General features: G+C 54.3%; 101 protein-coding genes (2 of these 101 running past the window's edge). 58 read left to right on the top strand and 43 right to left on the bottom strand.

Features of this window, described 5'->3' with window-relative positions; genetic code table 11:
* The 5 genes from SOJ49_RS16385 to SOJ49_RS16365 all read right to left on the bottom strand — a co-directional run.
* Positions 1-1,649 carry the 5' portion of an efflux RND transporter permease subunit gene (locus SOJ49_RS16385; protein WP_369855568.1) on the bottom strand. The gene continues 1,405 nt to the left of window position 1, outside the view, so the window shows 1,649 of its 3,054 coding nt (coding positions 1-1,649); it begins with the start codon at positions 1,647-1,649; the stop codon falls past the left edge of the window.
* Complete coding sequence (locus SOJ49_RS16380; protein ID WP_369855567.1) at positions 1,649-2,815, bottom strand: efflux RND transporter periplasmic adaptor subunit; 1,167 nt, start codon at positions 2,813-2,815, stop codon at positions 1,649-1,651. Before SOJ49_RS16380 ends, SOJ49_RS16385 begins: the two co-directional genes overlap by 1 nt.
* On the bottom strand, positions 2,812-4,041 hold the full coding sequence (locus tag SOJ49_RS16375; RefSeq protein WP_369855566.1) for a TolC family protein: 1,230 nt from the start codon (positions 4,039-4,041) through the stop codon (positions 2,812-2,814). Before SOJ49_RS16375 ends, SOJ49_RS16380 begins: the two co-directional genes overlap by 4 nt.
* Positions 4,042-4,255: 214 nt before the next feature.
* The gene (locus SOJ49_RS16370; protein WP_369855565.1) at positions 4,256-5,245 is read right to left on the bottom strand and encodes a glutathione S-transferase family protein; all 990 of its coding nucleotides are present in this window, start codon (positions 5,243-5,245) and stop codon (positions 4,256-4,258) included.
* 341 nt (positions 5,246-5,586) lie between these two features.
* The gene (locus SOJ49_RS16365) at positions 5,587-7,107 is read right to left on the bottom strand and encodes an aldehyde dehydrogenase family protein (RefSeq protein WP_369855564.1); all 1,521 of its coding nucleotides are present in this window, start codon (positions 7,105-7,107) and stop codon (positions 5,587-5,589) included.
* Between the two features lie 471 nt (positions 7,108-7,578).
* Here SOJ49_RS16365 and SOJ49_RS16360 point away from each other — a divergent pair, with 471 nt between their 5' ends.
* From SOJ49_RS16360 to SOJ49_RS16345, 4 genes are all read left to right on the top strand, one after another.
* The gene (locus SOJ49_RS16360) at positions 7,579-8,637 is read left to right on the top strand and encodes a type I glyceraldehyde-3-phosphate dehydrogenase (RefSeq protein WP_369855563.1); all 1,059 of its coding nucleotides are present in this window, start codon (positions 7,579-7,581) and stop codon (positions 8,635-8,637) included.
* Positions 8,638-8,713: 76 nt separating this feature from the next.
* A complete protein-coding gene (locus SOJ49_RS16355) occupies positions 8,714-9,874 on the top strand; it encodes a phosphoglycerate kinase (protein WP_369855562.1) in 1,161 nt (386 codons plus the stop codon).
* A gap of 71 nt (positions 9,875-9,945) precedes the next feature.
* The gene (fba, locus tag SOJ49_RS16350; RefSeq protein WP_369855561.1) at positions 9,946-11,010 is read left to right on the top strand and encodes a class II fructose-bisphosphate aldolase; all 1,065 of its coding nucleotides are present in this window, start codon (positions 9,946-9,948) and stop codon (positions 11,008-11,010) included.
* 541 nt (positions 11,011-11,551) lie between these two features.
* Positions 11,552-12,586 (top strand): hypothetical protein, encoded by a 1,035-nt coding sequence (locus SOJ49_RS16345; RefSeq protein ID WP_369855560.1) that lies wholly within the window; start codon positions 11,552-11,554, stop codon positions 12,584-12,586.
* A gap of 100 nt (positions 12,587-12,686) precedes the next feature.
* On the opposite strand, the gene SOJ49_RS16340 is transcribed toward SOJ49_RS16345, so the two are convergent.
* The 4 genes from SOJ49_RS16340 to SOJ49_RS16325 all read right to left on the bottom strand — a co-directional run bounded on the left by SOJ49_RS16340 (position 12,687) and on the right by SOJ49_RS16325 (position 17,033).
* On the bottom strand, positions 12,687-14,060 hold the full coding sequence (locus SOJ49_RS16340) for a Fic family protein (RefSeq protein WP_369855559.1): 1,374 nt from the start codon (positions 14,058-14,060) through the stop codon (positions 12,687-12,689).
* A gap of 208 nt (positions 14,061-14,268) precedes the next feature.
* Complete coding sequence (locus SOJ49_RS16335; RefSeq protein WP_369855558.1) at positions 14,269-14,700, bottom strand: SufE family protein; 432 nt, start codon at positions 14,698-14,700, stop codon at positions 14,269-14,271.
* Between the two features lie 10 nt (positions 14,701-14,710).
* Entirely contained in the window at positions 14,711-15,928 is a 1,218-nt protein-coding gene (gene dapC, locus SOJ49_RS16330; protein WP_369855557.1) for a succinyldiaminopimelate transaminase, read from the bottom strand.
* A 217-nt stretch (positions 15,929-16,145) separates the two neighbouring features.
* On the bottom strand, positions 16,146-17,033 hold the full coding sequence (locus SOJ49_RS16325; RefSeq protein ID WP_369855556.1) for a Tim44 domain-containing protein: 888 nt from the start codon (positions 17,031-17,033) through the stop codon (positions 16,146-16,148).
* A 337-nt stretch (positions 17,034-17,370) separates the two neighbouring features.
* Here SOJ49_RS16325 and SOJ49_RS16320 point away from each other — a divergent pair, with 337 nt between their 5' ends.
* The 5 genes from SOJ49_RS16320 to SOJ49_RS16300 all read left to right on the top strand — a co-directional run bounded on the left by SOJ49_RS16320 (position 17,371) and on the right by SOJ49_RS16300 (position 21,952).
* Positions 17,371-19,338: a TonB-dependent receptor plug domain-containing protein gene (locus tag SOJ49_RS16320; protein ID WP_369855555.1), complete on the top strand. Its 1,968-nt coding sequence runs from the start codon at positions 17,371-17,373 to the stop codon at positions 19,336-19,338.
* 11 nt (positions 19,339-19,349) lie between these two features.
* A complete protein-coding gene (locus SOJ49_RS16315) occupies positions 19,350-19,610 on the top strand; it encodes a hypothetical protein (RefSeq protein ID WP_369855554.1) in 261 nt (86 codons plus the stop codon).
* On the top strand, positions 19,610-19,903 hold the full coding sequence (locus tag SOJ49_RS16310) for a hypothetical protein (RefSeq protein WP_369855553.1): 294 nt from the start codon (positions 19,610-19,612) through the stop codon (positions 19,901-19,903). The genes SOJ49_RS16315 and SOJ49_RS16310 overlap by 1 nt, the downstream gene beginning before the upstream one ends.
* Positions 19,900-21,549, top strand: a complete 1,650-nt coding sequence (locus tag SOJ49_RS16305; protein WP_369855552.1) for a PepSY-associated TM helix domain-containing protein — start codon at positions 19,900-19,902, stop codon at positions 21,547-21,549. The genes SOJ49_RS16310 and SOJ49_RS16305 overlap by 4 nt, the downstream gene beginning before the upstream one ends.
* Positions 21,550-21,772: 223 nt before the next feature.
* A complete protein-coding gene (locus tag SOJ49_RS16300) occupies positions 21,773-21,952 on the top strand; it encodes a hypothetical protein (protein ID WP_369855551.1) in 180 nt (59 codons plus the stop codon).
* 98 nt (positions 21,953-22,050) lie between these two features.
* Here the strand turns inward: SOJ49_RS16300 and SOJ49_RS16295 are convergent, their stop codons facing one another.
* From SOJ49_RS16295 to SOJ49_RS16285, 3 genes are all read right to left on the bottom strand, one after another.
* Positions 22,051-22,527 (bottom strand): CreA family protein, encoded by a 477-nt coding sequence (locus SOJ49_RS16295; protein WP_369855550.1) that lies wholly within the window; start codon positions 22,525-22,527, stop codon positions 22,051-22,053.
* A gap of 66 nt (positions 22,528-22,593) precedes the next feature.
* Positions 22,594-23,721 (bottom strand): MalM family protein, encoded by a 1,128-nt coding sequence (locus SOJ49_RS16290; RefSeq protein WP_369855549.1) that lies wholly within the window; start codon positions 23,719-23,721, stop codon positions 22,594-22,596.
* A 100-nt stretch (positions 23,722-23,821) separates the two neighbouring features.
* Positions 23,822-24,703, bottom strand: coding sequence for a dienelactone hydrolase family protein (locus tag SOJ49_RS16285; protein ID WP_369855548.1), 882 nt, complete (start codon positions 24,701-24,703; stop codon positions 23,822-23,824).
* 309 nt (positions 24,704-25,012) lie between these two features.
* Here SOJ49_RS16285 and SOJ49_RS16280 point away from each other — a divergent pair, with 309 nt between their 5' ends.
* Complete coding sequence (locus SOJ49_RS16280) at positions 25,013-25,705, top strand: thiopurine S-methyltransferase (RefSeq protein WP_369855547.1); 693 nt, start codon at positions 25,013-25,015, stop codon at positions 25,703-25,705.
* Between the two features lie 20 nt (positions 25,706-25,725).
* Here the strand turns inward: SOJ49_RS16280 and SOJ49_RS16275 are convergent, their stop codons facing one another.
* Positions 25,726-26,259 (bottom strand): VF530 family DNA-binding protein, encoded by a 534-nt coding sequence (locus tag SOJ49_RS16275; RefSeq protein WP_369855546.1) that lies wholly within the window; start codon positions 26,257-26,259, stop codon positions 25,726-25,728.
* Positions 26,260-26,595: 336 nt separating this feature from the next.
* Between SOJ49_RS16275 and tkt the strand changes: the two genes are divergently transcribed.
* Entirely contained in the window at positions 26,596-28,584 is a 1,989-nt protein-coding gene (gene tkt / locus SOJ49_RS16270) for a transketolase (protein WP_369855545.1), read from the top strand.
* Between the two features lie 260 nt (positions 28,585-28,844).
* Entirely contained in the window at positions 28,845-29,273 is a 429-nt protein-coding gene (locus SOJ49_RS16265) for a hypothetical protein (protein WP_369855544.1), read from the top strand.
* Positions 29,274-29,300: 27 nt separating this feature from the next.
* Here SOJ49_RS16265 and SOJ49_RS16260 read toward each other — a convergent pair whose 3' ends face one another.
* The 3 genes from SOJ49_RS16260 to bioB all read right to left on the bottom strand — a co-directional run bounded on the left by SOJ49_RS16260 (position 29,301) and on the right by bioB (position 32,299).
* The gene (locus SOJ49_RS16260) at positions 29,301-30,323 is read right to left on the bottom strand and encodes an NAD(P)-dependent alcohol dehydrogenase (RefSeq protein ID WP_369855543.1); all 1,023 of its coding nucleotides are present in this window, start codon (positions 30,321-30,323) and stop codon (positions 29,301-29,303) included.
* 229 nt (positions 30,324-30,552) lie between these two features.
* Positions 30,553-31,110 carry a Crp/Fnr family transcriptional regulator gene (locus tag SOJ49_RS16255; RefSeq protein WP_369855542.1) on the bottom strand — a complete coding sequence of 186 codons (558 nt, stop codon included), beginning with the start codon at positions 31,108-31,110 and terminating at the stop codon, positions 30,553-30,555.
* 109 nt (positions 31,111-31,219) lie between these two features.
* Positions 31,220-32,299: a biotin synthase BioB gene (bioB, locus tag SOJ49_RS16250; RefSeq protein WP_369855541.1), complete on the bottom strand. Its 1,080-nt coding sequence runs from the start codon at positions 32,297-32,299 to the stop codon at positions 31,220-31,222.
* On the opposite strand from bioB, the gene SOJ49_RS16245 reads away from it, so the two are divergent.
* The 4 genes from SOJ49_RS16245 to glp all read left to right on the top strand — a co-directional run bounded on the left by SOJ49_RS16245 (position 32,298) and on the right by glp (position 35,002).
* The gene (locus SOJ49_RS16245) at positions 32,298-32,636 is read left to right on the top strand and encodes a hypothetical protein (RefSeq protein ID WP_369855540.1); all 339 of its coding nucleotides are present in this window, start codon (positions 32,298-32,300) and stop codon (positions 32,634-32,636) included. The two genes, bioB and SOJ49_RS16245, sit on opposite strands and share 2 nt — an antisense overlap.
* On the top strand, positions 32,633-33,004 hold the full coding sequence (locus SOJ49_RS16240; protein ID WP_369855539.1) for a PilZ domain-containing protein: 372 nt from the start codon (positions 32,633-32,635) through the stop codon (positions 33,002-33,004). The genes SOJ49_RS16245 and SOJ49_RS16240 overlap by 4 nt, the downstream gene beginning before the upstream one ends.
* A 73-nt stretch (positions 33,005-33,077) precedes the next feature.
* A complete protein-coding gene (locus SOJ49_RS16235; RefSeq protein ID WP_369855538.1) occupies positions 33,078-33,767 on the top strand; it encodes a fumarylacetoacetate hydrolase family protein in 690 nt (229 codons plus the stop codon).
* A complete protein-coding gene (gene glp, locus SOJ49_RS16230; RefSeq protein ID WP_369855537.1) occupies positions 33,767-35,002 on the top strand; it encodes a gephyrin-like molybdotransferase Glp in 1,236 nt (411 codons plus the stop codon). The genes SOJ49_RS16235 and glp overlap by 1 nt, the downstream gene beginning before the upstream one ends.
* 227 nt (positions 35,003-35,229) lie before the next feature.
* On the opposite strand, the gene ssb is transcribed toward glp, so the two are convergent.
* A complete protein-coding gene (gene ssb / locus SOJ49_RS16225) occupies positions 35,230-35,982 on the bottom strand; it encodes a single-stranded DNA-binding protein (RefSeq protein ID WP_369855536.1) in 753 nt (250 codons plus the stop codon).
* On the bottom strand, positions 35,966-37,339 hold the full coding sequence (locus tag SOJ49_RS16220) for an MFS transporter (protein ID WP_369855535.1): 1,374 nt from the start codon (positions 37,337-37,339) through the stop codon (positions 35,966-35,968). Before SOJ49_RS16220 ends, ssb begins: the two co-directional genes overlap by 17 nt.
* A 265-nt stretch (positions 37,340-37,604) precedes the next feature.
* Here SOJ49_RS16220 and SOJ49_RS16215 point away from each other — a divergent pair, with 265 nt between their 5' ends.
* Together SOJ49_RS16215 and SOJ49_RS16210 are read left to right on the top strand one after the other, a co-directional pair.
* Entirely contained in the window at positions 37,605-38,270 is a 666-nt protein-coding gene (locus SOJ49_RS16215) for a LuxR C-terminal-related transcriptional regulator (protein ID WP_369855534.1), read from the top strand.
* Positions 38,271-38,389: 119 nt separating this feature from the next.
* Positions 38,390-39,118 carry an SDR family oxidoreductase gene (locus tag SOJ49_RS16210; RefSeq protein ID WP_369855533.1) on the top strand — a complete coding sequence of 243 codons (729 nt, stop codon included), beginning with the start codon at positions 38,390-38,392 and terminating at the stop codon, positions 39,116-39,118.
* On the opposite strand, the gene folK is transcribed toward SOJ49_RS16210, so the two are convergent.
* Positions 39,097-39,522: a 2-amino-4-hydroxy-6-hydroxymethyldihydropteridine diphosphokinase gene (gene folK / locus SOJ49_RS16205; protein ID WP_369855532.1), complete on the bottom strand. Its 426-nt coding sequence runs from the start codon at positions 39,520-39,522 to the stop codon at positions 39,097-39,099. The two genes, SOJ49_RS16210 and folK, sit on opposite strands and share 22 nt — an antisense overlap.
* 199 nt (positions 39,523-39,721) lie before the next feature.
* Here folK and SOJ49_RS16200 point away from each other — a divergent pair, with 199 nt between their 5' ends.
* From SOJ49_RS16200 to SOJ49_RS16135, 14 genes are all read left to right on the top strand, one after another.
* Positions 39,722-40,570 (top strand): DNA ligase, encoded by an 849-nt coding sequence (locus SOJ49_RS16200; protein ID WP_369855531.1) that lies wholly within the window; start codon positions 39,722-39,724, stop codon positions 40,568-40,570.
* 48 nt (positions 40,571-40,618) lie between these two features.
* Positions 40,619-42,346: a single-stranded-DNA-specific exonuclease RecJ gene (gene recJ / locus SOJ49_RS16195; protein ID WP_369855530.1), complete on the top strand. Its 1,728-nt coding sequence runs from the start codon at positions 40,619-40,621 to the stop codon at positions 42,344-42,346.
* A gap of 53 nt (positions 42,347-42,399) precedes the next feature.
* A complete protein-coding gene (locus SOJ49_RS16190; RefSeq protein WP_369855529.1) occupies positions 42,400-42,918 on the top strand; it encodes a DUF4124 domain-containing protein in 519 nt (172 codons plus the stop codon).
* Between the two features lie 245 nt (positions 42,919-43,163).
* Positions 43,164-44,306 carry an efflux RND transporter periplasmic adaptor subunit gene (locus SOJ49_RS16185; protein ID WP_369855528.1) on the top strand — a complete coding sequence of 381 codons (1,143 nt, stop codon included), beginning with the start codon at positions 43,164-43,166 and terminating at the stop codon, positions 44,304-44,306.
* 13 nt (positions 44,307-44,319) lie between these two features.
* Positions 44,320-47,430, top strand: coding sequence for an efflux RND transporter permease subunit (locus tag SOJ49_RS16180; RefSeq protein WP_369855527.1), 3,111 nt, complete (start codon positions 44,320-44,322; stop codon positions 47,428-47,430).
* A 160-nt stretch (positions 47,431-47,590) separates the two neighbouring features.
* Entirely contained in the window at positions 47,591-48,097 is a 507-nt protein-coding gene (locus tag SOJ49_RS16175) for a TIGR03546 family protein (RefSeq protein ID WP_369855526.1), read from the top strand.
* 5 nt (positions 48,098-48,102) lie between these two features.
* Entirely contained in the window at positions 48,103-49,938 is a 1,836-nt protein-coding gene (locus tag SOJ49_RS16170; protein ID WP_369855525.1) for a TIGR03545 family protein, read from the top strand.
* The gene (locus tag SOJ49_RS16165; RefSeq protein WP_369855524.1) at positions 49,938-50,501 is read left to right on the top strand and encodes a GyrI-like domain-containing protein; all 564 of its coding nucleotides are present in this window, start codon (positions 49,938-49,940) and stop codon (positions 50,499-50,501) included. The genes SOJ49_RS16170 and SOJ49_RS16165 overlap by 1 nt, the downstream gene beginning before the upstream one ends.
* Positions 50,502-50,843: 342 nt before the next feature.
* On the top strand, positions 50,844-51,773 hold the full coding sequence (locus tag SOJ49_RS16160) for a LysR substrate-binding domain-containing protein (protein ID WP_369855523.1): 930 nt from the start codon (positions 50,844-50,846) through the stop codon (positions 51,771-51,773).
* 205 nt (positions 51,774-51,978) lie between these two features.
* The gene (locus SOJ49_RS16155) at positions 51,979-52,833 is read left to right on the top strand and encodes a VOC family protein (protein ID WP_369855522.1); all 855 of its coding nucleotides are present in this window, start codon (positions 51,979-51,981) and stop codon (positions 52,831-52,833) included.
* A gap of 38 nt (positions 52,834-52,871) precedes the next feature.
* The gene (locus SOJ49_RS16150) at positions 52,872-53,573 is read left to right on the top strand and encodes a class II aldolase/adducin family protein (RefSeq protein WP_369855521.1); all 702 of its coding nucleotides are present in this window, start codon (positions 52,872-52,874) and stop codon (positions 53,571-53,573) included.
* Positions 53,574-53,665: 92 nt separating this feature from the next.
* On the top strand, positions 53,666-54,286 hold the full coding sequence (locus SOJ49_RS16145) for a TRAP transporter small permease (protein ID WP_369855520.1): 621 nt from the start codon (positions 53,666-53,668) through the stop codon (positions 54,284-54,286).
* Entirely contained in the window at positions 54,280-55,539 is a 1,260-nt protein-coding gene (locus SOJ49_RS16140; protein WP_369855519.1) for a TRAP transporter large permease, read from the top strand. Before SOJ49_RS16145 ends, SOJ49_RS16140 begins: the two co-directional genes overlap by 7 nt.
* Before the next feature lie 109 nt (positions 55,540-55,648).
* Positions 55,649-56,617: a TRAP transporter substrate-binding protein gene (locus SOJ49_RS16135; RefSeq protein WP_369855518.1), complete on the top strand. Its 969-nt coding sequence runs from the start codon at positions 55,649-55,651 to the stop codon at positions 56,615-56,617.
* Positions 56,618-56,669: 52 nt separating this feature from the next.
* Here the strand turns inward: SOJ49_RS16135 and SOJ49_RS16130 are convergent, their stop codons facing one another.
* The 7 genes from SOJ49_RS16130 to rsxA all read right to left on the bottom strand — a co-directional run bounded on the left by SOJ49_RS16130 (position 56,670) and on the right by rsxA (position 62,166).
* On the bottom strand, positions 56,670-56,930 hold the full coding sequence (locus SOJ49_RS16130; protein WP_369855517.1) for an RnfH family protein: 261 nt from the start codon (positions 56,928-56,930) through the stop codon (positions 56,670-56,672).
* A 55-nt stretch (positions 56,931-56,985) separates the two neighbouring features.
* A complete protein-coding gene (locus SOJ49_RS16125; RefSeq protein ID WP_369855516.1) occupies positions 56,986-57,663 on the bottom strand; it encodes an electron transport complex subunit E in 678 nt (225 codons plus the stop codon).
* A 24-nt stretch (positions 57,664-57,687) separates the two neighbouring features.
* On the bottom strand, positions 57,688-58,332 hold the full coding sequence (gene rsxG / locus SOJ49_RS16120; protein ID WP_369855515.1) for an electron transport complex subunit RsxG: 645 nt from the start codon (positions 58,330-58,332) through the stop codon (positions 57,688-57,690).
* Position 58,333: 1 nt separating this feature from the next.
* Positions 58,334-59,440: an RnfABCDGE type electron transport complex subunit D gene (locus tag SOJ49_RS16115; RefSeq protein ID WP_369855514.1), complete on the bottom strand. Its 1,107-nt coding sequence runs from the start codon at positions 59,438-59,440 to the stop codon at positions 58,334-58,336.
* Between the two features lie 2 nt (positions 59,441-59,442).
* Complete coding sequence (rsxC, locus tag SOJ49_RS16110; protein ID WP_369855513.1) at positions 59,443-60,981, bottom strand: electron transport complex subunit RsxC; 1,539 nt, start codon at positions 60,979-60,981, stop codon at positions 59,443-59,445.
* A gap of 1 nt (position 60,982) precedes the next feature.
* The gene (locus SOJ49_RS16105) at positions 60,983-61,510 is read right to left on the bottom strand and encodes an RnfABCDGE type electron transport complex subunit B (RefSeq protein ID WP_369855512.1); all 528 of its coding nucleotides are present in this window, start codon (positions 61,508-61,510) and stop codon (positions 60,983-60,985) included.
* A gap of 83 nt (positions 61,511-61,593) precedes the next feature.
* Positions 61,594-62,166 (bottom strand): electron transport complex subunit RsxA, encoded by a 573-nt coding sequence (gene rsxA / locus SOJ49_RS16100; RefSeq protein ID WP_369855511.1) that lies wholly within the window; start codon positions 62,164-62,166, stop codon positions 61,594-61,596.
* Between the two features lie 350 nt (positions 62,167-62,516).
* Between rsxA and nifL the strand changes: the two genes are divergently transcribed.
* The 11 genes from nifL to SOJ49_RS16045 all read left to right on the top strand — a co-directional run bounded on the left by nifL (position 62,517) and on the right by SOJ49_RS16045 (position 72,575).
* Positions 62,517-64,115: a nitrogen fixation negative regulator NifL gene (nifL, locus tag SOJ49_RS16095; RefSeq protein ID WP_369855510.1), complete on the top strand. Its 1,599-nt coding sequence runs from the start codon at positions 62,517-62,519 to the stop codon at positions 64,113-64,115.
* A 12-nt stretch (positions 64,116-64,127) separates the two neighbouring features.
* The gene (gene nifA / locus SOJ49_RS16090) at positions 64,128-65,735 is read left to right on the top strand and encodes a nif-specific transcriptional activator NifA (RefSeq protein WP_369855509.1); all 1,608 of its coding nucleotides are present in this window, start codon (positions 64,128-64,130) and stop codon (positions 65,733-65,735) included.
* A 319-nt stretch (positions 65,736-66,054) separates the two neighbouring features.
* Entirely contained in the window at positions 66,055-67,587 is a 1,533-nt protein-coding gene (gene nifB / locus SOJ49_RS16085) for a nitrogenase cofactor biosynthesis protein NifB (protein ID WP_369855508.1), read from the top strand.
* Positions 67,588-67,642: 55 nt separating this feature from the next.
* Positions 67,643-67,921 carry a 4Fe-4S binding protein gene (locus SOJ49_RS16080; RefSeq protein WP_369855507.1) on the top strand — a complete coding sequence of 93 codons (279 nt, stop codon included), beginning with the start codon at positions 67,643-67,645 and terminating at the stop codon, positions 67,919-67,921.
* A gap of 36 nt (positions 67,922-67,957) precedes the next feature.
* Complete coding sequence (locus tag SOJ49_RS16075; RefSeq protein ID WP_369855506.1) at positions 67,958-68,434, top strand: ArsC/Spx/MgsR family protein; 477 nt, start codon at positions 67,958-67,960, stop codon at positions 68,432-68,434.
* On the top strand, positions 68,431-69,072 hold the full coding sequence (locus tag SOJ49_RS16070) for a nitrogen fixation protein NifQ (RefSeq protein ID WP_369855505.1): 642 nt from the start codon (positions 68,431-68,433) through the stop codon (positions 69,070-69,072). The genes SOJ49_RS16075 and SOJ49_RS16070 overlap by 4 nt, the downstream gene beginning before the upstream one ends.
* 55 nt (positions 69,073-69,127) lie before the next feature.
* Positions 69,128-69,919, top strand: coding sequence for an ankyrin repeat domain-containing protein (locus SOJ49_RS16065; protein ID WP_369855504.1), 792 nt, complete (start codon positions 69,128-69,130; stop codon positions 69,917-69,919).
* A gap of 11 nt (positions 69,920-69,930) precedes the next feature.
* Positions 69,931-70,269 (top strand): Grx4 family monothiol glutaredoxin, encoded by a 339-nt coding sequence (grxD, locus tag SOJ49_RS16060; protein WP_369855503.1) that lies wholly within the window; start codon positions 69,931-69,933, stop codon positions 70,267-70,269.
* Between the two features lie 12 nt (positions 70,270-70,281).
* A complete protein-coding gene (locus SOJ49_RS16055; RefSeq protein ID WP_369855502.1) occupies positions 70,282-70,551 on the top strand; it encodes a BolA family protein in 270 nt (89 codons plus the stop codon).
* Positions 70,552-70,725: 174 nt separating this feature from the next.
* Positions 70,726-71,439 (top strand): dinitrogenase iron-molybdenum cofactor biosynthesis protein, encoded by a 714-nt coding sequence (locus SOJ49_RS16050; protein WP_369855501.1) that lies wholly within the window; start codon positions 70,726-70,728, stop codon positions 71,437-71,439.
* 572 nt (positions 71,440-72,011) lie between these two features.
* Positions 72,012-72,575 (top strand): hypothetical protein, encoded by a 564-nt coding sequence (locus tag SOJ49_RS16045; protein ID WP_369855500.1) that lies wholly within the window; start codon positions 72,012-72,014, stop codon positions 72,573-72,575.
* A gap of 157 nt (positions 72,576-72,732) precedes the next feature.
* Here the strand turns inward: SOJ49_RS16045 and SOJ49_RS16040 are convergent, their stop codons facing one another.
* From SOJ49_RS16040 to SOJ49_RS16010, 7 genes are all read right to left on the bottom strand, one after another.
* The gene (locus SOJ49_RS16040; RefSeq protein ID WP_369855499.1) at positions 72,733-75,255 is read right to left on the bottom strand and encodes a glycogen/starch/alpha-glucan phosphorylase; all 2,523 of its coding nucleotides are present in this window, start codon (positions 75,253-75,255) and stop codon (positions 72,733-72,735) included.
* Positions 75,256-75,275: 20 nt separating this feature from the next.
* Entirely contained in the window at positions 75,276-76,742 is a 1,467-nt protein-coding gene (gene glgA / locus SOJ49_RS16035; protein WP_369855498.1) for a glycogen synthase GlgA, read from the bottom strand.
* Positions 76,743-76,759: 17 nt separating this feature from the next.
* Entirely contained in the window at positions 76,760-78,937 is a 2,178-nt protein-coding gene (gene glgB / locus SOJ49_RS16030; RefSeq protein ID WP_369855497.1) for a 1,4-alpha-glucan branching protein GlgB, read from the bottom strand.
* A gap of 14 nt (positions 78,938-78,951) precedes the next feature.
* Positions 78,952-80,322, bottom strand: coding sequence for a 4-alpha-glucanotransferase (gene malQ / locus SOJ49_RS16025; RefSeq protein WP_369855496.1), 1,371 nt, complete (start codon positions 80,320-80,322; stop codon positions 78,952-78,954).
* Positions 80,323-80,328: 6 nt separating this feature from the next.
* Positions 80,329-82,056, bottom strand: a complete 1,728-nt coding sequence (locus SOJ49_RS16020) for a hypothetical protein (protein WP_369855495.1) — start codon at positions 82,054-82,056, stop codon at positions 80,329-80,331.
* Between the two features lie 199 nt (positions 82,057-82,255).
* Positions 82,256-83,530, bottom strand: coding sequence for a glucose-1-phosphate adenylyltransferase (gene glgC, locus SOJ49_RS16015; protein ID WP_369855494.1), 1,275 nt, complete (start codon positions 83,528-83,530; stop codon positions 82,256-82,258).
* Between the two features lie 583 nt (positions 83,531-84,113).
* Positions 84,114-84,965, bottom strand: a complete 852-nt coding sequence (locus tag SOJ49_RS16010) for an SIR2 family protein (RefSeq protein WP_369855493.1) — start codon at positions 84,963-84,965, stop codon at positions 84,114-84,116.
* 588 nt (positions 84,966-85,553) lie between these two features.
* Between SOJ49_RS16010 and nifH the strand changes: the two genes are divergently transcribed.
* The 12 genes from nifH (at position 85,554) to SOJ49_RS15950 (ending at position 93,992) form a co-directional block, all read left to right on the top strand.
* Complete coding sequence (gene nifH, locus SOJ49_RS16005) at positions 85,554-86,438, top strand: nitrogenase iron protein (protein ID WP_369855492.1); 885 nt, start codon at positions 85,554-85,556, stop codon at positions 86,436-86,438.
* A 146-nt stretch (positions 86,439-86,584) separates the two neighbouring features.
* Positions 86,585-88,063, top strand: coding sequence for a nitrogenase molybdenum-iron protein alpha chain (nifD, locus tag SOJ49_RS16000; protein ID WP_369855491.1), 1,479 nt, complete (start codon positions 86,585-86,587; stop codon positions 88,061-88,063).
* Between the two features lie 100 nt (positions 88,064-88,163).
* On the top strand, positions 88,164-89,735 hold the full coding sequence (nifK, locus tag SOJ49_RS15995; protein WP_369855490.1) for a nitrogenase molybdenum-iron protein subunit beta: 1,572 nt from the start codon (positions 88,164-88,166) through the stop codon (positions 89,733-89,735).
* Between the two features lie 212 nt (positions 89,736-89,947).
* Positions 89,948-90,169, top strand: a complete 222-nt coding sequence (gene nifT / locus SOJ49_RS15990; RefSeq protein ID WP_369855489.1) for a putative nitrogen fixation protein NifT — start codon at positions 89,948-89,950, stop codon at positions 90,167-90,169.
* Positions 90,170-90,188: 19 nt separating this feature from the next.
* Positions 90,189-90,893, top strand: coding sequence for a dinitrogenase iron-molybdenum cofactor N-terminal domain-containing protein (locus tag SOJ49_RS15985; protein ID WP_369855488.1), 705 nt, complete (start codon positions 90,189-90,191; stop codon positions 90,891-90,893).
* Positions 90,890-91,156: a hypothetical protein gene (locus tag SOJ49_RS15980; RefSeq protein WP_369855487.1), complete on the top strand. Its 267-nt coding sequence runs from the start codon at positions 90,890-90,892 to the stop codon at positions 91,154-91,156. The genes SOJ49_RS15985 and SOJ49_RS15980 overlap by 4 nt, the downstream gene beginning before the upstream one ends.
* Before the next feature lie 10 nt (positions 91,157-91,166).
* Positions 91,167-91,907: a 4Fe4S-binding leucine-rich repeat protein gene (locus SOJ49_RS15975; RefSeq protein ID WP_369855486.1), complete on the top strand. Its 741-nt coding sequence runs from the start codon at positions 91,167-91,169 to the stop codon at positions 91,905-91,907.
* A complete protein-coding gene (locus SOJ49_RS15970) occupies positions 91,900-92,310 on the top strand; it encodes a NifB/NifX family molybdenum-iron cluster-binding protein (RefSeq protein WP_369855485.1) in 411 nt (136 codons plus the stop codon). Before SOJ49_RS15975 ends, SOJ49_RS15970 begins: the two co-directional genes overlap by 8 nt.
* Positions 92,294-92,776, top strand: a complete 483-nt coding sequence (locus SOJ49_RS15965) for a hypothetical protein (RefSeq protein WP_369855484.1) — start codon at positions 92,294-92,296, stop codon at positions 92,774-92,776. The genes SOJ49_RS15970 and SOJ49_RS15965 overlap by 17 nt, the downstream gene beginning before the upstream one ends.
* A gap of 18 nt (positions 92,777-92,794) precedes the next feature.
* On the top strand, positions 92,795-93,313 hold the full coding sequence (locus tag SOJ49_RS15960; protein WP_369855483.1) for a hypothetical protein: 519 nt from the start codon (positions 92,795-92,797) through the stop codon (positions 93,311-93,313).
* Entirely contained in the window at positions 93,313-93,705 is a 393-nt protein-coding gene (locus SOJ49_RS15955; RefSeq protein ID WP_369855482.1) for a hemerythrin domain-containing protein, read from the top strand. Before SOJ49_RS15960 ends, SOJ49_RS15955 begins: the two co-directional genes overlap by 1 nt.
* Positions 93,702-93,992 carry a hypothetical protein gene (locus SOJ49_RS15950; protein ID WP_369855481.1) on the top strand — a complete coding sequence of 97 codons (291 nt, stop codon included), beginning with the start codon at positions 93,702-93,704 and terminating at the stop codon, positions 93,990-93,992. Before SOJ49_RS15955 ends, SOJ49_RS15950 begins: the two co-directional genes overlap by 4 nt.
* An 80-nt stretch (positions 93,993-94,072) precedes the next feature.
* Here SOJ49_RS15950 and modC read toward each other — a convergent pair whose 3' ends face one another.
* From modC to SOJ49_RS15935, 3 genes are all read right to left on the bottom strand, one after another.
* The gene (gene modC, locus SOJ49_RS15945; RefSeq protein ID WP_369855480.1) at positions 94,073-95,260 is read right to left on the bottom strand and encodes a molybdenum ABC transporter ATP-binding protein; all 1,188 of its coding nucleotides are present in this window, start codon (positions 95,258-95,260) and stop codon (positions 94,073-94,075) included.
* A 2-nt stretch (positions 95,261-95,262) separates the two neighbouring features.
* The gene (gene modB, locus SOJ49_RS15940; protein ID WP_369855479.1) at positions 95,263-95,949 is read right to left on the bottom strand and encodes a molybdate ABC transporter permease subunit; all 687 of its coding nucleotides are present in this window, start codon (positions 95,947-95,949) and stop codon (positions 95,263-95,265) included.
* 64 nt (positions 95,950-96,013) lie between these two features.
* On the bottom strand, positions 96,014-96,511 hold the full coding sequence (locus tag SOJ49_RS15935; RefSeq protein ID WP_369855478.1) for an ankyrin repeat domain-containing protein: 498 nt from the start codon (positions 96,509-96,511) through the stop codon (positions 96,014-96,016).
* A gap of 252 nt (positions 96,512-96,763) precedes the next feature.
* On the opposite strand from SOJ49_RS15935, the gene SOJ49_RS15930 reads away from it, so the two are divergent.
* Positions 96,764-97,021: a nitrogen fixation protein NifZ gene (locus tag SOJ49_RS15930; protein ID WP_369855477.1), complete on the top strand. Its 258-nt coding sequence runs from the start codon at positions 96,764-96,766 to the stop codon at positions 97,019-97,021.
* 10 nt (positions 97,022-97,031) lie between these two features.
* A complete protein-coding gene (locus SOJ49_RS15925; protein ID WP_369855476.1) occupies positions 97,032-98,711 on the top strand; it encodes a SagB/ThcOx family dehydrogenase in 1,680 nt (559 codons plus the stop codon).
* A 31-nt stretch (positions 98,712-98,742) separates the two neighbouring features.
* Here SOJ49_RS15925 and SOJ49_RS15920 read toward each other — a convergent pair whose 3' ends face one another.
* From SOJ49_RS15920 to SOJ49_RS15890, 7 genes are all read right to left on the bottom strand, one after another.
* Entirely contained in the window at positions 98,743-99,741 is a 999-nt protein-coding gene (locus tag SOJ49_RS15920; protein WP_369855475.1) for a hypothetical protein, read from the bottom strand.
* A 129-nt stretch (positions 99,742-99,870) separates the two neighbouring features.
* Positions 99,871-105,744 carry an OmpA family protein gene (locus SOJ49_RS15915; RefSeq protein WP_369855474.1) on the bottom strand — a complete coding sequence of 1,958 codons (5,874 nt, stop codon included), beginning with the start codon at positions 105,742-105,744 and terminating at the stop codon, positions 99,871-99,873.
* Between the two features lie 3 nt (positions 105,745-105,747).
* Positions 105,748-106,965 carry a hypothetical protein gene (locus SOJ49_RS15910; RefSeq protein WP_369855473.1) on the bottom strand — a complete coding sequence of 406 codons (1,218 nt, stop codon included), beginning with the start codon at positions 106,963-106,965 and terminating at the stop codon, positions 105,748-105,750.
* 18 nt (positions 106,966-106,983) lie between these two features.
* Positions 106,984-107,451: a hypothetical protein gene (locus SOJ49_RS15905; RefSeq protein ID WP_369855472.1), complete on the bottom strand. Its 468-nt coding sequence runs from the start codon at positions 107,449-107,451 to the stop codon at positions 106,984-106,986.
* 15 nt (positions 107,452-107,466) lie between these two features.
* Positions 107,467-108,516, bottom strand: coding sequence for a hypothetical protein (locus tag SOJ49_RS15900; protein ID WP_369855471.1), 1,050 nt, complete (start codon positions 108,514-108,516; stop codon positions 107,467-107,469).
* 16 nt (positions 108,517-108,532) lie between these two features.
* Entirely contained in the window at positions 108,533-111,523 is a 2,991-nt protein-coding gene (locus SOJ49_RS15895) for a hypothetical protein (protein ID WP_369855470.1), read from the bottom strand.
* Between the two features lie 759 nt (positions 111,524-112,282).
* Positions 112,283-113,401 (bottom strand): DcaP family trimeric outer membrane transporter, encoded by a 1,119-nt coding sequence (locus SOJ49_RS15890; RefSeq protein ID WP_369855469.1) that lies wholly within the window; start codon positions 113,399-113,401, stop codon positions 112,283-112,285.
* A 555-nt stretch (positions 113,402-113,956) separates the two neighbouring features.
* Here SOJ49_RS15890 and acs point away from each other — a divergent pair.
* A protein-coding gene (gene acs, locus SOJ49_RS15885) for an acetate--CoA ligase (protein WP_369855468.1) crosses the window boundary here: on the top strand, positions 113,957-115,343 show its 5' portion. Its footprint extends 563 nt past the window's final position; 1,387 of the gene's 1,950 nt are visible here — the first part of the coding sequence; it begins with the start codon at positions 113,957-113,959; the stop codon falls past the right edge of the window.

The following is a 115,343-nucleotide window of genomic DNA, read 5'->3' as shown; positions in this document are numbered from 1 at the left end:
TCCATTTCCGGCATAAAGGCCTTGCCGGTCTGGGTAAAGGCCAGCACGCTGGCGACCACCGCCAGCGCCAGGCCGATCAGCATCGGTAATGGCTTGGCTAACGTCCGTTCGAGCGAACGACGGTAGGCCGCTTGCAAGCAGTTGACCCAGCTTGGCGTGGTGACCTTGTCGGCCTGAATCAGCCAGGTTGTCAGTACCGGAATCAAGGTCATCGACACCACCAGACTGCTGGCCAGGGCAAACATAATGGTCAGCGCCACGGGCGCAAACAATTTGCCTTCCAGTCCTTGCAGGGTCACCAGCGGCGAGAACACCAGCAGAATAATCAGCGTGCCCGAGACGATGGGGACAGACACTTCGTGAATCGCCCGAAAGATTACATGCAGGCGTGGCAAGGCATGATTGTTTGCCTGCAAGCGGGTGACGGTGTTTTCGACCACGACGACGGAGCCGTCGACCAGCATGCCGATGGCGATCGCCAGCCCGCCAAGACTCATCAGGTTGGCGCTCATACCGAGTTTGTCCATGATGATAAAGGTCATCAGCGCAGACATGGGCAGGTTGACGGCGACCACCAATGCCGTACGTACATTACCGATAAACAGTCCGAGTAATAGGATCACCAGCGCCACCGCAATCCACAAGGCTTCGGTCACGGTACCAACGGCGCGTTCAATCAGGTTGCTGCGGTCGTAAAACACCCGGATCTCCATTCCGGCAGGCAGATTGAGGCTGTCGAGTGCCTCGCGTACACCGCTAATGACTTGCTGGGCATTGGCATTTTTTAACGCCACGACCAGCGCCTCAACCGTTTCTCCCTTGCCGCTGTCGGTGACTCCGCCGTAGCGGGTCAGACTGTCGAGCCGGACGTCGGCTACGTCATTGAGGCGAATCGGGCTGGCATCACGATACACCACCACGCGGTTGGCCAGATCCTCAAGCGTGGTAATACGCCCGGTGCTGCTGACAATGATGGCTTCTTCGCCGTCTTCCAGGCGTCCGGCACCATCATTCCGGTTGTTCTGTTGCAGAAATTGCTGCAGCTCGGCCAGGGTCAGGCCAGCCCGCGCCAGTGCCATCATATCCGGGATAACCGCCCAGGCTTCTACCTTGCCACCGAGGGCGTTGATGTCTGCCACACCGGGTACGGTGCGTAACAGCGGCCGGATTTGCCAGTCGAGAATACGGCGTTTTTCGGCCAGCGATTGTGGCCCGTCGAGGGTAAACATATACAGCTCGCCGAGGGGCGTACTCATGGGGGCGATGCCGCCACTGATGTCAGCAGGCAGTTCCGGCCAGACGGCCGCCAGCCGTTCGGATACCTGTTGGCGCGCCCAGTAAATATCCGTGCCTTCGGCAAAATCGACGGTAATGTCGGTCAGACCGTACTTCACCACGGAGCGCAGGATCGATTGGTTCGGGATACCGAGCAGCTCCACTTCGATCTTGCGGGTAACCCGTGTCTCAAGTTCTTCCGGTGGCAAACCGGGTGCCTTGATAATGATCTTTACCTGGGTAGGCGATATTTCCGGGAAGGCATCAATCCGCAGGTTTTGATAGCTGATCACGCCCGCCGCCAGTACGCCGAGACTGATCACCAGAATCAGTACCCGCTGTACCAGAACCGTTTGAATCCAGTGCGACAGCATTATTCATCTCCCTCGCTGCTGGCTTGCCAATAGGACATCAACGCGGCAGTGCCTCTGATCGCCAGCGTTGGCTCTGCGGGCAAATCGGCCGGGGTGAGCAGTAACTGCCCAGCGCCTTCAGCGATCGGCACGATGGCTACTGGCTCGACCTGGTCACCTTGTTTTAGAAATACCCAGGACTGGCCATTGGCGCGTACGCGGGCGGCGGCGGGTACTGTCCAGCCGGTCTGTGACGATGGAATGGTGACTTGCCAGCGCTGTCCGGGAATCGGCTTGCCCTCGGTCAGTTGCAACCAGACCCGGTACTGGCCGGTGACGCTGATCCGCTGTTCGATTCGCAACACCCTGGCCGCCTGCGACACCGTTGTATGGCTGTCCTGGACGTTCAGTGACTGGCCCGGCTGTAGCTGGCTGGCCAGATGGGCAGGCATTTCAACCAGAATCGCCAGGGCGCTATCGGGCCAGAACTCTGCCAGACCATCGGCCGGGTTGGCGATCTGGCCTGGCTGTTGATAGAGGGTCATCAGCCAGCCGGCGCTGCTGGACTTGAGGGTAAATTCAGCCTCATGGGTGTTATGCCAGTCCGCTGGCAAGTGGGCCAGTACCTGCTGGTTGCTGCTGACGTTATCGTCCAGTTGCTGGCACTCGAGGGATTTTTCTTCGACATCCAGGCGCGAGCTGAGACCACTGTTCTGACGGTCTTTCAGGTACGTCAGTCGTTGGTGACACAGGCGAGTATTTTGCAGCAAACGCTGGTGGCTCTGCAGAAAGGCCAGTGTTTCATGGCTGTGCAGTTGCAACAGTGGCTGACCGGCATCGATATGCTGACCTGGGGCCTGTAACCACTGTTCGACACGGGCCTCGAACGGCATCATCAGTTGCTGACGCTGGTGTTCACTGACGGCAGTACTGCCCGGCAAGACCGCCAGTGGCAGCTGGGCAAGAGTCGTCAGGGTGCTGAATTCGACGCCAAGACGCTGCTGTTCCGAGCGATCCAGTGGCAGCACATCGGCCTGACTGGTGGCGATGAAGAGTGTCCCCAGCAAGGCGCCCAGTGGCAGCATGCCGAGCCGGTGCTGGCGTTTAGCTACTGTGGGGGTTACAGGGGTGCGGGTTACAGAGGTGCGGGTTACTGGGGTGTGGCTTGAGGCATTCAAAAACGTCATTGCGGTATCTCACCCTGAAGTTGGTTCCAGTCGCTGATGGCTTGTTGGTAGGCAAGACGGGCATCGTCGGCCTGTTGCTGCAGTTGCCAGATGCTGTTTTGCACCTGTAACCATTCCAGTCCCGATAGCTGCCCCTGACGCCAAGCCTGATATTGGGCGTCGTACTGCTGGCTGGCATCGTCACTGAGTTGTGCCAGTTCTTCTACCCGAACAGCCAGTTGTGGCAATTGGCTGGCCAATACCTGTTGCTGGCGTTGCAGTTGTTGGCGCACATCCCGTTCGGCCCGTTGTTGCTGAACAAGGGTGCTTAACTGCGTGCGTTGGTTCTGGTAACCAGCATTGCCTAACGGCAGGCTGATACCGAGCATCAGTAGTTCACTGCCGGGCGTATCGTTGATGGCCGCCAGGTGTTTGATTCCCAGGGATACCGTCGGCGTCAGCGCTTGCTGACGACTGAGTGTCTGATTCAACAGGGCTTGCTGACGTTGTTCGACCTGAAAGCGTAACAAGGGGTGTTGTTCCAGTGGCTGTGCCGTTACGGGAACAAAGTGCCAGTCGTCGGGTAACTGATCTTGTCCCGTCCATTGGCGAAATTGCAGGGTAAGATCCTGTTGCTGGCCTTGCAGCGTCAGTTGGCTTGCCTTTAGCTGTTGCAAGGCTTGTTGTAGCGGCAGCCGGTCTGCGGCCGGGCGTTCGCCCTGGCTGACCAGTAATTGCAGCCAGTCGAGTTGTTGGGTCATCGCCGTCAGACGATTGTGGTTACGCTGCTGTTGCAGTGACAGCTGTTGTCTCTGCCACCACCAGCTTTGTAAGCGGCCTGACCAGAGCCAACGCTGATAATTCCGTTCGCTGGTGATCAGCTGGGCGGCGGTCTGACTGAGTTGGCTGCGGGTCTGATACTGCCCTGGTTTGCTCAGCGTTGCGTTCAGGCTGACTTGCCATTCTTCGCTGATCGCTGCGGCGTGATCGCCCTGGGTATAATCGATGGCCAGTGCCGGGGTTTCCACTAGCCAGTCTGGCCGACGTTGTTGCTGCAGGGATTGGGCGGTTTCCAGCGCCTGCTGCTCCGGTGTGGATTGCCAACTGGCTTCCAGAGCGGCGGAAAATGAAGGGCCAGCCTGAGTTTGGCTGGCAGCCGTGAATATCAGCAGGCATAAATAATGCTGCCTGGCCCAGGATCTGACTGGACGTACAGGCACAGCAACGGGTTGGGTTTGCCCGGTCATGGCGCTATCTCCTTTATTGATCGCAGGAGCTTAGAGCCAAAGGCTGAACCGAAACTGAATGTGTTGAATGTTAGCGGTTATCGAATGGCGGCGTCCGGGGTATCGATGCCCCGCACGTCGATAATGAAGGACTCGATCACCACTGTTGCGAGTACGGCGGCACGGCCTCCCGGAAGGTATTAGCCGTCATTGCGCGGTATTGAGCGGTGTGCTGTCAGTCTTGCAAAAATGCCAGTCGCGGGCCGACCGGTACAATCCGGGTTGGATTGATGGTGTCGTGGCTGTAGTAGTAGTGGCGCTTGATATGATCGATGTTGACGGTCGCGGCAATACCGGGGTGCTGATACAGCCGCTGCAAATAGTCCGACAGTGCCGGGTAATCGGCAATACGGCGGATATTGCATTTGAAGTGGCCCACGTACACCGCATCAAAACGCACCAGCGTGGTAAACAGACGCCAGTCGGCTTCGGTTAATACCCCGCGTCCAGAGGCATCGGCGACCAGAAAATCTTGTCGGGCAATGATGGCTTCTACGCTATCGAGGGCATCAAAGAGGTCGCTAACCGCCGCTTCGTACTTGTCGGCGGCGGTGGCGAAGCCGGATTTGTACACGCCATTGTTGATCTTGTGATAAACCAGCTCGTTAATGCCATCGATCTGGCGACGCAGGTCAGCGGGATAATAGTCATCGGTATTGCCGGTCAGGTCGTTAAAAGCCGAATTCATCATACGAATAATTTCTGATGACTCATTGCTGACGATGCAATTCTGTTGCTTGTCCCACAGTACCGGCACCGTTACCCGACCGGAGTAGTTCGCTTTGTGGCGGGTATAAATCTGGTGCATGCAGGTTGAGCCAAACAGGATGTCGCCGTTGCTGCGAAATTTCTTGTCCGGGTGGTTGGTATCAAACTCCCAGCCGTTAGACAGCATGTCGGGTGACACGATGGACACGTCAATATGAGCTTGCAGTTGCTTCAGTTGACGGAAGATCAGGGTGCGGTGAGCCCAGGGGCAGGCCAGCGAAACGTACAAATGATAGCGGCCGGATTCTGCCTTGAAACCGCCAACGCCATTGGGGCCTGCTGCACCGGTAGCGGTTACCCAGTTGCGTAACTGGGCGTCTTCGCGTTGGAAGGCACCACCGGTTTTCTCGGTGTCGTACCACTGGTCTTGCCACTGGCCGTTGATCAGTAGACCCATGTTGTTCTCCGATTCAGTCCTGATTGGGTAAGCAGTCAGTCTAGCGCAGGGAGAATTCGAAAAAAGCGCAAATATTAAGCTGGCAGATTCGGTTTGCTCGAAAGGTATTGGCTGTCGGTGCGGCGTTTGCCGTTGTCGTCGATGTCATAGCGGGGAGCTGGCAGGCAGCAGCAGGAAAAAACCGCTGCCATCAAGGGCAGCGGAAAGGCGTACAACACGCCAACAGGCCTCTCCGAGGGAGAGGTTGAGGTCTAAACAATTCGGTATAACCCTGAGTATGAAACAACACCGGCGGGTCAGGCAGCCCGCCAGTGTTTATCTGGCAATGGTGTTTACCGGACTCAGAAGAAACCCAGTGGATCAGTGCTGTAGCTGACCAGCAGGTTTTTGGTCTGCTGATAGTGATCCAGCATCATCTTATGGGTTTCGCGGCCAACACCGGATTTTTTGTAACCACCGAAGGCTGCGTGTGCAGGGTAAGCGTGGTAGCAGTTGGTCCAGACTCGACCAGCCTGAATGCCACGACCCATGCGGTACGCTACGTTCATGTCACGAGACCAAACGCCGGCACCCAGACCAAACTCGGTGTCGTTGGCAATTTCCAGTGCTTCGGCTTCATCTTTAAATGTGGTTACTGCAACCACTGGTCCGAAGATTTCTTCCTGGAAGATACGCATCTTGTTGTGGCCTTTCATCAGCGTCGGCTGAATGTAGTAACCAGTGCCCAAGTCATCGTTCAGAGATTCAGCGGAACCACCGACCAGCACTTCGGCACCTTCGTCACGACCGATTTGCAGGTAACCCAGGATCTTTTCGTACTGCTGCTGGGAAGCCTGTGCGCCCACCATGGTGTCAGTATCCAGCGGGTTGCCACGCTTGATCTGGCCAATACGCTCGATCACTTTGCCGATAAACTTCTCGTAGATGCTTTCCTGAATCAGCAAACGGCTAGGGCAAGTACAGACTTCACCCTGGTTGAAGAACGCCAGTACTGCACCTTCCACACACTTGCTGACGAAGCTGTCTTCGTGATCCATGACGTCGGCAAAATAAACGTTAGGTGACTTGCCACCCAGCTCAACAGTAGAAGGAATGATGTTTTCAGCGGCACACTTCATGATGTGTGCGCCAACCGGAGTAGAACCGGTGAAAGCGATCTTGGCGATACGGGTAGATGTGGCCAGCGCCTGACCGGCTTCTGCGCCAACGCCGTTAACGATATTCAGTGTGCCTGGTGGCAGCAGGTCGGCAATACATTCCATCAGTACCAGAATAGAAACCGGAGTCTGTTCCGCTGGCTTCATAACAATACAGTTACCAGCCACCAGCGCAGGAGCGATCTTCCAGGCGGCCATCAGCAGAGGGAAGTTCCATGGAATGATCTGGCCAACCACACCCAGAGGCTCGTGGAAGTGGTAAGCCACGGTGTTTTCGTCGATATCACCAATGGTGCCTTCTTGAGCACGGGCACAACCGGCGAAGTAACGGAAATGATCCGCCGCCAGTGGTACGTCGGCAGCCAGGGTTTCACGAACGGCTTTACCGTTGTCCCAGGTTTCAGCAACTGCCAAAGTTTCCAGATTGGCTTCAATACGATCAGCAATTTTCAGCAGGATATTGGAACGCTCGGTCATAGACGCCTTGCCCCAAGATGTTTGGGCGGCATGAGCGGCATCCAGCGCCAGATTGATATCGGCTTCATCGGAACGGGGAACCTGACAGAACACCTGGCCATTAACCGGGCTGATGTTGTCCATGTAACGACCGTTAACTGGCTCGACCCACTGGCCGCCAATGAAGTTGCCGTAACGTTCCTTAAAGGTGACTACTGAGCCAGGTTGGCCGGGATTTGCGTAGATCATGTTGGTTCTCCGGGTATTTATTGTTATCGCAAACAGAGTTTATTGTTCAGAGAGACAGAACACCCTGAAGCAATATGGACACTGCCAGTGTGCTGGATGCTCTGCCATCGGGTCATTTGCCATCCGTGTTTAAAAAGACACTACCTTGGTACTAGTTCTTTGGGATGCCACTGTGGCGCGGCAGGGCAGGCTTCCGAGAGGGGGTGAATGGTGGTGCGACTGGTGATGCGACAGAGACCGTTGTTTGCTGGCTGGCAAGAGAGAGTTTGTCCGCTGGACGGCGATCAATAGGGAGAGTATCCGCCGATCTCTTGCTGACAGTTTGGCCTGTATGGCGCTGTTCACACCCTGTTGACTGAGTGATTTATCTGGCCTGCGCTTTGGACTCATGCGATCTATTTGCTACTGCATGGCAATTGCCGGAGAATAGCGCCCCCAGACGTTGGATGACTTGCCGGATTGCCAGACTTTATGACTACCCGCATCGCCATTAACGGTTTCGGCCGCATCGGCCGCTCGGTTCTCCGGGCACTCTACGAAAACCGTTATTACCCGCAACTGCAAATCGTGGCGATTAATGAATTGGCCGATATCGATTCCGTCAGTTACATGTTGCGTTACGACAGCACCCATGGTCGCTTCCCTGGAGATGTGGTGGTGGAAAGTGACCATTATCTGCGCATCAACGGAGATCGGGTGCGGTTATACCGCCAGCCCAGTCCCGACAAGTTGGACTGGTCCGAATGCCAGGTCGATATTGTGCTGGAGTGCAGTGGCCAGATTCGTAGCCGTGCCGACGCCGAAGCGCATTTACTCAGCGGTGCTGGCAAGGTACTGATTTCCAACCCTGCTGACAGTGCGGTCGACAACACCATTGTTTACGGCATCAATCACACGAGCATCCGGCCGCATCAGCGCATTATTTCCAACAGCTCCTGTTCTACCAATTGTCTGGTGCCGGTACTGACCTTACTGGAACGTGAATTTGGTATAGAGCGGGGCGTTACTACCACTATCCACTCAGCCATGAATGATCAACCGGTGATCGACGCCTATTCATCGGATCTGCGACGAACCCGCTCTGCGGTACAAAGTATTATTCCGGTTGATACCGGGCTGCCGAAAGGGATTGCCCGCTTGATGCCGACACTGGAAGGCAAACTCGAAAGCCTGCATTTACGCGTTCCGACCATCAATGTGTCCGCTCTGGACGTGAGCTTGCAGCTCAAATGTGATACCAGCGCACAGGCCGTTAACGAACTGATACAATCCGCCGCCAATGGCGTGTTTCGTGGCCTGTTGGGCATCAGTTACGAGCCTCACGCCTCCATCGACTTTAACCACGATCCGCGTTCCGGCATTGTGGATGCGACCCAGACACGGGTCAGCGCCGGTTCGATGCTGAAACTGTTGCTGTGGTTTGATAACGAATGGGGGTTTGCCAACCGGATGCTGGATACTGCGTTGTGTATGAGACAAGCGCCGGGTGAGTCAGCGATGACGGCATCATCCACAGGCAATAATTCGTAGTCATGATTAATTGTAGTTACTAACAAAAACAGTCAGGGCGCTTGCGACGCCTGCAACACAAATGAGGAAAGCCACAATGTCTGTGATCAAAATGACCGATCTGGATTTGAAGGGAAAGCGCGTTCTGATTCGTGAAGATCTGAATGTACCGGTGAAAGCGGGCAAGGTGACGTCCGATGCACGCATCCGTGCTGCTCTGCCAACCATTCAGCACGCACTGGAAGCGGGCGCTCGTGTCATTGTGATGTCCCATCTCGGTCGTCCGACCGAAGGTGAATACGACGACGAATTTTCGCTGCAGCCAGTGGCAGCTCATCTGTCGGCTTTGCTGGGTCGTGACGTTGTGGTGGTCAAGGACTTCGAAAACGGCGTCGACGTTGCTGAAGGTGAGCTGGTATTGCTGGAAAACGTCCGTTTTAACACCGGCGAAAAGAAAGACGCAGAAGCGCTCTCCAAAGCCTACGCGGCGCTGTGTGATGTCTTTGTAATGGATGCCTTTGGTACCGCTCACCGCGCCCAGGCATCGACGCACGGGGTGGCGAAATTTGCTCCGGTTGCCTGTGCTGGCCCGCTGTTGGCGGCAGAACTGGACGCCTTGGGCAAGGCGCTGGCAACACCGGCCCGTCCGCTGGTGGCCATTGTGGGTGGCTCCAAGGTATCGACCAAGCTGCAAGTCCTGGAAAGCCTGTCCGACATTTGTGACCAGATCATTGTTGGTGGCGGCATCGCCAATACCTTTCTGGCCGCTGCCGGTAAGCCAGTGGGGAAATCCTTGTGCGAAGACGATCTGATTCCAGCGGCGAAAAAGCTGATGGAAAAAGTCTCAATTCCAGTGCCCACCGATGTGGTGTGTGGCAAGGAATTTTCTGAAACCGCCGAAGCCACTCTGAAGTCGGCGGATGATGTGACCGAAGACGATATGATCTTCGATATTGGCCCGGATTCTGCGGCAGCTCTTGCGGCACAACTGCAACAGGCCGGCACTATCATATGGAATGGCCCGGTAGGCGTATTCGAGTTTGACCAGTTCGGTGAAGGCACCAAAACCCTGGCGCTTGCCATCGCTGCATCGGATGCTTTTTCGATTGCCGGTGGCGGTGACACTCTGGCAGCGGTTGATAAATACGGCATTGCAGATAAGGTATCTTATATCTCCACCGGTGGTGGTGCGTTCCTTGAATTTGTTGAAGGAAAAGTCCTGCCTGCCGTCGCCGTACTGGAAGAGCGCGCCAAATAAGCGCCAAAACTATAACCGGCTGGCTCGGTCTGCGAGTCGGTCAGAATAATCAGTCAGAAGGATACTAATTTATGGCACTTATCAGCATGCGTCAGATGCTGGATCACGCCGCCGAATTTGGCTACGGCGTACCGGCATTCAACGTCAATAACCTGGAACAGATGCGCGCCATCATGATGGCCGCCGACAAAACCGACTCTCCTGTGATCGTGCAGGCCTCTGCCGGTGCACGTAAATACGCCGGTGCCCCTTTTCTGCGCCACCTGATTCTGGCAGCGGTAGAAGAATTTCCGCACATTCCTGTGTGTATGCACCAGGATCACGGCACCTCGCCAGATGTTTGTCAGCGCTCCATTCAGCTGGGCTTCAGCTCAGTGATGATGGACGGTTCACTGGGAACCGATGGCAAAACGCCAACCAGCTACGAATACAACGTCGAGGTCACCCGTCGTACCGTCGCAATGGCGCACGCTTGTGGTGTGTCAGTAGAAGGTGAACTGGGTTGTCTGGGATCGTTGGAAACCGGTCAGGCTGGTGAAGAAGACGGTATTGGCGCAGAAGGTATTCTGAGCCACGACCAGATGTTGACCGACCCGGAAGAAGCGGCCGATTTCGTCAAACAAACCGGTGTCGATGCTCTGGCGATTGCCTGTGGTACGTCCCACGGCGCGTACAAGTTTACCCGTCCGCCAACCGATGACATTCTGGCGATTGACCGCATCAAGGCTATTCACCAGCGTATTCCAGGTACTCACCTGGTCATGCATGGTTCGTCGTCTGTGCCTCAAGAGTGGCTGGCGATCATCAACGAATTTGGTGGCGAAATTCCGGAAACCTACGGCGTGCCGGTTGAGCAGATCGTTGAAGGCATCAAGTACGGCGTCCGCAAGGTGAATATCGATACCGACTTGCGTCTGGCGTCTACCGGTGCCATCCGTCGTTTTCTGGCAGCGAACCCAGGCGAATTTGACCCGCGTAAATACCTGAAAGAAACCGTGACGGCAATGTCCGACATCTGTATTGCCCGTTACGAAGCCTTCGGTACCGCAGGTAATGCCAGCAAGATCAAGGTCGACTCTCTGGACGTGATGTACGAGCGTTACCTGACCGGTGAGCTGGATCCAAAGATTGCCTGATCTGGCTGCCTGAATCAGTCTTGAGCTGATGTTTGGCCGCACCCGTGCGGTGGCCTTCTGTTGGCGGTAATGAGGTTTATTCTGGAACCGTTACCGCCATCGGTTTGTCTCGGCGGCGAATTCCTTCGCCTCCTGTCTGTTGCTGTTTCTTGCCTCTCGTGGTGATACCTCGGTTCTGGTATTTTTGTCCCTCCTTCCTATCGCCTTCCTATCGCCTTCCTATCGCTTGTCGACACTGTTTTGCCATCGATCGTTTACCCGCTATCAGCCACTGCAGCATTTATCAATGCCTTGCAAGCCAGCGGCTGAGACCCGGAAATACTCTGTGACGCGGTAGCCAGCCTATCTATTGCCAGCTTGTCCTACGTTCGATCAGGGGAAGTTGTGACGCTCTGCACAGAGGCTCGCACTGGTTTTGTAAGGAATTGTATTGCCAAACCAAAGCTGGTTACTCTTTGACCGTTCTGGAAACCGGAACACCAATCTACCGGTGATCAGACCCAAATAGTTAACCATGTGATAAGCACAAAGGAATCAACTCATGAACTGGACTCATTCATTAACGGGCTGGGTGTCTGCCGCTCTGATCAGTAGCACGCTGGCCATTACGGGTTGTGGTAGTAGCGATAGCAATGACAGCAGCAGTGATAATAACGATAGCAGCAACTCAGCAGATGCGACGCTGGAAGGTACAGCGGCCACCGGTGCCGCGATTGACGGTTTCGTCTATGTAACAGACGCCAGTGGTACAGAAGTCAATGTCGCGATCGAGGCTGACGGCAGCTACACCATTACAGTAACCGGCATGTCAGCGCCTTTCTTGCTGCGTGCTGCTCCTGACGATGGTTCGGACGTACAGTATTCTTTTGCGGCAACCGCCAACAGCATCGCCAATATTACACCGATGACCACGCTGGCGATGTTCCTGGCCAATGGCGAAACCAGCCTGGCGACGCTGCAACAAAACTGGGCCTCCGCCGCTACCAGCTTCTCCAGCGATGATCTTGCTGACGTTCAGGCGCAGATTAATGCCAATTTCAGTGAACAGTTTTCCGGCAATGGCCTGGATGCTGACAGTTACGACTTTTTTACGACCGAGTTCAGCGTCAACGGCAGTGGTTTGGATGCGGTACTGGATCTTATCAGTATCGATATCGACTTCAGCGCAGGTTCTTTCATCGTTGAAGTGAACGGTCTGGTGTATGACTACGACGTCGATATCGATACCGATGGCATCACCATTGGCGGCGGTGACAACAGCAACCTGGATGGCGAGTGGACGCTGACCTTCAGCGGCACGTTTAAATCCGGAGTCACGACGACGGCTATTCCTGCGGTCACCATTGAAGGGCTGGAGGCACCGGATTCCTTGTCTGAACTTGAAGATCGGGCCGCCGCTGGCTTCGAGACTGCTGGTTCTGATATCACCGACCTGGTTGTCACTGTGGTAACCGATACCGATACGCGCAAGACCTTTACGCTGAAATTTACTCAGACCATGACAGTTGATGCTGGAGGTTCACCCGTAGAAGTTATCTCCGACTACGATATGACTTACGACTATCAGCTTAACTGATACTCACAGCAGTACACGGCGGTTGTTACACAACGGTTGTTAGAGGGCGCTTCGGCGCCCTTTTCTGTTTTCTGTGGCGCATGGTTATGCCGTTGTTTCGCTATTGACGGGCTTTTTCTCTGATGATGTCCTTCAGGTTGTGAGGAACAATAAAGGTATCTTTTTTGCCGATCTTGTAGCGCTTCAGTAACTGGAATGTTTCTGCCAAATTCAATAAATCGGTACGTGCCGTCTGGTACACCACTCCGTGGGAATGCTGATGGCCCTTGATGCTGTATTCATAACCGGGGTTCTTCAAAGCATGTTTCAGGATAGATAATTGACGATGATTCAACTGTCCCTGCAGAGCAGAGCCACTGAGCACATCTTCGGTTTCTCTCAGCTCCTGCATCTTGTCTTTGAGCCACTTATGCAGGTCATGAATTGACTCTTTGATGACATCCAACTGGTAGTCAATAAAGTACGTCAGATCGTTGGCATCGGTTTCGGTATAGAGATAGGCCTTTTGATATTGCGCCGGTGCTTTCTTGATCACCCTTGAAATCGAGGTGTATTGCAGTAGCCAGTAATTCTCTTTCGCCATCATCCAGTAGAACAGTGCTCGTGCGGTACGGCCATTACCGTCAACAAAAGGATGATCGTAGCTGATCATAAAATGCACAATGATGGCCTTGATCACCGGAGGAATAAATATCTCTCCAGAATCATCGCCAGTCTGATTGGCAAAATCACACAGTGCCTGCAGCCGCTGGGGTAACTCAGCGGCTTTGGGCGGTACGTGCAGCAGTTGGTCATCCTGATAAAAGACACAAATATCATCTTCCACACGTCTGAACTGCCGGGCCAGATGTTCATCGCCAGACTCCAGTGTTCCTGCTGTCAGCAGTCGGTGTAATTCGAAAATGATCGAAGGGGTTAATGGCTCATGCCGATATTCCCGAATAAACTGCATTGCCTTATAGTTGTTTACAATCATGCGCTCGGATTGGTTCAGTGGTGTTCTGGCGCTGGTGAGCATCTCCTTGGCTACTCTACGGGTTGTCGAGGCTCCTTCCAGTTGGCTGGAGCTGATGGCTTCTTCAATCAGGCTGTTGATCAGATAATGTTCCCGGGTGCTTTTGTCTTGCATGATGGCATCGGCAGCCATGGCGCCGCTGGCATTTTCGCTGATCCACAATAAATCCCGCATCAGGGTATCGGGAATACAAAACCGGAATGGCTGATTGTCTTTATTGAGCAGAGGAATACTCCGGGCTATTTTTTCTCGGACCAGCTTGGTAGCAATCCAGTGTAATTCCGCATTGAAACCGCTTGGGGATGGCAGGTGGCGCAGTTTATCCCAGTGCAGGTAGCGCCCTTTCGCATCGCAGGGGCCGATGTCTGCCTGAAACAAATGCAGCAGTTGGGCGTGGTTCATCGCCGTCAGAGCGGTCAGTGGCTGATCGTGATAGGGAGGAGTTTGTGGGCGCTTCATGATATCAACTACTAATATAATTAAAATTAGTATATCAATGAGAAGAAGGCTTACTGCTCATTTTTTATAAATTAGTCGTTGGTGTTGCTGCGGATGATCAGGCTTGCCATGCAACCGCAACCGTCGCCACCCGTTCTGCTACAGAGAGGAGACGCACACCCCTTTGGCAGGGGGCGTCGATAGAGTGTCTACAGATAGAGTGTCTGCTTCAAGCGCCAGCAGCGATTTCTTTAATCCGCTGCACCATGGCGCGGATACCGTTACCACGGGTAGGACTGAGGTGTTTGATCAGGTCAATATCAGCAAAATAGCCATCAATATCAAATGCGAGAGCGTCAGCGGGCGTTTTGTCATTGTAGGCACTGAGCACCACGCCAAGCAGGCCTTTGACGATATGAGCGTCGGAATCGGCTTCTAATACCAGCTTGCCGTCGATGATGTCGGAGTCGATCCACACCTGACTTTGGCAACCACGAATCAGGTGTTGTTCGGTTTTTTTGTCGTCTGGCATCGATGGCAGCTGCTTGCCGAGCTCGATGATGTATTTGTAGCGTTCCTCCCAGTCGTCAAAAAAGCCGAGGGTATCGAGGATGTCGTCAGTGGTAATGTCGGTGCCAAAGGGATTCGGGGTCAGGCTCACGGTTATCTCCTCAGGCTGGTTCAGCCAGTTCGGTGTTTAGTGTTTCAATAAAGCTGCGGATGCGTTGAGCGGCTTCGCGGCATTCTTCCACGCTGGCGACCAGTGCCATGCGGACGCGGCCAGCGCCGGGATTGATGCCATTCACGGTGCGGGAAACGTAGGAGCCGGGCAGTACGGTGATGTGCTGCTCGGCGAACAGGCGCTGGGCAAACAGGTCATCGGCAATCGGGGTTTTTAACCACAGGTAGAAGCTGGCGTCGGTTTGCTGGATGTCGATGACTGGCTTGAGTATCTCGATAAAGGTGTTGAATTTCTGCGTGTACTGGCGGCGGTTGTCTTCCACGTGGGCTTCGTCGTTCCAGGCGGCGATGGCGGCCATTTGGGTCTGAATTGGCTGGGCACAACCGTGGTAGGTGCGGTACAGCAGGAAAGGTTTCAGCAGTTTGGCGTCGCCCGCAATAAAACCGGAGCGCAGGCCAGGCAGGTTGGAGCGTTTCGACAACGAGTGGAATACCACGCACTTGTCGTAGTCGTCGCGGCCCAGTTCGGCGCAGGCTTGCAGTAGGCCAACCGGAGCTTCTTTGCCATCGACCCAGAGCTCGGAGTAACACTCGTCCGAGGCCACAATAAAGTCGTATTGGTCGGCCAGTGCAATCAGTTCCTTGTACTGCTCAATACTCAGGGTCGAGCCGGTCGGGTTGCCCGGTGAGCAGACAAACAGCAGTTGGCAGCGTTCCCAAACGTCAGTTGGTACGGAGGCATAATCGGCGTTAAAGCCGGTTGCTTCCATACAGGGCAGGAAGTAGGGTTCGGCACCCGCGAGGTAGGCTGCACCTTCGTAAATCTGGTAAAAGGGGTTCGGGCTGAGCACCAGCGGGTGTGGCTGAGTACGATCGACGGCGGCCTGGGCGAAGGCAAAGATGGCTTCGCGGGTGCCGTTGACGGGAATAACCTGGGCCACAGGATCGATGCGATTGAGGGTGAAGCGGCGCTTGAGCCAATGGGCGCAGGCTTCACTGAGTTCTGGCAGGCCTTTGGTGGTGGGGTAGTTTTCCAGTGCCTGGATGTTGTCGATCATGGCCTGTTGCACAAAGGCCGGAGACGGGTGTTTGGGTTCGCCGATCGATAGGGATATATGCTCCAGTGCCGCATTAGGGCTGACAGCTGCTTTCAGTTTTGCAAGCTTTTCAAACGGATAGGGCTGGAGTTTGCTCAGGTCTGGATTCATGTGGCACCAACAAGGACAACGACAAGGACAACGACTGGCAGTAATCGCTACCGTGAAAAAGTGTGGGTGATTATACCCACTGCTCCGGGAAAGAGCAGGTCATTATGACAAAAGTATGGCGCTTGCTGCAGGGCGCTGGATGTGAACCGGACGGTTGTCTGGATACAAAAACGGAGCCGTGAGGCTCCGTTCAGTGATAAGCAGGGTGTAGCGGTTATCAGTCGGCTTCAATTCCAACTACTAGCCAGGGGGCGTTGTCGATCGACATATCGCGCTCCAGATGCCAGGTGTCGAATATGCCATCTTCGGAGTGGTCACCGTTATCACGGCTGCGGCCACGGAACAGGACGCTGATTTGACGCACGGAGCCGTCTTGTTCTGCCCGTACGATGTCGGCCGCAAGATCGAGTACTTCGGTCTGTGGTGGCGCATCGGCCATGGCGGCACGTTGTTGGGCCAGTTCGGCGTACAGCTCGGGGGCAACGTATTCCTTGATGGTGTTCATATCACCGTCGTTCCAGGCTTGTTGTACCTGGCGATAATGATCCAGTGCGCCGCCAATAAAGGCGATCTGGTCAAAGTCGTCTGGCAGGTTGACCGGTGCCTCGTTGCCTGTCGGGGTCATCATGGCACTCAGATCGTTGCGCTGGGCCACGGTGTCGGGTTCACTGGCTGCAGCCTGGAAGGGTTCATGTCGTTGATGGCCCGCCGCTTGTGGCTGCGATTGGGGCTGTGGACGTCGTCCGGCAAACAGTTTGAACAGTACAAACCCCACCAATGCCAGCAACAGGATGTCCATAAACTGGATGCCATCAAATGCACCGCTGCCCAGCAGGTAGGCAAACATGCCACCGGCGAGCAGGCCACCGAGCATACCGCCCATCAGACCAGTTTTACTGCCCGCTGTTTTGCCTGCAGGTTGAGCATTGCTGACACCGGGTTGATCTTTTTGAGTGGAAGAAGGGGCTGCCGATTTTTTCTGGGCAGGGGCTGTGGAAAAGCTTTTACCAAAGCCGCCGCCGCCAAATTTTTTACCTGCCTCAGCCGGTTGTACCAAGGCCAACAGCAGAAAAACCGTCGTAAACAGGGACCAGAAGGACTTCATAATAACCTCTGTGAATGTCGTCTTTGCCAAATCGGACGTTACTTTACCAGAATAACCCGGTGTACGAAGTCTGAAAGACGATCGTGGTGAAATTTGGTGAAATTTGGTGAGATTTAAAGGGCCACAACCAGAATGTGTCCTGGCAGAGTGTGTCCTGGGTTGCCAGAAGCTGTGGCTGCCAATCACCGGGTCATTATTGATCCGGTTCGCTGCTGACGAGTTCCGCCAGCAGCGGCAAGTGTGTGTGGTATTTACATGCAAATACAAATGATAAATAATATCATTTGTATTTGATATGGATGTCAAAGTCTCAACCACCCACTAAGAGCACTGATTCATGACCAAGTTCAACCGCAGTTCTACCCTCCTGAATGGGATTTACCCCTGTCTGACTCCTGCCTGCCTGACGCTCGCTACCTGCTTTTCATCTGTCGTTGTGGCGGATGATTCGTCTGTTATTGAACTTGAAGCCGTGGTCGTTACCGCAACGATGAGTGCGCGCCCGATTGAAACTGCGCCTGCCTTTACGACGGTTCTGGATGCTGAAGCGATTGAAGCGGCACCTGTGGACAGTCTTGGTGATCTGCTGCGAGCGAATGCAGGGTTGAACAACCTGACGGATGGCAATGGCCGGGATGATATCCAGATTCGTGGTCTGGACGGTGATTACACCATGGTGTTGGTGAATGGTAAACGGGTGTCGTCTGGCGGTGCTTTTGCCAAGGGAACCGACGTTGATTTCAATTCCATTCCGGTAACTTCGATTGAGCGGATTGAAGTGATTCGTGGGCCGATGGCGGCACTGTATGGCTCGGATGCGATTGGTGGGGTGATCAATATCATCACCAAAAAATCGGCGGGCGACTGGCGCGGCAGTGTCAGTGGCGAATACACCGTGGTCGATTCGGGTGAAGACGGTGGCCGCTATCGTCTGGGAGGCACCGCAATGGGTTCCCTGAGTGACCAGGTGAGCTTGTCTGTTTCCGCAGATCAATACAGTCGCGAAGCCTGGTACGCCAATGACGATGACGATGTGCCGGATCAGGAAGAAAAAACCGCCAGCAACCTGACATCAACGTTGACGCTGGATCTGAACGAGCAGCAAAGTATTGATATTGATTTTGGCTACAACCAGGATAAGCGGCCCTACCAGGCCTATAGCAGCAGCTCGTATCGTGAGCAGGAAATCAGTCGTTACGACCTGGCGCTGACACATACCGGATTATGGGACAGCGCATCAACCACCGCCTACATCAAGTACGAGCACAGCGATGTCGACGATTTTAATACCAGCTACGTGACCCCCCAGCATCACACCAAGGAATCCAACCTGTATGCCAAGGCTTACGTCAATACGGCATTTGGAGCCAATGACCTGGTGGCCGGGGTGGATTACCGCCATCAGGAGCTGGAAGACCCGATCAATTATGTTGCCACCGGCAAGTACAGCATCGATCAGGTGGGTGTTTTTGTGCAGGATGAAATTGCCCTGATGGAGGCGCTGACACTGACGCTCGGTGGTCGTTGGGATAATCATGAAATTTTTGGTGGCCACTTTTCTCCCAAAGGCTATCTGGTGTACCAGTTAAACGATGCGGTGACTCTGAAAGGGGGAATCGGCAAAGCCTTCAAGGCTCCAGACGGACGTAAGTTAAGCCCGGAATACAACGAGATCAGTTGTGGTGGGGGTTGTTATATTCCCGGTAATCCGGATTTGACGCCAGAAACCAGTATCACCAAAGAGCTGGGTGTTGAAGTGCGTCAGCCTGACTGGGCCTTGAGCGCGGATGTGTTTGATACGGAAGTGAAAGACAAGATCGAGCGTGAGCTGGGTGCAGCAGATGACGATGGGGTGTATCACCCGATCTGGGTCAATCTGAGCAAGGTAACGTCCAGGGGGTATGAATTGAGCGGTGATCTGGATGTTGCCGATCATCTGGCCGTCAGTGGTAACTACACCCGCCTGAGCGTCAAGGACGGTGATGATGCGGTGATTGAGTATCGCCCCGAGCATCAAGCGAATCTCGCTCTGAAAATGCAGGCAACAGATGCCCTTAGCGCCAGCCTGAGCGTTAATTATGTGGGAGGTATGACCTACTCCTTCTGGGCCAATTCCCAGACCAATGTGCACAAACTGTCGTATTACCGTACCGATCTCGGCTTCCTGATGGATCTGAACGAGGCAGTTCGACTGAAGTTTGGCGTGAATAATATTGGCGATACCAATCTGGATAATATGGATTCCCATATCACCACCGTGGAACTGGGGCGCAATTATTATCTGGGCGGCACCTACAGCTTCTGATGGACATCCTGATGATCACGACTATTTTGCTTATCGGCCTGACCATACTGGCGGTTGCCTTGCTGTATCTGTGCCTGCCCAATCAGCGCTGGCTGTCACAGCCGTTATCCAAGGCGTTCTGGCCGATTGTACTTGCCGCGCTGGGTGTGTCGTTGCTGGGCTGGCTACTACTGCTGTCGCCGCTGGCCGCAATATTGAGCTGGCTGGTGGTGATCATGCTGGCGCTGGGGTTACTTCCGGCGCTGTTTTTGCTGCGTCGGAGGGCTGACTGATGTCGTCACGTTCTTTGCGTTATGACTGGTGGTCAAAGAGCCTGAGTGGTGTGGTCGCCGGATTTTTGTTGGCACTGGGTATTAGTGGTCTGTTTGCCTGGCTGGGGCCAGGGGGTATCGCTGCGGCGAACAAGGTGCAGTTCAATATGTGGCTGATCGTACTGGTCTGGTTACCAATATTGACGACGGTATATCTGTTTCGAAGCGGCGCACGGGCCTGGCTGATTCTGGGGGGGCTGGCATTAGTCAGTCATGTCGCGTTGTACGGTGTCCGCTATGGAGCCATGTTATGAAAAACGGCTTCAAGGTGCGTGGTGATGTATTAAAAATGTACAAAACCTTGCATACCTGGGTGGGCATTAGCTCCGGGATGTTGTTGTTTATCGGTTTTTTTGCCGGTGCATTAACCATGTTTGAAGAACCTGTTCAACAATGGTCAGAAGCGCTGGATCAACAAGTCGTACCGACATCAAGACTGACCACTGCCGAACTGGATTTGCTGGTGGGTCAGGTGCTGGAACGGTATCCGGCAGCCCGGCATGAACTGACATTACAGCTGGGCGACCATCCGCCGGGCAACGCCCCGGTATTCTGGAACGAGGGAGAGGGGGATCATCATCAACTGAACTTGTCGGCTTCACGTTGGCAAGCCAGTCTGGATGAAAGCGGACAATTGCAGGTGCAGCAGCAGACTCCTGGCCAATTGGGTGAGCTGATTGATCTGCTTCATCGCAGCGCCGGTATACCTGGGCAGCTGGGACACGAGCTTGTTGGTGTGTACCTGATGGGAGTGGCCGCCCTGCTTTACAGCTTGGCGCTGGTGTCAGGTGTCGTGCTGGTGTTACCCACGCTGTTGCGTGATTTTCTGATTCTGCGCCCGGAAAAAAGCCGCAAGCGTTTCTGGCTAGACGCTCATAATCTGATCGGCATCACCAGTTTGCCGTTCCATCTGGTGATTGCCGTTACCGTGGTGGTATTTGCCTTTCATGACCTATTATATGGTGCCTTGAAAGGCGTCGTGTACGGTGAGCAAGCGATGTTTGGGCCGCGAGCCGTGGCCACGGCGCAGCCGCTCAGCGAGTTGCCGCCAATCAGCCAGTTGCTTGCGCGGGTACATGAACAAGCACCGGGTTTTGACGTCAAGGCGGTCGAGTTGATGAATCTGGAGTCGGCGCGGGCGATGGCCAGAGTGGCGGTTACTCATGACGCTTACCTCACCCGTGGCGCACGCGAGGGTTATGTCATTCTCAATCCGTACACGCTGGAAGTCACCAATACCAGTGTATTACCGGGGCAACAGGATGGCTGGAGTGTGCTGGTCAGCAGTTTCTTTGGCATGCACTTTGGCAGCTTTGGTGGCACACCAGTGAAGTGGCTGTACTTTGTGTTGGGGATCAGCGGTGCGTTTGTGTTCTACAGCGGTAATCTGTTGTGGATTCAGAGTCGGCGCAAAAAAGACGGCAAAGCCGATTTGCCGATGTCCGCGCAGTCCCGCTCGGTACGCTGGATGGCTAATGCCACAACAGGGGTTTGTCTGGGAACCATCGCCGGGGTTGCGATTGCCATGGTCGTCAGCAAAACATCAGCAGGGTTGCTGGGTAGCCATAATGATCAGGCCAATGTGCTGGTGGTCTGGGGTTATTACCTGACCTGGTTAGCCTGGCTGTTGTGGGCATGTATACGTGGCAGTGAGCGTGCTGGACGTGAGTTGCTACAAGCAACGGCGATTTGCGTCTTGTTGATTCCGGCCTGCAGTCTGCTGCTGGCGTTGCTCGGGAACACCGCAGAGATCTCTGTCCATGGCGCGAGTTTGGCCGTGGATCTGGCGGCGTTGCTGGTCGCCGCGATGATGCTCTGGTTTGATCTGCGGGTGCGTCAGCGCGCGTTGATGTCTGGTACTGCGGCACCTCCCAGGGCAACGAGGATAACGGCAGAGTAGATTTTCCATGCTTTATTGGTCAGAAACAGCACTGCGGTGGGTGAATTGAAGTAAGTTCTACGGGTAAAGTTATTAGTAAGGTTATGGGTGAAGATGTTGGTAAAATTATTGAAACCTATTTTCTTATTGCCTTAATCTATTAACGAGAGAGCAAAATGTCATTATCCCTGGTAGGCCAGACGGATTAATCTGACTGTGTTGATAGACAAACAGAGGATTAGCCATGAATAGTATCTTTCGTTATATCGCCGTGGTTTCCCAGCTTGAAGCAGGTGCGACCCGGCAACCTCAAGCGCGTTCTGCTACACCGGCCCCACAATCGGGCCGCTGCCCGACTCAGGGGTGTAACTATGCGGATAACTACTACGGTGATCAGCAGTGTGGTGTGGTGAACAAGCATTAGCCAGCTCCAGCGTACCGCCCGCTCGTCGCCGTCCAGCAAGCGGTTACGAGCGGATAAACAGGGCTTGCCGGATCCATGGTCGCTGAGAGTTCGTATGATTAGTTGTTTGCTGGCGCACGCCAGTCCTGGATAGGGACGGTAGAAATACTGTTCTTCGGCGAGCCATCGACCATTTTGTCGGAGTACACCAGGTAGATCAGCGTATTACGCTTACGGTCAAAAAATCGCACCACTTGCATGGTCTTGAACAGCAAGGAAGTGCGCTTGGTGAATACCTGTTCACCATCGTCAAGAGTATCCAGAAAACGGATCGGACCAATCTGGCGGCAAGCGATGGAGGCGTCCGACGTGTCTTCCGCCAGCCCGAGTGAGCCACTGATACCTCCAGTCTGGGCGCGGCTCAGATGGCAGGTCACTCCCGCTACCTTGGGATCATCAAACGCTTCTATGACTATCTTGTGGTTTTTGCCAATCAGCTTGAAGGCGGTGTCGACTTCGCCGACCACCTCTGCGTGTGCTGTGGCGGAGATGACCGCGATCAGGCCCAGCAGTATTGGACGTAATAAGTTGGCCATAGTTGTTGGTACTCCGATGTAGTGGGTCGTTTGGTGTGCTTGGTCGTATACAGCATGACAACGGACTCAGTAGTGGTAGGTCATAAAAACACCAAGCGAGTCGCCGTTAAAGGTCTGTCGGTCTGAATGATAGGTGGCGGATTTATAGGCCAGTTCAAAGCGCATCTCTCGGGTCACCTTGTATTCAATAAAAAGCCGTGGGCTGAGGGTATTGTCCAACGCCGTCCGGGTACCATCCCTGTCCTTGATGCTATGGGCTATATCGATGTGCAAACCGGCACCGGCTGCCCACCGGGGATAGTGATAACCGGCATCAAGCTGCATCACTAAGCCCTGACTATTACCTTCGCCGCCCTGGTACAGAATACCCAGTCGTGCCCGTGTTTCGATGCGACGGCTGGCGGGTATGGCGTAACCGCCATACAAAATTGCACCAGCTCCGGCATTGTACGGCTCGCCCTGTTTATTTTCGGCGACTTTGTCACCGCCAAAATCCATTCCCAGGCCGATTTCCCAGCCCCGGTGCAAGTAGTTGGGGGCGGACTCGGTTCGGGCTGGAATGGCCAGCTTCAGGGTCGGGGTATCGGTGGTCAGGTAGCTGCCTTGCTGGAGCACCGTCTGATCGGTCACATAGCTGTCGCCTATGATCAAACGCTTGGTTTGCGGTTGCTGCGTCAGCGTACGTCCCAACCATTCGGCATCCGTAAACACCACCAGATAGCGGGTTTCAGGATCTACTTCCAGCTGGAGGTAAACTCCTTCGTTGCGGCTGCTGGTGTCGCTGATCAGTACGGGATTGTTGTAGATTTCCAAGGCATCAAATTGCGCATCGAGCAAAATCACGGCTGGATAAAAAACGGTTTGTTCTTCGACCAGTGATTGCAAATCCATACGGATGTTGCGGTCGTAGTGCGGCAGCTCCAGGCCGGTTGCCAATACATGATGCTGACCCAGCAGCATGGGTTCCGTGGTTGGGATCAGTTCACCCTGAAAGCCATATACCAGACTGTGGTAGTGAAGCGTTGGCAAACTGGCTAACCAGTCAATCGGCGAGGGTATTCCATCGCTTTTTGGCGAGTTGTCCATGACCGGGTCACGGCTGGTTCTGTTGTCCGACTCTTCGTTGGCCGCCAGCGCCACACCGTTAAGCAGCACGCCCACTAACCCTGAGAACAGGGGAAACACATACTTCATTCAGGCTCCTTGTCGGTAGACAAACCATAACGCCCGCGACTGTAGCGCAGAGCGTTATCCCGGAGCCAGTTGAATCAGTCTGATCGGTAGAGTGAGAGGGTCAGGATAGCTGTTTTTTAAAGAAATTTTCTGTCCGTTCCCAGGCGATATCGGCTTGCAGCTCATTAAAGCGTGGGGTGGAATTGTTGTGGAAGCCATGACGGGTACCTTCATAGCTGTACATCACGAAGTCTTTTTTGTGGGTTGTCAACGCCGCCTTGTAGCCTGAACGCATGGCATTGATACGCGGATCGTCCTCAGCGTAATGAATCATCAGTGGTGCCTGGATGTTGGGTACTTCATGACTCTCTGCGGCGCGACCGTAAAACGGTACTGCGGCATTCAGGTCAGAACCCATAACAACCGCCAGCTGGTTCACGACGCCACCGCCATAACAGAAACCGGTTGCCCCCAGCTTGCCGCTGGACAGTGGATGAGTTTTGACAAAACGGGCACTGTTCAACATATCGGTGAACAATTTTTCCTGATTCAGGCTGGCCTGTAACTGTTTACCGTCGTCGTCATTCCCTGGATAACCCCCGACGGGTGATAACCCGTCCGGTGCCAGTGCCAGAAACCCGGCGACTGCCAGGCGCCGGGCGACATCTTCTATATAGGGGTTGAGGCCACGGTTTTCATGAATCACTACCACGGTCGGGAAAGAACCCTCTCCCACAGGTTTGACCAGATAACCTCGCATGCGACCCGACGTCCCGCCAGAAGAGTCGTAGTCTATATAGGTTGCCTTGATGCGATCATCGGTAAAGGAAATCGTTGCCGCCTCGGCATAACGGGGCAGGAGTGCCTGTGCCATGGCCAGACCGGAGCCGGTGACCAGAGTGAGAGCTGCAGCACGAGAGAGAAAATCTCGCCTGCTCATGCCTGAATGACAATATTCGTCGTATAAATCGTAAACCTGTGGATCGATAGGGTCATTATTCATGGCAGTATCCTGCGCAGGCCGATGTTGTTGTAACGCCGAATCGCAGTGGATAAATCGGTGGCTGAATGGTTCCTTGTCATCGATAAAAAAAATGCATGAGCATAAAAGGTATTCACTATATAAGAGCGATTCGGTCAGTGTGGGATCACAATGTTCAGATTGCGGGTATTAGTCCATAACTTTTGTGTGGTTATTGGTGTTGATCCGGATGCCCCCTGATTTTGTGATAGGGTGTGTCACCACAAGCCTGAGCTGACATACCCTGTGTCGGTTTTGATTCGCGTGTGCTGTGACTCACGCCGGATCTTCATGAATAAACGTAAAACGGCAACTGCGATAGCAGCCATCAGCGCAGGTCAGGATAATCAAGCCTGGTTATCCATGTGGCGTAACGACCAGATTGAGTTTCATCAGGATGCTGCGAGTCGTTTACTGGTGCGCCATTGGCCCAGGCTGGGGCTGGCAGACAACAGCCGGGTGTTTGTGCCGTTGTGTGGCAAAAGCCTCGATATGCTGTGGCTGGCGCAACAGGGCTATGACGTCGTAGGAGTAGAACTCAGCCAGGTTGCTGTTAAAGCGTTTTTTGTCGAAAACCAGATTGATTACCAGCGCAGCCGGGCGGGTGATTTTATCTGCTGGCGCAGCGAGCACATCACCATACTCAGTGGCGACTTTTTTCAGCTGACGATGGCGCAGCTGGGCCATATTGATCTGGTGTTTGATCGGGCATCCCTGACCGCGCTGAATCCGGCGATTCGTGGTCTCTATGTGCAGCACATGCATGACATTTTGCCAGCCGGGCAATGCCCGGTCTATCTGCTGACAGTGGAAGACCCGGACGAACAGGAACAACCTTTTGATATTGATCAGGAGTTGTTGGCGCTGTATCAGACGACGTTTGAGATTGAGGTGATTCAGGCAGAACGTAGCCAGATAGACATGCCGTTGCCGGAGGCTGCTGATATCACGGATACCAAGCTGTATCGGCTACTGCCGAAGTAATTGGTCATCGGCTTCAGCGGTTATTCAAACTTGTCCCGTGCTTTGGCCCAGGGATCAATTTTGCGGCTGTCAGGTGTTGTTGACGACGTTGTTGACGACGTTGTTGATGGCGTTGTATTGCGGGAATGGCCAGTGCCGCTGTGTCTGCCATTGTTACCCTGGCGCGAACGAGGCCCTTTGCCATGTTCCGTGGCCTGCTTTTCACGTTTTTCCCGCAACCGATCAGCATCTTCCAGGCTCAGAACTGCAGGTTCCCCTGGTGCCTGATGGGCGGGAATAATCCGGTCTCTGGGAGGCAGAGCAAACTGGGTGGATGAAGCCTTGGGCAAATTCTTGAACTGATACAAATAAAAGACCTCAACCTTTTCTCTGGCCCAGGTGGTCTTTTTCAGAAACTTCACACTGGCATCAATCCCCGGATTGGTTTTGAAACAGTTGATGTTCAAATACGCAAACAGAATATCAAAGCCGTAGTGCCCCACCAGCTCAACCAGCATCTGTTTTAACCCTACGCCATGCAGTGGGTTGTTTTTGTAATTGATTTCGTCGTTCATGAACCATCCGGTAAAAGCGTGAAGGTCGCGATTGTACCTGTTGCGGTGTAGAAAACCCATGCTTGAACCGGGTACGCCCAGTAAGCCTCGCCCCGTCTATGTCTGCTCCCAGATGCAGGCGCGGGTGGTTCCTGCCCTGGTTGGTTCTGTTGCATAGCAATGAAGGTCGTCGGTCTGCGGCAACGTCATTGCCCTTGCTGTGGCTCTGAGCGACAATGCGCGCCTTTATATGACACAGCATATGGCACAGCAGCTGCCAGGAGAGTGATTTCCATCGACAGGCTACCGGTCTGCTATCCTGTGCTTGCTAACATTGACACAATCAGGAGTCGTAACATGACCTCTCGTACCGAACTGGCTAACGCCATCCGCGCATTAAGTATGGACGCTGTCCAGAAGGCCAAAAGTGGCCATCCAGGCGCCCCAATGGGCATGGCTGATATCGCCGAGGTACTGTGGAACGACTATCTCCAACACAACCCGAACAATCCGGAATGGGCTGACCGCGACCGCTTTATCCTGTCCAATGGTCATGGCTCCATGCTGATTTACTCGCTGCTGCACCTGACTGGCTACGAGCTGTCCATTGATGACCTGAAGAGTTTTCGTCAACTGCACAGCAAAACGCCAGGTCACCCCGAATACGGCTACGCCCCGGGCATTGAAACCACCACCGGACCTTTGGGTCAGGGCATTGCCAATGGTGTTGGTATGGCGGTAGCAGAAAAAGTATTGGCCGCCCAGTTTAATCGCAAGGGCCACGACATCGTTGACCACAACACCTATGTCTTTATGGGTGACGGTTGCATGATGGAAGGTATCTCTCATGAAGTCTGTTCTCTGGCGGGTACTCTGGGTCTGGGCAAGCTGGTCGCTTTCTACGACGACAACGGCATTTCTATCGACGGAGACGTTGATGGCTGGTTTACCGACGATACGGCTGCCCGTTTTGAATCCTACGGCTGGCAGGTCATTCGCCACGTGGACGGTCATGATTCCGAAGAAATCAAGATGGCGATTGACACTGCGCGGGCCAATACCGAGCAACCGACACTGATCTGTTGCAAGACCATCATTGGTTTTGGCTCACCGAATAAAGAAGGCAAGGAAGACTGCCACGGTGCACCACTGGGTGATGACGAAATTGCTCTGACGCGTGCACGCCTGGGTTGGACACATGGCCCGTTTGAAATCCCGGCCAATGTGTATGAAGGCTGGAGCGCGAAAGCAAAGGGTGCCGCCGCCGAACAATCCTGGAACGACAAATTTGCTGCCTACGCTGTGGCTTACCCGGAACTGGCTGCTGAATTTGAGCGTCGGATGAAAGGTGAATTGCCTGCTGACTTCAGCGTGAAGGCGGCTGCCTACATCACCGAATGCCAGACCAAGGGCGATACAATCGCCTCTCGTAAAGCATCCCAGAACACACTGAACACGTTTGGTCCGCTGCTGCCAGAACTCCTCGGCGGTTCTGCCGACCTGGCCGGTTCCAACCTGACCTTGTGGTCGGGTGCCAACGGCATCAGCGCTGAAGATGCCAGCGGCAACTATCTGTTTTATGGCGTGCGTGAATTTGGCATGAGCGCCATGATGAACGGCCTTGCATTGCACAAGGGCTTTATTCCTTACGGCGCTACCTTTCTGATGTTTATGGAATACGCCCGCAACGCTGTGCGTATGGCGTCGCTGATGAAGCAACGCGCTATTTTTGTATACACCCACGATTCCATTGGTTTGGGTGAAGATGGCCCTACCCATCAGCCGGTAGAACAGGTTGCCAGTCTGCGTAATACGCCAAATCTGGAAACCTGGCGCCCATGTGATACGGTTGAAAGCGCAGTGGCCTGGAAGTCGGCGGTAGAGCGTGCAGATGGTCCATCAGCACTGGTATTCTCACGTCAGAATCTACCTCATCAACAACGCACCGCAGAACAGGTTGTCAATGTGGCTCGTGGTGGCTATATCCTGAAAGAGTGCGCAGGTACCCCGGACGTGATTGTGATTGCAACCGGTTCCGAGGTCGGCCTGGCGATGGATGCGGCGGCGCAGATTGCCGACAAGGCCGTTCGCGTGGTGTCCATGCCGTGTGCTGAAGTGTTCTGTAAACAGGATGCCCAGTACATTGAGTCCGTATTGCCCGCTGCCGTGACAGCACGCGTTGCCGTTGAGGCGCTGCACAAGGATTACTGGTACAAGTTTGTTGGTCTGCAGGGTGTCATTATTGGTATGGATACGTTTGGAGAGTCGGCACCGGCTGCTGATCTGATGGCACACTTCGGTTTCACCAGAGACAAAGTGGTTAATTCTATTAATAGCCTGGTCTGAGAATCTATCGGGATCTGCTAACCTGTCTACAACAGATCCCGAATTGTCTGGCTGTGAAGGAGATTGTCGGATTGTCTAATAGTTTTATTACTGATTGGCATCAGTACTGATACGTACTCTTGTCTTTATTCCGAAATTTCCGCAATGTAAAATTAGTATCGTCAGCAAGTGCTATCGTGTTTCCCCTCTCAGGACTCGGTAGCATTTGTTGGCACCCAGCCCGTTTTATCGGCACACCCTGTAAGCTGTAAGGACGCGTAATGGATGAATCAATAGTCAGCCCATCTGCCAAAACCAGACAGGACAGTCATACTTTTCAGTTTGAAAAGTTCAGTATCCGTGGTGCAACCCATAACAGCACTCAACTGACCGTATTCCCTTCGGGAGAATGGAAATCGGTCAGCAATATCAGCACTCATGTTGCCTCTTTTAAACCCCGGATTGGTCTTTCCATCGAGTTTTTTTTACGGGATACCGGCATGACGATTCCTGTTGGCAGTGTTCCTGATGACTGGAGTCCCAAGCATCTGTGGAGTACCACTTTTGCCAAACTGGAAGATCGTACTATTCGCAGTTCTGGCAAAAGTGAGTTTATTGCCAGCCAGTTTGAGACCTTGTCGCAAAATGCCGAAGGCAAGTTGAGGTTGCGTATTCAGCACAAGCCGAGTTTGCTGAGTCGGTTTTTCTGATCGGCTCGGCTGCATTGGGGACAGTGGTCAGACAGGGGTTACTCCCTGTTGGTCGGCGATATTTTGCTGCAGCACAATGCGGTAGCGCGGCTTGCCTGCTTCCAGATAGCCCAGGGCTTGGTTAATTTCACTCATCGGCATGACTTCTGTTTGCGGCAAGATGTCGTGGCGGGCGGCAAATTCGAGCATGGTCTTGATGGTACCAGGACTGCCCACTTCAGACGCCATCACCGCTCGTTGACCAATCAGATTGATATCCAGCGGTTCCAATAATACCCCCAGCAACACCAGCTTGCCCTTGGGTTTGAGTGTAGCGATGTAGCGCCGCCATTCAAGTTTGACATTGACGGTTGAAATAATCAGATCAAAGCGGTTTTTTGCCTCTTTCAGCGCTGCGCTATCGCGGCTGTTGATAATTTCGTGGGCACCAAAGCGTCGGGCCTCATCGGCTTTGTCGGGGGAGGAGGTGAAGGCGGTGACTTCGCAGCCCCAGGCTTTGAGAAACTGCAGCGCCAAATGACCGAGTCCGCCGATACCAATCACCGCAACTCTGGCGGTAGGTGATAACTGGTGCTGCATCAGCGGGTTAAAGGTTGTGACGCCAGCACAAAACAGTGGCCCGGCCTGTTCCATGGGAATAGCAGCTGGTATCGCGATCACACTGCTGGCTTCGGCCCGCACTCGATCGGCAAAGCCACCGTGTCGACCAACAATGGTTTCTTCAACGGCATAACACAGGTTGTGGTCGCCGTTCATACAGCATTCGCAGGTGTGGCAAAAACCGGATTGCCAGCCTAGCCCGACAATATCACCGACGGCAAACTGGGTGACCAAATCGCCGGTTGCAGCAATGCGACCGACAGCCTCATGGCCGGGAATAAAAGGGTATTGGCTGACGCCCCAGTCGTTGTTGATCATGCTCAGATCGCTGTGACACAGACCGCAATACTCAACGGCAATCTCGACCTGATGACTGCCTAATGGCCCCGGATCGTATTCATAAGGACGAAGCTCTCCACCTGCTTCAAATACCGCGTAACCTGTAATCATGAACTGCTCCTGTCGAATATGAGTCGGTGTATTTTGACCTTAATCGACAATCACACTATCAGAGAATGGCAAGTTTTTAATGGACGTCCGGAATCCCTCCCGATAGCGGTGTGAGCACGGTGTTCACTGACCGGAGTTTGCCGTACAACATGGGCGTGGGTACGGGAGGGCACAGGACGTAAGGGAAATACGCCCGCGTTATGAGTGAACAGCGGTGAGCTTGGTGCCGTTAAACCTTTGAGGCAGTTTCGAGTATGTCCGGTCGTGTGGCGGCAAGCTTGGCGTTGAGATAACGCAAACGGCGGCTGATTTCACGCAGCATGTTCATCTGGATCAGGGTGAATTGCTCGAGATCGTATTGGTACAGCTCGTATAAGGCCGCTGCTGGCAGCTCCAGTGCATCGCAGTCGGTAATGGCACGTACCGTTGCCCCGCGGGGGTTCATATCCACAACGGCCATTTCTCCAAAGCTGTCACCTGGCCCTAGTTGGCGCAACTGGCGCATTTCATCTCCACACTGTTTCATCACTTCGGCGTTGCCTGTTTCCAGTACAAAAATCGAGCTGGCAGGATCGTCTTCGTAAAAGAAGGCCTGTCGTGCCTGGACTTGTCGCTGGATGCAGCGGCTTTCGATAAAATTGATGGCATCGGCACTGAGTGCGCCAAAAATAGGCATATTCTGAAGTAATTTCAGACGTTGCGGACTGAGTCCGGATGTTTCCGGTGAGCATTGACTGGCAGAGTCATGAATCATGGCGATCACTTGTGACTGGAACCTGTTAGCCATGGTACTGCCAGGCAGCGGTCAAAGGAAAGCGGAACTGTGTCACGAATCACTATGGTCTTAGACGCTGACGGCAAGAACCGTTAGCGTCTGCTTTTTGCGACCGTTGAAGTCAGGCTCCGAGACGAGCATACAGCTCGGATTCATCCCGGGGTGCCGCAATCAGGTCGTCCAGTTGTTGTGGTGCCTGAGTGACCTTGTGTTCGGAGTTGATCCCCAGTTTGCGGAACAGCGCCTGATCCTTGTTGGCCGCCGGGTTAGGCGTGGTCAGCAAGCATTCGCCGTAGAAGATGGAGTTGGCTCCGGCAAAGAAACACATCGCTTGCATTTCCTCGCTCATTTCCTCGCGTCCAGCGCTTAATCGCACATGGGACTTTGGCATCAGGATACGGGCAACTGCAATGCTGCGGATAAAGTCGAGCGGATCAACGTCAGCTGCATGTTCCAGTGGCGTACCGGCTACTTTGACCAGTTGGTTGATGGGCACTGAATCCGGGTGTTGGGGCAGGTTGGCCAGTTGTTGTAACAGGCCAGCGCGATCACGCTGGCTTTCGCCCATACCAAGAATGCCGCCGGAACAGACTTTCATACCGGCCTTACGAACATTGTCGAGGGTTTCGAGGCGGTCGCCGTAGGAACGGGTGGTGATGATTTCGCCGTAATAGTCAGGCGAGGTATCCAAGTTGTGGTTGTAATAATCCAGCCCGGCTTGACCCAGGCGGCTGGCTTTGTCTTCGTCGAGCATGCCCAGGGTCATGCATGTTTCCAGGCCGAGTTCCTTGACGCCTTTAACCATTGCCAGTACGTACGGCATGTCTTTTTCTCGTGGCGAGCGCCAGGCGGCACCCATACAGAAGCGGTCGGAACCGGCGGCCTTGGCGGCTTTGGCTTTTTCCAGTACGGCTTCCACTTCCATCAAGCGTTCTTTCTCGAGACCGGTATCGTAGCGGGCACTTTGTGGGCAGTAAGCGCAGTCTTCCGGACAGGCACCGGTCTTGATCGATAGCAGTGTGCTGACCTGTACCGCGTTCGGGTCAAAGTATTGGCGGTGAACCGTCTGGGCCTGAAACAGCAAGTCGTTAAACGGCTGGTTCAGCAGTGCCTGTATTTCGTCCAGGGTCCAGTCGTTACGAATGGCAGCGTTGGCTGGCTGCGAGGAGGACTGAAAGTTGGCTGCTACGGCACTGCCCATGGCGGTCTCCATTTGGCTGATTCGGGTAAGGGATGCTAATAGTGCGGGTTGCCAGGGCTGCAGGCAATTTTGGGCCGCTGTTATGCTGACTATTGTTCAAAAAATGTTCGTCAGTCAGCTGTGGCTGTCATGCTACGACACCAGCACGGCAACAGATAAATCCTGGCAGCAAAAGATCTCATCGGCGGCTGCCTTCAACGTGCTTCCGCTCGCGGTCGTCAGCGCTGTATTCGTTATCTGGCGTGAGATCGGCAGCTGGAAGTTGCGAAGCTGTGTGATTCAGCTAAACCTGTATGAGGGAGAGTTGATCATGTATTCAATCAGGAAAACGCTATGAACCAGCGACGCTACACCCGAGTGCCGTTTTTGCGCCGCGCCCAGATAGAAACCAGGGGTCAGCGTATGGAAGTTCAGTGCCTGGATCTGAGTTTGCGTGGTGTATTGCTGGCCCGTCCAATGGAATCCAATTGGGCGTTGGAACAGCATATTCAGTTTGTCCTGACGTTGGGTGATCAGAATCAGATTGTGATGGATTGCTCGGTCGCTCATATCGATGATGATGTGGTTGGCTGTGCCTGTGATTCATTGGGGTTGGAGAGCCTGACGTTGTTACGGCGGGTACTGGAACTGAACTTGCCTGAGCCGTCTCATGTGCAGCGTGAACTGGCCGAACTGATCCGGGGCGACAAATACGTTCACGGCTAATTTGTGCACCTGACGTCAGTTTGGGTGCCAATTCGCGGTATAGTAACGCCTTCGACGCCAGCCGAGGTTTGCCATGTACTATCCGTTTCTGAATGATGTTCCATTTTTGTCTGCTATTGGCAAAGCCGTCTGTGTGGGCCGTAATTATGCTGCCCACGCCGCCGAGTTGAATAATCCTGTCCCTGAGCGGCCATTACTGTTTATCAAACCAGCTGACGCTATTGTGGCGATGGAAGGTGATATCACGATTCCGGTTAATGCCGGTGCTGTGCATCACGAGCTGGAAATCGCCCTGCTGATCGGGCGGCCGTTATCATTCGCCAATCATCAGCAGGCATTGGCGGCAATCGCCGGGGTTGGTCTGGCACTGGATTTGACGCTGCGGGATGTTCAGGATGGCTTGAAACAGAAAGGCCACCCTTGGGAGCGTGCCAAAGCGTTTGATGGTGCTTGCCCGGTTTCCCGCTTTGTGGCAGCAGAGCAAGTGAATGACTGGGCCGATCTGAATGTGTCGCTATTGCGTAACGGCACCATGCAACAGCAAGGTAGCAGTGCGGCGATGCTGTTTCCGGTGGCTGATTTGCTGGTTGAAATCAGCCAGCACTTTACTCTGAACCCTGGCGATCTGGTATTGACCGGTACTCCGGCTGGAGTGGGTCCGCTTGAGCCAGGCGACCAGTTAACGGCGACTCTGCAAGATTGGTTGTCGATCTCGTGCCAGGTTGTGGCGCGACAAAATGCTGAAGAGCAGGGAGGTAAGTAATGGCTTCTTGTGATGCTCCTGGCTTGCAAACGTTGGACGAAGCACTGGAGCAAATCCTGTCGCAGTTGTCACCGCTGCATGAGCAGGAATGGATTCCATTGTCACAAGCTGATGGCAGAGTGTTGGCAGCTGACGTTCAAAGTTGCCTGGATCTGCCTCCGGCAGACAACTCCGCCATGGATGGTTATGCCGTACGGGTGGAGGATCTGACAGAGTTTGATTGGCTCACCATTAATCAGCGCATTCTGGCGGGAGACGCCATTACCCAGCCGATTTTGCCGGGTGAGTGTGCTCGTATCATGACTGGTGCCATGGTGCCGGAAGGTGCGGATACCGTCATCATGCAGGAAGATGCCGAGCTGGGTGACAACGGCAAGGTTCGTTTTCTGGCTGCGGTAAAACCGGCCGCCAATATTCGTCGTCGAGGTGAGGAAATAGCCTCTGGTGATACCGTGTTATCAGCCGGACGGCGTTTACGGGCGGCAGATATTGGTCTGCTGGCGAGCCTTGGGATTGACCGTGTGGCGGTGTGTTGCCGGGTGAGGGTTGCGATTATGGCAACCGGAAACGAACTGGTGGCCCCCGGACAAGCACTGCAAGCGGGACAGATTTACGAGTCCAACAGTCAGGTGCTGGCCGCACTGCTGGTGCGGCTGGGTTGTACGGTCATTCACTTTGGTATTGTGCCAGATGACCCGCAGGCATTACGCCTGGCTTACCAGAATGCCGACAATCAGGCTGACCTGGTCATTGCATCAGGTGGCGTCTCGGTTGGAGAAGCAGACTTCAGCAAGCAAGTATTGGATGAACTGGGTCAGGTGGGGTTGTGGAAGTTGGCCATCAAGCCAGGCAAGCCCTTTGCGTTCGGCCGTTTAGCCAATAGCTGGTTTACCGGTTTGCCGGGTAATCCGGTATCCACCATGATTACCTTTGATCAGCTGGTGGTGCCGATGCTGAAAAAACTGGCCGGAGAAAATACACCGCCACGATTAAAAATGCGCGCCCGATTAACCTGTGGGTTACGCCGTCGACCTGGACGTCTGGAATTTCAGCGGGCGGTGGTGTCAACCACAGCCGATGGCGTACTTGCAGTGACACCTCTGGCTCGTCAGGGATCAGCGCTGCTGAGCACCATGGCGGAAGCTAATGCCTATATCCTGCTTGATGGGGGTACGGCCAGCCTGGAAGAAGGTAAATATGTCCGGGTTGAGCTGTTTGACGGGTTGTTATCGTAGGGCCCGCCTCCGTGTGTGGCCGTGGTGAGCATGTGCGCAAAATTCACCAGAAGCCACGTAGGGCCCGCCTCCGTGCGTGGCCGTGGTGAACATATACGAGGCCGCAGTTAATATGTGCGCAAAATTCACCAGCGTTGCGGACAGCCACGTAGGGCCCGCCTCCGTGCGTGGCCGTGGTGAACATGTATGTGGCCGTGGTGAATATGTACGTGCTACCAGACGAAATCCTAGAACGGAATATCGTCGTCAAAATCATCAAAGCTGTTGCCCGGCTGCGGTGCGGCTTGGGGTGCAGGCGCTTGCTGATAACCACCAGGTGGTTGTTGCGGCCTAGATGTTGGCTGTTGTGGTACTTGTTGCGGTGCTTGCTGTGGTGCCTGCTGTGGTTGTTGGTGCATCGGCTGTTGCGGCGCAGGGGCCGGTTGTTGATACGGCTGCTGATAACTACCCTGCGGGTTGTGCATTGGCGCTTGCTGGGCTGGTTGTTGTGGCTGGCCATAGCCTTGTCCGCCCATTCCTCCTTGAGCCGGTGACGGAGCAGCGGTCGGATTCATCATGCCTGCTGCCCCTTGTTGCGGATAGCCGCTGTTCATGCCACCGCCCATACCATTGTTCATACCCCCGCTCATGTCGCCACCACCATTATTACGATTGTCGAGCATCATCATGTCGTTGCAGACGATTTCTGTGGTGTAACGCTTAACGCCGTCTTTTTCCCATTCGCGGGTTTTCAGACGCCCTTCAAAATAGGCCTTGGAACCTTTTTTCAGATATTGCTGAACGATTTCAGCCAGCTTGCCGTAGACCACCAGGCGGTGCCATTCGGTTTGCTCCACTTTCTGACCGGTTTGCTTGTCGTTATAGCTCTCATCGGTCGCCATTGTCAGGTTGGCAACGGCATTGCCATTGGGCATGTAGCGTACTTCCGGGTCGCGGCCCAGAGTACCAATCAGTGTCACTTTGTTAACGCTGCGACCCATAAGATTCTCCTGTGGTATGTGTAATAGCTTGTGCCAGTTCCTGATCAAACTCGCTGGCCGTCACTTTTAAATAAACGGCCTGTTCTTCAGGTAATTCGGTCAGTTCGGCTACGCCGCTGAGCGCCAGCAAAGCTCGGTGTTGATATTGGGTTAATGGTTGTAGCAAGGCCAACCGCACGCTGGTGAGATGGCGGGGAGGAGGTGTTGCCACCATCAGCAGTCCCCATAACAACACAGCCGCAGCAAAGATGGCAAACACGCTGCTTGCTCCCCAATGGGATAGCACCCAGCCACCAATACTGCCGCCAGCGAAGGCCCCCAGAAACTGCATGCTGGAATAAATGCCCATTGCACTGCCTTTGGCTCCGGCTGGAGCGATTTTGCTGAGCCAGGAAGGCAGACTGGCTTCCATCAGGTTAAAGCCGAGGAAGTAAAGCAGCATCAGTCCGGCCCATTGCCAGAGCGTGGCGGCTTGTGTCATTAGCAGCAGAGCGATCAGAATCAGGGTCGCTGCAATCAGCACGACATTTTTCATCTGGCGGCGTTTTTCTGCAATGATTATCAGTGGCACCATCAGGGCAAACGCCAGCAGTAATACCGGCAGGTAGAGGTAACTATGGTGTTCTGCTGGCAGATCAAGTTGTGTGAGCTGCAGTGGAATGGCGACAAAAATGGCCACCATCAAGGCATGGAGTACAAAAACGCCGATATTCAGCGGCCAGAGTGAGCCATTAGCCAGCTGCAATCGAACTTCGCTGAGTACCGCCACCGAGTCGCGGTGATGGGTTTTTGGGGGGGATGGTATCAGTAGCAGGGTCACGGCAATGCCCCCCAGTGCCAGCACGCCAGTGAGTGTAAAAATCAGCGATAATCCACCGATACTCGATAACCAGGGGCCCAGTACCAGGGCAACAGAAAATGACAGGCCAATACTGGCACCAATAAAGGCCATGGCTTTCATCCGGCTCTGTTCATTGGTGAGGTCAGTGACCAACGCCATGATGGCACTGGCAATGGCACCGCCGCCTTGCAGGGCACGGCCAATAATCAGGCCGTAAACGCTGTCAGCATGGGCAGCAATCAGGCTGCCTGCTGCAAAAATCAGCAGCCCGACAACAATGACCGGCTTGCGGCCAATACGATCTGACAGGGCACCTGCAGGAATCTGCAGTAACGCCTGGGTCAGACCATAGACACCCATTGCCAGGCCGAGGAGTTGGGGAGTGGCATCTTTCAGTGTCAGGCCATCCAGCATCAATACCGGAAGTACCATAAACAGGCCCAGCATACGCAGGGCGTAGAGAGCAGCGAGTGATGCGATAGCACGCTGTTGAGCAGATTCAGGTATGGCGGTCATGCGAAGTCCAATGAGAGGAGCCAGCCCTGGCTTCCGGGGTCGGTGACGGCAGTCGGGTTTAAAAAGTGCGCTAGTTTAACAGGAATAACGATCCGTTTTCAGCAATGACGCATGGGAGTCTGTGCTTCCCATTAAATTCCATAAAAACTTGCCAGCACTACAGGCCAGCGCTCTTTTTTTGACCGGTTGTTAGGGTAGAATTATCCGAAACCGCTACGGACAGGATGTCGCCCGTGGTGGTGAGGTTTAGTCAAGGAGAGACGTTATGCATCTGCAAGACGACGCGGGTAGGCGTCATATCCTGTTGTTCGGGCGCCAGAATCTGCAAAATACGGTGTTGCTGGCCTACATCCAGGGTCAACTGGGCATGCATAGCCAGCTTGTACATGAGCTGGTTTGGCCGCCAGCCTGTTTGCCGGCTGATGGACAAACGTTGTTGATGTTTGACACTGATGGTGTTCGTCCTGAACGCCTCGCCAGGGTGCTGGATACAGTCTATGAAAAAGGTGACGACACCTCGCCTGCCATCGCACTGTTTAATGTTCCCCCGCGCCATGCCATGGAATCGTTTGTTTGCTGGCCCAGGGTGTGTGCCTTGTTCTATCGCGATTCAACCCAGCAACAATTGATTCGAGGCGTAGAAGCTGTTTTTAAAGGGGAACTCTGGTTACCCCGAAAGCTGGTGAATGCTCATCTTGAACGTACCCGGCAACGCCCTCGTGCATTTGAACCTCCTCCGGTATCGCTGACCAGTCGGGAATCTGAAATTCTGCATTTGGTAGCGACGGGTGCGACTAATCAGGCTATTGCTGAAATTCTGGAACTCAGTACACATACGGTGAAAACCCATTTGTACAACTTGTTCAGAAAAGTGGGCGTCAAGAACCGGGTACAGGCAATTAATTGGGCCAAGGAACATCTGTCTGTCTGATGTATTTGGTCATGTATACCGATGACCAGGTAAGGGCCGCCCGATATATGGTTCTCTCCTTTGTCTCTGTTTTCAAAGCCGCTAAGCTGGGTGGCACTTGTGCAAGGGGGTTGTGTTGTATGTCGAAACGGATACTGATTACCGGGGCAGGGCGGCGATTGGGCAAGGTGCTGGCGTTGCATTTTTTGCAGCAGGACTGGCAGGTGGTCGGCCACTATAATACGGTCAGCGAGCTACCGGATCATGACAGTTTGTCCTTGTTGCAAGCCAATCTCGCAGACACTGCGGATACCTTGCGGTTATGCCAGCAGTTGCAGCATCAGCCAGCATTTGATGCGGTGATTCATAATGCTTCCTGTTTTGTTCCGGATGCCGCTGGCGGCCATACCCCGGCAGAGCAGGCGGCGCATCTGACGGCGCATCTGAATGTTCATGTTGTGGCTCCGGCCTTGATTACCCAGTGTCTGGAGCATCACTGGAACGCGGGAGCTGCGATGGTGGTACTTGCCGATATTTATGCCGATCTTCCCAATCAACGTTTCAGTGCGTACTGCTCCAGCAAGGCGGGATTGCAAAATTGGGCCTTAAGCATGGCGCAGCGTCTGGCAGGTCGGGTGCGGGTCAATGTGATTCAGCCGGGGCCGATCCAGTTTTTACCGGATCATGATGATGCCTATCGGCAGCGGGTATTGTCACAATCTCTGGTGCCGCATGAACTGGGCTATGGTGCCATCGTCAAGGCATGTGATTATCTGTTGGATAACGAGGCAGTGACCGGGTCGGTGATGCGGGTGGACGGCGGTCGTTTTGTCGCCAATCGTTACGATCAGACCTTTAGTACGGATTGATGTGTGGTGTCATGGGTCAGTACTGGCTGCCAGATTTGCTGCACCCGGCGATAGTAGCTCTCGTCGAGGATCTGGTTAAGACACTCGGGCGCAGCACTGCCTTCGGCGAGAATGTCCAGGTCGATGGTGCGATCCTTGAGTTTGCGAGCAGGGGATTTGGCTTCGCGTCCTAACGTGCGTTCGATTTCCAGTAATATTTCCTTGACCCGAGTGGCGCCCAGGCCAGTACTGATTACCGCCAGCTGATTTTTGAAGGGGTATTGAAAGGTATCACCCACTGGCGCAGTTTCCAGCTCGGGAGAGGTCGCCAGCAGCTCAAAGTGCTGAAGCAGTGCCTGTCGTGCCAGTGGCAAGTGCTCATCCGGGTTTAGATTGCTGCCCAGGCCAAGCAGATAAAATGCCATAACAACTCCCACCGATGAAAAGTTGTACAAGAATGGGAAACCGGTGTGTCAGCTGTCAAGTGATTCTGTTATCCCGGATTCTCGTAAACATTGACGTTGTTGGATAAAACGGTACTGTTAATTACGGGCAAGCTGTTGCTCTGCTTATCGTCTTGATTGTAAAAATTGTAAAGCTATTGGATGCGGCAAGGAGGCTGATATGGAAATTATCTGGCTGTTTACTCTGGTTCTGGCGTTTGTACTGTGTGTTGTTCCGGTTATGGCGTCTGGTGATTATTCCCCCCCTTTGATGCTGGCAAAAGTCTGGCGTGAGTCCCTTGACCCGTCGGCCTATCTGGTTAGCGAAAAGCTGGATGGTGTTCGGGCCTACTGGAATGGCAAGCAACTGCTCAGTCGCAGTGGTTTGCAGATTCATGCACCGGCCTGGTTTCTGGCGCAACTGCCGGAGTTGCCCCTGGATGGCGAACTGTGGGCAGGGCGCGGTTCTTTTGAACGGGTCAGTCTGTTGGTTCGTGCTATCAAGCCGCAGGATGAGGCCTGGCAGGGAGTACGCTTTATGGCGTTTGATTTACCTGACAGTCCGGTGACGTTTACGGATCGCTACTGGTTACTCAAAACCCTGGTAGAGGAGCTGAATTCGCCCTGTGTCGATGTGGTCAGGCAGCAAACGGTTAATGATCAGACCGCCTTGTTGGCCAGGCTCGACAGTGTGCTGGCTGAGGGCGGGGAAGGCTTGATGCTCAAGCGTCGTCAATCGCTTTATCAGGCCCGGCGGAGCGATGATTTGCTTAAATACAAACCCTTGCAGGATGCGGAAGGTACTGTGATCGGCTACGTGCCGGGCAAGGGTAAATACTTGGGTATGACCGGTGCACTGCGGGTATTAACCGATGATGGTCGAGAAATTCGTCTTGGCTCCGGCCTGACAGATGCGTTACGCAAGAACCCCCCTCCCCGTGGAGACCGGGTTAGCTATGCCTTTAACGGTTATACCGCCAATGGGCTACCACGCTTTGCCCGCTTTGTTCGGGTGCGTCCAGAGGAATAAGCGCGGAGCCGATGGTGGTAGACTGACGAATTTAACGATGAGCAGTTTATGGGTCGAGTCGTACAACGGGTGTTGCCAGCCGCATGGCAAGCAGGGCCGTCAGAGCAAATATCACCTGTATTGCAGCGGGTATATGCTGCCCGAGGGGTAACAACAGCCGAGCAAACGCGGTTGTCGCTGCAGCAGTTGTTGCCCTATCACTCAATGAAAGGGGTGCAGCAGGCGGTGAATTTGCTGGTGCAGGTTGTTCAGCAGAATCAGCGATTACTGATTGTTGGCGATTTTGATGTTGATGGCGCGACCAGCACGGCGCTGGCGATTCGCGCCCTGCGCTTGATGGGAGCCACCTCGATTGACTATCTGGTTCCCAACCGCTTTGATTTTGGCTACGGCCTGACACCGGAGTTGGTGGAGGTCGCGGTTAGCAGACGTCCGGATTTGATCATGACCGTCGATAATGGCATTGCGGCCATGGCGGGAGTGGCAGCGGCAGCGGCAAAAGGTATTCCGGTGCTGGTAACCGATCACCATTTACCCGCCGAGCAGCTGCCGAATGCGGCGGCAATTGTGAATCCGAACCAGCCCGGTTGTGTATTCCCCAGCAAGGCTGCCTGCGGGTGTACGGTTGTTTTTTATCTGATGCTGGCACTCAAGGCGCGGTTGCTGGAAGTCGGCTATTTTACCTCGGCTGCGATCGCAGCGCCGAACCTGGTTGAGTTACTCGATCTGGTGGCGTTGGCAACGGTCGCCGATGTGGTGCCTCTGGATTTTAATAACCGGATTCTGGTTGAGCAGGGCTTGCGGCGTATTCGTGCCGGGCGCACGGTAGCGGGTATTCAGGCGTTGTTACAAGTGGCAGGGAAAACCTCGACCCGTGTGGTATCGGCCGATTTTGGTTTCGCTGTTGGCCCGCGCTTGAATGCTGCCGGGCGTCTCGATGATATGGCGTTGGGTATTGAGTGCTTGCTGTGTGATGACCCGGCGCTGGCATTACAAATGGCGCTGCAGCTGGATGAACTGAATCGCGACCGGCGCCAGATTGAAGCAGCGATGGCCGCTGATGCCGAGCGTTTTCTGGCAGTATTGGATACGGGTCAGGCGTTCCCCGCCGGAGTGTGTCTGTTTCACCGAGACTGGCATCAGGGTGTGATCGGAATATTGGCGTCGCGGGTGAAAGAGAAAATTCATCGCCCGGTGATTGCTTTTGCATTGTCCGATACGGGCGAATTAAAAGGCTCGGCGCGTTCAATTGCCGGGTTGCATATGCGTGACGCGCTGGATCTGTTGCACAAACGCCATCCGCAGTTGATGGTCAAGTTTGGTGGTCATGCCATGGCAGCGGGCCTGACACTGGTAGCCGGTGGTTTTGACACCTTTGTTCAGGCATTTGCCGATATTTGCCAGCAGTTACTCGGCGCAGAAGATCTGGCTGAACGTACCGATGTGGATGGTGAGCTGGAAGCCACTGATTTTACTCTGGAGCTGGCGGAACAGTTACGCTGGGCCGGGCCATGGGGGCAGGGATTTCCTCCCCCTGGTTTTAGCGGCCGGTTCCGTTTGCTGCAACAGCGAATTGTCGGTGACAAACATCTCAAAATGCTGGTGCAGCCCGAGAGCGGCGGTGTATTACTGGATGCGATTTGCTTTAATGTCGACCTCGGGCAGTGGCCATCATCGGCTGCTCAGGTGGATATGGTTTATCAGCTGGATGTGAATGAGTTTCGCGGGCGGCAGAGTGTACAGTTGCTGGTGAGTCATTTGTCAGCAGTTGTGTGAATCCGTGAACGGATAAGGAATGTTTCCGCTTTATAACGGCAAGGAGGGCCAGGATGGCTCCAGACAACAAATGTATATCAGCCGATACCGAATGCCCGGTGCCAGATAAAGATAAAGATGGTTATCAGTGGTCTTTGTATCACCTGGCACTGGCGTTATTACTGTTGATTGTGCTGGCTTGGGGCGGCAACACCCAGGCGGAAATCTATCAGTGGCGTGATGACAATGGGCGTCTGCATTTCTCTGATGAACCGCCCCCCAGCGCAGGTATTGACGCCAGCAAGGTTGAACTGCAACCCATATCGGAATACACCAGTGCACCGGAGCACAAGCGGGGTTTGTCATCCTCCTCTTCCAGCTCGACATCGTCTGGATCCGCGTCAAAAGCGGCCCGGGCAGCCCGTGTAGCGGCGGAGCAAAAACGCAAGGCATTACAGCAGCAGCGCTGTGAAAAATACCGCCGTCTTTACCGGAATACGAGTAAATCCCTTACCTCTGATATCAACTATGCCGTTAAAAAGCGCGATAAAAAAAATACCTATCGCGACAAGATCAGGGAATATTGCCATTAAACCGGGCTACTCTGAGTGAATCGGGATGAGAATATTGTCGCTATCAAGAACTATTGCTCTGATACCAACAATTCATTCCGTTTGCATGCCCTAGTCATTTCATCCGGGCTACACCAGAATGCCGCAATTCAGAAAATATATCTGTGCTAACCAGCGGTTGGGTTGCGCATCCGGCTTGATTCAGAGCCTTGTGGATGATCAACCAGCACTGGCAAGCATCGGTTTCGCTTATACAAGAGGACAGTATGAGAAGACATCAGGCAGGTTCGGGTTACCTCAAACTCCCGCTTTTGGCCGCATTGGTTTTAACCCTCAGTGCCTGTCAGGAAAAAGAGCAGCAGGCGGCACCGGCGGCTAAGCAAATGCCACCCACCGGGGTGGACGTCGTTCAGCTTGCACCACAGTCATTTGAACTGGCCGATACCTTGGCCGGGCGAGTAACTGCCTATCGGGTCGCTGAAATACGCCCCCAGGTAACCGGTATTATTCTCAAGCGCTTTTTTAATGAAGGTGCCAAGGTCAAGGCGGGTGACAAGCTTTACCAGATTGACTCAACTCTTTATGAAGCCGAACTATCCAGTGCGCGCGCGCAGTTGGCGGTGGCGGAAGCCAATGCTTACAGTGCACGACTGAAAGCAGAGCGCTACAAGGAATTGTCCCGTACTTCTGCCATCAGCCGCCAGGATGTGGATGATTCACAGGCAAGCTGGAAACAGTCCGAAGCGCAGATCAAACTGGCGGAAGCGGCCGTTCGCAGTGCCGAAATCAACCTGGGTTATACCAAAATTACCGCTCCGATTTCCGGTGTGATTTCGCGCTCCAGTATTACCGAAGGCGCGTTGGTTTCTGCTCAGCAAGAAGGGGCATTGACGGTGATTCGCCAGATTTCTCCGATTTATGTCGACGTTCAAAGCCCGGCCGTCAAGATTATGGGTATGAAGTCTTCGGCATCGTCACTGGACGTCTCCTTGACGTTGCAGGATGGATCGACCTATAGCGAAACCGGCAAAATCCAGTTTACCGATGTGGGCGTTGACCAGGGTACCGGCACAGTGAACATTCGTACCCTGTTCGATAACAAGAACGGATTGTTATTACCTGGCATGTTTGTACGGGCCAATATCGCTCACGATCGGGTCGAAAATGCCATTTTGGTGCCGCAAAAAGCGGTATCCCGCAATCCAGACAGCACCACAACCGTGATGGTGGTTGGAGCAGACAATGTGGTGCAGCCGCGTCCGGTGGTCGTCACCCGTGCGGTAGGCGATCAGTGGCTGGTCAGTTCCGGTTTGCAGGTTGGTGAACAGGTTGTCGTTGCCGGATTACAGAAGATTCGAGCAGGTGCAACCGTTGCCCCGCATCTCATTAATGTCTCGGCAGAGCAATAAGGAGTAGCGGATTATGGCCCGATTTTTTATCGACAGGCCCATCTTTGCCTGGGTACTTGCCATCATGATTATGGTGGCGGGTGGACTGGCAGTGGTGAACCTGCCTATCCAGCAATACCCGACCATTGCGCCGCCGTCGGTCAGTATTGAAGCAACCTATCCTGGTGCCTCGGCACAGACGCTGGAAGACAGTGTTACCCAGGTGATTGAACAGAATATGACCGGGCTGGATGGCTTGCTGTATATGTCGTCTAACAGCAGCAGTTCTGGTCGTGCGACCATTACGCTGACGTTTGCGGCGGGTATGGATCCGGATATTGCCCAGGTTCAGGTGCAGAACAAGTTATCGCAAGCGGAACCGCTGTTGCCAGAAGAAGTGCAGCGCCAGGGTGTTGCGGTGAGCAAGGGCCGTACCGGCTTTCTGATGGTGATTGGTTTGGTGTCCAGTGATGGAACCCTGACCAAAAGCGATCTGGCGGACTACGGTATTGCCCAATTGAAAGACCCGCTGTCTCGGGTTCAAGGTGTTGGTGGCATCACCGTCTTTGGTGCCCAGTACTCCATGCGTATCTGGCTGCAGCCTGAAAAACTGACGGCTTATGGTCTGACTCCGCTGGAAGTACGCCAGGCGGTATCCGAGCAGAATAGCCAGTTTCCGGCCGGTGAACTGGGTGGCTTGCCAGCTGTTGCCAACCAGCAGATGAATGCTTCCATCATTGCCCAGACGCGTATGGAAAGCGTGGAAGAGTTTGAAAATATTCTGATCAAGGTGAATCAGGATGGCTCCCAGATACGCGTCAAAGACATCGCCAGGGTTGAGCTGGGGGCTGAAAGCTATTCTGTCGACAGTCGCTACAATGGCAAGCCGGCAACCGGTCTGGGTATTCAGCTGGCCAGTGGTGCCAATGCACTGGATACCGCCGAAGCAGTACGCAAGCGTCTGGCCGAACTGGAACCATTCTTCCCCCAGGGGCTGGAGATTGTTTACCCATACGACACCACGCCATTTGTGAAACTATCGATTGAGGAAGTTGCTCACACCCTGGTTGAAGCCATCGTACTGGTGTTCCTGGTGATGTTCCTGTTTCTGGGGAAATTCCGTGCCACGCTGATTCCAACCATTGCCGTACCTGTGGTACTGCTGGGTACGTTTGGCATCATGGCGATTGCGGGGTACAGCATTAATACGCTGACCATGTTTGGTCTGGTGCTGGCCATTGGCTTGTTGGTGGATGACGCCATTGTGGTGGTCGAAAACGTCGAGCGGGTGATGGAAGAAGAAGGCTTGTCGCCGAAGGAAGCGACCAAACGCTCCATGCAGCAGATAACCAATGCCCTGATCGGTATTGCATTGGTGTTGTCGGCGGTATTTGTCCCTATGGCCTTTATGTCTGGCTCGACCGGGGCTATTTATCGCCAGTTTTCGTTAACCATTGTATCGGCGATGGCGTTGTCGGTGTTTGTGGCCCTGACGTTAACCCCGGCATTGTGCGCTACCTTGTTGCGACCCCATAAACATGGGCATGGTGAATCCGGTTTCTTTGGCCTGTTTAACCGTTTGTTCGGCAAGGCGACGGATAAATACGAAGGCGGCGTTTCGAGAACCTTGCGTAGCCCGATTCGTATGGTGCTGGTGTATGGCGGCTTGCTGGTGGTTATGGCGGTACTTTATGTGCGTTTGCCAGCGTCGTTCCTGCCGGAAGAAGATCAGGGCGTGTTGCTGAACCTGGCGATGCTACCGGCTGGTGCCACGATGGAACGCAACTATGAAGTGATGGATAAGCTTACCGAGCACTACATGAACGAACCCTCGGTTGCTTCCGTGTTTACCGTCTCCGGCTTCAGCTTCACCGGCCAGGGCCAGAACCAGGGCCTGGCGTTTGTCAGTCTGAAACCATGGGATGAGCGTCAATCGCCGGATCAGTCAGTTGGTGCCATTATTGGTCGAGCCTGGGGTGCCTTGAGTCAGGTGAAAGATGCGGTGATTTATCCCATCAACCTGCCGCCGATCATCGAATTGGGTACGGCAACCGGTTTCAACGTCATGCTGCAGGATCGTGGCAATATTGGCCATGACAAGCTGGTTCAAGCCCGCAATATGTTGCTGGGGATGGCGGCGCAAGATCCGCGTTTGGTACGTGTACGGCCGAATGGCATGGAAGATGTGCCGGTGTTCCGTATTGATATCGACTATGAAAAAGTTAAAACCCTGGGGCTTAGCGTCAGTGATGTGAACAGTACGCTCAGCACCGCCTGGGGGTCGGCGTATGTTAACGACTTCCTGGATCGGGGCCGGGTGAAAAAGGTTTACATCCAGGCAGATGCTCCGGCGCGTATGTTACCGGGTGACCTGAACAAGTGGTACGTCCGTAATAACAAAGGCGAAATGGTACCCTTCAGCTCATTCGCAACCACTCACTGGGACTACGGCTCGCCGCGTCTGGAACGCTACAACGGCGTGCCTGCAGTCAATATTCAGGGTGAGTCGGCACCGGGTATGAGTACCGGTGACGCGATGGCAGCGATTGAAGAGATTGTCGCCAAGTTGCCTCCGGGTGTAGGTATTGAATGGACCGGCATGTCCTATCAGGAGCGTATGGCAGGGTCGCAGGCTCCGATGCTGTATGCGCTGTCATTGCTGGTGGTGTTCCTCTGCCTGGCGGCTCTGTACGAAAGCTGGTCTGTTCCCTTTGCGGTCATTCTGGTCGTCCCTCTGGGGGTGTTGGGTGCATTGCTGGCAACGTACAGCCGGGATCTGGCCAATGACGTGTACTTCCAGGTCGGCTTGCTGACGACCATTGGTCTGTCGGCCAAGAACGCCATTCTGATTGTGGAGTTTGCCAAGGCGCTGCATGAAGAAGGAAAACCGCTGGTTGCCGCTGCGATAGAAGCAGCACGCTTGCGTTTACGTCCGATTATCATGACCTCAATGGCATTCATACTGGGGGTATTGCCACTGGCAATCAGTACAGGTGCCGGAGCGGCGAGCCGTCAGGCAATTGGTACCGGCGTGATTGGTGGCATGCTCAGTGCCACCTTCCTGGCGATCTTCTTTGTACCGGTCTTTTACGTACTGGTGATCAAGTTGACCGAATGGCTGAGTGGTAACAAGAAAACCACCTGATCCTGTGCTGTAACATGTCTTATAGCCTGTAACTACCTGTCAACAGGCAACCCCGGAACCGGGCGGTGGATTTATCCTCCGCCCGGTTTTATATTGGCGCAGCAATACGCGCACCTCTCTTTCCTGTATCTGTACCCGCACATGCTGCAAGGAACTGCTTATGTTGAGTATGTTGGCCAATCTGCTGAAAGCTCTGAATTCAGAAACCGCCCCCTGGCAAATTTCTCTGGCGCTTTGTCTGTCATTACCTGTAGCGCTGACCCCCTTCTGGGGACTGCATAATTTGCTGATTTTATTACTGGTGTTACTGATTCGTACCAATATCGCCAGTTTCCTGTTTGGCCTGGCGCTGTTCTCTTTATTGGCCATGCTGATCGATCCGCTGTCGGTGCGGCTGGGTGAGAGTTTGCTGGCCAATCCGGCGCTGATTGACACCTGGACGTCACTCTATCAGAGCGACTTCTGGCGTCTGATGGGCTTTAACCACACCCTCACCCTGGGCGGATTTGTTATTGCACTGGTGAGCATGGCCCCGCTGTTTGCGGTGATGCAGGTATTGATCAAACAGTACCGCAGCAAGGTGATGGCCTGGGTTAACAAACTCAAAATCGTGCAGGCGCTGAAAGCGTCGAAGTTTTATTCCATCTACCAGTCAGTGGCGGGGTAACGGACATGTTGAAATGGATTCGCTGGTCTGGACTGATAGGCTTTGCTGCTGTCGTGGCGCTGTTGGCCGCATTTTTTTTACTGGCAGCCGGGCCGCTGGTCAAAATGGCCATCGAAAGTGTCGGCAGCAAGGCGGCCGGTGCCAAGGTCAGTGTTGATAATGTATCTCTGACCTTGTCGCCGCTGGGCTTCGAGCTGCAGCACCTGATGGTTGCCAACGCCGACAAGCCGATGGAAAACCTGCTGGAATTTGACTCCGCTGTTGCAACCGTCGACCTCGGCCCGTTATTGATGGGAAAAGGGATTATTGATGATCTGAGCGTCAACACCCTGCGTTTTAATACCGCCCGGACGACATCCGGGGCATTGGAAAAAAAGGCCGATTCCGGCACCAGTGGCAGCGGCCAGGATCAGGATAAAGAACCCGGTATTACTGAAGCGCTGGTGAGCCAGCTGCCATCGGCAGAAGAAATACTGGCACGGGAATCACTCAAGACCGAAGCCGCAGGCAAGGCGTTTACAGAAACCTTCGATCGTCGTCAGCAACAGCTGGATACTGTTCTGGCAGACGTACCGGACGAAGCTGCCCTGAAGCAATATGAAGTGGAGGTCAAAGCCATCACCACGGAAAAAATCACCTCACTGGATGATTTTAACCAGCGTAAAAAACGCCTGGAAGCTCTGCGCGACCAGTTCAAGGCCGATAAAAAAGCCGTCAATAGCGCCAAGGATCTGATTGGTGAAACACGGGTTGAAATCACCCAGCGACTCAAAGACCTGAAAGCCGCACCGGGTGAAGATCTTGCCAGCATTCGGGATAAATATCAGCTCAACGCCCAGGGTGCCGCCAATCTTAGTGGTTTGCTGTTTGGTAATCAGGCGGGTGAGTGGGCGACCGAGGCGCTGTATTGGTACGAAAAAATCAAACCCTATCTCGCCTCCGGTGACGACGAAGACTCGGAGCCGGAATATCAGCGCCCTGACGGCCGTTATATCCATTTTCCGACCAATAACCCGTGGCCAGAATTTCTGGTTCGCCACAGTGGCATCAGTGCCGAGACCAGTGCCGGTAACCTGGCCATTACCGGCACCGACCTGACCCACCAGCAAGCGGTACTGGGACGTCCGGCGCGGATCGATATTGACGGTGCCGGCCTCAACAAGGTCAAGGGCCTCAAACTTAATATGATTCTGGATCATCGTCAGGCCATCGGCCGCGATACGCTGACTCTGGATGTGACTGACTGGCAGCTGGACAGCGTCAACCTGGGGTTGGGTGATACCCAGCTGGAATCAGCCATGGGTCAATTGCAGGGGATGGCGCAGATCACCAGCGGCAAGGGCAAGGATGAATTATCTTCCCGACTGCAAGGTCAGTTTGGGCAAGCGGCGTTCAGTGGTGCCGGACACACCGTGTTTGCCCAAGAGCTGACACGGGCACTGGCCAGCATCAAGCAATTTACCATCGATGCTCGCGCCAACGGAGAGCTGACCAGTCCGAAACTTGAGTTTGGTTCGGATATCGACAAACAGCTGAATAGCGCCTTTAACCAGCGTCTGCGCGAACAGCAAGACAAGCTGGAAGCCAAGCTGCAAAGTAAATTAAACGACAAAATCAGCGAATACGCTGGCCCCTATGCCGACGACCTGCAGGCTCTGAACACCGCAGATAGCAGCCTGACGGACAAGCTGGCCCAGCTGGAAGACATGGCCCGTGCCGAACTGGACGACTACGTTGCCGAGCAGAAGCAGGAAGCCAAAGACAAGGCACAAGCCAAAGCAGATGACGAAGCCGACAAGCTGAAATCAAAAGCCAAAGACAAGCTCAAGAGCCTGTTTTAATGACGCTGGCGACTGCACTACCTGTTGTCATCAGCCAGTCCTCGGACTGGCTTGACCCCAATTATATCCGCCCCGACAGGCTGGTGGATCTGCTGGTACTGCCATCACTCAGCCTGCTGGTGGTGGATCACCGTGGCCCATTGGAATTAATGCCGGGCACGATCCGCCAGTTGATTGGACAGCGTCGGCTCTTGCATCTGCACCCGGACATCAGTCGCACGTTTAACCTGATGTATTACCCTGCGCCAGGTGTTGAAGGTGACTGGCATATTGGTATTGCCGCCAGCATTCCAGCGTCGCATAAGGCTGAGTTGTACGCCACGACCTTGCCGGATGGATTCCGATTACATTTGCTGGGTTCAGGTGAGTACGCTCGTGTGCGGATTCAGGGTGGGGAAGCCGGATTGGGGGTGGCGTTGAACTGGCTGATCAACGACTGGCTACCGGCGTCCGGTTATGAACCGGGCGAAGGGATTTGTCTGTTTGAACGGGTCCAGTTCCCGCCGTTTGTGGAGCCGGAAAACGCGCTGGTGGACATTCTTGTACCGGTTGAGCCGCGTTGAAATAACGCGGTTGTATTAATCTCGCTAGCTCCTGGGCTGGCTGTGGCCAGCTGCTTACTGGCCATAATAGCTCTGATTTCCCTCGTTTTATCTCCTTGTTTACCTTCGCCTGGTTATTGCCTGGTTATTTTATTGCTGCATGCCCGTTGAAGATGGTTCTTCTGGTCACGCTATGGAATATGGGATCGAAACCCAGCAACGCACCCCAACAACGCACCCCAGAATCGCAATCCAGAACCGCAACATGGAAACGAACCGTTATCCTGAATTGTCTTGCTTGGGTTGCCTTGTTTGGGCACTTTGTTGAGGACAGATTACAGCCGGGAGAGATGGGGAAATATCATGCAGAATTTCAGTTGGATACGTCGGGTCAAACTGCAGCAGCTGCGCGCCGTGCTGGCACTGGCGGAAAGTCCCAGTCTGGTGCGAGCGTCGGAAAGCCTGAATCTTAGTCAGCCAGCCGTCAGCAAAATACTGCGCGAGCTGGAAACCGACCTGGGTGTGGAGCTGTTTACCCGCACCAGCCGTGGCAGTCACACGACCCCGATGGGCGATATGCTGGTCGAACGTGTACGGGTTATTTTTTCCCAGCTGGAGCGTGTGGCTCAGGAAATTCATGATCTTAATGAGGGACTGAGTGGCCATGTGGTGGTGGGGGTGCTGCCAGCGGGCGGCGCGGATTTTTTACCTCGGGCGCTGGCGAGCCTCTACCGCGCCTATCCCGGCATCCGGGTGACAGTAATTGAAGGCACCTACGACCACCTGATTCCCCAACTTCAGCAAGGTGCTATCGAAATGATCGTCGGGCGTATTCCTGCCTACCGCTTTCGTGACGGTCTCGAAGTGGAGCCCTTGTACGAGGAGAATATTACCTTTGCCGTCTGTCCGCAGCACCCGCTGTTGTCCCGACCTGCCGTGGCTCTGAGTGATTTGTTGGAATGGCCCTGGATCATGCCGCTGGCTGATACCACCTTGCGACAAATGGTCGAAAGTGCTTTCCACGATGCCGGACTGGATTTGCCTGCCGCGCCGTGTGAGTCCATCTCGGTGATTACCAACCGGCGTCTGATTATGGAAACCGATTACATTGCCGCGTTTCCTACCCAGGTGATCCAAACCGATCTGGATACTGGCCTGTTGGCTGCTATTCCGATTAGTCCGGCGAGATCCTTTGGGGCGGTGGGTATCAGCCAGGTAAAAGAGCGACCACTGTCGCATGCGGCCTTGCGTCTGGTCGATCAGCTGCGGGCAACGGCCCGGCGTTATGAATAACACCGCAGGATGGAGATGACGATAAGCAGGCAGGCGTTACTGGTTGAATTCAGGGAGATAGTTACTCTGGTTATGGCGGGGAGCCTATTATTCATTACCAGCAATAGGGAGGGTGTAATACATTAAATCCATAACGTGAACACAGGTTCTGCCCAGCGCTGAAACCCGAGCACGACACACAATAAAAATAAGCAGGAGTTTGACGATGTCTGATATTACCGACGTTCGTTACGTCCGTTTTGGTACCCGTAATTTGCCCGCAGCAATCGATTTTGCCACCCGTATTGTCGGTCTCGAACTGGTGCGCCAGGAACATGGCAGTGCTTACTTTCGCTCCGATGATCGTGATCATACGCTGTGTTATTTCGAAGGCGACCCCGGCGATCATACGCTCGGTTTTGAAGTCAGCGACGTCAGCCAACTGGATTGTGCCGCTGCGGAACTGGAGCAGGATGGCTTGCTGGTGCGGTTTGGAACGCAAGACGAGTGTGAGCAGCGTTATGTCCATTCCTTTCTGACCTTTCATGATCATACCGGCAATAAAATCGAGCTGGTTTGGCGTCCTCATGCCAGTGGCCGCCGTTATTTCCCTTCACGGGATGCCGGGATTACCGGCTTTAGTCATGTCGGCTTGTGTTCGAAAGATCCGGCCCGTGATGAACAGTTCTGGACCAAGGTTTTTAATGCTCGGGTGAGTGACTGGATCGGGCCATCGGCACTGTTACGGCTGGATGCCATTCACCATCGGTTGGCCTTGTTTCCGACCAATCGATCCGGTGTTCAGCATATTAATCATCAGGTTGATAGTATCGATGACATCATGCGCTCCTGGTACTTCTTGCAAGAGCAGGGTGTAAAAGTAGTGTTTGGGCCAGGTCGTCACCCGACATCGGGTGCCCGCTTCCTCTACTTTGAGGGGCCGGAAGGCATGGTCTATGAATATTCCTGCGGGGTATCCGAGGTTGATGAAGCGACCCATCGGCCTCGTCAGTTTCCACTGGAACCGTCCGGGTTCTGCATGTGGGGTTCAAAGCCGGATATTCCTGAGTTCAAGAGTTAAGCCGGGCACACACAGCCCCCGATCACGAGATCTGATTTATGACGACACATCCTCACCCTCTGGAGGAGAGCATTCTTGTGCCTGCTGCCAGCCAAATCCTGGTTCGCCGTGCGGCGCGTGCACTGGATCGCCATGGTCTGGTGCACGCCTACGGCCATTGCAGTACTCGCCTCAGTACCACACATTTTCTGGTGTGCGCACCCAAGCCGCTGGGCACTATCGGGCCACAGGATACTGGCACTGTGGTGTCTATCGACGGTGATTTGCCTGAGCATGTGTTAGGTGAAGTCCGTATCCACCGTGAAATTTATCGCCGCCGCCCGGAAGTGAATGGCGTGGTTCGCAGTATGCCGCCATCAGCGATGTCGCTGTCGGCATTGGGGCGAACGCCTCGAGCCTTGCACGGTATGGGCAGTTACTTTGCCCCTTGTCCGGAACTCTGGGATGACCCACAACTGATTCGGTCTGACGAGGCGGCCAATGCCCTGGCAGATCAGCTTGGTGACGGCAGTGCCATTGTGATGCGTGGCAACGGCGTGGTCACGGCCGCCATCTCGCTCGAAGAGGCTGTTTCATTAACCTGGTATCTCAATGATGCCGCCCGGGTAGAGCTGGATTGCTTGTCGATGGCGCAGGCGGTGCGGGAGTTGAGCCTGGCGGAAGCACACCAGCGAGCGACCCGAAGCGGGCGTATTTTTGAACGTATGTGGGATTACCTGAGCTGGGGAGACCCGGAATGAATCCGCTGGCATCGAGCCTGGCTGCCACTGCTGTTGTCGAAACAGCCACAAAGACACGTGGCGTTAACACTGACCCAACAGGAGTACTGATCATGTTGTCAAAATGGAGTGCCCGGCTGGCTCGGCTAGAGCTGGCGGCAGCCGGTGTGATGCTCACTCTGGTGCTGGGTTTGTTATTGCTCAATATTGTTACGCGGGCGCTTGGTCAGGCGTTGTTCTGGGTGGATGAAGCTGCAGTACTGGCGATGGTATGGATGGCTTTTCTGGCCAGTGCCGCCAGTTTGCATAATGGCACCAATATCGCCATGACCTTGCTGGTTGAGCGTTTGCCAGCACCCCTGGCACGGCTGATGGACGTCCTGGTGACTTGCATCCTGCTGGTGTTTATCGGCCTGTTGCTGCTGATGCTATGGCGCTGGTTCGACCCTCTGACCCTGTGGCAAATGGATGGCGATTTGGCTGCCTATTCTGTGACGACGTTCAATTTTATCTATGAAGAACCGACGATGACGCTGGGGCTTCGCAAGGTCTGGTTCTGGCTGGTTCTGCCTCTGTTTGCGATGGGTTCCGCATTGCACCTCGGGGTTCGACTGGTCACCAGTCTGCAGGCTTTGAGGTCGACCGGCAATACGCAAGGTACGACCGCTGCTACGTTCACAGGTACTTCTGCTGCAACGGGTGATACGACAGTAAAAGGAGAAAAATCATGGTGATTTCCGGCTTTTTTATACTGTTGGTTATTGGTGTACCGATTGCCTTTCTGTTGGCGATGACAGCACTGATCTATATCTATAGCAGCGGTAACCTGGTACTGCTCAGCTCCTATCCCCAGCAGTTTTTTGGCGGCCTGGAAAACTACGGCTTGCTGGCGTTGCCGCTGTTTATTCTGGTCGGTGAGTGTATGAACGAAGGCGGGATCGCCCGGCGTTTGATGGCGATGGCGATGGCACTGATTGGTTCGGTACGTGGCGGCCTCGCTTATGTGAACCTGCTGTCCAATATGATGATGGCATCCATTCTGGGGTCAACCGTGGCGCAGATCACCATTATGACCCGTGTTGCGGTGCCGGAAATGGAAAGGGCTGGCTATCCCAAAGACATGGCGGTGGCTTTAACCGCAGCGGGTGGGCTGTTGGCACCGATTATTCCGCCATCCATGCTGTTCGTGATCTTCGGGGTCATTGCCCAGATTTCCATCGGCGACCTGTTTATCGCCGGCATCATACCGGGACTGTTGCTGGGGCTGGCATTTTTTGCCCTGCTTGGATGGATGGCTCGTCGCCACGATTTTCCCGCCAATCAGCGTATGAGCTGGCGTCAGCGTCTGGCATCGTTCCGTAACGGACTTGCCGCCGGGCTGGTGCCACTGGCGATTATTGGCGGTATTTTATCCGGCCTGGCGACACCGACAGAATCCGCTGCGCTGGCGGTTGTAGTCGCGGTGCTGGTGGGTCGTTATGTATACGGCGAGTTTGAACTGGCCAACCTTTGGCCAGCACTGCTGCGCACTGCCCAAAGCTCCGCCATTGTGTTGCTGTTGATTGCTGCCGCACAGGTGTTCAGTTGGGTGATTACCTTTGAAAACCTGCCCGGTCTTACAGCAGCATGGTTGCAGGATGTGTCTTCGTCACCACTGGTCTTTTTGTTGCTGGTGACCGGTTTGCTGTTGCTCATCGGTATGATACTTGACCCGATTCCAGCGCTGATTCTGGTTGTGCCGGTATTGCTGCCGGTTGCGACCTCAGTGTATGGCATTAACCCGTTTCATTTTGGTGTCGTGGTTTGCCTGACGCTGGTGCTGGGTTTGCTGACACCACCGGTTGGATCAGCGCTGTTTACCGCTTCTGCCTTGTCCGGTGTCAAAGCCGAGCGTATTGCCTGGCTATTGGGGCCTTATCTGGGTGCCATGTTGCTGGTTGTACTGCTGCTGGTGTTTTTCCCTTTCCTCGTTACGGCGCTGATCTAAGCCAAATAATGTATGAGTAGCGGGTCATCCCTGTTGCTCACCGCTGACCATGGTTTGGTCAAACCTCTCAAATAATAACAATGGCAGCTTGTCTGCCCAGGAGATACAGATGAAAACAATCACGGGTTATCTATCCATGTTGCTGGTGGTGCTACTGCTACCGACAATAGCTTGTGCCGACACCTTGCGGCTGGGGTTGATTACTCCGCCCAGCCATCAGTGGACGCTGGCGGCCAAGGCGTTTGCTGACGATCTGGAAAAGAACAGTGACGGCAAGCTCAAGGTACTGATTTTCCCATCCGGTCAACTCGGCAACGAAGCCCAAATGCTGCAGCAGTTACAGACCGGTGCTCTGGATATGGCCTTTTTGACCGCCGGTGAAATGGCGAATCGTCGACCAGACTTCGCGGCCTTGTTTGCGCCGTACCTGGTGAATACACCGGAAGATGCCATGTTCCTGCTGCATGGGGAAACGGCAACCGGGATGCTGACCGAGCTGAAAACCCTGGGGCTGGTCGGGCTTGGTTATGGTATGGCCGGATTCCGCCAGATTGTGATGCGTAATGAAGTCCACAGCGTGGATGATCTGAAAGGTAAAAAAGTCCGTACGATTCCAATTGAGCCTGAACGTGATTTCTGGACAAAAATTGGTGCGGCACCCACGCCGATTCCACTGCCAGGACTGTACGATGCTTTTGCCAATGGCCAGGTTGATGGCATGCAAATCGATTTTGAAGGCACCTGGAATGCCCGTTACCTGGATTATGCCGGTAGCGTCATTTACTCCTCGCATATGTTATTGCCTATGGTTGGGGTGGCATCAGGCAAACGCTGGAACGGTTTGTCCGTCGCCGACCGGCAGCTGATCAAGTCTCTTGTTGGCAAGCATCTGGATAAAGTGTTTTCGATCTACTCCGATCTTGACCAAAGCTATCTGGACAAGATCAAAACGTCGAAGGTTCCGGTCACCAAGGTAGGTCGTGAGTTTTTTGGTGACGCGGTGGATCGCTGGTATCAGGAGTGGCGTGTCAAAGCTCCCGCGCTGAAGGCACTCGAAGCAGAAGCGGCGGCACTGTAGGGTGCTGCTGGATGCAAGGACGCTGTATTAAAACAAACGCCCGTCTGGGCGTTTAGTCATCATCCTCATCATCGTCATCCAGATTACGGGTAATCGGACGATACACTTCAACGCGATCACCGTGTTTTAACGGAGTATCGGGTTTGGCAAGCTTGCCAAAAATACCGACGCGCTGCTGGTCGAGATCGATGTCGGGGTAGTTGTTCAGCAAGCCGGATTGGGCGACCGCTTCGGCCAGCAGACAGGGCTCTTCGACGTCGAGTTCAATCCAGGGCTGGTCGTTGCCAATGGCGTAAATAACGCTGATGTGCATGGCGTGTTCCTTCAATATTTAATCCGGCTTTTGGCGTTACGTTGGTTTGGGTAACTCAGCAGTGGCTCTGGATCGTGACCAGTCCATTGTTCGTGGAGGCTGGCAGGCGACGGTCTATCATGCGTTTGATCACGATCAGAAACCCCAGCGCCATAAAGGCACCCGGTGGCAATATCGCCAGCAGGATACCGGAGTAGTGGGGAATAACTTCTGTCTCCAGCCAGGCAAAGTGGCTGCCGAGCAACAGTGAGGCATTGGCGAACAGGGTGCCGGTGCCGAGTATTTCGCGCATGGCACCAACCGCAACCAGTACCCAGGTAAAGCCCAGTCCCATGGAGAGGGCATCGGCCGCTGCCAGAGCCACCGGCTGTTTGCTGGCGAAACTTTCGGCGCGACCGAAGATGGCACAGTTGGTCACAATCAGGGCGATAAATAACCCGAGCACCTTGTACAGATCGTGGAGAAAGGCGTTGATGGCCATATCCACCATGGTCACAACGGTGGCGATCAATACAATTAATACCGGTATCCGTACTTGCGGGCTGATCACGCCGCGTACCGCTGAAATCATGATGTTAGTCAGCAGCAGCACGGCGAGGGAGGCGATCCCCATACCGAGGCCGTTGGTAGCGCTGGTAGTGACGGCCAGTAGCGGGCAGAGGGCAAGCATCTGCCCCATGGCAACGTTGTTGTCCCACATGCCTTCACGAAAAATCTGCCGATAATGGTTCATATCATGCTCTCCTGTTCATTGCCGTCATGACGCTGGCTGTTGTTGACGCCACTGGTTGAGTAGCAGCAAGCCCTGATGCACGCCTTTAACCACGGCTCTGGGGGTAATGGTGGCACCGGTAAACTGGTCGAAGCGGCCACCGTCCTTTTGTACGGCCCATTGCTGTTCCGAGGTATTGGCGAGAGATTTGCCGTCAAAGCCGGTGATCCAGTCGCTTTTGGGGCGTTCGATCTTGTCGGCCAGCCCCGGAGTTTCCTTATGGCTGATGATACGGACGCCCAACAGCTCGCCCTCCGGCGTGGTGGCCAGAATCATGTCGATGATACCGCCCCAGCCAGCAATGCTGAGCTGCAGTGCCAGAGCCGTGATTTCGCCGTTCCGCCGCGCCAGCATCAGCGTGGCCGGGCCGTCCAGCGCCGGGCTGGAAAGCTGCGCGGTATCACTGAGCGGATCATTGTCGTAATAACTCTGTGGCAGCACCTGCGCCAGCATGGCGAGTTTGTCCGCTATCTGGTGGTCTGCGATCGACTGCTGGGTGCCCAGGTTACCGAGCACCAGCAGCAGGCTGACGATGGCGCAGGCTCCACCCAGTAACAGTGCCTGATACAGTGGCTGGTCGCGCCAGGACGGCTGCGGTTGTTTTATCGGCTGCTCGAGTGGTTGTTCCATGTCATACCACCTTGCGCTGTGCCGGTACGTGTTTGATGGCGTCGCCGGAGCGGCGGCGGCCATAAGCTCGGGGTTTGGTCACGCGGTCGATCAGTGGCGCTAACGCGTTCATCAGCAGAATGGAAAAGGCAACGGCTTCCGGGAAGCCACCCCAACTGCGAATAGCAAACAGCAGGACGCCGCAACCGGCTCCGAAGGTCAGCTTGCCGACGGGTGTTGAAGGTGAGGTAACGTAGTCCGTAGCGTAGAAAAAAGCCCCGATCATGACGCCGCCAGAAGTGAGGTGGAACAGCGCTCCGGCGTAGGCTTGCGGGTTACTGAGCTGTCCGAGCCAGGCCAAAAAAGCCAGCGAACCCAGCATGGATACCGGAATATGCCAGCTGATGGTTCGGGTAATCAACAACCACAGGCCGCCCAATAGCACCAGCAGTTCAGAGGTTTCCCCCAGACTGCCACGGGTAAAGCCAAAAAAGGCATCGTAGAGGGAAAAGTTTTGGCTGAGCATGGCCTCCAGGTCGGCACCTCCGGCAGCAGCAGCCTTGCTGGCCCCCAGCCAGGTGGCACCTGTGATACCGTCTGCGGCATCACTCATCCAGGGTTGACCAGCAAAGATAATACCAAACGCATCGGCCAGCCCCGGCGCATTAGCACTGTCGATAGGCATCACGTTCACCCAGGTGGTGAGCTGTACCGGGAAGGAAATCAGCAAGGCGATACGTGCCAGCAGGGCCGGGTTAAAGACGTTCTGGCCAATACCACCATAAATCTGTTTGCCGATGGTAATGGCAAAAAAAGCACCACCGACACCAATCCACCAGGGTGCCCAGGGTGGCAGAGTCAGCGCCAGCAACCAGCCAGTGAGCAGGGCCGAGCCATCCCCGAGTCGACTTAACGGCTGTTGTTGCAAATACAGACAGGCCAGCTCGGTCAGGATGGCAGCCAGACAAGTGGTGACAAATAGCACCAACGCTGGCCAGCCAAAGCAGTAAAATCCCCATAAACTAACGGGCGTCAGTGCCAGGCACACGCGCAGCATGATGCGATCAATACTGGAGCGGTCATGGGCATGAGGTGAAGCAGTGGGGTTGTACTGGACGTCGGCTGTCATGGTTATGCTCCCGCGTTGTCGGTGGTGGAAGCCGCTTCGGCTGTGTCAGCAGCGGTAGTGCTGCTTGCATCTGCAGCGGACTCGGCTGTTTTGCGCGGTTTTTTGACTTTGGCTTTTTTAGCCTGTTTCGCTGCTTCCTTGGCAGCGGCTTCTGCTTCCAGTCGCTCCTTGCGGGCGGCCATCAAATCCTGGGTATAGGTCAGCTTTTGCTGGCTGGCACGGCTTTCGGCCAGTTCGCCCTTGGCGTATTCAAAGTACTGCACCAGTGGAATATGAGAAGGGCAAACATAGGCGCAGGAACCGCACAGAATGCAGTCACGCAGTCCGGCATCCTGAGCACTGTCGAAGTCGTCCTGCTTTGAGCTGCGTGCCATCTCCAGCGGCAACAATCCCATTGGGCAAGCATCAACGCAGCGGCCACAACGAATACACGGCGATGGCATGTGTTCATTGACTTCGGCACGGGTCAGAGCTAATACCCCAGAGCTGCCCTTGATCAGGGGGACGTCGGTGGTTGGCAGTACCTGGCCCATCATCGGGCCACCCATCAGTAGCCGTGCCGGGGTGGCGATCAGTCCGCCACAATGCTCAAACAGATGCCTGATGGGGGTACCCAACAGAGCTTCAACGTTACGGGGTTCGCCGATACAACCGCCAGCAACCGTGGTGATCCGGGAAATCAGCGGCTTGCCATAAATCAGTGCTTGCTGAATGGCGTATACCGTGGCGACGTTGTGCACCAATACCCCAATGTCGTTGCTGCGTTTGCCCGCAGGGACTTCCAGTCCGGTCACTGCCTGAATCAGCTGTTTGGCGGAACCCATGGGATAGCGGGCAGGCACCACCACGATCTCAATCGCACCGACATTGGCGGCGGCTTCTTGCAAGGCCGCAATCGCCTGGGGTTTGTTGTCTTCAATGGCGATGACTGTGCGATAGGCTTCAATGATGTAGCGCACCAGACGGGCACCCTCGACAATCTCGACGGCGCGTTCACGCATCAGCCGGTCGTCGGTGGTCAGGTAAGGTTCGCATTCACTGCCATTCACAATCAGGGTCTTGATTTCGAAACGGCGGCCCTGACGCAGTTTGATCGCAGCGGGGAAAATCGCGCCGCCCATGCCGACAATACCAGCCTGTTCCACCAGTGTGGCCAGCTCTTCCTGAGGCATGGCAAACGGATCCGGCGGCGGTGTCAGCGCGATCCATTCTTCCTGGCCATCCGGTTGCAGGATAATGGCTTTGGCTGGCAAACCTGACGGGTGGGGCATGGTGATCGTGTCGATAGCCGTAACCGTACCGGACGTCGGGGCGTGAATATTGGCAGAAAAACGCCCTGCTGCGGCGGCAATCCGCTGGCCCTTGAGTACTCGCTCACCGACCTGTACCAGTGGCTTGGCGTCTTCACCAGAATGCTGGCACAGCGGCAGCCAAAGCGTGTCGGGCAAGGGCAAATGGCTGTTGATTTCAAAGCGGGCACTGTCAGCCTTGTGGCCGTCGGGGTGCACGCCGCCGCGAATGCGGCCGAGTCCGAATAACATATCAGGCGGCCTCTGGTTTCGACCAGTGCCAACGCTCCAGCGTCACAGGTTGTGTGGTCAGGCTGATGCAGTCTTCAGGGCAGGCTTCCATGCATTGGCTGCAACCGGTGCAGGCCTTGGAGACGACGACGTGGATCTGTTTGCTGGCCCCGACAATGGCATCGGTAGGGCAGGCTTTGTAACAGCGGGTGCAGCCGGTACACAGGGTTTCATTAATGGTGGCCAGTTGTGGCTCCGGAGAATCTCCCAGAGTGGAAAGGTCGATATCCAACAAGCGGGCGAGGTTTTCAGCCAGTGCCCGGCCACCAGGAGGACAGCAAGTGACATCGGCATTGCCGCTGGCGATGGCCTCTGCTGCTGGTGTACAGCCAGGAAATCCGCATTGGCCGCACTGGCTGCCAGGCAGCATTTGTTCGATTTCTTTCATCATCGGATCGTCTTCGCCAGTGGCAAAGTATTTGGCTGCCAGACCAAGCAGGCCTCCGAGAACCAGGCCTAATAGAGTGAGTACCAGAGTTGCGATCAACATAATGCCTCCGAAGATCCTGTTTGCCGGTCTGCCCCGGCGTTTGGGTGGTAGGTGAAAAACAGCTGCCGTTCGAGACGGCAGACTCAGATCATTCCGCTAAAGCCCATAAATACCAGCGACAACGAGCCAGCCGTAACCAGGCTGATCGGTGTACCGCTAAACAGCTCGGGCACATTGGCCAGTGCCAGTCGTTCCCGTAGTCCGGCAAACATCACCATGACAATCACAAACCCGAGTGCCGAACCGAGACCAAACATCAGGCTTTCGACCAGATTGTGTTGTTCGGTGATGTTCAGTAAAGCAACGCCCAGCACTGCGCAGTTGGTGGTAATCAACGGCAGGTAAATGCCCAATGCCTTGTGCAGCAGCGGGCTGGCCCGGCGAATCAGTACTTCGGTGAACTGCACCACGGCAGCAATAATCAGGATGAAGGACAGAATGCGCAGGAATTCAATGCCCAGTGGTTGCAACAGCCAGTGTTCAATCATCCAGCTGCACAGCGCCGACAGCGTCAGTACAAAGGTCGTCGCCAGACTCATGCCCCAGGCGGCTGATACATTGCTGGATACCCCCATCAGTGGGCACAGACCAAGGAACTTCACCAGTACGATGTTGTTGACCAGCGACGTGCTGACCAGAATCAACAGATATTCCATAAGGCCTCCTGAATCTCGGGCGGGTCTGTCGTATCAGCTCAAAATTGCATTTCCTGTGCCACGGGATTGGCCGTAGCTGCTGTTGTATCGAAGCGACAAAGGAATGACTGCAAATGGTGCGCAAAGGCTTGAAAACAGGGCATTTGATTGAAAAACGACAAAGATTTTGTTTGTCGTACTTGCGACAAACAGTAAAAAACCGGGAAATGCCATTGTTGCATTACTGACAAATGTTCGCGGCATTGTCGGGCAATTGACAGAGAACATGGGCGTTACGGTTAATTATTGTGGCGGCATGCTCCTTGCTCCTACCAGAGGGTGTACCAACACGTCACCGACCAGGAGCTGTTATGAGTAACGTCAGACTCTCGCCAGAACAGGCCGCCGCCGCCAGGCTCGAAGAAAAGGGGTTGGCAGAAAAAGGCATCAGCGATATTCACCCGGAAGGTGTGCTGTTGCCCGAGGAGGTATTTTTTCAGGCGGTAGAACATTCGCCTGTGGCCATTTCCATTACCGATCTGAAGGCCAATATTCTTTACGTTAATCGTGCGTTTACTCAAGTGACGGGGTACGGCGAAGACGAAGTGTTAGGGCATAACGAATCCATCCTCTCCAATCACACCACGCCTCGTATTGTCTATCAGGCGTTATGGGGCCGGTTGGCGCAGCAGAAATCCTGGACCGGCATGATGCTGAACCGGCGCAAGGACAAGCGCCTGTACCTGGCCGAGCTGACGGTCGCGCCGGTTATCAATGAAAACAACGACACCATCTATTACCTCGGCATGCATCGTGACGGTTCCGACATGCACGAGCTGGAACAGCGGGTGATGAACCAGAAGCTGATGATGGAAGCGGTACTCAATTCGGTGCCTGCCTCGGTGCTGGTGCTGGATGAACACCACCGTATTGTCTCAGCCAACCCCAGCTTCCGTGCCTTGGCGGCGGATTTGCTGCGCGATGAACCACTGGAAACCGTCGTCAACGTGATCGGCACCAAACTGGGCAGTGCCTATCATCAACTGCTGGAAGATCGCCGCAGTTTTGACGACAAGGAATTCTCGCTGGATTACGGCCGTAGCCGGGGACGCTGGTACTCCTGTTTTGGCACCACCATTGATGTGAAGTGTGAGGAAGCCGACGGCTTCTTTGAACAAACTGTGCGCCACTATGTGTTGTTAATGATCAACGACATTACCGATATACGGCGTCGCCAGGAGGAAGTGCATCTGAATGCGCTCAAGGCGCTGATGGCGGAAGAAGATCTGGTGCAAGGCATGCGGGAAACCGTCAATGGCGCGATTCACCAGATGCAGGGTCCGGTTAATCTGCTCGGAACCGCCGTCAGCATGTTGCAGCGGCGCACAGGTGCTAACCGGGATGACGCCTTGCTGGGAGCGTTGGAGGAAGCGCTGACTGCCGGGAACGGTGCCATGGACAGTATGCGGGATGCGATGCCTGCTGCGCTGGAAGAGAGCAAGAAACCGGTCAATATTAACGAGCTGCTGCGGGAGTCGCTGGCATTGTCTACTGAACGACTATTAGCACAAGGAATTACCGTTGACTGGCAACCGGCATTGCAATTGCCCGCAGTGATCGGGCGGGAACGGCGCTTGCGCAGCATGTTCAAGCAACTGCTCGACAACGCCGTGGACGCCATGAGTGAACGCACGGTGCGCCATCGCGAGCTGACCATTATTACCCGTAGTGAAACGGGAGGTGTGTGCTGTGAGATTATCGATACCGGGCCAGGTATCGCCCCAGCCTTGCAACTGAAGGTCTTTGAACCCTTCTTCAGTACCAAAACCTCCGGCAACGGCTGCCGTGGTATGGGACTGCCCATGGTGCACGATATCGTCACTGATCATTCAGGTACGGTGCATATCGACCTGTCCCACCGAACAGGATGTCGCGTTGTTGTGCGACTCCCGTTTATCTCGTCGCATTAGGAGGCCAACGTGATGACAACCTCCCGATTAGCGGCTGGTGGCAAGCGTGTTAACAGTAAGGCTGAGTTGATGGAGCGGCAATTCCGCTGCCTGGCGGAAGTCGCCGGAGTGCTGTCGGAAGCTCGCACCATTGAGGAAACGCTTACCGGAATTCTGGGCATCCTGCATAATCATTGTGGCTTGCAGCATGGTGTGGTCAACCTGTATGACCCCGAGAACAGCACACTGCAGGTCGGTGCCGTGTACCGTGAAAATGACGGTGGCGGCAAGACACCATCGGTCAAGTATCAGCCTGGCGAAGGGATCGTGGGGCGGGTGCTGTCGAGCAATCAGTCGATCGTACTGGGGCGTATCTCCAGTGAACCGAGATTTTTAGATCGACTGGAACTCTACGATCTGGAACTGCCATTTATTGGTGTGCCGATCCGGGATGGCAAAGGCAAGGCAATCGGCGTACTGGCCGCCCAGCCTGATGTTCCCGCCGATGACTATCTGGCTGAACGCACCGAGTTTATGACGGCGGCAGCCAATTTGCTGTCGCAAACCGTGCGCTTGCTGGTGAACCAGGAAGAAGGCCAGACCATTGCTCGTGAGCGCGACGAGCTGCGTCGGGAAGTACGGGTGAAATACGGCTTTGACAACATGGTTGTCGGCCACTCTGATGGTATGCGGCGGGTGTTTGATCAGGTGCGTCGGGTGGCCAAATGGGACAGCACCGTGCTGATTCTGGGGGAATCCGGTACCGGCAAGGAGCTGATCGCCAACGCTATTCACTACAACTCGCCGCGGGCGCACAATCATTTTGTCTGCCTGAACTGCGCCTCCTTGCCAGAAAATTTGCTCGAATCGGAATTGTTTGGCCATGAAAAAGGCGCGTTTACCAATGCCATCAAGCAGCGCAAGGGCCGTTTTGAACAAGCCGACGGGGGCACCTTGTTCCTGGATGAAATTGGCGAAATCTCCGCCCTGTTTCAGGCCAAACTGTTACGGGTGTTGCAAGAAGGCGAACTGGAGCGGGTCGGGGGTGGCCAGACCATCAAGGTCAACGTACGTATCGTTGCTGCGACCAACCGCAATCTCGAAGAAGAAGTTGAAAAAGGCCGCTTCCGCGAAGATCTCTATTACCGTCTTAATGTCATGGCGATCCAGCTGCCACCACTGCGAGAACGGCTGGTGGATGTGCCGGAATTGGCCACCTTCCTGCTCGACAAGGTATCCCGCCAGCAAGGTCGCCCCTTGCGATTGACTGACAACGCCATTCGCATATTGATGAGCCATGACTGGCCCGGCAATGTGCGGCAGTTGGAAAACTGCCTCGAACGGGCAGCGGTGATGAGTGAAGAAGGGGTGATCGACAGCGACGTGATTGCGCTGCCAGATCATCAGCGCCAGGGTAGTGTCAGTACCGGCAATGGCAGTACGGGCTACAGCAGTCCTGCACCGGCAACAGCCTCCAGCGTTGATCTCGACAATCCTGAAATGGATGAACGCGAACGCCTGATCGCAGCTCTTGAACAAACCGGCTGGGTGCAAGCCAAGGCAGCTCGTTTGCTCAATATGACCCCGCGTCAGATTGCCTATCGGATCCAAACCATGAAAATCAATGTGCGCAAACTGTAGGGCCAAGGTTCCGTGCTCTGCCGTTGCGCCGAATGCGCTGCTGATGTGCCAGGTTCTCATCGGTACGGCTGGAACGACTGCCGACGGTGGGGCATTGCTACATCATTGAACATTCCTGCCTTTGTACCCTACACCACAAAAATACTCCCTGATGTGCTGTATGTAACACGACAAATTGCCAGTTGAAAATGTAAAAAATCAATGAAAACAACGGGTTGTATTTAGGCATTGGCATTGCATCGATCTGTTAGCAACCGGCCCACCCGGGTTATCAGAGATTCACCTGCCGCAGGCAGGTCACAATGAAGGAGCTGAGACCATGCAACTGACAGTGCTTGGACAAGACGAAAGCAACGAGGCGGCAGCAGCAGAAAGCAGCAGCTGCGCCTCTGGCTCGTGCGGCAGCGATAACGACCAAATGTCGCAGCTGCCTGATGCAATTCGTGACAAGGTAAAAAATCACCCGTGTTACTCCGAAGAGGCACACCACTACTTTGCTCGTATGCACGTAGCGGTCGCCCCTGCCTGTAACATCCAGTGTCATTACTGTAATCGCAAGTATGACTGCTCCAATGAATCTCGTCCCGGAGTGGTATCTGAGGTATTGACCCCAGAAGAAGCCGTGATGAAAACCAAGGCCGTGGCGGCCAATATCCCGCAAATGACCGTACTTGGCATTGCTGGCCCTGGCGACCCGTTAGCCAACCCTGAACGCACGTTCGAAACGTTCCGTATGCTGAGCGAACAGGCTCCAGACATCAAACTGTGTGTCTCCACCAATGGTCTGTCGCTGCCGGATTCGGTTGAAGAACTGGCGAAGCATAATATCGATCACGTCACCATCACCATCAACTGCGTAGACCCGGCTGTTGGTGCCAAGATCTATCCCTGGATCTACTGGAACAACAAGCGTATCTACGGCGAAAAAGCCGCCAAAATCCTGATTGCCCAACAGCAAAAAGGCCTGGAGATGCTGGTTGAACGCGGCATCCTGGTGAAGGTTAACTCGGTGATGATTCCTGGTGTGAACGACGAACACCTGAAAGAAGTTTCCCGTACGGTCAAATCCAAAGGCGCTTTCCTGCACAACGTCATGCCGCTGATTTCTGAATCTGAGCACGGCACTTTCTTCGGCATCATGGGCCAGCGTGGGCCAGAGCCAGAAGAGCTGCAAGACCTGCAGGATGCCTGTTCCGGTGACATGAACATGATGCGTCACTGCCGTCAGTGCCGTGCTGATGCGGTTGGCCTGTTGGGTGAAGATCGGGGTGAAGAGTTCACACTCGACAAGATTGCCGCCATGGACATCGATTACAACGCGGCGATGAAAACCCGAGCCGTTGTACACGCCGGTATTCTTGAAGAACTGGACGAAAAAGAAGCCAAGCGTAGTCGTCTGGCAGCAGTTTCCGTCCCCTCTGCGGAGAATGCGATCTCCAGCAGTCTGCGTCCGGTATTGATGGCCGTAGCCACCAGTGGAGGTGGTTTGATCAACCAGCACTTTGGCCATGCGACCGAATTCCTGATCTATGAAGCCTCACCCAAAGGCGTGCGCTTTATCAGTCACCGCAAGGTTGATCAGTACTGTGTTGGTGATGACGCTTGTGGTGAAAAAGAAAGTGCCCTGGCCGGTTCCATTCGCGCCCTCAGCGGTTGTGAAGCGGTGCTTTGTTCCAAGATTGGCTACGAGCCATGGTCCTTGCTGGAAGACGCGGGAATCGTGCCTAACGGTGAACATGCCATGGAGCCTATCGAAGAAGCCGTGCTGGAGGTCTACAAGGAAATGGCCGCCAACGGTCAACTTGATGACGCGGCTGAATCTGCACCGGCAGCAGAACGGGTCTCTGCCTGAGTCATAACCCGGCCGGGGAATACCCCGGCCATCCACTGCACCCTCGGAGGTTAGCATGGCGTTATCTATTGTTGATTCCTGCGTGAACTGCTGGGCCTGTTACGACGTATGCCCCAGCGATGCCATTTACGAAAGCAAGCCGCATTTCAAAATCAATGCCCGCAAGTGTACCGAGTGTGAGGACGACTACGCCCAGCCTCAGTGCGCCAGCATTTGCCCGATTGAAGAAGCGATTCTTGATGCCAGCGGCATGGCGATTAACCCGCCAGGCTCATTGACCGGTATTCCGCCAGAAAAAATGGCTGAAGCCCTGAAAGAAATCCAGGCCCGCTAACGGTCGTAAGAACTCGTCGCAACAGGAGATTGTATCGTGCTGCATTTTTATGAAAAACCAGGCTGCATCAATAATACCCGCCAGAAAAAGATTCTGCGCGAAGCCGGTGTTGACGTGGTTGAGCATAACCTGCTCACCACTCCTTGGCAGGCACAGCAGTTGCGACGTTTTTTTGATTCCTTGCCGGTGAGCGAGTGGTTCAACCGCTCGGCACCCGCCGTTAAAAACGGTCAGATCGACCCTGAACACTGTACGGCAGAGCAAGCAATGGCAGCGATGATTGCCGAACCGCTATTGATCCGACGGCCGTTAATTCAGCTGGAAGGTTGGTATCACTGCGGTTTTGACTGGCCCCGTTTACAGCAGCAGCTGGGGCTGGGCGCTCGCAGCCGCGAAGAACTGGATGTTCCTGATGATATTGAAGGCTGTGCCAGCCACCACGCTTCGGGGAAGAGCTGCACGGTTCCCGGCAGCATAACAAACAGTCGTACCCAGACAGGAGAATACGCATGAACCTGGCGGTGACTTTACGTCCAACACTCTGGCGACAGATTGTCATCCAGCTGTTGCCAATGGCCAATAGTGAGCGGCAACCCCTGCGTGCCAATACCAGTCGCTGGTTAGGACAAATGCTGCGTGGTCAGCGTCAGGGACGTACCTGTCTGCCGTACTACCTGGGTCTGAAGCCGGTCGATTTTCGCTGGTTTATGCATCGCTACCTGCATGGCCAAAACCGTTATCAAAGCCTGCCGTCGCCACGCCAGCAAGACCGTGACAATCTGCGTCACGATACCGACTTGCGCCAGCAACTGCTGGAAATGCGTGAGGACGAATGGCAGGAAATACGCCAGTTGCTGCTGCAATACCGGGCTGGCAAGGACGATAGCGAATTGCTGATGGCTGATATCGTCGCTGCGGGTTGTCTTGGTGGCGAACATCTCTGGCGTGACCTCGGCTTGCTCAATCGCAGCGAGTTGAGTGCTTTGTTGTCGCAGAATTTTCCTCAGCTGGTGGCCGCCAACGATCGCGACATGAAGTGGAAACGATTCTTTTACAAGCAGTTGTGTGAAGCCGGTGGCGGTTATGTTTGTCGCGCCCCCAGCTGTGATGAATGCACCGCGTATGCCGACTGTTTTGGCCCTGAAGACTGATTTCGAATGACCCATTAATCCATCAATGACCATTTTTCTGGAAGAGGAGATCACCATGACTCAATGGCAAACCCTGTCCGTTACCGAAGCTGAAGCGATGTTATATGACGGCCCTATGTTGCTGCTTGACATGCGTGATTTCCGTTCTTATCTGTCGGGTCATCATCCTGCTGCGCTGCATCTGAATGACAGTAATTTGCGCGCCTTGATCAAACATACCGCGCGCTCCGTGCCGGTGTTGATCTACTGCTATCACGGCCACGCCAGTCAGGATATGGCACAGCTGTTCAGTGACTTCGGCTTTACCAGCTGTTACAGCCTTGATGGTGGCTATGAAGCCTGGTATCCGAGCATCAGCCGTCCGCTTGATGCTATCAGCCACGAACTGTGTGGCTGGCTGGTCGACAACGAATTTGATCCGACCAATCTTGACCAGCGTGGTGACAACCAGAACACAGCGCTGATGCAGGCTTGTCGGGAAGGTAATTTTGCCATCGCCCACGAGTTGGTGATGGCCGGTGCGGGTATCGATCTGGTTAACAAGGATGGTAATAACGCCCTCTGGATGGCATGCCACAGTAAAAACGCTCGTATCGTCAAACTATTGCTCGATAACGATATTGATATGGACCAGCAAAATGACCACGGTGCGACGGCGCTGATTTACGCCGTTTCTATTGGTCATAACCCACTGGTTGCACAACTGCTGGAGGCCGGTGCTGATACCTCACCGACCACGCTGGATGACTTCTCGGTACTCGACGTTGCCGCCAGTACCAGTACCTTACGCCTGCTGCAACACCACATTCTGCCGGATAACCACCCGGTTAATCGCTTTGTCGCCTGAGGGAAACCACCATGAGCACCACCGATATTATCCAAACCATCAATAAGCAAATCACCAGCAATCCGGTACTGATCTATATGAAAGGCACACCGGAAGCGCCGGAATGCGGTTTTTCTGCGGCGGCAGTCAAGTCACTGCAAGCAACCGGTGCCGACTTTGCCTATGTCAATATCCTGCAAGCACCATCGATTCGGGAGCGCCTGCCGAAGGTTTCCAACTGGCCAACCTTTCCCCAGTTGTTCGTTAATGGCGAACTGGTTGGCGGTAGTGACATTGTTTGCAGTATGGCAGCGGATGGCTCGCTGAAAACACTGCTGCAAGAAGCCAACGTCAGTGCCAGCGCTGAATAACAGGACGTCATTATGGAAACCAGTGAAGTTCGTCAGCGTATCCTGCAGGCTCTGGAAGATCCGGATGCAAGCATCGAGATAGACGGAGCGGACTGCAATTTCACCGCCCGAGTGGTCAGTCAGGTCTTTGATGGCCTGCGACCAGTGCAACGGCAGCAACGTATCCTGGCGGCTTTCAGTGAATCGCTGGCCACGGGCGAGTTACATGCCCTGACGGTGGAAGCGTTTACCACGATGGAGTGGCAAGCCCGTGCACCAGGTGGTCTGACCCGATTGATGTAATGGCGGCCCACGGTATGCCGTGGGCTTGCAGCCTGGCTACGATAAGCCAGGTAATGCACCTGCGTTGTAGCACCACGGCATGCCGTGGCAAGCGTGGTGAGGTGCCCAGTTATGATGAGATGACATGCCGTTTGGCCGACTCGTCGGCACCCAATAATGAGATGGAGACTAGCGATGAGTGAATTACCGCCTATCAGCCGCGAAGCGGCTCTTCGAATAGCCATGGCTGCCCGCATTCTGCCGGATATCAGCATTGGCCAGTTGCTGGATATTCTTACCCGCCGAATAGATGGCGATCTGTCGGAAGAATCTCTGGCGACGATCACGGTCACGGATTTGAAAACCGGCTTTGGCAGTGCCGATGGTGAAGAGGATGGTGAAGACATCAGTCTTGGCCTGCCAGCTATCAAGGAAGCCGTACGGATTCTTTGGGGTGAGAATGAAGAGGAAGATTTGCCACAACCCGTAGCGGGAGCCGGTGATATGCCCAATTCCATCCGGGTGGCTGTGGCTTCCAATAGTGGCGAGTTGCTCAACGGCCATTTTGGTTCCTGCCTGCGTTTTCTGGTGTATCAGTTGAGTGCCAGCGAATTTCAGCTGGTGGACGTACGTTCGGCGCTGGAAGCTGACTTGTCGGATGATCGCAATGCCTTTCGCGCTAGCCTGATCAATGACTGTCAAGTGGCGTATGTGCAATCGATAGGCGGCCCGGCTGCAGCCAAGGTCGTGCGTGCGGGCGTATATCCGATCAAGCAAAAAGACGTCTGCGAGGCCAGTGAGGTACTTATGCGTTTGCAGGGGGTGATGGAAAACTCTCCTCCGCCCTGGCTGGCCAAGATTCTGGGCGTATCAGCCGAAGATCGGGTACGGTTCGCTAAAGAAGCTTGAAGGGGACATCTATTTAATCCTCTCTGCGCGAGTGTTGATCGGTGATCAGGGCAAGGCGGCGAATGCAGCGAAATGACGAGTCCTTTTCAAATTCGGCAACCCGCGCTCTACGGGGCGGCCGGATGATTCCGGCTCGGTGTCGCCGGTTTTTGACGCGACTCGTCAGGCCTGCAAACCGGCTTCGTGATACGACACCATCCGAAAGCCCAGAGCGGGCACCGGATTAAATAGATGTTCTCTGAATAGCAGTCCTCTCTATTCCAGCCAACCTGCTGTTCCGGCAGGTTGGTCGGGCCTTCTTTGTCAGTGCCTTTCCGTGGCTGGTGTTTCTGATGTTGGTGACCTGCCTGGCTCCGCTGTTGTCGCAAATCCGACAGCTCTGGGTTGTGTCCGCTTTGTCGGATAGCGTCGGCAGCGTTGTGTCGTAAATACGACATAATTACCATGTGCTTTTTTTGTTGAATTATAACGCTATGATTTTTAAGGATTTTTTAAGAAGTCCTTGCGCCGCAAGGCGGCAGGATTCTTGAAAGCAAATAGCAGGTAATCATCACTTTCAACAGGAAACTACCATGCTGCTTACTACCTATAAAGAAACCGGGCGTTTGTTCTACTCCAACTTTCTGGAGGCAACCAGTGAATCCGGCCTGCTGGCTTATCGCGGCGATCTGGTGATCGTTGCCGGTGAAATAGGGGACGACAAAGGCCATACTCTGCCACCCAAGGAAATTATGCGGGAAGCCGTGATCCTGGCAGATGACAAGATTCATATGTTTGTTGGTGCACTCGACAAAATGGCGTCCATTCCTGGACTGGTCGACTTCTACGGGGGTGATTTTGCACCGGATATGAAGGCTGTGCTGTTTGTTGTCAACCTGAAAAGCCCGGTGCAAGTCGACATCAATGGCATCAACTTTGTGCTGATTCCTATGGTTCAGGGTGTCCCCTGGAACGAATTGATGGAAGAGCTGGCTCTGGAAAAAAGCGATTTTAAAGGCCAGAAGCCAGCCGCCAAGCTGGAAACCATGTACGCCGAACTGAAAGGCTACAAGCCGAAGAAGTACCCGCTGACATCACTGGAAGAAGCAATGACCATGACCAACTCTGCCGTTCGTGAGATTCACGGCGCCTTGTAATTGTCAGGTTGTTTTGTTCCTTGAATTGACCACTGCATGGATGATTCATGCAGCGGTCAATATAGTGGACAGGGTTCAGCCGCTGTCCGTTTACTGGTTGTTTTCTTCTTTCTTCTTTCTTCTTTCTTCTTTCCGGTTATTGCCGGTTATTGCCGGTTCAGTCTCCGTCACCTACCGGTGTCAATTTCCAGATCTCCTCATTGTACTGACTGATGGTGCGGTCGGTGGAGAACACACCACTACGGGCAGAGTTGATAATGCTCATGCTGGTCCAGCGTTCGACGTTGCGGAAAGCCGTGGCGGCTTGTTGCTGGGCATCAACAAAACTGCGGAAATCGGCCAGTGTCACCCAAGGGTCGCCAGGTGATTTCATGCCATTGATCAGGTCGTCAAACAGGCCGGGTTCAAAGTGGTTGAAGTGACCGGATTCCAACAGGTTGAAGACGCTTTGCAGGTCATGATCACTGTCGATATAGCTTTGAGGATGATACTGGTGACGTAGCTCAGCCACTTCGTCGGTTTTCAGACCAAACAGGAAGAAGTTGTCTTCGCCCGCAGCTTCGAGGATTTCCACGTTGGCGCCATCAAGGGTGCCAATGGTCACGGCACCGTTCATCATGAACTTCATATTACCAGTGCCGGAGGCTTCTTTACCGGCGGTGGATATCTGCTCCGACAGATCGGTGCCAGGGGCGATGATTTCCATGACCGATACCCGGTAGTTGGGAATAAACGCCAGTTTCAGCTTGTCGCCGACTTCCGGGTCGTTGTTGATGATGTCGGCCACGTTGTTAACCAGCTTGATGATGGTTTTGGCCATAAAGTAGCCCGGTGCGGCCTTGCCACCAATCAGCACACAACGGTTGGTCCAGTTGGCGGTGTCACCCCGTTTGATGCGGGCGTACAGGTGGATCACGTGTAATACGTTCAGTAATTGGCGCTTGTACTCGTGAATGCGTTTGACCTGGACGTCGAACATGGAATCCGGGTTAAAAACAACGCCGGTATCTTGTTGTACCAGTTGTGCGAGACGTTTTTTGTTGTCGCGTTTGACTTCAATCCAGGCTTGACGGAATGAGTGGTTGTCGATCTGTTGTTCGATAGCGGTCAGTTCGTCCAGATGGGTAATCCAGCCTTCACCAATGGTGTCGGCCAGCAGTTTGCGTAATCCGGGGTTGGAACTGGCAATCCAGCGGCGCTGGGTTACACCGTTGGTCTTGTTGTTGAATTTCCATGGCCACAGTTGGTAAAAATCATTGAACAGACCATCTTTCAGCAGTTGTGAGTGCAGCGCCGCGACGCCATTCACCGAGAAGCTGCCAACAATGGCGAGGTAGGCCATACGCACGTTCTGGTGTTCGTCGATCACCGACATCTGCCGCAGACGATCATTGTCGCCAGGCCATTTCATCGCTACCTGCTTGAGGAAGCGGGTATTGATTTCGTAAATAATGTCGAGCAAGCGCGGCAGCAGTTTCTGGAACAACGAGACTTGCCAGCGTTCCAGTGCTTCCGGCAGCAGGGTGTGGTTGGTATAGGCCATGCAGTTGCTGGTGATTTTCCAGGCCTTGTCCCACTCCAGCCCCAGGTCGTCAATCAGGATTCGCATCAGCTCGGCGACCGCCAGACTCGGGTGAGTATCATTGAGCTGGAAGACGTTATGGGTATCAAAGTCGTCGACGTTGTGACCGTGTTGTTCAATCCATTGGGCCACCACATCTTGCAGCGAGGCTGAGACCAGGAAGTACTGCTGTTTCAGGCGCAGTTCCTTGCCGTTTTCACTGGCGTCGTTGGGGTACAACACCATGGTGATATTTTCGGCTTCGGCCTTGGAAGATACTGCTTCGAAGTAGGAGCCCCGGTTAAATTCGGAGAAGTTGAATATTTCGGTGGCCTGGGCTGACCATAACCGCAGGGTATTGACGGTGTTGTTTTTGTAGCCAGGAATCGGTACGTCATACGGTACTGCCAGTACTTCTTCGGTGTCTTCCCAGCGTACGGTCAGACGGCCGGTCTGATGATCGCGGTAGGGACGGGATACGCCCCCAAAGCGGATCACGCGGGTGTATTCGCGGCGCTGGAATTCCCACGGGTAGCTATCGTAGCCAAGCCAATGATCTGGAGCTTCAATCTGGTGGCCGTTCTGGATCAGCTGTTTGAACATGCCGTATTCATAACGCAGGCCGTAGCCCATCACTGGCAGTCGCAGGGTGGCACAGGAGTCCATAAAGCAGGCCGCCAGTCGACCAAGACCACCATTGCCGAGGCCGGCATCGGCTTCGGCATCTTCGATGTGTTCCAGCGCCAGGCCCAATTTATAAATGGCCAGGTCGACCTTGTCTTCGATACCGAGGTTGAGCATGTTGTTGCTCAGCGAGCGGCCGATAAGAAACTCCATCGACAGGTAATAAGCTTTTTTGCTTTTTTCCTGATGGTAACCGGCCCAGGTTTGCTTCCACAGCTTCATCACCCGGTCGCGTACGGCATAGGCGAGTGCCTTGTAGTGGTAGTCGGGTTCTGAGGCCAGATTGCGACCCAGCATGTTGTAGAGGTAGTTAACAAAATCCTCTTCGATGTCGGTGACGTTCATACCGACTTTTTTCAACAGCTCTTCAATTAACTCGCGTTGTGCTTGTGGAGACAGGGTTTCCGGGGTTGCCGCATGTGTAGGTTCCGACATTGTGCTGTTCTCCTGCTGAATTACTGAATCAGGTTCAGATATTGTTGGGCGCTGTCTTGCCAGCCAAAGTGCTGTTGCATGCCTTGTTTCTGCAATTTTTGCCAGCTCCGTTTTTTACCAAACAGGTACAGGGCGTGTTGTAGTGTTGATTTCAGGGCGTGCAGGCTGGGGTCGTAGAACACGAAGCCCGTCGCCGTACCATTGTCGAGGTTCTCGACCGTAGCATTGACGACGGTGTCTGCGAGGCCGCCGGTGCTGTGCACAATCGGTGGGGTGCCATACATCAGGCTATAAATCTGGTTAAGGCCACAGGGTTCAAAGCGGGATGGCATCAGGAATATGTCGGAGCCCGCTTCCACCAGGTGGGCCAGTGCCTCGGAATAGCCGAGATATACCAGCACCCTGCGAGGATAATAAATGGCCAGTCGCTGTAATGCGTCATGGTGCTCACGGTCACCGCTTCCCAGTACGACAAATATGGCATTTTCCTGCTCAAGGATTTGCGGAATCAGGTCGAGTACCAGATCCACGCCTTTTTGCCAGACCAGACGTCCGACCATGCCGATCACCGGTATGTTTGGGTCTATTTCGGATTCGTGCCAGCCAAAATGATTGAGCAGGGCTCTTTTGTTTTCGGCTTTGGCGGCTACCCGGCCTTTTTCGGCGCTGTAGGTACGGGCAATCAAACGGTCGGTTGCCGGGTTCCAGACGTCCTGGTCGATGCCGTTGATAATACCCACCAGGCGGCCTTCGCCCAGTTTGCGGGCCATCACGCCTTCCAGTCCGTAGGCGAATTCTGGCCAGGTAATCTCTTTGGCGTAGGTCGGGCTGACGGTGGTGACCCAATCGGCTTTTTCGATGCCTGCTTTTAACATCGACATCTGACCATGGAATTCCAGCCCGCCTTCGGCGCTCCACCAGTGCCATGGCAGGTTCAGGTAGTTGAACAGGCTGTTGGGGAAATTGCCCTGATAGGCCATGTTGTGAATGGTAAAGATAGTGGCTGGTGGTTGTGACTCTTCCGCCAAAAATGCCGGTACCAGCCCGGTTTGCCAGTCATTGGCTTGCACCAGGTCAGCACGCCAGCCGATGCCATGTTTGTCCATCGCCAGCTCGGCAACAATGCGGGAGAACACGCCGAAACGTTCGCCGTTGTCCCACCAGTCACTACCGTCGGCGGCCAGATACGGGTTGCCAGGGCGATCAAACAGTTCCGGGATATCGACAATCCACAGCGGCACATCGATACCACTGCTGCGGGCTTCCTTGATCACTACCGGGTGGTTGTAAAAAGTTGTACCCGTGTGGAATTCGGCAATCTTGTGGACGTCGGTGAGTTTTTCCCACACGGCCAGGTAACCGGGCAGCACGACCCGTACCTGATGGTCGAGCCGGGAGTAGGCATTGGGCAGGCCGCCCGATACATCCGCCAGACCGCCGGTCTTTATGACCGGATGAATTTCGGAAGTGGCAAACAATATATTCATGGAGGATTCGGACCCTTTTAACCCTGATATTTCAGCACCACTGCGCCCAACGGTGGAATATTTACCGTCGCTGAACAGGGTTTACCCATTAGAGGTTGCTCTTGTGTGAAAACGGTGCCCTGATTACCGACATTGCTGCCGCCGTACAGGCTGGCATCGGTATTGAGGATTTCTTGCCAGGTGCCAGGGTGTGGCATGCCCACCTGGTAGTGCTGGCGTGGTAGCGGTAAAAAATTGAACAGGCAGACCATGCATTCCTGGTCGCCCTTGCGAATAAAGCTCAGCAAGGAATGCTGCTGGTCGTTGCATTCGATCCACTCGAATCCCTGTTGCTCAAATTCATACTGATGCAGGGCCGGGGCTTGCCGGTACAGCCGGTTGAGGTCGCACACCAGTTGCTGGATACCTTTGTGATCGGGGTAGTTGAGCAGGTTCCAATCGAGGGAAACGGCTTCGTTCCATTCTGTCCATTGCCCCATTTCGCCCCCCATAAACAGCAGCTTTTTGCCGGGGTTGAGCCATTGCCAGGCTAATAACAGACGTAGATTGGCCATTTTTTGCCAGTTGTCGCCGGGCATTTTGCCTGCCAGTGAGCCTTTCAGATGTACCACCTCGTCGTGGGACAGCGGTAAAACGAAGTTTTCACTGTAGGCGTACATTTGACTGAAGGTCAGTTGGTTGTGGTGGTGACTGCGGTAAATCGGATCTTGCTTGAAATAACGCAGGGTGTCGTTCATCCAGCCCATATTCCACTTCATCGAGAAACCGAGGCCACCCATCCAGGTTGGACGGGATACCAGCGGCCAGGAGGTGGATTCCTCCGCCATCATCAGCGCACCAGGGCACTGGGCGTGGACTTCGTGGTTCAGAGTCTTGATAAATTCGATGGCTTCCAGGTTCTCATTGCCGCCATAACGGTTGGGCAGCCACTGGCCGTCTTCGCGGGCATAGTCGAGACACAACATGGAGGCCACGGCATCAACTCGCAGACCATCAATGTGGAATTCCTGCAGCCAGTAGAGGGCATTGGCAATGAGGAAATTACGTACCTCGTTACGGCCGTAGTTAAAAATGTAGGTGCCCCATTCCAGGTGTTCTCCCTGACGTGGGTCTTGGTGCTCGTACAGTGCGGTGCCGTCGAAGCGGGCGAGGGCAAAATCATCACGGGGGAAGTGGGCCGGTACCCAGTCGAGGAAGACGCCAATACCATGCTGGTGCAGCAGGTCAATCAGGTAACGCAGGTCATCGGGTGTGCCAAACCGGCTGGTTGGGGCGTAATAGCCGGAGGTCTGGTAACCCCAGGACTGATCGAGAGGGTGCTCGGCGACCGGTAGCAACTCCACATGGGTAAAGCCGGTGTGCTGCAAATAGCCGAGCAGGCGCTGGGCCAGTTCGCGGTAATTGAGAAAATTGCCTTGCTCATCGCGTGCCCAGGAACCCAGATGCAGTTCATAAATACTGATCGGCTGGTGTTGCCAGTCGGCTTCGGCGCGTTGTTGCATCCACTGCTGGTCTTGCCAGAGATGTTGGCTGCGACAAACCACCGAAGCGGTTTCCGGTCGCATTTCCATCTGGCTGGCGTAGGGGTCGGTTTTGATGCGCAGGGCATTGTTGTGGCCACAGAGGATTTCGAACTTGTAGAGGTCACCGCACTGCAGTCCGGGAATAAACAGCTCCCACACGCCGGAGCTGCCACAGACGCGCATGGGGTGGCGCAGGCCATGCCAGTTGTTGAAGTTGCCAATTACCGACACCCGTTTGGCGGCCGGTGCCCAGACGGCAAAATACACGCCGTCGACGCCATCAATGCAGCTGGGGTGCGCGCCGAGCAGGTTATAAATGTGCCAGTGGCGACCTTCGGCAAACAGATGCAGGTCGAGGTCGCCTGCCTGTTGGGCAAACGACCAGGGCGATACCATGTCATGGCGAACCCCGTCGTCTTCTTCCCAGGCGACTCGATAGTGCTGTGGTAGCCGGTTTTTCTGATCCTCACTGAGGTGAGCGACAAAACAGGCGGAGCCTGCCAGTGGTCGCAGTGGCTGGCCTTCGAGCCAGCCCTTGTTGGCTCCGGGTAACCAAACCCGGACTAGCCAGCCGTTGTTATCGCGGTGTAAACCCAGAAAGCTGAAAGGGTCACCATGTACTCCGTTTTCCATCCATTGCAGGTGTTGTGACACGTCTGCTGTTTCAGTCATGTTGGTTCTCTTGGTCAGCAGGGGGAGCGTTTGGCGGCATCCGCCAACGCAGCAATCCGTTGTGCCAGGGTACTGGTCAGTTGTTGTGGATCATAACGCCATTGCCAGTTGTCGACGATGGTTCCGGGGGTATTCATTCGGGCCTGATTATCCAGGCCCAGGAAATCCTGCAACGGCACAATGGCCATGTGGGCAGGCGAGTGGAATGCGGCGTTGATCAGCGGCCAGGGCATATCGCCAGTTGTCAGGTCAAGTTGCGACAGTATCCAGCTTTTCTGACCCTCGTCCTGTAATGCCTGCCACCAGCCCAAGGTGGTTTCGTTGTCGTGGGTGCCGGTATAAACCACTGAATTTTCTACCTGCTCGGCCAACGCATGGGGGTTGTCGGGCAAGCCGTTAAAACCGAATTGCAGTACTGACATACCGGGCAGACCAAAGGATTCCTTCAGCGCGACCACTTCCGGGGTAATGATACCGAGGTCTTCGGCGATCACGGGCAGCGGATTATGGCTGGCTTGTAACGCCGCCAGCAGTTCATGCCCCGGTGCCTTGACCCAGGTTCCCTGCATGGCTGTTGGTTCACTGGCGACGATTTCCCAACTGGCTTCGAGGCCACGGAAATGGTCGATACGCACCAGATCAAACAGTTCCAGGCTCCAGGCCATGCGCTGTTGCCACCAGCGAAAGCCGTTGGCCTCCATGGTGGGCCAGTTGTAGTGGGGGTTGCCCCAGCGCTGGCCGGTTTCAGAAAAATAATCCGGTGGCACGCCGGTCACGACGGTGGGGTCGAGGTTATCGTCGAGCCTGAATTCGTCGGGATTGCTCCAGACATCAACACTGTCGTAGGCAACAAAAATCGGAATATCCCCAAACAGCCGGATACCACGGGTATTGGCGTCGGCTTTCAGTTGTTGCCAGCACTGGATCAGGGCAAATTGTTGCGTACAGATGGCTTGCAGCTCGGCAACATGGCTTTGGTCGAGTTGCGCCAGAGCCTGAGGATTACGGAACTTGTAGATATCGGGCCACTGATTCCAGGCGCTGCCCCCGAACAGGCTTTTTAATAATGTAAAACGAGCGTAAGGCAACAGCCAGTGGGGCGGATTGGCCATAAAAGTCGCCAGCGCTTGTGGGTCAACCTCTGCTTGCCAGTTGTCAGGCAACAAGGCTGGATTAAACGCAAAAGCCGAGATTCCCTGATAGGGCGACAGGCCATCCAGCGGTTCGGTTAACGGCAGCATCTGCCACACCGTCAGGTGAGCGGCTGTCATCCAGTCGAGAAACGTCCCTGCTGTGGCATCCAGTTTGCCGGAGGGCAGCGAGGTGGGATGGAGCAGAATCCCGGCGCAGCGGGCATCGGTTGTTGCGGTAGTAGCCATCATCATCCCTGCTCAGTTGCGAATCATGGTGCCCGAATGGTTGGAATGGCTGCCGCCACTGGACTGCAGCCGGGTGATATTGTCCGGTGGTGCCAGTTTTAACAGCTGATAGAGTTTTTCCAGATGACGCTGATACAGCAGGGTAAAGTCGCGTACCGAATCGGCCGGGTTGTAGTCACCAAACCACCAGAACCAGTCGGAACCTTCACATACGGCCAGCTGGTGAGTGGCTACTTCGAGTTCGCTATCACTCAGTTGCTGGCTGGCGACAACGCTGTCGAACGCCTGCTTGGCTTCCACCAACAGATCCCAGCCGATGTTTTTGTCCTTGTCCCCAATCCAGGTCGAGAAGCTGCCATAGACCCAGCTACCGGCCTTGAGCACCGGCAAGTCGCGCACCTTGGCGTTCTGATCCAGGGCATCGGAAAAGGTAGTCATTTCCACACGGGGATGTTCGGTCAGGGTTTTGTAAAGGGTTTCAAGGAAGGTGTAACCGTTATCCGGGTAATACTCCCAGGGGTTCTCGCCATCGAGAATCACCGCCACCACATGCTCTTCGACCTGATCACCAAGATGGTTGGCGATGTTGTCGAGGTTGTGGGAGAAGTTGTTGGCAGCGTCTTGCGGGTTCCAGGTTTTGTATTCAAAACCGATCAGGTCAGACATGCCGTCATCACGGAAAAACAGCGCACAGTGCTGGTCTTTATGGCGCATCGGCTGATACAGCGCCCGCTTTGAGGAGATGGCGTGGACATCCAGCCGTGAGGCTTCGCAGGAATGTCGCCATACCCCTTCACCGGAGGCCGTCCAGCGAATATCAAACTCGTCGAGCAATCCGACCGCAGCGCTGGAAACCGCACCTTCCGATAACCAGACCCCGGACGGTGCCTTGCCAAAGAAGTGCCGGAACTGCTCAATGCCATGCTGCATATGCCAACGCGCCCGTGCGTAACCATCGGGATAGCCGGGATGCTCTGGCAAGGCGGCATCCGGCATGGCATCGCGGGTGGTATTGAAGTCGATCAGCAGCGGCACAATCGGATGGCCATAAGGGGTCATGGAGATTTCAATCTGGCCGCTATCTTGCAGTTGGCGATAACGCGGCACGATGTCTTCAAGAATATCCGCCATGATCAACACCAGGGTTTGCTGGTCGTCACGGTTGAAATGTTCTTCTGCCAGGCCCTTGTTAATCAGCTGTTCAACCCGTTCGTCACGCAGGCGCAGGGAATGACCCATCCAGGCGAGGTGATACCAGACCAGCAGGTCGGTAAAAAAGGCGGTGTTGAAATACGATAGGCTGGTTGCATCTTCGATGCCTTTTATTTGATCGGCTCTGGCCATATCCAGCAATTTTCGGAATGGCGGAAAGACATCAATCATGGTCGGGGCAAACGCCTTGTTGCACGATTGCAGGATCTCAAACCGGGTATCGAGGTCGTCTTCCACCGCCATGGCACCGGCCACCAGATTCAGCAAGCGGTCACCCATCGGCTGACCGTTGGCCAGCCATTGACGCATCTGGATGGCGTAGTCATCGAGCTGTTCCAGCAGCACGGGGGCAAAGTTCACCACCACCCGTGCCGCCGGATTGTTTTCCAGGTGCGCGGCCATGTCGGAATAATCCTTGATGGCGTGCAGGTAAACCCACGGCAGTCGATACTGGCCGTCGAGTCCATCACGATAGTGCGGCTGGTGCATATGCCAGCAAATAACCAGTTTGATCTTGTTTGGCTGCATCTCGAACTGTCCGTTATGGGGGCGGGTTCAGTGGTTCTTGTCTAACAGGTTGTTGATTTTCTATCTGCGTGGCCACTGCGTTGTTAAAAACAGGCTCAAATCGGTCATTTATCTCGTATAAACTCCCTCTTTTCGCCGGTTTTTGCCTTGCATTGACTGTCTCGAAAACAAAAATCAACAACCTGCTAAGAGGTCTTGTTTAACGGGTCATATGGATATTCTGACCAAGCATCTCCGGGGTGACCAGTACGATACCGGATTCGTCAACATGGAAACGCCTGCGATCGGCTTCGATGTCTTCACCGATAATGGTGCCAGCCGGAATTTCACAGTCCTTGTCGATCACCGCGTTCTGGATGCGACAGTGACGGTGCACATTCACTTGCGGCAGCATCACGGTGTCCTTGATATGACAATAACTGTGAATCCGGCAGTCACTGGAAATCACTGAGCGCTTGATTCTGGCACCGGAGATAATGCAGCCTCCGGCGACCAGGGAATCGATGGCTTCACCCCGACGGCCTTCGTCGTCAAACGTGAATTTGGCCGGTGGCAGCTGCGGCTGATAAGTCCACACCGGCCAATCACGGTCGTAAAGGTTGAGATCTGGTGTGATGCTGCAAAGGTCGATATTGGCTTTCCAGAAGGCTTGCAGGGTACCCACATCGCGCCAGTAGGCGGGTTTGCCTTTGACCTCGTCAGTGAACGGGAAGGCCTGAACATTGTGCCTGGATATCACACCAGGAATGATGTCCTTACCGAAATCGCGGGAAGAATCCGGGTTATCGTTATCGTCAATCAGGGTGCGATAGAGAAAGTCGCTGGAGAACACGTAGATACCCATGGACGCCAGCGCCGATCCCGGTTTGCCAGGAATGCACTCTGGCTTGGCCGGTTTCTCGCTAAAGCGGGTAATCTTCATGTCCTCGTCGATCGACATCACCCCGAAATCTGAAGCTTCCTCAAGGGGCACTTCAATACAGCCGACCGTGACATCAGCACCAGATTGCTGGTGGGCAGCCAGCATGTGGGTGTAATCCATGGCGTAAATGTGATCGCCTCCCAGTATCAGCACATAATTTGGGGTGTGATGACGGAGGATATCGAGGTTCTGGTAAATGGCGTCGGCAGTACCCTTGTACCAGCCCTTGTCGATACGTTGCTGGGCTGGCATCAGTTCGACAAATTCGCCCACCTCGTAACGCATAAAGGACCAGGCCCGCTGCACATGGCGGATCAGGGAGTGGGACTTGTATTGGGTCACCACGCTGATTTTTCGAATGCCGGAGTTAACACAATTCGACAAGACAAAATCGATAATGCGGTATTTACCACCAAAGGGCACTGCCGGTTTGGCGCGCCAGCGAGTGAGCTGTTTCAGGCGGCTGCCTTCGCCCCCGGCCAGCACCAGGGCAAGGGTCTTGCGGGAAATATCGGTCGGCAGTCGTACATCATCATCATAGCTCTTGAGCATATTGTTATCCTTTTTGCCTTGGTCCTGGCACCGGGCCGGTCATCTGTCCGGGCCTTACTTCCTTTATTCCGGAGAACCACCTGTCTGAGCAGAACGGGCGGGTTCCCAGGATTGTCGGATTATTCACAATGATCGAGCGAAGGTGGTTGTCTGATGTGATTCAGACACTCTCAGCCAGCGTCTGCTTTTAGCATCTGCCTTCCTGATGACAGCTTCAAGTGTTTGCTTATGCAGTTATACCTGTGTTCGGAAGCCGGATTGCAGGTTTTTGAGCGGGATTATCAGCTATGTCAATGTATTGGACGTTATACGACAAAAGGGTGTGAATAGGCACGACAGCGAAGCCTTGCTCGTGCGTTCGTGATGCATTAATTGAATTTTGCCCCCTGGCCGGGGAGACGAAAGACGTGTAGTGATGGTCACCAGCGAGGGGAAAGGAAGAGGCTACGGATGATTAGCCCTGCTGTCGACACAGCAATGACGAGGCGTAACGTGTGATGCTCATTGGAAGGTGCGCGGGTGAAAGCACCTGCCAATGAGTGGGTGAGTTGGCCGTCGTTGTCAGATGAACGACGGCGCGGACTCAGGCAGACAAGGCTTGTGCTTCGGCCATCAGATCGCTGAAATCGGCTTCAACAATCACCAGATTCTTTTTGTCGCAAAAGCGACGTTCCTTGTCATTAGGCTCCGGCATCAGTACCCAACCAGCAGGTTCACCAGCGTTGTAGATCATATCGCTCAGTACCATACGCTCGGTATCCCGTTGCATCCGTATACCGGCGAACAGGTACTGTTTGCCCTGGCGATATTCCTTGAGGAAACCAGGAATGGCGAAGCCACCCATCAGTTCGGTGATGTAATCAACGTAGTCGGCGTCGGAGGCAATGTAACAAGGATCGGGAACCGGTGTACCCATTGGTTTGAACAGTACGGGCAGCTGAGTGTCGACGCTGGCCTGGTCTATTTCGCTGTATTCATTGCCATCGGACTGGAAAATTCGGAAACGATAGTCTGTTCCGGCAATCCGCGAGATACCTACAATCAGTGTATGGGCGCGGCCCTGGTAAGCATTTTGTAGCTGGGTATCGCGATTGATATCAACGATGTAGGGCAATTCCATCGTGGCCAGCCACTGGTGGAAGGAAGACTGGCTCCATTGGCGTTCGCCGTACTGGGTGGTCAGAAAACGCTCGATAAACTTGCGGCCTTTCTTGTTTTCCAGATTCATTGCTGCACGGGGAAATTCGTACATCAATCGCGGGGCCATGGGTTTGCCGTCATTCATTGCCAATATCAGGCTGTCACTGTCGGCTGGAATCGCTTCGCCAGTGGTGGTTTCTACGACACCGTTTAATGTTCCTGCGCCCAGGTAAGGGATAATCTGCCCTGTGCGCAGACCGTTGGTCAGTGTTTGCAGAAGCTCCGAGCTTGCCATGTGGGATTCCTCTCTGTCGTCATTTTGGGTAAATCGTCTAAGCGTTACTGCGGCTGCTTCAATATTCACGCCAGAACGGCAGCTGCCGGTGACGGTTCTGCCCGTGCCCGCCCTTGCGTGCTTTCAGGCCGCCACAGGTGCCTTGCTGCAGGTTCTTGTCGCTATGTAGCAAATCAACCTTGACGCTATTTTTGGCGTAAAGACGACATTCGGATATTGCTACTTATATGGGCTTTTTATAGCCAGATATAAACGCTTCTATAAGACGTTAATAAAGCGCCAGCCAAAGATACAAAACCCGACAAATTGTTTGTTGGGTGTAGTACATCGCATGTGTTGTTGTCGTGATACATACCGGAAATCAACATTCTTTATTTATTAAAATCTTTTAAAAACAATGAGTTATGTATTTTTAGCAGAATGGCACGAGGTCTGCAGTATTGGAACTGTGAACAGGCAGCACAGGCTTTCGGTAAACGCCGGAAGTTACTGGTTTTTATCAGTAGTGCCAATGAAGCACGGTTGCCTGCCGCCCCGAACCCTTAAGGGTAAAGGTCCTCGCCCGGAAATTTACAGGAGATACAGACTATGGCTATGCGTCAATGCGCCATTTATGGCAAAGGCGGTATCGGTAAGTCCACTACCACTCAGAACCTGGTGGCTGCTCTGGCAGAAGCTGGCAAAAAAGTAATGATTGTTGGCTGCGATCCAAAAGCAGACTCCACTCGTTTGATCCTTCACTCCAAAGCTCAGAACACCATCATGGAGATGGCTGCTGAAGCGGGCACTGTGGAAGATCTGGAACTGGAAGACGTACTGAAAAGTGGTTACGGAGACATCCGTTGCGTTGAGTCCGGTGGTCCAGAGCCCGGTGTTGGTTGTGCCGGTCGCGGTGTCATCACAGCGATCAACTTCCTCGAAGAAGAAGGTGCTTACGAAGACGATCTGGACTTCGTGTTCTACGACGTACTGGGTGATGTTGTGTGTGGTGGTTTCGCCATGCCGATTCGTGAGAACAAAGCTCAGGAAATCTACATCGTTGTATCCGGTGAGATGATGGCTATGTATGCCGCCAACAACATCTGTAAGGGTATCGTGAAATACGCGAACTCTGGCAGCGTGCGTCTGGCTGGCCTGATTTGTAACAGCCGTAACACCGATAAAGAAGATGAGCTGATTGAAGGTCTGGCTGCTGCTATCGGCACTCAGATGATTCACTTCATCCCACGTGACAACGTGGTACAGCGCGCTGAAATCCGTCGTATGACTGTGATTGAGTACGATCCAACTGCCAAGCAGGCAGATGAGTACCGTGCTCTGGCCAACAAGATTATCGAGAACAAAAACCTCGTTATTCCTAACCCGGTCACCATGGATGAGCTGGAAGAATTGCTGATGCAATTCGGCATCATGGAAGAAGAAGACACCAGTGTTGTCGGCAAGACTGCTGCTGAGCTCGCAGCCGAAGCTTAAGCAGCTGGGCTGATCTGCCTCTCCGGAGTCAGTTGCCCATGCTCGGGATAGGACAGATTAGTCCTATCGGAACCCGTGTTGCGCAGGCATCCCCTCGCTTGCGCAACCCGGTCTGTTACCCGTTATTAACTTGAAGGAGGCTCACCATGGCCATGTCACGCGATGAAGTGGAATCGTTGATTCAAGAAGTGCTTGAGGTTTATCCAGAGAAAGCCAAAAAAGACCGCGCCAAGCACCTGACTCCAAACGATCCGACCCTCGAACAGTCCAAGAAGTGTATTACTTCCAACAAAAAATCCCTGCCAGGTGTAATGACCATTCGTGGTTGTGCCTACGCTGGCTCCAAGGGTGTGGTATGGGGTCCTATCAAGGACATGATCCATATTTCCCATGGCCCTGTTGGTTGTGGTCAATACAGCCGTGCTGGACGTCGTAACTACTACATCGGTACCACAGGGGTGAACACCTTTGTGACCATGAACTTTACCTCGGATTTCCAGGAAAAAGACATCGTATTCGGTGGCGACAAGAAGCTGTCCAAGCTGATTGACGAAATCGAAACCCTGTTCCCACTGAACAAGGGTATTACTATTCAGTCCGAGTGCCCAATCGGCCTGATCGGTGACGACATTGAAGCCGTTGCCAAGAAGAAAACGGCTGAACACGGCAAGACCGTTGTGCCGGTTCGTTGTGAAGGTTTCCGTGGCGTATCCCAGTCTCTGGGTCACCACATTGCCAACGATGCCGTACGTGACTGGGCATTAGGTGCCCGTGATGAAGACGACAGCTTTGACACTACACCATACGACGTTGCCATTATCGGTGACTACAACATCGGTGGTGACGCCTGGTCTTCCCGTATCCTTTTGGAAGAAATGGGTCTGCGCGTAGTCGCTCAATGGTCTGGTGACGGCACCATCTCTGAAATCGAGTTGACGCCAAAAGTGAAGCTGAATCTGGTTCACTGCTACCGCTCCATGAACTACATCTCTCGTCACATGGAAGAGAAGTACAAGATTCCCTGGATGGAATACAACTTCTTTGGCCCAACCAAGACTTGTGAGTCACTGCGCAAGATTGCGGCTCAGTTTGACGAAAGCATTCAGGCCAAGTGCGAAGAAGTGATCGCCAGATACCAGCCAGAATGGGAAGCGGTGATTGCCAAATTCCGTCCTCGTCTGGAAGGCAAGCGCGTCATGCTTTACATCGGTGGTTTGCGTCCACGTCACGTGATTGGCGCTTACGAAGACTTGGGTATGGAAGTGGTTGGTACTGGTTATGAATTTGGTCACAACGATGACTACGACCGTACCCTGAAAGAAATGGGTGACTCCACCCTGCTGTACGATGATGTGACCGGCTATGAATTCGAAGAATTCGTCAAGCGGGTACAGCCAGACCTGATCGGTTCCGGCATCAAGGAAAAATACATCTTCCAGAAAATGGGCGTGCCTTTCCGTCAAATGCACTCCTGGGATTATTCAGGCCCTTATCACGGCTTTGATGGCTTCGCTATCTTCGCCCGTGACATGGACATGACCCTGAACAACCCATGTTGGAAAATGCTGGCAGTGCCATGGAAGAAAACCGAAGCGGAAGACTCCGCTGTGGCAGCAACCGCCTGATATTCCCGATGCAAGAACGGGTGAGGGCGTGGTTGCCCTCATCTGAATCATCCCATTTACCCGCCAGACCACAGATTCGTGGCGCGGGAGGAGGACTCTTATGAGCCAGTCAGTAGACAACATCAAACCAAGCTATCCGCTGTTCCGTGACGATGATTACAAAGAGTCACTGCGTAACAAGAAAGCCAGCTTCGAAGAAGCACACAGCCAGGAAAAGATCGACGAAACCTTCATGTGGACGACCACTCAGGAGTATCAGGATCTGAACTTCCAGCGTGAAGCCCTGACGGTTAACCCAGCCAAGGCTTGTCAGCCACTGGGTGCAGTATTGTGTGCACTGGGTTTTGAAAAAACCATGCCTTACGTTCACGGTTCCCAGGGTTGCGTAGCGTACTTCCGTACCTACTTCAACCGTCACTTCAAAGAGCCGATTGCTTGTGTATCTGACTCCATGACAGAAGACGCAGCCGTATTTGGTGGTCAGCAAAACATGAAAGATGGTCTGGAAAACTGTAAGGCAACTTACAAACCAGACATGATTGCGGTATCCACCACCTGCATGGCAGAAGTGATCGGCGATGACCTTAACGCCTTTATCAACAACACCAAAAAGGAAGGTCATATTCCGCAGGAATACCCAACGCCTTACGCGCATACCCCATCATTTGTGGGTTCACACGTGACTGGCTGGGACAATATGTTTGAAGGTATTGCTCGCTACTTCACCCTGAACTTCATGGAAGACAAGGTGGTTGGCAGCAACGGTAAGCTGAACCTGGTACCAGGTTTTGAAACCTATCTGGGTAACTACCGTGTCATCAAGCGCATGATGAAAGAGATGGATGTCGATTTCACCATGCTGTCTGATCCTGACGAAGTACTGGATACTCCGGCTGATGGCCAGTTCCGCATGTACGCCGGTGGCACAACACAGGATGAAGTGAAGGATGCGCCAAACGCACTGAACACCATCATGCTGCAGCCTAACCAGCTGGTAAAAACCACCAAGTTCATCAAGGGCACCTGGAAGCACGACGTCCCTGCTCTGAAGATCCCTATGGGTCTGGGCTGGACCGACGAATTCCTGATGAAAGTCAGCGAAATCACCGGCAAGCCAATCGCGGCGGAACTGGAAAAAGAGCGTGGTCGCCTGGTCGACATGATGACCGACTCCCACACCTGGTTGCACGGCAAGAAGTTCGCACTTTGGGGTGATCCAGACTACGTCGAAGGCATGACCAAGTTCCTGTTGGAACTGGGTTGTGAACCGACTCATATTCTGGCTAACAACGGTAACAAGCGTTGGAAGAAAATGATGGATGCCATGCTGGCTACATACCCACAAGGTTCCGACTGTGAAGTTCACATCGGTAAAGACCTGTGGCACATGCGCTCACTGGTATTCACCAACCAGCCAGACTTCATGATTGGTAACAGCTACGGCAAGTTTATCCAGCGTGACACCCTGTACAAGGGCAAAGAGTTCGAAGTTCCACTGATCCGCCTGGGCTTCCCGATCTTTGACCGTCACCACCTGCATCGCCAGACTACCCTGGGCTACGAAGGTGCCATGCAGATGCTGACCACCATCGTCAACGCAGTGCTGGAACGTCTGGATGATGATACTCGCGGCATGCAGACCACTGACTATAACTACGATTTGATTCGCTAAGAATCACACTGGGTGTGGCTGGCATCATCATCAGAGCAGCGTTGGAATTGGCTCTGATGTCAACCACCACTCCCCGTGTTTAACGTTGTAAACGACGTAGTAGTGTCGCTTCCCGGTTCAGGCCGGGGTCTGAAAAGCCGCGAGAAATCTGATTTTTCGTGGCTTTTCTGCATACCCATTTAGTCAGATCCAACTCGATAGAGGGTAGTCTCATGCCAAACGTAATGCTGCGCGAAAATGACAAGGGTGAGCTGACCCTGTATGTACCCAAAAAAGACCAGGAAGACATTGTCGCTTCCATCGAATTTGATACTGCCGATACCTGGGGGGGTGAGCTGACCCTGGGTGATGGCTCCAGCTATATCATTGACACCTTGCCCGGTAAGCCGGATTTGCCCCTGACCATTCGGGCAAAACGCGGCGCGGAGGCTTGAGGTGGCCGCGGCGTCTGGGTTGAACGACCACGTTGCGCTGCGGATTGGTATGGCGTCGAGGTTGTTGCCCGATATAGCTCTGGCAGAGTGGATGGAGATTCTGATCCGGGCAGTGGGGTTGCCTTTAACGCCACAACGGCTCGGGCGTTTACGTCTGAATCGTCTGCGTCAGTCGGGCCGGGGAGCACTGAAACCGGTCAGCGATGACACCCTGCGTCAGGTCATTGCCCTGCTGCGCGGGCAGGGAGTGGATATGCGCCAGTCGGTGCCAACGCCACAAGCCTACGACGAAGGTGATATGCCAGGTTCTGTGCGTATTGCCTGCGCTTCCAATCGGGGTGATCGGGTTGATGGCCCGTTTGGCACCTGTGAGCGGTTTCTGGTGTATCAGGTATCGGCACAGGAAATACGCCTGATTGATGTGCGTGAAGTGCCAGATACAAGAACGCTCGCAGACCAGTTTGAAGGCGACAAACACAGCGCCAGAGCGGGTCTGATTCGCGACTGTCACGTCCTCTGCGCACTGACCATTGGTGGCATTGCCAGTGCCAAAGTGGTGAATGCCGGTTTACACCCGGTCAAGTCAGGATCGCCACGCGCTGCGACTGCCATGATGGCTGAGTTCCAACGGGTGCTGGATCAAACACCACCACCCTGGTTGTTAAAAATTATGGAAGCGTCCGCACGGGCGACCTGGGCCAGACAGCAGGAGTGTTTATCATGAGTAATCGCCATCAACTGCAAGTTATTTTTGACTATGTCGAACAACAGGGCCTGAGTGAACAAACCCTGCTTGAACTGCGTGAGCAGTACAAAGGCATGCACTTTACCTGGTGCTTTGATGACGACATCAACTTCCCGTATCCCTACCTTGAAAGACCGGGGTTTAACGTGTTTCTGGTGGATTCCCGTGATCATTGCTCGACCCTGACCCGCGATGTTGAAGTTGCTTCCGGGGTTGTATTTGCCGAAATTATTGACGACTAGCGGAGACAGCATGAATTCTGATACCGAGAATCTCACTCCGATTGGCGACTGCCGTCGCTGCCGTTACCGTGCCAATCTGTTACTGGCTGGTCGCTGCATCCCCGGTGATGCCTGTATCGCGGTCGACAGCGGGCGGCAAATGGATCGCTTTTTGCGTTTCAACCCGGAACTGGCACGTCATTACCTGGCCGATGCCTTTTGGGAACGCCGCGCCATTGCGGTTCGTTATTCCCCGCTGGAAGATCTCGGCAGACTGGTCACCGACTCTGACGAAGCTGTACGTCGTGCTGTTGCCTACCGCTTGCCACGGGAGCAGCTGCACGCGCTGATGAATGATGAAGATCGCGAAGTACGGATCACAGTGGCGGATCGTCTGCCCCTGGAACAGCTGGAAAAAATGGCCGTCGACCGTGACTATCTGGTGCGGGCCTACGTGGTGCAGCGGCTGCCGGAAGGACGTCTGTTCCGCTTTATGCGGGATGAAGATCGCCAGGTACGCAAAATGGTGGCCAAACGCCTGCCAGAAGAAAGTCTGGTAATGATGGCCCACGACCCGGAACCAGAAGTGCGTCGTATTGTGGCTTCCCGCTTACATGGGCCGGATGTGGTGGTGCTGCTTGATGACCCGGACTGGACGGTACGGCTGGAAGCAGTAGCCAACGCCCCGCTGGATACCTTGCACCCGGTACTGCAAGACGAAGACAACGAAGTACGAGAGGCAGCCGCAGCGCGGCTGAAAGCCAGTGTCTGAGTCTGGGCCGCTGTTGTTGCATGCCTCACATCAGGGCTGGCGGGTGGCAGTCGCCAGCAAGGATGGCGTGTCGATCAACCAGCATTTTGGCCATGCACAAACCTTTGTGGTGTATCAGTTGACGGCAGACGGCATTGAGTCACTCGAACAACGAGAGGTGAGTCTGTATTGCCACGGCCACAGTGCAGATCACGCCGCCATGGCCGATATCCTGACCACTATTCAGGACTGTGACGCTGTTTTGGTCGCTCGGGTTGGTGATGGTCCTGCCGACAAACTCCGTGCTATCGGCGTCGAACCTGTTGATGACTACGCTTACCTTGGTATTGACGAATCGCTGCAAGCCTACCGGGATCTTTGCCTGCAGCAGAATCAGGAGGGTTGTCATGGGCATGCTCGCTGATTCAGGCTCGTCTGCCGCAATCACTGCGGAAGCACTGGTACGAGTCTGGGTGATTAACCACCCGCTGACACCGGAACAGGTGGACTGTGCCACCACTGTGATGCTGAAAGTACTCGATGGTAAATGCAAAATGCCGCGTCACGAAAAAGTCCGCATGACCTGGCTTTATGATGCTGTCAAACATCAGCCAGGGGAGTTACTGGGCAGTGATACTCACCAGCTGATTGTTCGCGCCCGTCATTGCCTGTATCTGGCAAACATGCAGGCGCAGGCATCAGAACTGCCTCGGGAAACCCTCGCCGAGCTGGATCCGGCGCTGACTCTTGAAGTCTACGAGCGGCGCTTGCTGGCAGAAACCCGGCTGTCGCGCCCGGTAATGAAAGAATTCAAAGGCTGGATTCGGCAACAGGGGCTACTGCCTGAAAAACGCGCCAGCCAGTCCAATGCATCAGCCGATGCCGCCTGACCCGGAGTCTGATTGACCATGCTGGTACGAGAATTATTTAACGACGCTCCCCTGAGTCCTGATGGTCTGGTCTCACTTGACGTCCAGCGGCTATTACGTGAACCGATCGATATTGCCCGCGACTGGCACCGTGCTGAACGGCTGTTACAACAAGTGGCAGAACATCTGCCAGAACAGTTGGAAGTACAGATCGCGCTCTACAAAATGTACGCCTACGCCAACTGTTTTGATGCCTCGCGACAACTGATTGAACAGGTGTTGCAACGGGCTGCTCAACAAGCCGGTTTTCAGCCAGACTGGCGTTTGCTGACCTCGGCATCAACACCGTTTGATACCCTGCTGGCCAACGGTATTCATGGCCCGGTACGGTTGTATCTGTACAGCATGAAAGCCCTTGGTTTTGTCTCGCTGAGAGCCGGGAATATTGCCTTGGCTGAGCAGGTGTTAGCCAAGCTGTTGGCACTTGATCCCAGTGATGAAGTAGGTGGCAGTGTGGTGTACCAGATGGCCCTCAGTCTGACGGATGATGACAGTTAATGACAAGCCGCCCAATCCCTGTCCCTCTGACCTTGGGACATACCGATATTGATGGTGATCACCAAGAGTTTACCGAATGGCTAGCCCGGTTGGAGGCCGCTTCAGGCGCCGAATTTATCCAGCAATTTGGCCAACTGACCGATCACCTGAGCCATCACTTTGAACGTGAAAATACCCTGATGGTGCAATCGAGCTACCCTGCCTGCACTGAACACCGGGGTGAACATAACCGGGTACTGGGCGAAATGACCAATTTCCGTGCCCGTGTCGAAAGTGGCCGTGTCAGCTTTGGTCGCGCCTACGTTCTGGAACAACTACCCGGCTGGTTCGATCTCCACGTAACCACTATGGATGCCGCACTGGTGGAGCACCTGAAACGGAGCCAGGTATGACAAAAAACATCACCCTTGCCGGGTCAAACCCGGAGATAACCAGCAGCCACTATTTACTCCAGCTCGAAGGCAAGCTGCGCGCCATCATCGAGCTGAAGCCCACCTCGGAGTCAGACAATTGGTTGTTGTTTGTGCATATGTCGTACGATGGTGATACCGCTGGTACAACCAGTTTTAACCTCTACGGCTACAGTCGTGACGAAGCGGAAACACTGGCCGCCAACCTGAAAGACAATGCTTTTCTGATGAAAGAAATAGACGATTATCTGTGGGGCGAAAGCGACTGATCGGTTCCACGTTTGGCTGTTCACACGTTTGACTGTTCAATGGGCGGTGCTGTTTTACAAGGGCCGTCATATAACACAGTTTACAACAGTGCTGCCGACTTCACTTGTGCCCAGAGTGTTTGGCCGGGTGTCAGCCCCAGGTGCACCACCGAACGGCGAGTCATGCGTGACAGCAGCCGGGTCTCGCCGACCTTGACCCGTACCAGCGCCAGTGCATCGTGGTCGCCGTTACTGAGGGCTTCGACAGTACAGGGCAAGGCATTCACAATGCTGGTGTCGTCGTGGCGGTTGAGTGACAGACTGACGTCGCGAGCCAGAATACGCACCCGTACGGGCTGGTCGATGGCGTTGCCAGTGCGGTTGGTCAGGCTGTCGGGAGCATCTTTCCGACAGGCCGGATCGCTGATCCAGATCGAACCATCGTCTTCGTCCTGTGGCTGATTGGCAAAGCCGATACGTACCAGTTGCCAGTGGCTGTCGCGTTCGCGGATGTGACCTTGCAACACTACGCTGGCATCTTCTCCCTGTTGCAATGGGAAATCGAGCCGGGTGAGGGTGTCGTTCAGGGTTCCGCTGGCGACGACCAGGCCATCCTTGAGAGCAACCAGATAATCGGCCAGTCGGGCGACTTCCGCAGGGGAGTGGGTAACGTACACAATCGGCACATCAAGATGGTTTTTCAGCCGTTCCAGCCAGGGTAAAATTTCCTGTTTGCGCTGTTCATCCAGTGACGCCAGTGGTTCGTCCATCAATAACAAGCGCGGTTTGCTGAGCAAGGCGCGAGCGATGGCAACCCGTTGGCGCTCGCCACCGGAAAGCTGATGTGGGTAGCGCTTCAGCGTGTGCTGAATACCGAGCAGCTCTGTCACCTGTTCGAGGTCGTCCGCTTCAACCGGGCCTCGGGCCCGCTGGATGGCAAACTGAAGGTTACCTGCTGCGGTCAGGTGATCAAACAGGCTGGATTCCTGGAATACATAGGCCAGCGCCCGTTGCCAGGTCGGCACAGAACGGTGCTTGTCTTGCCAGCACTGACCCTGAAACACCAGTTCGCCGCTGGCGCGTTCAAGCCCGGCAATGTAGCGCAGCAGTGTAGTTTTGCCAGAACCTGAGTGTCCAAATAAAACACTGACGCCACGACCGGGCAGAGCGAGATCGACGTCAAGGGTAAAGCCTGGTCGTTGCAGGTAACAGCGTACCAACAGCTCAGGGTGTTCGCCCTGGGGATGACGACTGGCCGTTGCTAACGTTGTTTTTTTAAGTGGGTTCATGTTCATAGCAGCGGTTTGGCTCCCTGGTCACGTCGAAAACCATACAACAGCAGCAACACCACAAAAGAAAAGACCACCATACCGGCGGCCAGGGTGTGAGCGCGGCCGTAGTCGAGCGCTTCAACATGGTTGTAGATCTGCACTGAAATGACCTGGGTGACGCCGGGGATATTACCGCCGATCATCAGTACCACGCCAAATTCACCAATCGTATGGGCAAACCCCAATACCGCTGCGGTGTAAAAACCGGGGCGAGCCAGCGGCAGTATAACGTGGAAAAAAGTATCCCATGGCCCAGCGCCCAGCGTCGCAGCGGCTTCCCGTGGACGATCACCGAGCGCTTCGAGAGCGTTCTGGATCGGTTGTACCACAAAGGGCAAGGAGTAAAACACCGAGGCCACCACCAGTCCGGCAAAGGTGAACGGCAAGGTTCCGAGGCCGAGACTCTGGGTCAGCTGGCCAATCAGTCCATGTGGCCCCATGGTGAGCAGCAGATAAAACCCCAATACACTGGGAGGCAACACCAGCGGCAGAGCGACCAGCGCACTCACGGGTCCCCGTAACGGGTGACGGGTATGCGCCAGCCACCAGGCAATCGGGGTGGCCAGCAGCAACAGAATCAGGGTCACCAGCGTTGCCAGTTTGATGGTGAGCCAAACAGCGGTGAGGTCTGCACTGGAAATATCCATTCGAACCGTGCTCTCCGGGCGGGTTATGCGGGTAACTATGCGGGTAACTGGGAGCCTGTCGGACTCAGGCGCTAGTCTCACCTGTTTTGGCGCGTTTGAGCAAACGCAGACAGTCAATATTGCTGGCCAGGTCGAGGGCGGTGAAGCCATCGAGGGTTTCGGCACGGGTATCGGCCCCCTTGTCGAGTAGCCAGGCGACCCAGGGGGTTTTACCACTGGAGGCAGCATACATCAGCACGCTGGCGCCATTGTCATTAAGATTATCGAGATCGATCCCCAGGGTTAGCAGCAGCTCGGCAATGGCATAGTCATCGGCAACAACCGCAGCCCAGAGGGCATTGGTACCATCCATATTGCGATAGTTGAGGGCGTTCGTGGCGATGGCGTCCGGCATGGTGGCGAGGTCGGAAACCACATCAAATCGGCCCTGACGACTGGCGAGAATCAGTGGCGTGTCGTGGTAACGGCCTGGCTTGTCGAGGCGTTGCGGGTCGAAGCCATGCTCGACCATCCAGCTGATGGTGACGGGCTGCAGCGTAACGGGTTCGAGAGTGACGGGCATGGGGCAACTCCTGTAGGTCCTGGCGGTGCCAGACAACGGTATGGCAAAACTCTTGCTCTGCACAGGATATTCCAGTGAAAACGCTCAGCGCTCAAACGGTGGGTTCTGGCGCTTGTTATAGCAGGCAAGCCGCTGTTTTCAAGGGAAAACCACATCCGGTGCGGGTAATGGACAAGGTCTGTTATCCGACTGATTCTTCGGTAATTGTCGTAAATACGACACGACAAAGCCGACAACGACAGGAGCTGCAACATGACTCAATTGCAAAAAGGCGACGCCGTCTTTGCCACCGTTACCATCACCAACGATGGCTCTGTACCCAGTGCACCGGAAAGCCATGTCTTTGCCGAACCGGGCACTATGGGAATGCTGGTTAATACTGGTCATCTGGAAGAAGATCCTGAGCAGGAAATGTTGCTGGTGTGTTTTCCGGACGATGCGGGGAATCCGATTCATCTGGTGACCTGCTTCCCGGATGAAATCAGCGCCGAGCCACCCACTAGTCATTGAGCGATCCCGTATGTTAATCAGGGAATACCACCAACGCACCCGTCATCTGCCGGATGCTTACGCTGCCGGGCCGGAAAGTATCGACTGGGATGCTCAGCCCGATCCGTTCCGGCGTTACGACGGCGCCCGGCTGACCAGTTTGCCATTGGCTGCCTCGGAGTTGATTCTTGACCCCAACAGCCGGCGCTGGGAACAGCTGTGGCAACCGCAACCAGCGGCTAGCCCGCCCGTGGTCATCCCTGATCTGGCGCAACTGGGCTTGTTACTTGAATTGTCGCTGGCCTTGTCGGCCTGGAAGCAGTTCGGCAGCGCCAAATGGTCGCTGCGGGTAAACCCGTCCAGCGGCAACCTGCACCCGACAGAATGTTATCTGGTGGCTTGTTCGATTGCGGGGTTGGAAGACGGTGTTTATCACTATCGCCCGGATCAGCATGCACTGGAGTTGCGTTGCCCGCTGGATGCGGTCACCGGGTCTGCAACGCCGCTGCTGTATCTGGGATTAAGTTCGGTGCACTGGCGCGAAGCCTGGAAATACGGCGAACGTGGCTATCGCTACTGTCAGCTTGATGTCGGTCATGCGCTGGCGGCGGTCAGCTTTGCGGCTTCGACACTGGGCTGGGCGAGTCGCCAGATTCGCCCAGTGGCGCTGCCAGACAGCTCTCTGGCGAGCTTGCTGGGGTTGGATCGCCCGCAGGATCTGCAACAAGCGGATGGCTCGGTGGCAGAAGCGGAACATCCTGATTGTATGCTGAATTTGCTCGCCAGCGATCAGACTGATACTGCTTCAATGGCTGCGTCACACCGGTGGTTGGAGAAAATACGGGAGCATGTACAACAAGGGGCGTGGTCTGGCCACGCCAATGTGCTCGACAAACGCCACTTTTATCAATGGCCGGTGATCGACGACGTCGCCAAAGCTGCCAGTATTTCCACTGCAGCCATCCAGGTGGTCGAGCCGCTAATGCCGCCAGCATCCGCAAGCTGGTCGGTGCCGATCTGTGCCAGTGGCCAACGTGCGGTCGAACCGGCAGCGCGGCTGATTCGGCAGCGTCGTTCGGCACAGGCATTTGATCCTGCCGGGGGCATGGCGCTGGCCGATTTCTACACCTTGCTGGATCACTGTCTGCCACGGTCTGACTACAGCCCATGGAACACCTTGCCGTTTGCCACTGGCGTACAGCTGATGCTGTTTGTGCACAAGGTGGAAGGATTACCTTCCGGCCTGTATTGCCTGCAGCGCGACAGTAATGTAGCGCTGCCGGATATGCGGGGACAATTACGGGCAGAATTTCAGTGGCAAGAAGTCGATTCGGCACCGCCGCATCTGTCGTTCTATCGCTTGTTAGCTGCCGGGACACGCCGTACGGCGATGCGCCTCAGTTGCCAACAAGCCATCGCTGGAGAAAGCGCTTTCAGCCTCGCCATGATGGCAGACTGCAAAAAACTGGAAACCGAACCCTGGAGCTACCGCCATCTTTACTGGCAAGCCGGTGCTATCGGACAGGTATTATATCTGGAAGCGGAAGCGGCTGGATTACGCGGCACCGGGATTGGTTGTTACTACGATGACATGGTGCATAACCTGTTTGGCCTGCAAAACGACCAGTGGCAAGTGCTGTATCACTTTACGGTGGGATTGCCGGTGATTGATCATCGTATTACCAGCTGGGCAGCGTACAGCAAAACGTAGGGATGGGGCTCTGTCCCCATCCCTGGGCTGGCTACTCGAAGTTCCAGCCAACAGAGATATACGCGGCTGCAGCGTATAGGGTGTTTTCCGGCAGGGTGACAGAATCCAGTGCGTTGGACCATTCCTGAATCTTGTCACGATGACTGTACAGACCAGTAATCAGCAACATGGTACTCAGTTGCTGGCTGAACTGATAACCAACCCCCAGTTTGCCAGTGACATCCAGACCGCCACCGAAGGTGCGTTCAAGTGAGCCATTGTGGCTGCTGTTGAGGATTTTTTCGTAGATTGGTGTGCCAACTTCCAGAGAAAACTGGTAACGCATGCCACTGGATTGTTTCATGAAATAACTGTCGTAGGCGATGCCAATCATGGCGCCAAAATTACTGGCATCCTCAAATACAACGGTCTGGTTGGTTTCCGGGTCGTTGCGGATAAGATCAAAATAATCGGCTTCGTTGGAGATATCATCGAATTGATCGATGTATTGCTGCACCACGTCCATCATCGCCGGGTTGTTGGTAATGTAATCCTTGATCGTGGCGTTGTAGGCGTCGTTGGCGTTGCCGGTGGTCCAGTCAAAACGAGAGAAGGCGGTTTTCTGGTAGTGCATCCCGGCTGAGGCGTACCAGCCGTTCTGTAAGTGGTAGGACATCATCATGTCCAGAGTCTGGAAACTCAGTGACGTGGTGTTTTGCTGCACGTAACCGTCTTCGCCTTTCAGTTCCCAGTCTTCTCGATCTTCAAAGCTCAGTAGTGTCGAAGATGAGATGATGGAAAAACCGAGAGTGTTATTCACTGCCGTATAACCACCGGAACGCTGCACAAAGTTGACCGTCTCGAAAGTCGACTTCATGTTGACACCGTAGTAGTTGTTCAACTTTTCGCTGTAGTTAATGTATTGCATGCCAGCAGCACCAAAAACACTGAAGGAACGGTTTTCATATTCTGCCAGGGCCGACATGGAAGCAGTAGCAACCGCAACGGCCATCAGGGTTTGGGAAAGATACTTCGAACGCTGTGAACTCATGTGTAGCTTCCTGCAGACGGATGTGACAGAACTATACAAAAACCGTCTGGTCGAAAGAAGCGTTTGTCTGAAAATTAGTCATTTGGGCTAGACGTGAGGCATTGGTTCAATCGGGTCAATCAAACGGAATCAATCAAACGACGAGCGCATCGCCGCCAGCGACTGCTGGTCCGCCTTGAAGCGGATTTTCAGAAAGACACCCTGGGCAGTGTAGTTAGCCGCCGAAAAATCACTGTCGATAAAGCCGGAAAAGTTATAGCCCACACCCAGCCAGACGTTGGTTTTGGGAATCCAGCCTAGCGAGAAACCGGTGCCATGTTCCGACTGGCCAGCTTCATAGCTGTGCAGGCGGCGGCCATGGGCACCAACGTCCCAGCGGTCGGTCAGGTGGTGACGCCATTCTCCAGCCATATAGTCGATCGAAGCCGCGTAGTCGTCGCCATCGTATTGACTCAGCACCCGTTTCAATCCGTACTGCCCGGCAAGCTGATCGCGACTGGTGAACATCCAGTTAGCATGAATGTTGTTAATCAGCTTGCGAGTGCGATCGGGTGTGTGGTTACCGCCATCCGCAGTCTGCAGCCAGCGCGTTTGCCACAAGGCGGCATAGCGAGCCTGTTGCGGGCGCAGTGCCAAGTCAAACATGGCATCCAGTTGTTGACTGTAAATGCTGCCTGCCATGGAGCGGAAGAAGTCCAGACTGGCACCGGTAGACAAGGTGTCACTGATCGGGTGGTAAAGCGCGGAGGAAACGACCCATTTGTCGGTTTCTCGGCCGTCTCGGTATTCCAGCCGGTTGTTCCACTGCCAGGGTTGGGTGTTGTAGCTCACCCCGGTACGCAGCGCGTAATAGTCTTCGGTCTGGTCGGCGCTTTCGGCTGGCTGGTTGGCTTCAATGTTACGAGCTTGATCGAATCCCAGACTGGCGGTCCAGCGTTCATCAATAATAAATTCTTGACTCAGTCCCGACAGCGCCATGAGCTGATAGGCGTCATCCTGTCGAACTTGCTCAACACTCTGCTCAGCAATGGCACCTCGCCATGGGCTGGTACGCACACCCAGTCCAATGCGTTGCGAGGCTTCACGGGCAAAGCCCGTTTCCATTGTACTGAACACGGAGGTTTTATTGGTCAACTTGTAGTCTGCCGAGAAGATCAGCTGATCCTGAGCTTCACTGCGACGGGTATAATTGGCCAGTACGGTGGCGTTGGTGGTCAGCCGTTCTTCAAAGAAGGTGCTGGAGATACCCGCCGATAGCTGATCGGCAAACACGGTGTCTGTTTCACTCTCTGCCTGGGCGTTAATGACCCCGAAAGTGAGGCGGTTACTGTCATCTATCGCGCGGGTCCAGTCGCCCTGGCCCTGATAGGTATCGAGGCCGGTAGACAGTTCATGGTGGTGGAAGGCTGTCAGCGACAGCTGATCCCTGTCACCAATAAACCAGGTGCCTTCAATGCCTTCCTTGCGTGAGTCATTTTCGCTGTCTTCGTTGTCATCAACACCATAACGTTCGCCCTGGCGGCGGATATAGGCGCGGGTCTGCAGGTTTTCGCTGCGATGAGTGACATCGAGCAGATAGGCGTTGCCACTGAATTCACCTGCAATGGTTTTTTTGCTGCTTTGGCCAACTTCACCGGTGATTTCGGTGTTACCTAGCTTGAGTGTGGTATCGACAGCGGTCAGTTGGCCTTCATGGTCGGGCTGGTTGACGTTCACTGCGGATACGCCAGCCTTGAGTTGGCGATCAAAAAATTTAACTCCGGCACGACCACCGGCCACGTAACCCAGTTGTTGATCATCGACTTCGTATTCGGCCACGATATAGCGAGGGTTAAATGCATCATCGGTGGCCCGAATTGCCTGTTTGAAATAAATGGTGCCGTCTTCGTAATCGATGACGTAGTCATAGTCACGCAGCAGAGGTTCGGTGCTAATCACCAACTCGCTACGGTAGCGGTCATGGACTTCCAGAGTCAGCGATTCGCTGCTTTTTACCAGGTTTTTGCGGCTCAACCGGTATAGGCCCGAGGTGCCATCACCTTGGATTTCGTCACGGATAAAACCGTTGTCGGTTTGTGATACAAACGCTGTCGCTTCGACATTTTCACCTTGGTAGGCGGTTTGCAGGCCGGTCATGCGGCGGCTGTATTGGCCTAGTTCAGTCTGGTCGAGGTCGGTGTCGATATCACCAAACATGGTATAGAAGCGGTTACGCTCCAGGCGTACATAAAGTTTGCGGCCGGAGCTGGCATCGAGCTGTTGGTTGCTGGCGTCGCCGTAGAGGGTGTAGTACTCGTCGGCGTTAATCAGCTGCGAGAAGGCTTCTGCCTGGGGTTTACCACTGTCATAGGCAGCCGTCAGCAGCCACTCGCCCGAGACTCGGCCCTGGCTGTAAAAGGCGACTCGGCCATCATGGTAAATGTTGTTATCAACGCCAGTGGCGTTGAGTCCTGCGGCGTCGCCGGAGGTTGAATTAAAACCAACGGTCATGTCGCCCAGCCCGACCAGAATCCATTCGCGTGGTTCCGGTTTCAGCCAGGCGCGGATTTCTTCACTCTGGCCGTCGGCGTGGTTAAACACCAGTACGGCTTCACCGGAGCGGTTGGTGGGGGCCAGCGTAATACGAACCACACCATCCTGGCCCACTTGATAGAAGTTCTGCGAGCTTTCATTCAGCGGGCTGGATTCGGTTTCGCTCTGTTCGGAGTAGAGGGTGTAGGGTGATTCAACGGCGGTGCTGATTTGCAGGTTGGTGTGCAGCGGGTAGCCATCGCGGTCGGTCAGGCGTACCGCAATCACCGGTGTGGTAATCCCGTCGGCCACCAGGGTGCTGAGTTCTGGCTCCAGTCTGGCGTTGGCGGACTGTTCTGACAGTTGAACGCGGGCATCAATGGTTTCCAGCCGCTCTCCATTCTTGTTCAGGACATCGACCGAGAAGCGGTTGGCACCGGTATTAATGCTGATGCCTTTCCAGGTGGTGACCATCAGGTTTCGTGCGCGACTGCGGAAAACCCCTTCGAGGTTGAGCATGGAGACTGGCTCGCCATTCAGTTTCAGCTTGATGAGCTGATCTCTGGTGTGGCGAATGGCAATGTTGACGGCAGAAATAGAGGCACTGCGATCCAGTTGTGGCCATACCCATCCGGCTGTTTCTGGTTGGCTGGCAAACCAGTTTTCATCGAAGGATGGCATCTTCTCTTGCTCGGAAAATTCATTCTGATCCAGGTCAACCGTTTTGCGATGACGCTTGATTCTCAGTGAGTCGAGACTGGCTTGTATTTTCTCGGATTCAATTTGAGCACCGACGGATTCCAGTTGGACGTTCGCTTCTGCGGCCAGCAGGTTGACTTCGACTCGCCGGTTTTTGGCCCGGCCCTCGGTGGTGGTATTCGTCGCAATCGGGTCGACTTGGCCACGGCCTTCCGCCTTGATCTGGTCATCGGTCAGCTTCAGCTTGTCTTTAATATAGTCTGCCACGGCATCGGCACGGGCTTCTGACAGGGCCTGGTTATCAGGAAAAATATGACGGCTGCGGGGGGCGATGCGGGTGCGGTCGGTGTGGCCGACCACTTCCAGCTGGATGTTTTTCAGATCCAGCAGACGGTTGACCACGCCATCCAGGGTCATCTGGTCGTTGTCAGACAGCTCGGCAAAGAAAACTTCAAACTTGGGTTGCTCTGGTTGTTCCAGCACTCCCTGCGGTGGCGGAATACGCAGTTTAGCCAGTGTCGTGACTGGTGTGATTTTCAGGTTTTTTTGCTCACCGACTTCAAACAGGGTAACGGCTTTGGTGGTCAGGTCACCGGCTACTGCCTGGTCGGTCACAACGCCGTTAAAGGTGATGAGCTGTTGCCACTGTTCTGGCTTGTCGCCCAGATCGAATACCAGCGTGCCCGTGTAATTTTTTGGGTCTGCACTGGGGTATGAATCGACTTGGCTGCTGCCCGGCACATAGGCAACGCCTGCTGGCAAGGAGATCATGCTGCGGACATTCTGTATCGCCAAGCCTTCACCGTTCAGGGTAAAGGCGTAGGACAGCAACTCGCTGACTGGTGAGTGATACTCTGCCAATGTTGTGCGTTCTGATGCGCTCATTGGCACCAGGGTTTGCAGCAGTTTCTGGCTGACTTCACCCGATGGCGGTATTTTCGGTTTGAGGGTGTAATCAACCCGCCACAGGGAACCTGGCTGTAAATCGACAAACTGGCTGAAATCCCGGCCAGCATGAAAACCGAGGTTGTCACAGGCCTGTAATTCCAGGTTGCCGGGCAGGGTGATGGTATCCAGCTGGACGACGTGGCTGCCTGGGCGAACATGTTCAATGTGCCATTCACCGTTTTCGTCGGTGACAACGTAGGTGCCGTCTTCCATGAACAGACGCACGTCAGCGACGCCAATCTGTTCGGTGGTGTTGTCACAGTCGCCGATATAAACCCGGCCAAACAGGCGCGCATAGTCACGATAAAAATCGTCGTTCACTTTGACGCGAGCCGTTGCCTCATTGGTACTTAAAACGTCGTCGATAAGGTTGACGGTATTCACCAGCGAGCCTTTGGCGTTGGCCGCTACCTGAGTCACGTAGCTGAGGCTGGCGGATGAGTTGGCGGCAACGTCCGGGATGCTGAATCGCAGGGTACGGCCGTTACGGCTGATGTCTGGATCGGCAAGTTTCTCTCCAGCGAAATAGGCCGAGCCTGGCTGGTATGTCAGCCCCACGGGTAATTGATCGGACAGTTGGCCATCGCTCAGGGCAACATCTGCAAGTGTTAAGGTGACGCTGTATTTGATGAAGTCACCAATGGCGGCTGACGTGACATTGGCCGATTTTTTCAACAGTACGCCGGTGTCGAGGCGATCGGCGGGAACGTCGGTAACAAAGAGATGACTGCTCACGGTAAACGCGCCACCACGGGAAATGGCGTTGATAAGAAAGCCACCATCCAGCGCCGCAATGGCCGCATTGCTGGTGGCGGACGGAATCTGGTAATTGGTGGGAGTTTTAAATTCCAGTCGATATTCACCGTTTGGCAAATACGGGAAGCGGAAACTGCCATCCGGAAAGCTGACGTTGGTCGCCATGGTGTCTGCCGCACTAATGCTGGCGGTTGGGCCAGTGGTCAGTGTGGCAGTGTACGGGGTAATGCCATCGTCATCGTACACCGTGGCGGGTAGACCGGTGCTGTTGTCGATGAGAGTAACCTGAATACCGTTCAGTAGTTCGCCGGTGCTGGCGTCGAATACCCGGCTGTAGGGATCAAAGGTGCCGGTATCCTTGACGGTATCGGTTGCGTCGGTCGAGTCGATATACGACGCGGTAATACCCGAGTTGGTGGATACCGACAGTGCGCAGTTATAGCTGACGACACGGTCGTCTGCGCTCACGGTATTGATCACACCGTAGAAAATGCCGCTGTTGATATCGGATTCACTCAAGCGCAGGGTTTCGTAATCGCTGCCCTCGTTGTTGGAAAGGGTAACCGTAATCTGGTCAATCCGTACCGGGTTAAGATTTTTGTCCTGATCTTCCACTCGCACCAGTAAGGGTTCGCCGACCTTGAAACCATATTCCAGCGCACTGATACCGTAATCGCCAGGTAGATTCTGGGTGCTACCTGAGAGATCGGTGAAGTGGTTGTTGGCGGTAAAGTTACCTGTACTATCGGCACATTCTGAAGCGGAAATCGCAACCTGTTCAGAGCCGCTTGCCCCACTGAAGTGAAGTAAATCCAGAGTTGCGCTGGTGGCTGCAGGGGCAAAACTGATACTGCCAGTGGTAAAGGTCGCTGATGCTGATTGGCGCATGGACGTTTGGCCAACCTGGTAATTGGCACTGGCATGGTTGGTAATTTCAGTATTGGCGGGTGTTACTGCATGGCTCCACCCACTAATACCAATCACCAATAACGCTACTCCCGGGCGCAGGTATGGACGCGTCAGCACCCGGGGCATAACCCCGTGTGCTGAGCGGCCATAACGCATGTTCAACCCAGGAAAGTGAGGCATGCGTTACTGGATGGTGACTTCAAACTTAACCACCGCGATGTCGTCGGCTTCCATCTGCAAACCGGTACCCAGATCAACCGTGACGGTATCAATCGGGCTTGCACCTGAGCTGTCGGTCGCGACTTCACCTTCGTCCGTATCCACTGCTGGCGTCAGAGTGGTCGGCGTGGTTGTTCCGGCGCTGTTATCGGTGAAGTCGAGAGTGAACAGATCGGTGCCGTTAATCGCATCACCAAAGCGCAGGCTCGATACCAGCGTATCCGCAATCACAGCGTTGGTCGCAGTACCTCGGCCGGTATTGGTCAGTGTCAGGGTATAGGTGACGACCGCCCCCGGGATGAACTTCGGATTGGTGGTACCGTTGATTGGGTCTTCAGAAATGGCCTGGGTTTTCACCAGTTCCAGTATCGGGAAGGTCAGTTCGAGGGCATCGGTAGTGGTTTCTTCGTTCTTGGCACTATCGGCGATATCTGCATGAACGATATCGACAGCACCAACGCTGTCTGCGGCCGTTGTTTCGGTGGTGATATCGGTTTGAACGCTGCTGATCAGGGCATTACGACCCGAGACGGTCGTCTCCAGACCAAGGATGTCGGCGTCAGTACCTTCAAAGCCGATATCGGTCGCGGTGACATAGATATAGGTAATATCGTCTGTTGCGTTTGTTGCGCCATCGGCCAATGTGGTGGTGGTCAGCTGGGAAGTGACCAGAGTACCGGTAATCTCGGTATCTGCTCCGGTATCCAGAATCGCATCATCCGACTCATAGTATTTAACTGCGGTCAGGGCGTTGTCTATGGTATCAGCTACCGGGTTAGTGGCCGGATCACCACCTGTAACCGCCACCGTGCCAGCGGTTGCCATCTGATCAATAGCAGCCAAAGAGAAGTCCAGTGGTGCGTTACTCAGGTTGGTAATCTTGTACGCCATTACGGTGGTCTCGAGGCCATCGTTGGTGACGGTGTAGGTGGTGGTGGCCAGACGGTCAACTGAGAAGTTGACCTTGACGTCAACAACAAAGCTGGTGGGGTCGCCAGGTGTACCGCCAATAGTGGGGGTGGACTCAACCTGCGGCTGATCGGTAGCACCGACTTTAAAGTCCAGCGTTGCGGTGTTGTTAATCGTGGTACCTGCCGTGGTGCCGACGGCGTAGGCATTGGTTGCCATACCGCTCAGTGCGCCAATAACAGCAGGAACCCAAAGGGCGTTGTGCAGTTTCATGGTAGTTCTCTCCCGGGGTTAGTTAACACGTACTTTGAATTCAACCGTACCCTTTGAAGCCGGGGCTATTGCATCCAGGTTCCAGCGGATATGGGTAATCTCTTCAGGGCGTGCCAGTTGTTGCTTGCCGTCTTTTACAACGAACAATTCGGCAGCGCGGGCAAAGGCTTGCCCGTTGTCTGCGGAATAGGTCACCTTGCTGTTCAGGCCTGTGGCGCTGTTGGCAATGTAGGTGGTTTTTTCAGGAATCGGATTATTGATGGCGACGGAGGTGGCGGCCTCGGTTCCCGTGTTGGCGTATTCAATGCGATAGCCAACGATGTCACCGGGGACAATCTTGTCCAGCGATTGCCATTCTTCGGTCACCGAGCCGTCTTGCTGTTGCTTCAGTACAATTTTGAAGGCTTGGTTTACCAGCGTGACATCGGCCATGGCGGCCAGAGGTGTCAGTATCAAACCGATAACAAATGCGCGAATTATCTTCATAGGAATGCCCTTTGATTACTTGATTTCAGCTTGCAGCTGGACGCGGAAACTGGCGCCGGCTGCCTGGGTGCCCAACGTGACAAAAACCGTGCCGTTACTGCCTGCAGCAGAGTCAAACGATCCGGCGTCAGCATCCGTTGCGGTGTCGGTCAGTGGAGTGCTGGTGCTGGTCAGGGTGTCGATTTGCACAATCGAGTTGGCTTTGTAGGTCAGCTCACCTGGCAGCTCATCGCTGATAACCAGGTTGTCTACAGAACCGTTGGCAACAGTGGCATCGATCTGATAAGTGATGATTGAGCCAGGCACCATGCTGCTGCCACCGAAGGGATCAACCACACGGAAGACGGTCTTGGTCATATTGACGGTGGCGCTACCGGCGCCAGTGCCGATTTCGAGGGCGCCGGTGGCGGCGTCGGTGTAGGAATTGCCAATAACGGCATCGTTGGCACCACCGCTACCAACACCGGCCATCAGGTCGCCAGGGGCTGGACTGGCACCGCCATGGGAGACCACGGTTTCCGAAATGGCGGACAGCTTCAGCTGGCCGATATCCCCTGCCGCTTCGGAACCGGTGTTAGGAATATCCAGGAGGATGAAAATGGTTTGATCATCATCGGCAGTCAGGCCGATGGAGCTGGAACCGGATGTCAGCAGAGTGTCAGTGCCTGGGGTGTAGGTACCGTTGCCGTCAGTATCCTGGTAGATACGTACATTGAGAGCGTCAAAATCGTCGGAAGTCAGTTGATCCAGACTGATCTCAAAGTCTTCCGCGCCGTTACCAGTGTTGGTAACAACGTACGTCAGAACCTGATCTGTTGCGCCAGCAATCGTGGATACGTTGCCGCTGTTCTGGGAAGTCACGTTGACGTTAATCAGTTCCAGAACGCTCAGTTTGACTTCGGCACTTTTGGTCAGGCCAGTAGTACCGCCTGGCAGGTCAAAGGTGGCGCTGGCGGTGTTGGTGATTTCGGTACCCGCAGGGGTACCAATCGCCAATGCCGCAGAACTGGCCATGGCGGCCAGTGTGCCGGTGAGCAGTTTGAATGCCCGGTTAAGCGTTGTCATGAGTAAAAAACCTCCGTTACTCTACAAGTACTTGGTATTGAAAGGAAAATGCTGGATTGCTGCTGCCATTGGATTCACTCATCACGCCTTTTGGCGTCAGGCGAATATGCGTGACAGCTGCGTCATATCCTCCTGCATCGGGTTGTGGCACATAGCCAAATGTCGCGCCGTTATCATCAGAAAAATCGACATCGTCGGTGCTGGAGTCGAGCTGCTCGAAGGTAAAGGTCAAGTTGCTAGGGGGGCTGCCATCAACAAAACCAATAGGGCTACCGCTCTGTAAATCACTGACAAACAGCGGCATCAGATCGGTCACCGGGTCGACAATAACGAGGGTGTTTTCGTCTACAGTGCCATCCCCGGCATTGGTGGTCGTCAGGGTGTACAGAATTTCTGCACCGGGGATACGTTTGGGATTGTTGCTGCCATTGACTGGGTCATAAATCACCAGCGTCGTTTTGGTGATCGACATCTCCGGGCGGCCATAGACCTGAATAACCTTGCTACGGCTGCTGTATACATCACCTTCATACCCTTCGTCGGCCGTCAGGGTGACGACCCAGTTGCCAATACTGCTGGCACCATCCGGTATCTCGATCGCCTGTTCGTAGGTGTTATAGGCACCACTGGATGAAACAGCCGTTAGTACTCGGTCGGTGACAGGACTCCCGCCACTGTCATTGACCGGGTTACCGGCAGGATCCGTGATGGTCATGCGGGCGCTGGTGATATCGCTATAGCCAAACGGGTCGCTGACGACAGCCCGCAAATACACGATCGAGTTTTCAATCACTTTGGTCATCACAGCACCAGCGGCATAGGCAGAGCTGTAGGGTTCCAGGCTGTTGACGTTAATAACGGTATTCGAGGTCAGATTGATCTGACTGGTATTGCCGGAACTGAACGGATAGACGTACAAATCACGACAGTTGGTACCGTTACGGCCACCACAGGCTTGCTGGGTGATTTCAACGCTCATAGTGTCGCCGGAGGACAGCGCCAGAGGGTTGGTCACAGTTAAATCCAGCGAATATTGGGTCGGGGTGTTTCTGTTGATGCCCAAATTGTTGTCGTAACGGGCGATCTCGGTGCCGTCAGCCAACAAACGTATGGTCAGGTTATGGTTGCGAGTACCGCCGCCGCCACCACCTGCTTCAGACTGGAGAATAAGTTGAACCGGAATCGTGCCGCTGCTGTAGTCGAGGCTGACATCGGTTTGCAGCGCTGGTGTTAATGTCCAGGAGGCCGATGTGCCGCCGACGGCACCGGCAAGGGTAATGGCTGTGGTGCTGGTGGAGGCAACCCGTGTCAAAGTCTGGTCATTCTGCAAATACAGTGGCTTGTTGCTGCCGCTGGTAAAAGTGGTCGACACGGTCAGGGTGGCAGATTGCACCTGCAGGTTGTTGCCCTGTGCATCCGTGATGATGGCTGTGTTGTCGACGGTTTCGCCATCAACCGCCGCCGCACTGATCACGGCTTCAATAACAATGGTCTCTGTCTCTCCGGCGGCAATGGTGATGTTATCGATCACCACGGTACCGGCACCGTAATCCCCCGCCGGTGCCAGGACGCTGTTATTGGTGCTGCCGGCTGGTGCACTGACAAGGGTGTAACTATTGATTTGTGAAGGCAGATGATCAGTCACATTTACGCCGTTTGCGCTGATCGTGCCGGTGTTGACGACGGTAATGCTGAACCTCAAGGTGTCTCCTGGTGCCAGATTGCCTGAGTTCACGTCTTCGCCTGTTTTGGCCGAGGTGCTCAAGTCCGGGGCACCGATGGTCATTTCAAGGGGTGTGTCGTTGTTCCAGTAACGGTTATCAAAGATTTGTCCGTTAACCGTGGCGGTCAGGATGATGCTGTCGAGCGTTGTGGCGCTGGTATCAAAAGACAGGCTCAGCGGCTGACTGCTGTCATCATCGTTGAGCGCGGCAGCATAGCTGCAAGTCACCAGACTGGTGGTTGCGCTGCAACTCCAGCCCGATCCCGCGCTGCCAGACAGGAGCAGTCCATCGCTGAGCGGAATGGTTACAGCGGAACCTGAGGGTGCCAGGCTGGGGCCGTTATTAGTGATGGCCAGGGTGTAGTTGGCATCCGAACCCCGGTAGACGCTGACCGCCGAGCTGGATGTGATGGTCATGTCGGCGACAGCCTGGTTTGGCACACTGATGATTTCGGCACTGAGCAGCACATAGTCACCACCGGATGAATAGGTCGTGGTGACTGAGGTGTCCCCAGCGCTGATATAGCTGCCAATCTCATAGCTATCGATGTCAACGCCACTGGTATTGCCAATGACATTGGAATAGGAGTTAAACTGATTGTTGGAAGGGTTGCCGCTGTCAATCAGGGTATTGCCATTAAATTGCAGTGTCTCTGAGTAGGTCAGGGTTTGCGAGTTGCCCGAGTCACCCTCCCAGGTTATGTGAGCATGGCGTCCGCCCTTGGCGGCCGGATTGTCGGTGATCACAAAGTTGGTGGGCGTCAGACTAATAAAGGTATCGCGGAACCCCTGATAGCCATCAAACAGATTGACCACTCGTAATGGTTCAGACGGATTTTCATAAATAACAACCAGTGCCCAGCCGCCGAACACCAGGCCGGAATTGCAATAGTTTGTCTGGGTATCAATGGTTACACCGCTGACGCTGTAGGAGCTGGAGCTATTGCTGACCAGATCGGTGACATTGGCCCGGGCACCGTAGGAGTAGTTGTTGCGGTTATTGAAATAGAAGGTCTCGGTAAACATCTCGTCGGCAGTGACCGTGGTGCCGTTGAAGACCACCAGGTTGTCATTCGATTGGCCGCTGGCAGCCCAGTACAAAAACGCGGCTTCGATGCTTGATCCGGCGGGAAGGGAGATGTTGTCTGATGAGGTGTTGAAGGTTTGGCACTCGTTGGCAGCATCACGAAAGGTGCCTCCTCCAAGTTCAAACGACAGATTCCCCGCGTAGCTTTCACGTAACGCCACTTGCTCACTGGCGACTGCCGATACGGCAAACAACAATAAGAATATTCTTGTCAGGACGTTCGAGTTAAAGGGCCCGATTGCCTGTAAAAAACAGATGAAGAAATACTTAATGATAACCGTTGTTTTGCCAACGATAACCAAAAGAGCCCCTTGCGCCGAGTCAGGCCGCTTGTGAAATAAAGTAAAAAATAGGCGGCGATGGTATGAATGTTACTGATGGGAGTCAATCTGTTGACTATATCGGATGGCTTGCGGCTCATGGCTTTTAAGTTATTGATATAATAAGCATTCCTACAATCTGGCAGTTTATTGGGTTTTAATAATGCATAATTTGGAGTGTTTTCTCTAGATTGTTGCTGTACTTTCTTTAATCAGCTGACTTTGATGATTTTGTGATATATCTCTCAATAATTGACTTTGCCCCAGCGGTTAGTATGGGTTTTTATTTTTTTTTGTAATTTTTTGTAATTTTTTGTAATTTTTTGTAAGTTTTGGTGCTTTTATTATTGATAAAATGAATATAAAGAAATTTTTTAGTTGATTCTGTTGTTATCCTGATTTTAGGATTTTTTGACCTGCAAAATAAAAATTGTCAATAATTTGACTTGTTGATGACTTTTTTTCACAAGTAGGTGCCGGTGTGTAGACGGGAAGCCGAGTTGGGCCGCTTCTTAAGACGGTGCTCTGAATAAGAGCAAACGGTTTATACGAGAAAGGCGGTTGGGATATTTATCCGCTGGAGAGTCGAAATAAAAAACCCGACATGAAGTCGGGTTTGTTGTTTGAACGGATCAATCAGAAGGCGTATTTGGCAGTAAACTGCGCCCGCGTCATATCACCATCAACGCCGCTTTCTTTTTCCAATGTTGCCTTGCTTAGCTCAACACCATAAGTCATCTTCTCTGCCGGACTCCACATAACGTTGGCGCGCATGCTTTTGGAGGATTTATTAACGGCGGTGCCAGCATCAGCATGGTTGTCAGCATTGATCATACTGTAGCCAATGGTGCTGCGAACACTGTCGTTCCAGTGGTGGCGGAAGCCAATAAAGGCCGCAGTGACGTTATTGCCTACCAGATCACCCTTGTTGGTCAGCGTCGCATCGCTGGACATGGCTAGACCAACGTAGCGGGCGACATGACCCTTGGTGATGCTGAATTTCAGGTCATCTTTACCCACCATCAGCTTACCGGAAACGTTCATACCGAAGCGCATGATGGATTCATCAATGTTGTTTGCTTCGTCTTTATAAGCCAGGTTACGGGCGATACCGGCAACGGACAGGTCGGCATTGCCGGCCTTGAAGTTGTAGCGTGCGATCATGTCTGGCAGCGCAGAATCATCGGTATTACCAACACCGTTGACCGTGGTTGCCGGGTTTTCCAGTGCCAGTTGCAAGCCACCATTGGTGTAGCGGATTTGCGCCTGACGGTTGAACACGGTGCCGTCACTGACGCCGAGGAAATCGACGGTTTCCAACAGTGCACCGGTATTCATAAAGGTCGACCAGGTCTGGCCGAAAGTGTAATTCCCATGCTTGAAGAAGGCATGGCGCAGACGTGGAGAATTGGAGTTGGATACCACTTCGTTGCCAGACCCGGTCAGGAAGTCCATCTCAACAAAGGTAGTCACTTTTTCGCCAGAATTGAGGGTGGTGACGGTCTTGAAGTTGATTCGTGATGTTTGAGCGCCCATATCGAAGGCGCTGCTGTCGTTGCCCGTGTTACCGGTTGGCGTGGCTGAAGGAACGTAAAAGTCACGGCCACTGCTGGTCGAGGCAATTTCACCTTCAGAGTAGTTGGATATCATAGCGTCCATTTTGATGTAGCCGCCGTAACTGAATTCTGTGTTTGCAGCCTGTACAGCCATCGGCAGGGTTGCCGAGGCCAACAGGATCAGTGAGGTTTTGCGCATGTGCTCGCTCTCCTTTTGTAATTATCATTGTTCTGCGCGGCCACTATGGGTTAGTCCTCTACGGGTATAAAATTAGCCAAAAGTCGTACCGGTAAAGAGGCACTAGTATAACTACCTATAGCTGAGTAAATCGGCTAAATGGCTGATGTAACTTACGTTTTTAACAGTGTTATGCTCATGACCATGCTATTCCAACGGTTATTGGCTACCTGTTCTTTTAACGGTCGACTGGTACAAATCCGCACCCCGCAGGGGCTTGGGTGTGATTGGAAGCGACGGATGATAGAGGCGAGTTTATTCTCTGCAGTAGCACTGACTGGCAGGCAGTGAGACACTGAAACAGACGGGTTGTCTGGCAATAACGGGGGAAATACAGGCCGTTACAGTGGCACGGAATGACCAATCCTGGCGTGGTAAAAATTCAAATCGCCATAAGTAGACCATTGTCTAATTTTTTGCCCACCCGCCAATGACCAATATGGGGTCAGCAGTTTGTATCGCTGCCCCGGACACACGGAATGCGCGATAACATAAAATAAAAGAGGGGAGTACGCCATGAGCGACCAGAAGGTTTATCCGGTAAAGCCGGAGTTTGCTGATTCAGCCTGGATTGATAACGACAAGTACCTGCAGATGTACCAGCAGTCCGTCATTAACCCTGAAGGGTTCTGGCGTGAGCAAGCAATGGAACGTATCGACTGGATGCGTCCATTTACCAAGGTTCGCAATGTGTCCTTCGACGATCACAACGTCGATATTCGCTGGTTTGAAGACGGTGCCACCAACATGGCCTACAACTGTCTTGACCGTCATCTGGAAACTCGTGGTGACCAGACTGCCATCATCTGGGAAGGGGATAACCCGGATGAGAGCAAAAACATTACCTATAAAGAGCTGCACGAAGAAGTCTCGCGCTTTGCCAACGCACTGCGTGGCCAGGGCATTCGTCGTGGCGATGTGGTGTGTATTTACATGCCGATGATTCCTGAAGCTGCCGTTGCCATGCTGGCGTGTACCCGTATTGGTGCCATTCACTCGGTGGTATTTGGTGGCTTCTCTCCGGAAGCCCTGGCCGGACGTATTGAAGATTCCAATACCAAGCTGGTCATTACTTCTGACGAAGGGGTTCGTGCCGGTCGCACCGTTGCCCTGAAGGCCAATGTGGATGAGGCGCTGACCAACCCGGCGATCAAGTCACTGGAAAAAGTCATTGTCGTCAAGCGTACCGGTGCCGATGTGGCGTGGCATCCTCATCGTGACGTCTGGTACCACGATCTGGTTGCGTTGGCGTCGCCCAACTGTCCTGCGGAAGCGATGGACTCTGAAGATCCGCTGTTTATCCTGTATACCTCCGGTTCTACCGGCAAGCCCAAGGGTGTGGTGCATACAACCGGCGGTTATATGGTGTGGGCTTCCATTACCCACCAGTATGTGTTCGATTACCACGACGGTGATGTGTACTGGTGCACGGCGGATGTCGGCTGGATTACCGGCCATACCTACCTGATTTACGGCCCGCTGCTGAATGGCGGTATCACGCTGATTTCCGAAGGTGTGCCTAACTATCCGTCCATCAACCGCTGGTGCCAGATTGTCGACAAGCATCAGGTGAATATCCTCTACACCGCGCCCACAGCGATTCGCTCACTGATGGCTGAAGGTACGGCAGCGGTGGACGGGACTTCTCGCAGCTCGTTGCGGTTGCTGGGTTCTGTGGGTGAACCAATCAACCCGGAAGCCTGGGACTGGTACAACAAGACCATCGGTGAAGACAACTGCCCGATCGTTGATACCTGGTGGCAGACCGAGACTGGCGGCATCATGATTACGCCACTGCCAGGTGCAACAGCGCTGAAACCCGGTTCGGCGACACGGCCGTTCTTTGGTGTTCAGCCAGCGATTGTTGATAACTCCGGTATGATTCTGGACGGTGCAACAGAAG

The sequence above is a fragment of the Candidatus Thalassolituus haligoni genome (assembly GCF_041222825.1).
Classification (GTDB): Bacteria; Pseudomonadota; Gammaproteobacteria; order Pseudomonadales; family Oceanobacteraceae; genus Oceanobacter; species Oceanobacter antarcticus.
The sequence above is the reverse complement of the archived record's forward strand: the minus strand, read 5'-3'. Positions and strand labels throughout refer to the sequence as shown.

What these genes read in the sequence shown, in the direction of transcription:
- SOJ49_RS16380 (WP_369855567.1), bottom strand. Translation starts at nt 2,815, where the DNA reads ATGACGTTTTTGAATGCCTCAAGCCACACCCCAGTAACCCGCACCTCT.
- SOJ49_RS16375 (WP_369855566.1), bottom strand. Translation starts at nt 4,041, where the DNA reads ATGACCGGGCAAACCCAACCCGTTGCTGTGCCTGTACGTCCAGTCAGA.
- SOJ49_RS16370 (WP_369855565.1), bottom strand. Translation starts at nt 5,245, where the DNA reads ATGGGTCTACTGATCAACGGCCAGTGGCAAGACCAGTGGTACGACACC.
- SOJ49_RS16365 (WP_369855564.1), bottom strand. Translation starts at nt 7,107, where the DNA reads ATGATCTACGCAAATCCCGGCCAACCTGGCTCAGTAGTCACCTTTAAG.
- SOJ49_RS16360 (WP_369855563.1), top strand. Translation starts at nt 7,579, where the DNA reads ATGACTACCCGCATCGCCATTAACGGTTTCGGCCGCATCGGCCGCTCG.
- SOJ49_RS16355 (WP_369855562.1), top strand. Translation starts at nt 8,714, where the DNA reads ATGTCTGTGATCAAAATGACCGATCTGGATTTGAAGGGAAAGCGCGTT.
- fba (WP_369855561.1), top strand. Translation starts at nt 9,946, where the DNA reads ATGGCACTTATCAGCATGCGTCAGATGCTGGATCACGCCGCCGAATTT.
- SOJ49_RS16345 (WP_369855560.1), top strand. Translation starts at nt 11,552, where the DNA reads ATGAACTGGACTCATTCATTAACGGGCTGGGTGTCTGCCGCTCTGATC.
- SOJ49_RS16340 (WP_369855559.1), bottom strand. Translation starts at nt 14,060, where the DNA reads ATGAAGCGCCCACAAACTCCTCCCTATCACGATCAGCCACTGACCGCT.
- dapC (WP_369855557.1), bottom strand. Translation starts at nt 15,928, where the DNA reads ATGAATCCAGACCTGAGCAAACTCCAGCCCTATCCGTTTGAAAAGCTT.
- SOJ49_RS16325 (WP_369855556.1), bottom strand. Translation starts at nt 17,033, where the DNA reads ATGAAGTCCTTCTGGTCCCTGTTTACGACGGTTTTTCTGCTGTTGGCC.
- SOJ49_RS16320 (WP_369855555.1), top strand. Translation starts at nt 17,371, where the DNA reads ATGACCAAGTTCAACCGCAGTTCTACCCTCCTGAATGGGATTTACCCC.
- SOJ49_RS16315 (WP_369855554.1), top strand. Translation starts at nt 19,350, where the DNA reads ATGATCACGACTATTTTGCTTATCGGCCTGACCATACTGGCGGTTGCC.
- SOJ49_RS16310 (WP_369855553.1), top strand. Translation starts at nt 19,610, where the DNA reads ATGTCGTCACGTTCTTTGCGTTATGACTGGTGGTCAAAGAGCCTGAGT.
- SOJ49_RS16305 (WP_369855552.1), top strand. Translation starts at nt 19,900, where the DNA reads ATGAAAAACGGCTTCAAGGTGCGTGGTGATGTATTAAAAATGTACAAA.
- SOJ49_RS16300 (WP_369855551.1), top strand. Translation starts at nt 21,773, where the DNA reads ATGAATAGTATCTTTCGTTATATCGCCGTGGTTTCCCAGCTTGAAGCA.
- SOJ49_RS16295 (WP_369855550.1), bottom strand. Translation starts at nt 22,527, where the DNA reads ATGGCCAACTTATTACGTCCAATACTGCTGGGCCTGATCGCGGTCATC.
- SOJ49_RS16290 (WP_369855549.1), bottom strand. Translation starts at nt 23,721, where the DNA reads ATGAAGTATGTGTTTCCCCTGTTCTCAGGGTTAGTGGGCGTGCTGCTT.
- SOJ49_RS16285 (WP_369855548.1), bottom strand. Translation starts at nt 24,703, where the DNA reads ATGAATAATGACCCTATCGATCCACAGGTTTACGATTTATACGACGAA.
- SOJ49_RS16280 (WP_369855547.1), top strand. Translation starts at nt 25,013, where the DNA reads ATGAATAAACGTAAAACGGCAACTGCGATAGCAGCCATCAGCGCAGGT.
- SOJ49_RS16275 (WP_369855546.1), bottom strand. Translation starts at nt 26,259, where the DNA reads ATGAACGACGAAATCAATTACAAAAACAACCCACTGCATGGCGTAGGG.
- tkt (WP_369855545.1), top strand. Translation starts at nt 26,596, where the DNA reads ATGACCTCTCGTACCGAACTGGCTAACGCCATCCGCGCATTAAGTATG.
- SOJ49_RS16265 (WP_369855544.1), top strand. Translation starts at nt 28,845, where the DNA reads ATGGATGAATCAATAGTCAGCCCATCTGCCAAAACCAGACAGGACAGT.
- SOJ49_RS16260 (WP_369855543.1), bottom strand. Translation starts at nt 30,323, where the DNA reads ATGATTACAGGTTACGCGGTATTTGAAGCAGGTGGAGAGCTTCGTCCT.
- SOJ49_RS16255 (WP_369855542.1), bottom strand. Translation starts at nt 31,110, where the DNA reads ATGGCTAACAGGTTCCAGTCACAAGTGATCGCCATGATTCATGACTCT.
- SOJ49_RS16245 (WP_369855540.1), top strand. Translation starts at nt 32,298, where the DNA reads ATGGCGGTCTCCATTTGGCTGATTCGGGTAAGGGATGCTAATAGTGCG.
- bioB (WP_369855541.1), bottom strand. Translation starts at nt 32,299, where the DNA reads ATGGGCAGTGCCGTAGCAGCCAACTTTCAGTCCTCCTCGCAGCCAGCC.
- SOJ49_RS16240 (WP_369855539.1), top strand. Translation starts at nt 32,633, where the DNA reads ATGAACCAGCGACGCTACACCCGAGTGCCGTTTTTGCGCCGCGCCCAG.
- SOJ49_RS16235 (WP_369855538.1), top strand. Translation starts at nt 33,078, where the DNA reads ATGTACTATCCGTTTCTGAATGATGTTCCATTTTTGTCTGCTATTGGC.
- glp (WP_369855537.1), top strand. Translation starts at nt 33,767, where the DNA reads ATGGCTTCTTGTGATGCTCCTGGCTTGCAAACGTTGGACGAAGCACTG.
- ssb (WP_369855536.1), bottom strand. Translation starts at nt 35,982, where the DNA reads ATGGGTCGCAGCGTTAACAAAGTGACACTGATTGGTACTCTGGGCCGC.
- SOJ49_RS16220 (WP_369855535.1), bottom strand. Translation starts at nt 37,339, where the DNA reads ATGACCGCCATACCTGAATCTGCTCAACAGCGTGCTATCGCATCACTC.
- SOJ49_RS16215 (WP_369855534.1), top strand. Translation starts at nt 37,605, where the DNA reads ATGCATCTGCAAGACGACGCGGGTAGGCGTCATATCCTGTTGTTCGGG.
- SOJ49_RS16210 (WP_369855533.1), top strand. Translation starts at nt 38,390, where the DNA reads ATGTCGAAACGGATACTGATTACCGGGGCAGGGCGGCGATTGGGCAAG.
- folK (WP_369855532.1), bottom strand. Translation starts at nt 39,522, where the DNA reads ATGGCATTTTATCTGCTTGGCCTGGGCAGCAATCTAAACCCGGATGAG.
- SOJ49_RS16200 (WP_369855531.1), top strand. Translation starts at nt 39,722, where the DNA reads ATGGAAATTATCTGGCTGTTTACTCTGGTTCTGGCGTTTGTACTGTGT.
- recJ (WP_369855530.1), top strand. Translation starts at nt 40,619, where the DNA reads ATGGGTCGAGTCGTACAACGGGTGTTGCCAGCCGCATGGCAAGCAGGG.
- SOJ49_RS16190 (WP_369855529.1), top strand. Translation starts at nt 42,400, where the DNA reads ATGGCTCCAGACAACAAATGTATATCAGCCGATACCGAATGCCCGGTG.
- SOJ49_RS16185 (WP_369855528.1), top strand. Translation starts at nt 43,164, where the DNA reads ATGAGAAGACATCAGGCAGGTTCGGGTTACCTCAAACTCCCGCTTTTG.
- SOJ49_RS16180 (WP_369855527.1), top strand. Translation starts at nt 44,320, where the DNA reads ATGGCCCGATTTTTTATCGACAGGCCCATCTTTGCCTGGGTACTTGCC.
- SOJ49_RS16175 (WP_369855526.1), top strand. Translation starts at nt 47,591, where the DNA reads ATGTTGAGTATGTTGGCCAATCTGCTGAAAGCTCTGAATTCAGAAACC.
- SOJ49_RS16170 (WP_369855525.1), top strand. Translation starts at nt 48,103, where the DNA reads ATGTTGAAATGGATTCGCTGGTCTGGACTGATAGGCTTTGCTGCTGTC.
- SOJ49_RS16165 (WP_369855524.1), top strand. Translation starts at nt 49,938, where the DNA reads ATGACGCTGGCGACTGCACTACCTGTTGTCATCAGCCAGTCCTCGGAC.
- SOJ49_RS16160 (WP_369855523.1), top strand. Translation starts at nt 50,844, where the DNA reads ATGCAGAATTTCAGTTGGATACGTCGGGTCAAACTGCAGCAGCTGCGC.
- SOJ49_RS16155 (WP_369855522.1), top strand. Translation starts at nt 51,979, where the DNA reads ATGTCTGATATTACCGACGTTCGTTACGTCCGTTTTGGTACCCGTAAT.
- SOJ49_RS16150 (WP_369855521.1), top strand. Translation starts at nt 52,872, where the DNA reads ATGACGACACATCCTCACCCTCTGGAGGAGAGCATTCTTGTGCCTGCT.
- SOJ49_RS16145 (WP_369855520.1), top strand. Translation starts at nt 53,666, where the DNA reads ATGTTGTCAAAATGGAGTGCCCGGCTGGCTCGGCTAGAGCTGGCGGCA.
- SOJ49_RS16140 (WP_369855519.1), top strand. Translation starts at nt 54,280, where the DNA reads ATGGTGATTTCCGGCTTTTTTATACTGTTGGTTATTGGTGTACCGATT.
- SOJ49_RS16135 (WP_369855518.1), top strand. Translation starts at nt 55,649, where the DNA reads ATGAAAACAATCACGGGTTATCTATCCATGTTGCTGGTGGTGCTACTG.
- SOJ49_RS16130 (WP_369855517.1), bottom strand. Translation starts at nt 56,930, where the DNA reads ATGCACATCAGCGTTATTTACGCCATTGGCAACGACCAGCCCTGGATT.
- SOJ49_RS16125 (WP_369855516.1), bottom strand. Translation starts at nt 57,663, where the DNA reads ATGAACCATTATCGGCAGATTTTTCGTGAAGGCATGTGGGACAACAAC.
- rsxG (WP_369855515.1), bottom strand. Translation starts at nt 58,332, where the DNA reads ATGGAACAACCACTCGAGCAGCCGATAAAACAACCGCAGCCGTCCTGG.
- SOJ49_RS16115 (WP_369855514.1), bottom strand. Translation starts at nt 59,440, where the DNA reads ATGACAGCCGACGTCCAGTACAACCCCACTGCTTCACCTCATGCCCAT.
- rsxC (WP_369855513.1), bottom strand. Translation starts at nt 60,981, where the DNA reads ATGTTATTCGGACTCGGCCGCATTCGCGGCGGCGTGCACCCCGACGGC.
- SOJ49_RS16105 (WP_369855512.1), bottom strand. Translation starts at nt 61,510, where the DNA reads ATGTTGATCGCAACTCTGGTACTCACTCTATTAGGCCTGGTTCTCGGA.
- rsxA (WP_369855511.1), bottom strand. Translation starts at nt 62,166, where the DNA reads ATGGAATATCTGTTGATTCTGGTCAGCACGTCGCTGGTCAACAACATC.
- nifL (WP_369855510.1), top strand. Translation starts at nt 62,517, where the DNA reads ATGAGTAACGTCAGACTCTCGCCAGAACAGGCCGCCGCCGCCAGGCTC.
- nifA (WP_369855509.1), top strand. Translation starts at nt 64,128, where the DNA reads ATGACAACCTCCCGATTAGCGGCTGGTGGCAAGCGTGTTAACAGTAAG.
- nifB (WP_369855508.1), top strand. Translation starts at nt 66,055, where the DNA reads ATGCAACTGACAGTGCTTGGACAAGACGAAAGCAACGAGGCGGCAGCA.
- SOJ49_RS16080 (WP_369855507.1), top strand. Translation starts at nt 67,643, where the DNA reads ATGGCGTTATCTATTGTTGATTCCTGCGTGAACTGCTGGGCCTGTTAC.
- SOJ49_RS16070 (WP_369855505.1), top strand. Translation starts at nt 68,431, where the DNA reads ATGAACCTGGCGGTGACTTTACGTCCAACACTCTGGCGACAGATTGTC.
- SOJ49_RS16065 (WP_369855504.1), top strand. Translation starts at nt 69,128, where the DNA reads ATGACTCAATGGCAAACCCTGTCCGTTACCGAAGCTGAAGCGATGTTA.
- grxD (WP_369855503.1), top strand. Translation starts at nt 69,931, where the DNA reads ATGAGCACCACCGATATTATCCAAACCATCAATAAGCAAATCACCAGC.
- SOJ49_RS16055 (WP_369855502.1), top strand. Translation starts at nt 70,282, where the DNA reads ATGGAAACCAGTGAAGTTCGTCAGCGTATCCTGCAGGCTCTGGAAGAT.
- SOJ49_RS16050 (WP_369855501.1), top strand. Translation starts at nt 70,726, where the DNA reads ATGAGTGAATTACCGCCTATCAGCCGCGAAGCGGCTCTTCGAATAGCC.
- SOJ49_RS16045 (WP_369855500.1), top strand. Translation starts at nt 72,012, where the DNA reads ATGCTGCTTACTACCTATAAAGAAACCGGGCGTTTGTTCTACTCCAAC.
- SOJ49_RS16040 (WP_369855499.1), bottom strand. Translation starts at nt 75,255, where the DNA reads ATGTCGGAACCTACACATGCGGCAACCCCGGAAACCCTGTCTCCACAA.
- glgA (WP_369855498.1), bottom strand. Translation starts at nt 76,742, where the DNA reads ATGAATATATTGTTTGCCACTTCCGAAATTCATCCGGTCATAAAGACC.
- glgB (WP_369855497.1), bottom strand. Translation starts at nt 78,937, where the DNA reads ATGACTGAAACAGCAGACGTGTCACAACACCTGCAATGGATGGAAAAC.
- malQ (WP_369855496.1), bottom strand. Translation starts at nt 80,322, where the DNA reads ATGATGATGGCTACTACCGCAACAACCGATGCCCGCTGCGCCGGGATT.
- SOJ49_RS16020 (WP_369855495.1), bottom strand. Translation starts at nt 82,056, where the DNA reads ATGCAGCCAAACAAGATCAAACTGGTTATTTGCTGGCATATGCACCAG.
- glgC (WP_369855494.1), bottom strand. Translation starts at nt 83,530, where the DNA reads ATGCTCAAGAGCTATGATGATGATGTACGACTGCCGACCGATATTTCC.
- SOJ49_RS16010 (WP_369855493.1), bottom strand. Translation starts at nt 84,965, where the DNA reads ATGGCAAGCTCGGAGCTTCTGCAAACACTGACCAACGGTCTGCGCACA.
- nifH (WP_369855492.1), top strand. Translation starts at nt 85,554, where the DNA reads ATGGCTATGCGTCAATGCGCCATTTATGGCAAAGGCGGTATCGGTAAG.
- nifD (WP_369855491.1), top strand. Translation starts at nt 86,585, where the DNA reads ATGGCCATGTCACGCGATGAAGTGGAATCGTTGATTCAAGAAGTGCTT.
- nifK (WP_369855490.1), top strand. Translation starts at nt 88,164, where the DNA reads ATGAGCCAGTCAGTAGACAACATCAAACCAAGCTATCCGCTGTTCCGT.
- nifT (WP_369855489.1), top strand. Translation starts at nt 89,948, where the DNA reads ATGCCAAACGTAATGCTGCGCGAAAATGACAAGGGTGAGCTGACCCTG.
- SOJ49_RS15980 (WP_369855487.1), top strand. Translation starts at nt 90,890, where the DNA reads ATGAGTAATCGCCATCAACTGCAAGTTATTTTTGACTATGTCGAACAA.
- SOJ49_RS15975 (WP_369855486.1), top strand. Translation starts at nt 91,167, where the DNA reads ATGAATTCTGATACCGAGAATCTCACTCCGATTGGCGACTGCCGTCGC.
- SOJ49_RS15965 (WP_369855484.1), top strand. Translation starts at nt 92,294, where the DNA reads ATGGGCATGCTCGCTGATTCAGGCTCGTCTGCCGCAATCACTGCGGAA.
- SOJ49_RS15960 (WP_369855483.1), top strand. Translation starts at nt 92,795, where the DNA reads ATGCTGGTACGAGAATTATTTAACGACGCTCCCCTGAGTCCTGATGGT.
- SOJ49_RS15955 (WP_369855482.1), top strand. Translation starts at nt 93,313, where the DNA reads ATGACAAGCCGCCCAATCCCTGTCCCTCTGACCTTGGGACATACCGAT.
- SOJ49_RS15950 (WP_369855481.1), top strand. Translation starts at nt 93,702, where the DNA reads ATGACAAAAAACATCACCCTTGCCGGGTCAAACCCGGAGATAACCAGC.
- modC (WP_369855480.1), bottom strand. Translation starts at nt 95,260, where the DNA reads ATGAACCCACTTAAAAAAACAACGTTAGCAACGGCCAGTCGTCATCCC.
- modB (WP_369855479.1), bottom strand. Translation starts at nt 95,949, where the DNA reads ATGGATATTTCCAGTGCAGACCTCACCGCTGTTTGGCTCACCATCAAA.
- SOJ49_RS15935 (WP_369855478.1), bottom strand. Translation starts at nt 96,511, where the DNA reads ATGCCCGTCACTCTCGAACCCGTTACGCTGCAGCCCGTCACCATCAGC.
- SOJ49_RS15930 (WP_369855477.1), top strand. Translation starts at nt 96,764, where the DNA reads ATGACTCAATTGCAAAAAGGCGACGCCGTCTTTGCCACCGTTACCATC.
- SOJ49_RS15925 (WP_369855476.1), top strand. Translation starts at nt 97,032, where the DNA reads ATGTTAATCAGGGAATACCACCAACGCACCCGTCATCTGCCGGATGCT.
- SOJ49_RS15920 (WP_369855475.1), bottom strand. Translation starts at nt 99,741, where the DNA reads ATGAGTTCACAGCGTTCGAAGTATCTTTCCCAAACCCTGATGGCCGTT.
- SOJ49_RS15915 (WP_369855474.1), bottom strand. Translation starts at nt 105,744, where the DNA reads ATGCCTCACTTTCCTGGGTTGAACATGCGTTATGGCCGCTCAGCACAC.
- SOJ49_RS15910 (WP_369855473.1), bottom strand. Translation starts at nt 106,965, where the DNA reads ATGAAACTGCACAACGCCCTTTGGGTTCCTGCTGTTATTGGCGCACTG.
- SOJ49_RS15905 (WP_369855472.1), bottom strand. Translation starts at nt 107,451, where the DNA reads ATGAAGATAATTCGCGCATTTGTTATCGGTTTGATACTGACACCTCTG.
- SOJ49_RS15900 (WP_369855471.1), bottom strand. Translation starts at nt 108,516, where the DNA reads ATGACAACGCTTAACCGGGCATTCAAACTGCTCACCGGCACACTGGCC.
- SOJ49_RS15890 (WP_369855469.1), bottom strand. Translation starts at nt 113,401, where the DNA reads ATGCGCAAAACCTCACTGATCCTGTTGGCCTCGGCAACCCTGCCGATG.